This window comes from Stenotrophomonas sp. Steno-C18, from assembly GCF_056393195.1.
The window spans coordinates 115,344-225,719 of the sequence record NZ_JBWJOX010000002.1; the positions used below are offsets into that span (position 1 = coordinate 115,344).

Consider the following 110,376-nt stretch of genomic DNA (forward strand, 5'->3'; position numbering starts at 1 on the left):
ATGCCGCCCATGCCACCCATGCCGCCCATGCCACCGGCGCCCATGGCCGGCTCGTCCTTCTTCGGCGCCTCGGCCACCATCGCTTCGGTGGTGATCATCAGGCCAGCGATCGAAGCGGCGTTCTGCAGGGCCGAACGGGTCACCTTGGTCGGGTCCAGGATGCCGAATTCCAGCATGTCGCCGAACTCGCCCGAAGCAGCGTTGTAACCGAAGCTGCCGGTGCCTTCCTTGACCTTGTTGACGATGACCGACGGCTCTTCGCCGGCGTTGGCAACGATTTCGCGCAGCGGGGCTTCCATCGCGCGCAGGGCGATCTGGATGCCGTGGTTCTGGTCTTCGTTGTTGCCCTTCAGGCCCGCCAGCGCGGTGACAGCGCGCACCAGCGCGACGCCGCCGCCCGGGACCACGCCTTCCTCAACGGCTGCACGGGTAGCGTGCAGGGCGTCGTCGACGCGGTCCTTCTTTTCCTTCATTTCGATTTCGGTCGAAGCGCCGACCTTGATCACGGCAACGCCGCCGGCCAGCTTGGCCACGCGTTCCTGCAGCTTCTCGCGGTCGTAGTCCGAGGAGGTGTCCTCGATCTGGGTCTTGATCTGCTTGACGCGCGACTCGATGGCAGCGGTATCGCCGGCGCCGTCGATGATGGTGGTGTTCTCCTTGGAGACCTGCACCTTCTTGGCGCGGCCCAGGTCCTTGATGGTGGCCTTTTCCAGCGACAGGCCCACTTCCTCGGAGATCACGGTGCCGCCGGTCAGCACGGCCATGTCTTCCAGCATCGCCTTGCGACGGTCGCCGAAGCCCGGTGCCTTGACGGCCACGACCTTGACGATGCCACGGATGGTGTTGACCACCAGGGTGGCCAGCGCCTCGCCTTCGATGTCCTCGGCGATGATCAGCAGCGGCTTGCCTGCCTTGGCGACGCCTTCCAGCACCGGCAGCAGGTCACGCACGTTGGAGATCTTCTTGTCGTGCAGCAGGATGAACGGGTCGTCCAGGTCGGCGGTCTGGGCCTGCTGGTTGTTGATGAAGTACGGGGACAGGTAGCCGCGGTCGAACTGCATGCCTTCCACGACGTCCAGCTCGTTCTCCAGGCCCGAGCCTTCCTCGACGGTGATCACGCCTTCCTTGCCGACCTTCTTCATCGCTTCGGCGATGATGTTGCCGATCGACTCGTCCGAGTTGGCCGAGATGGTGCCGACCTGGGCGATGGCCTTGTCGTCAGCGGTGGGCTTGGAGATGTTCTTCAGCTCGGCGACGGCGGCAACCACGGCCTTGTCGATACCGCGCTTGAGGTCCATCGGGTTCATGCCGGCGGCAACGGCCTTGGCGCCTTCGCGGATCAGGGCCTGGGCCAGCACGGTGGCGGTGGTGGTGCCGTCGCCGGCGTCGTCGTTGGTGCGCGAGGCGACTTCCTTCACCATCTGCGCGCCCATGTTCTCGAACTTGTCAGCCAGTTCGATTTCCTTGGCCACGGACACGCCGTCCTTGGTGATGGTCGGGGCGCCGAAGCTCTTCTCGAGCACGACGTTGCGGCCCTTCGGGCCGAGGGTGGCCTTGACGGCATTGGCGAGAACGTTGACGCCGCGCACCATGCGCGAACGGGCGTCTTCACCGAAACGAATATCCTTAGCAGCCATTGCGATTACCTCTGAGTAGAGCCGAGCCATGCTCGGCCGCTTTTATCGGGAAAGGGGTCTGTTTCGAAAGCAGGGGGAGCGCGGCTCAGCCGATGACGGCGAGCACGTCGTCTTCGCGCAGCACCTTGTACTCGACGCCTTCGGCCTTGTAGGTCGAACCGGCGTACTGGCCGTAGATGACCTTGTCACCGACCTTCAGCGACGGGGCGCGCACCGAGCCATTGTCCAGCGGCTTGCCCGGGCCGACGGCCACGACTTCGCCCTTGGTGGACTTTTCCTTGGCCGAATCCGGGATCAGGATGCCGCCGGCGGAGATTTCGTCGGCTTCGATCGGCTTGACCACAACGCGGTCGTGAAGCGGCTTGATGCTCATGAAGAACCTCTTAAGTATTTGATTGGCCTGAAGATCCGGCGACGCCACCACCCCCGACCAGAGGGTGCCGGTGCCACGCGTAAAAACGCCCGTCCAACGGGCTTGCTCGGGAGATGGGGCCCGCCCGGAGGCTTTCAAGGGCCGGCCGGCAATTGATTGCCCAAATAAATGACGCAATCGCGCCCGCTTTGGTGATTGTCCTGGTACGGCCGCACACGGCGGCCACCCGAGACCCCCGAACCGGAGAGCCCCATGGAACAGAATCCCTACGCCGCGACCGCCACCCCGGTCAGCACCCCCACCGGCACCCAGATCGACACGCTGGACGTGTCTGACCGCTGGAAGCAGTACTTCAAGGGCCTGCAGAAGTACGGCGGGCTGGAAGGCCAGCTGTTCAAGGCCATCCCCAAGGGACCGGAGCGCCTGGCCGCGGCCAAGGAGATGGCCCCGCCGATGTCGGCCTTCCTGCTGGCCTTCGTATTCGGCTTCTTCTACTACCTGGTCAAGGGCATGTGGAAGAAGGGCCTGGTGCTGGCACTGATGACCTTCGTGGGCCTGACCGTGTTGGTGACGGTGCTGTACCTGATCGGCGGCGAAACCCTGGCCGGTGGCGCCCGCTACCTGGGCGGCGTGGCCTTCGGGATCATGGCCCCGCGCGACTTCTATTCCTTCAAGGTGCTGGGCGACAAGGGCTGGCTGCCGGTCCGGCCGTTCTGAGCCGGCCTGCGAGAACCCGCCGATGACCCCTTCCCTGGCCTCCACCGCCCCGGCCGGACCCGCCGCCGCGGTGGCCACGCCCGCCTACCCGCGCTTCGTCCAGATCTGGCTGGGCGTGGACCTGACCCTGTGCACGCTGACCGGCATTCTGGCGCTGGTGGCCACCTACCACCTCAGCCGCGGCGACGTCGGCGACTATCCGCCGGCGCTGGCCATTGGCCAGACCGTCGTGCAGTCGGCCATCGCGGTATTCGGCATCAGCGGCAACCTGCTGTTGATGCGGCACCGTGCCGCCGGCTTCTGGCTGGCCTGCCTGGCGCTGGTGGCGGTCTGCGTCGGCATGGTGATGTCCATGCACGAGCTGCGGCTGCACATCGCCGCGTCCGATGACGGGGGCTGCCCGCCCGGCCTGCTGCTCGGCTTCGTCCTCACCCTCAGCTGCCGCTACCTGCTGAACATGGTCTATGCCTTCGCGCTGCGTGACGCCTGGCGCACGCTGCAGGCCAAACGGGGAAGCGCGGCATGAGCACGCTGCGTACGCCCTCGACCCGCCCGACCGCCTTCTGGGTCGGGCTCGGCGTGCCGTTGGCGATCGTGCTGGTCGCGGCGTGGCAGTGGTACCGCGCCGCGCACTGGCGGCTGGACGTGGCCAGCGGCCACGACGCCGGGCCGTACCTGGGACCGCTGGCGCTGGTCACGTTGCTGCTGGGCATGACCGCCATCGCCGCGTTCTGCCTGGCCCTGCTCGGCATGCGCCGCGCCGCCTCGCATGCCCTGCTCTCGCGCGATGCGCTGGTGGAGGCGTTCAACCGCGGCAGGCGCTGGCTGCCGGCGTTCATGGTGGCGCAGACCCTGTTGGTGTTCGGCGGCCTGATCGGCGTGCTGCTGTTCGAGATCGGCCGCGCCATCGACCAGCACTACGTCTCCGGCAACGCGATGAAGATGGTGATGTTCGCCGGCCTGATCGTGCTGGCCCTGCTCTGGTATGGCGCGCGGATCATCTGGGACACGCTGCGCGTGACCCTGCGCCGCCAGGACGCCGAGCCGATCCAGATCATCGGCCAGACGCTGTCGCCGGCACAGGCACCACAGCTGTGGTCGTTCGTGCAGGACATCGCCCGGCGTACCGAGGCACGCGTGCCGGACACCGTGGTGGTGGGCCTGAACGAAGGCTTCTTCGTCACCGAGCACGCGGTGCAGCTGGCCAATGGCCAGCGCGTGCCCGAGGGCCGCGTGCTGTACCTGCCGCTGCCGTACATGAGCTTCATGGAACGCCCCGAGGTCTCGGCCGTGGTGGCGCACGAGCTGGGCCACTTCACCGGCGAGGACACCCGCTACGGCCTGCAGTTCAGCCCGATCTACCGTTCCTTGCTCAACAGCATCCTGGCCGTGACCAACGAGCACGCCGCCGACGATGACGGTTGGCGCGCGTGGATCACCGCGCCGGCCAGCCTGTACGGCAAGTGGTTCCTGCACAGCTTCGACGAAGCAGTGCATCACTGGAGCCGCGAGCGTGAACTGGCGGCCGATGCGTTCAGCAGCCGAATCGCCGGCACCGCGCCGGCTGCGCTGGCCCTGCTGCGCAGCGCGGTGCTGCAGGAGTTCATCGACGAAGCGCTGGCACACAACCAGCAGGCTCCCCCGCACCTGCGTGAAGGCGTGCTGTCCCGGGTACGGCGGCAAGTGGCCGAACACGGCCTGGGCGACCCACGCAACCACCTGGACGACCAGCAGTCGCATCCGCTGGACACCCATCCCACGCTCAAGCAACGCCTGGATGCACTGGGCGTTGCGATCACCCCCGAACTGCTGGTCCGCACCCGCGACCGCCGCCAGAGCAGCCTGCTCGCGGAACTGGGCCTGGAGGCCAGCACCCCCACGCCAATGGAGACACCATGATCGACATCGCTTCGTCGCTGGAAAAGGAATACGGCGACATCTCCCAACGCGAACGCGAGAGCACCCTCACCGAGCTGCGCAGGATCGAGGCCGCCGGGCGGGGCCGGGCCGAGATCAAGCCGCACGCGATCATGCTGCCGCTGTTGTTCGGCTTCGCCGGTGGCATCGTGGCCTATGGCGCGTCCACCTCCAGCGCGATGTCAGGCACCAGCGCCATGATCGCCATCGCGGTCGGCGTGGTGCTGGTGCTGGCCAGCCTGTGGGCCCTGCTTGCCCCGCGCGCGGCGCGTTTCACGCTCACCGAGGAGGGCATCCGGGTGAAGCAGCAGCTGCTGCCCTGGGACACCATCGTCGACTACGGCGTGGTCGAGCATTCGTACAACGGCTTCAGCACGCACACCTCGGTGACGCTGCTGCACAGCGAAGGTTTCACTCCACCCAAGCTCGGCTTGCTGGTACTGTTCGGCGGCAGCACGCGCGACCGCAAGAGCGGACTGTACGAAACCCGATTGACCCTGCACGCCGGTGCCCGCGGCATGAACTGCGAAAAACTCGCCAAACGCATTGGTGATTTTTTCGCCGCGGCCCAGGCCCGCCATGAATTGCGCCGGATGCAGGCCGATTGACACCATTACAACAAGGAGATCCACGATGAAGAAAATCAAATTCCTGACCCCGTTGCTGTTGCTTGCCCTGCTGGCCGGTTGCAGCCAGCTGATGGGCCCCTCCGCCTCCGACTACATGGAGCGCAACCTGAGCGTCTGGAACAGCCTGATCGCCAAGTTCAACCAGTGGAGCGACGGCAGCAAGGCCGAGCAGTTGAACGCCAAGCTGGAGGAGCGCAAGGGCCTGGTCGAGATGAAGCCGGTGCTGGATACCGCGCGCGCCGAGACGGTGACCCTGCGCGAGTCGATGCAGCAGCAGCCGGTGCCGGAAGATGCACAGGAACTGCACGCCAAGACCATGGCTTCGCTGGACTCGGCGGTGGAATGGTTCGACGCCATGCTCAAGCTGACCGCACTGCCGGATGACTTCAGCAACGAACAGGCACAGCCGCTGCTGGACGCGGTCGACAGCGCCGCCGGCAAGTTCGACACGCTCACCGACGAACTGGACGTGATGCAGGAGGCCTACGCCAAGAAGCACCGCATCACCCTGCAGATGCAGGCCCCCAGCGAAGAAGAGTAAGACGCCACCGCAAGGACGCGGTGCGGTACACAGGAGCCGGACGACAGGGAGGTCAGATCGTCGGTGACTTTCCCTCTCCCCCGCGCGGGGAGGGGGATTGAAGACGCAAGGCCTGGGCAGCGACCCGCTTGACCTGCGGCGGCGTGATCGGCGAAGCCAGCAGGAACCGGGCATCGGTGGCGATCCGTGCATCCACGGCCTCCCGCTCGGCGCCCTGCAAGCGATGGCACATCTGCAGGATCAACCGTTCGTAGGCGGCCTGCCACTCCAGCAACGGCGATTGGCCCTGCCTGCCCTCGTTGCGCCGCACCTGCTCCAGCAGGTCATCGGGGCGGCTGCAACGCCCTTCCAGCACCTCCAGTTCGGCCAGCATGAAGCGCGTGGACACGAACAGTTCGTCCTTCGGCGTCTGGCCCAGCGCGGTGAGCCCGGCCAATGCCTCCCCAGCAAGCGCGCGCGCGGCATCCATCCGGCCCAGGTCACGGGCATCACCGGCCAGTTCCAGCTTCAACAGCTGCACGTCGACGCCGCTGTCGTCGCCGTTGCGGGCCAGCACCTGCAGGGCCTGCTGGTGCAGCGCCTGCGCACCCTGGACATCGCCCATGAAACTGCGGCTGTTGCCGATCAGCTCCAGCGCGTCGTTGGTGCTGTCCGAGCCGATGCGCTCCAGCGCCGCCAGCACCTGGCGGGCGATGCGCTCGGCCGTGACGTAGTCGCCCTTGTACAGGTGCATGCGCGCGCCGTTCTGGGTGGTGATGATGGCGCGGAAGCTGTCCGGCCCACCGTTGGCCACCGCGTAGCGATGGGCGATGTGGCTCAATGCGATGGCTGCATCCACGTCGCCCTGCCCCAGCTTGGATGCGGCCAGTGCGATCGCCGCGGCGGCGGTCGGCTCGGATTCCTCGCCGAACTGTGCGCGGGTGGCGGCCAGCGTCGGTTCGAGGATGGCATCGGCCTGCGCGTAATCGGACTGCTTGACCAGCGCACGGCCCAGCCATGCCGCGCTGACCAGGCTGCGCGGGTGGTTCGGGCCGTACAACCCGCCGTTGGCCTCCACCACCTGGCGCAGCAGGCTCACCGCTTCTTCGCTGCCACCGGTGGCGCTGAGCAGGTTGGCCAGGTCCTCGCGCATCTGGTTGAGTTCGGCCACCGACTGCGGCACCTGCCGCTGCGCCAGCGCGATGGCCTGGCGCAGGTGGGCAATGGCTTCGGCGCGCTTGCCACGCGATTCGTCCAGGCCTGCGTACTGGTGGAAGGCCTCGGCGAGCCGGCCTTCGCCCTGCGCGCCCAGCGCCTGCAGCTGCGTCACCGATTGCCTGAACCAGCGTTCGGCCGGATCAAGCTGGCCGGCGCGCCGGTACAGCGTGGCCAACTGGTAGGCCGCCACGCCACGCTGCAGGCGCGCGGCGGTACTGGTACCCGGGGACCGGGCCAGGATCCGCTCCAGCATCCGCATCGCCGTGGGGTCCGGCGCATCGCCCTGCCCGGCCACGCGCGCGTGGGTGATGGCCAGTTCCGTCGCCAGCATCGAATCCTCGCCCAGCGCCGCCACCGCCGCGTCATGGCCGCGCCGGGACAGTGCCTCGGCCTTGGCGTACTCGCCCAGCCCGATGTAGGTGCGCGACAGCGCATCGAACAGGCGCGCCTGCATCTCTGGCTGTCCGGCCAGGGTGGTCTCGGCCTGGCGCACGCCGGCATCCACCAGTTCCAGCGCGGTGGGCGTCTTGCCGCCGGTCAGCTCCGGGTTGGCCGACTCGAACACGTTGATCAGGAAGTCGCGTACCGCATCGGCGGTGCGCGCCTGCTCGGTGGCACGCAGTGCTTCGCTCTCGGCGCGCTGCTGCTGCAGGCGCGCCTCATGGGCCTGCCACAGGGTGCCGCCCATGCCCGCCAGCAGGGTCAGCAACAGCACCGTGACCACGCTGACCCCGATGCGATGGCGATGCAGGTAGCGGCGCAGGCGATCCCAGCGGTCCGGCGCGCGTGCCGATACCGGACGCCGCGCGATGGCGGCATCGATGTCGGCCAGCAATGCGTCCACCGAGCCGTAACGTTGCGCCGGCGACTTGGCCAAGGCCTTCAACGCGATGGCATCCAGGTCCTGCAGCAGCGGCCTGGCGCCGCCCTGCGCCACGGCGGGCACGGCCTGCGCGGCCGGTGCCTGCGGCAGCTCGTCGCGGATGCGCGCCATCATCGCGCCCAGCGGCAGGCCATCCAGGTCCAGCGGCGCGCGGCCGCACAGCAGGTAGAACAGCAACCCGCCCAGCGCATACACATCCGAGCGCACGCTGGCGCTGTTGTCGATGATCAGCTCCGGCGCGGCGAACTCCGGCGTCAGCGCCACCTGGGTCGCACCGGCGGCCTCGCTCTGGTCCGACGCCAGCACGCGTGCGATGCCGAAGTCGAGCAGGTGCGCCTGGCCCTGCGCGTCGACCAGGATGTTGCCGGGCTTGATGTCCCGGTGGATCACCAGCTGCTCGTGCGCATAAGCCACGGCCACGGCGACCTGCCGGAACAGCGCCAGGCGCGCCTGCAGGTCCGGCTGCACGCGGGCCAGCCACACGTCCAGCGTGCTGCCTTCGATATGGTCGGTGACCAGGAACGGATGGCCATCGGCCATGCTGCCGGCGTCCAGCAGGCGCACGATGCCCGGGTGCTGCAGGCCGGCCAGCACGCGCCGTTCGGATTCGATGTTGCGGGCCAGCGCCGGGCGGTCGTCACGGATGAACTTGATCGCCACCTGCTTCTCGAACAGGCCGTCGGCACGCTCGCCCAGCCACACCTCGCCCATGCCGCCGCGGCCGATCATGCGCAGCGCACGCCAGTTGCCGACGATCTCGCCGCTATGGCCGATCGGGTCGGCCGCCGCGCGCGGCACCAGGTAGCCCACCGAGCGCTCGATGCCGGCCAGCCAGCCGCGCAGGGCGGCGGCATCCTCGGTGTTGTCGTCCGCCACCCGGGCGATGAACGCCGCGCGCTCGGGTTCGGGCAGGTCGAGCAGTTGGTCCAGCAGCGCCTCGCGGCGCAGCCAGTCGTCGGGCGTGGATTCCATCAGGCGTCCGGATGCAGGCGTTCGTACAGCCAACCGCGCGCCTTGAGCCAGTCGCGGCGCACGGTGCTGCGGTCGATCTCCAGCACCTCGCCGGTTTCCTCCTCGCTGAGGCCGGCGAAGTAACGCAGCTGCACGACCCGCGCCAGGCGCGGGCGCAGCTTCTCCAGCCGCTCCAGCGCGTCGTTGAGCTCGAGCAGCTGCTCGGCCTCGTCCAGGTCGGCCTGCATCACCTCCACCTGGCCCAGTGTCTCGTGGCGCACGCCGCTGCCGCGCTTCTGCGCGACCCGGTCGCGGGCATGGTTGATGACGATGTTGCGCATCGCGCGCGCGGCGATGGCCAGGAAATGGTTGCGGTCGATCTGCTGGAACAGCTCGGGTGAGGCCGCGAACTTCAGGTAGGCCTCGTTGATCAACGCGGTGGTGGACAGGGTCTCGCCAACCGCACCGCGGCGCCGGCGGTAACGGGCGATCTGGCGCAGTTCCCCCTGCATGTCGGTCATCAGCTGGGAGAGGTCCACCTCGCGCCCGCCCAGCAGGCTTTCCAGCCGCTGGCCGATCTCGACCTCGTAATCATCCGCTTCCATTACCACCTTGCCGGACCCACGCCCTGCCGTTGATCCGGGCAGCCTAGCAGCAACGCCGCCGGGCCGGTGTGGAGGTGGCCGCGCCGGTTGCGGCGGAACGGTCGCCTTCACTTCATTCGGTCATCTGCAGGCCGTACGCTTGCCGGCGGCGGGGATCCACCACCCAATCCGGGAACACAGCACAATGACCAAGCGTTCGATCACCGGGCCACTCGGCGTGGCCCTGCTCGCCGCCCTGGCCAGCAGTCCGGCCACCGCCGCGGTATTCGTCAATGAACTGCATTACGACAACAGCAACGGCGATGCGAATGAAGGCATCGAGGTCGTCGCCACCGCCGGCGAGGACCTGTCCACCTACAAGGTGGTGCTCTACAACGGCGCCTCGCCCTCGGCCGGCGTCACCTACAGCACCCGCAACCTGCCCGCGGGCAGTGCGGTCAACTGCGGCAGCGCCGTCACCATCGCCAGCCTGCGTTCGACCAACCTGATCCAGAACGGCGGCAACGATGGCATCGCACTGGTCGATGGCAATGGCCAGGTCGTGCAGTTCCTCAGTTACGAAGGCGCATTGACCGCCAGCAATGGCCCCGCGGCCGGCATGAGCAGCACCAACCTTCCGGTTTCGGAAACCAACAGCACCCCGGAAGGCACCTCGCTGCAGCTGGGCGGCAGTGGCAGTACGTACGCCGACTTCGCGTGGAAAACCTCCGCCGCGCAGACTTTCGGCCAATGCAACCTCAACCAGAGCTTCAACGGCACCGGTACCGGCACCGGCATGCGTCCGTCGGTGACCAGCACGCTGCCGGCCAACGGCGCCAGCAACGTCGCGGTGGCCACCGACCTGCAGGTGCACTTCAGCGAAGCCGTCACCGCCAGCAGCGGCGCGTTCGCCCTGCAATGCACCCAGGCCGGCGCGATCCCCCTGTCCTACCCGGGCAGCGGCACGCACTTCCCGCTGGCACCGCAGAACGTGCTGCCGGCCGGCGACAGCTGCCAGCTGACCGTCACCGCCAGCCGCATCACCGACGTCGACGGCATGACCCCGGCCAGCAACACCTCGGTGTCCTTCTCCGTCGCCAGCGCCACCACCGCCGGCTACTGGTCCAAGGTCAACACCAGCAGCCCGTCGCAGCTGCGCTGCTCGCTGCACGCCACCATCAAGGGCCACACCTCCTATCCGTACAGTGGCACCGGCACCAACACCTGGACCATCCTGGAAGTGGCCGACGAGGATCCCAACAACCCCAACAACATCCTGGACATCTACCGTAACCGCAGCTACCCGAAGGTCTCGGCGCGTGCCGGCACCGGTTCGGGCCTCACCTACAACCGCGAGCACACCTGGCCCAAGTCGCTGGGCTTCTCTTCGGCCACCGGTGACAAGGGCCTGCCCTACGCGCCACACACCGATGCACACATGCTTTACCTGAGCGACACCAACTTCAACTCCAGCCGTGGCAACAAGCCGCTGGCCAACTGCAGCAGCGGGTGCACCGCGCTGGCCACCGAGGCCAACGACGGTGATGGCGGCGGCAGCGCGCGCGGGCAGAAGAACTGGTTCGTCGGCCCCGACGGCAACGCCGGCAGCTTCGAGACCTGGGACGGCCGCAAGGGCGACATCGCGCGCGCGGTGATGTACATGGCCATCCGCTACGAAGGCGACCCGCATCCGGTCACCGGCCAGGGCGAGCCAGACCTGGAGTTGACCAACGACCGCAGCAAGATCGTGCTGACCTCCAGCTCGCCGGCGTACATGGGCCTGTTGTCGACGCTGCTGCAGTGGCACCTGGCCGACCCGCCGACCGCACGCGAACGCGAGCGCAACGAGGTGGTCTACAGCTTCCAGGGCAACCGCAACCCGTTCATCGACCACCCCGAGTGGGCGAGCGAGTCGCTGTTCACCTCGGCCAAGCCGGCGAGCTGCCAACTGAACTGAGGCACTCACGCCGACAGGCACCTGCCGGAGCAGGCCGGGCAACCGGCCTGCTCCCCTGCATAAAAAAGTGGCGTACCCCGGGGGATAAGCGGGGCACGCCACAAGTCAGAGAGAGGTGCCCCGCGAACGGCGAGCGTGGTTTCTTCTACTGGATCAGAGGTAACGCGACCATTGCACTGAGGCGGTGGCCTGCACCGAAGGCGTGGATTCCACGCCCTTGCTGCAGAACGGCAACTGCCCCAGGTTCTTCCAGTCCTGCGGCGTTTCCACCTTCAGGCCGCTGGCACCGATATCGATCTTGGAAAACTCGTTGTTGCCGACGCTCAGGCTGCCCTCGATATTGACCTTCGAGCCGCTGACGGTGACACGCTTGCCCAGCACCACCGAGCCACGGATGCTGGTCCAGCCCTGGGCATCCATGCCGCCGGTGCTGATCACTGCGGCATTGCCGATCGGCGCGCCGGTGTGGGGTTTGCCTTCGGCATCGGTCCAGGTCACCAGCTCGCTGCGGCTGGCGCACAGGTTGGTGGGGATGTAGCGGCCACCGCAGACCTTGCCGGCACCGGCGAAATTCGGTGCCTCCAGCAGCTTGCTGCCACCTGCGTCGATCAGGGCGAGGTCGCCCCGGACGATCAGTGAACCGACGATGGCGCTGGCCGCACGCACGTTCAGCGAGGCATCGAACCAGAACACGCCGGCCGGGGTCTTCTGCGGTTGCAGGTTCCACTTGCCGTTGCCGAACATCGCCCGGCAGCCCTTGTCGGCACCGGCCCAGCTGCCGCAGGCGAACAGGTCCTCCAGGACCTTCAACTGTTCCGGATCGGGGTCCAGCAGCGGGTAGACGGTGCCGACGGCATCGCCGATCACCACGCCATCGGCGCGGGTGACGTTGCGGATGGTCAGCTGCGGGCGGCCGTTGTTGCTGTCGAACAGGTAGTTGGACAGTTCCCGATAGGCGTCGGCATCGATGTAGTTGATGCGGACATCGCAGTACGGGAGCCCGGGCAGGCCAGGCGAAAGACTGGATTGCCCGTCCTGGACGGCGAAGCCGGCCGGCTGCAGCGCGGCGTTCATCAGTTGCTTGCCGGCACCGAAGTAACGGTTGCCGGCGGTGCGGCCCCAGACCGCCGGGAAGTCGGTGCCGGCAGCGCTGCCGCTCTGCGCCCAGATCGAGCCGCCACCGGCGAACTCGCCGATCTTCACGCCCTTGTACTGGATGGCCAGGCTGCCGGCGGCGCGCACGTTGTCGTAACTGCGGCCATCGCTGCCGAAGCTGAGGTTCCAACCCCAGGCGTCGTTGATATGGGTGGTCGCGCCGCTGCCCTGGGTGATCGCGCCGCCGAAGATCGCAGCGGACCTGAAGGTCAGCACGGCATTGCGGAAGGCCGGTTGCGCCTGCCCGGACAACTGTTCCATCACCGCCGCCGCACCGCGCAGCTCCCCGGTGCCGGCATCCAGTGCCGTACGCAGGTCCAATGCCGGCAGGTTCAGCAGGAACGCGACTTCATCGGCACTGCCCTTGCCTTCGGTGAAGGTCACCTTGACCTTGGCCAGGCCCGACGGCAGCACCGTACCGCGGGTCCACGGGATGCCACCGGTCACGGTGTCACCGATCAGGGTGCCGCCCACCTTGGCCTCCCCCACCGCCACGCCATCGGCGTAGACCACGGTGTCATAGGCACCGGTCCAGGCGCGCCCGACCGGGCCACCGCTGCCGCCGTTGAAGGTGATGTTCTTCGCCCACAGCCTGGCACCGGCCGGGAAATTCATGCCGCCAATGACCAGGTCGTCTTCGCTGTGCAGGTGGCCGTTGTCGGCGAGGTCGCCACCGCTGACGTTCACCGTGCCCTTGGCGCAGCCGGACACCTTGCCGCTGCCACCGGCGGTGATGGTCAGCTTGCCGGAGACCACGATGTTCTCGTAGTCGTACTTGTCATCGACCACCTGCGTGCCGGCGCCGTCCAGCCGCACGTCACCATTGAACACCACCGGTGCATTGGGCATGCCATGGCATACCGGCGGCGTGCCTGGCAGGCCGTTGCCCGGCATCACGTCGTACACCACTTCGACCGTGGCGGTGGTCAACGCCGTGCCGACCCCGGACTGTCCGGTGACCTGTGCGCTCACCCGGTAGTGGTCGCTGCCGACCGCCTGCACCGAGGTCAGCTGCGCACGGCTCACGCCCAGTGCAGCCAGACCCGCCACCGGCTTGGTGTCATTGCCGACCCAGCCTGGCCAGACCGTGCTGTCGACGGCGACCAGGTACTGGCGCAGGGCTTCCACGCCCCGCCACGCCGCGGCCTGCGCGGCGGTGGCCGAATGGGTGGTCAGCTGCTGCGACTGGGCACCGCGCAGCGAATAGAGCGTCGCCGCAACCGTGACCGATACCGCCAGTCCCAGCACCAGCACGATCAGCAGGGTGGCGATGCCACGCTGGTGGCGGGGTGGCGAATACGTCGTCCTCGACATGTGTGTGCGCTCCTGCGTCATCACGCGTTGACTACGGCAAGGTTGGGCAGGCAGACCGAGAACAGCACGCTGCTGCCATCGCCTGACTTCAGGTCCAGGGTGCGTCCGGCCGGCAGGCTTCCGGCATCGGACTGCTGCATGTAGGGCAGGCAGTTGACCGGCGCACCACTGAGATGGAAGGCATAGCCGGCAGCCAGGGACATCCCGCCCACCTCGTCGGCCAGCGTGAACACGCTGCCGTCCGGGTTGGTCGGCATGCGCGCCATCGGTTGCTGTTCGTTGGCATTCCAGGAAACGCTGGCCAGGCCGTTGCAGTCCTTGGCCGGCAGCCGGCTGATGCCATGGGTTTCCACCTGCAGGCCGGCGCAGCGGCCCTGCGCACCTTCCAGGAACCGCCAGACCACGCGTTTGCCGGCCTCGGAGATCACCACGCGATCCTCCAGCGAAGCAGTGGCCGGCATGCCGAAGCCCGCCGATTGCAGTTCCATCTGCGCGGCCAGCAACGCCGCCGACACCTGACCGTCACGCAGGGCGCTGCGCGAGGCATTGGCCGATACTTCGATCATGGTCTTGTACAGCACCAGCATCGCGGCGATGGTGATCAGCGAGATCAGCACACCGATCAGCAGGCTGATCAGGGTCTGCCCCCCTTGCCGGTTCGCGGCCAAATGCAATGCAGGACGGCGCGCCATGCTCATTGCCTCGTCGAGATCAGCAGGTCCGGATCGTCCCCGGCGGCATCCTTGCTGCCCAAGTCGGTCGCGGCCACGGTCAGGTCCACGCGCACGGGCGCATCGATGGCATGGGTCACGCCGGCCACGGTGACGTTGGCCGAGGCCGCCTCGCAGCTCACCCGTGCCTGCTTGTCATTGCCCGGCAACGGCAGATCGATGTTGCCGCCATCGCAAAGGCCGACGCCGCGGCGCTGCAGCTGGCCACGCAGGTGTTCGACCACCAGGTTTTCCACCTTGGCATCGCGCTGGCTGTTCATCGCGCTGGCGGCCACATGCGCCAGCCCGGCACCGATCAGGCTGGTGATCAGCACCCCGAACAGGGCTTCGAGCATCACGTCGCCGCGTTGCCCGCGGCGGTCAGAGCAGGTCGACATACAGGGGGTCCTGGCGGTTCATGCCAATGGCTAGGCGGTGCAGGGCGATGCCGCTGGTGCAGGCCGCGGCCAGCGGCAAACGCTGGCCGCGGTTGCCGAAGGCCACGCAGGCCAGGTCGTCGGCGGAGGCCTGCAGCGCCTGTGCATCGTCGAAGTCGTTGCTGCCGGTCAACTTGATGTCCGCGCTGCGCGGCAGCTGGCCGGACCATGCCACCTCGCTGCCGTCGGCACGCAGCACCGACAGCGTGCGCCCGTCGCGCACCAGCCGTGCCGACACCGCGTCCAGGCCGACGTTTTCCGGGTTGCGCAGCGCCAGCGCGCGCGTCTGCGACACCGCCTCCCACATCAGGTTGCGGGCCTGCATCTGCCGGTTGCCGTCAATCCAGCCACGGGCGAACGGCATCGCCGCCAGGGCCAGCACCGCCATCACCGCAAACGTCACCATCAACTCGACCAGCGAGAAACCGGCGACGCGCCTGCTCATGGCCAATCGCTCACGCCAAGGCAATTGCCCGACACCGCACGCCCGTTGTTGGCGTCGATGCTCAGCGTGCAGCCGCTGGCCTTGCCCATCGCGCCGCTGGCCACGGCCTGGATGTCGTAGCCACTGCCGGTGGCGGTGTAGCTGTAGCTGAAGCTGCCGCTCTTGGTCCCGGCGCTCCACCCCTTCTTGGCGAGCTCATCGCTGGCCGGATAGCCCAGCGTGCGCTGGCGGAAGTTCTCGACGTTGGCCGACAACGCCAGCAGGTCGCTCTGCGCCACGCGGATACGGCTGCGCAGCACGTAGTTGCCATAGGCCGGGACCGCGATTGCCGCGAGGATGGCGAGGATGGCCACCACGACCATCAGTTCGATGAGCGTGAAGCCCTGGGCACTGCGTCGTTCCATTGAGACCCCCTGTAGGCGCTGCGGACCTGGCCTTCTGCGTCCTTGCGGCGCGTCGAGCCCGACCGAGCGCCACGCTGTCAAGTGAAGACGAGGTGAAATCGTGACGCAGGGCAATATACAATCGATGACAACGATGTCAACACTTCCATCCGAAAGTGCCGCAGCGCCTTCTGCGACAATCCCGCGGATGGACGTAAGACTGGTCTTCTGCACCTGCCCCGATCACGACAGCGCGCAGGCCCTGGCCCACCGCCTGGTGGCGCGGCGGCTGGCGGCGTGCGTGAACTTGTTGCCCCCGATGCAGTCTGTGTATGGCTGGCAGGGGCAGATCGAGCAGGCCGAGGAGGTCCAGCTGTTGATCAAGACCTGCGCGGACCGGTTGGAGGCCCTGCAAGCCGCCATCCTCGAGCGGCACCCCTACGAACTACCGGAGATCGTGGCGATCTCCGCCAGCGCCGGATTGCCGGCGTATCTGGATTGGATCCGGGCACAGACCCGGGAGGAAACCTGAGTTGATGATGCTGCTGCGACGTTTTATCGCCCTTTGCCTGCTCTGCCTGACCGCCCTGCCCGCACTGGCCGTCAGCGAGAAGGACCTGCTCCCGGTGGACCAGGCCTTCGCCCTGCAGGCCACCGCGCCGAGTCGCGACCGCATTGAACTGCGCTGGGACATCGCCCCCGGCTATTACCTCTACCGGCACCGCACCAGCATCAAGGCCGGCCCCGGCTTCACCGCCGAGGCACTGCAGTTCCCCAGCAGGGGCGAGCAGAAGCACGACGAGTTCTTCGGCGACGTGGAGACCTACCACCGCCAGCTGCGCGCCGTGTTGCCCGGCACCGCCGAAGCGGGCACGCAGACGGTCACGCTGGAGGTCCGCTACCAGGGCTGCGCCGACGCCGGGGTGTGCTACCCGCCGCAGAAGCGCAGCATCGAGGTCCGCCTGCCCGGCCCCGGCGGCGAGCCGCCGGCCGCCACCGCCGCGGCACCGATGTTCAATCCCCTGGCCGCCAACAACAGCGGCGGGCTGAAGCTGCCCGGCGCCGCCGCCACGCAGAACCTGCCGCTGCCGGCGGACAAGGCATTCGGCTTCGAGGCCATCGTCGATGATGGCAACCGCCTGCTGCTGCGCTTCTCGCCGGCGCCGGGCTACTACCTGTACCGCGACCGCACCTCGCTGGGCCTGGAAGGCGCACCGGGCATCCGCACCGGCCGCCCGCAATGGCCCAACGGCACCTCGCACCGCGACGAGCATTTCGGCGACGTGGTGGTCTACTTCGACCAGGTCGACGTGCCGCTGCCGCTGCGCCGCGACCGCGCCGAAGCCAGCCCCGCCACCCTGGTGGTGACCTTCCAGGGCTGCCAGACCGACGGCATCTGCTACCCGCCGATGACCCGCCGGGTGAAGCTGCAGCTCCCCGCCGGCCGCATCTCCGCGCGCGAGGAAGCCACCGTCGCGCCCCTGGTGATCCCGCCGCTGCCCAGCGGCAAGAAGGATCGCGCGCCGGTACTGCCGGCCATCGACCCGACCAGCCCGCCGACCCCGCAGCCGCTGGTGGTACGCCCGGACCCCGGCGCGCCCAACCTGACCGAACCGGCGCCCGATGCCTCGGCCGAGAACAGCCAACGCAGCCAACCGCCGGGCACCACCGAAGACCACGGCTCGCTGCTATGGGCCCTGCTGCTGGCACTGGCCGGTGGCCTGGTGCTGAACCTGATGCCGTGCGTGCTGCCGGTGCTGTCGTTGAAGGTGCTGGGCCTGGCACAGAGCGGTGAGAGCCGTGCCCACGCCCGCAGCCATGCCCTGTGGTACACCGCCGGCGTGCTGGTGGCTTTCGCCGCGGTCGGTGGCCTGGTGCTGGCATTGCGCGCGGCCGGCCAGGCCGCCGGTTGGGGCTTCCAGCTGCAGCATCCCTGGTTCATCGCCACCCTGGTCTACCTGATGTTCATGGTCGGCCTGAGCCTCACCGGTGTGTTCACCCTGGGCACCAACCTGGGCGGCATCGGCCAGTCGCTGGCGCGCCGCAGCGGCCCCAGCGGCGACTTCTTCACCGGCGTGCTGGCCTGCGTGGTGGCCAGCCCGTGCATCGCCCCGTTCATGGGCTCGGCGCTGGCCTACGCGTTCACCGCACCGGCGCCGCTGGCCTTCCTCGTGTTCGTGGCGCTGGGCCTGGGCCTGGCGCTGCCGTTCCTGCTGATCGGCTTCGTGCCGTCGCTGGCCCGTCGCCTGCCCAAGCCGGGCGCATGGATGGAAACCTTCAAGCAGGTGCTGGCGTTCCCGATGTACCTGACCGCCATCTGGCTGTTGTGGGTGCTGGGCAAGCAGCGCGGCATCGACGCGATGGCGCTGATGCTGGCCGGTGCGGCGACGCTGGCGCTGGGCCTGTGGTGGTTCGAGCGCAGCCGCTGGCACAGCCGCCGGACCGGCATGGTGCTTGGCCTGGTGCTGGCGGTGCTGTCGCTGATCCCGGTATGGGGCGTCACCCGCCTGCCGCCACCTGCCGCAGCCGCCGCCCAGGAAGGCGTGGTCGCCTATTCGCCGGAAATGCTCGACCGCCTGCGCGCCGACAACCGCGTGGTGTTCGTCAACATGACCGCCGACTGGTGCGTGACCTGCAAGGCCAACGAGCGCGGCGTGCTCAACCGCGATGCGTTCCGTGATTCGCTCAAGCGCGTGGACGCGGTGTACATGCACGGCGACTGGACCAACGTCGATCCGCAGATCAGCGCCTTCCTGGAGCAGCACAAAGCCGTGGGCGTGCCGCTGTACGTGGTGTACGGCCCGGGCGCACCGCCGCGCGTGCTGCCCACCGTGCTGACCCAGTCCATCGTCGAAGACGCGCTGCTGCGCGCGGCGCGCTGAAGTGCGCCGCGCGGCAGGGTGGGTGGCGGGCATCGCCGCTGCCGCCGGTCTGGCAGCCGGGGCGTGGCTGACCCGCCCCGCCCCGCCGCCGACGATGCAGACCCCGTTCCCGGCCACGCCAGCCGTGGCCCCCACCTATGACGTCCGCCCCGGCAGTGCACTGACTGCGTTCACCCTGCCCGACCTGGACGGCATGCCGGTGCGTTTCCCGGAGCACTTCAAGGGCCGCCCGGTGCTGATCAATGTCTGGGCCAGCTGGTGCGCGCCATGCATCGAGGAAATGCCGGAGCTGGCACGCTTGGCCGCCGCGCATGCCGACGACGGCCCACGGGTGGTGGGCATCGCCCTGGACACCCCGGAAGCGGTGCAGGATTTCCTGGGCAATGTGCCGGTGTACTACCCGATCGTGATCGACACACCCGGCCCCGACGATGCCAGCGTCAAGCTCGGCAACACGCAGGGGCTGCTGCCCTACAGCGTGCTGCTCGATGCCCAGGGGCGTTTCGTCAAGCACAAGCTTGGCCCGTTCAAGGCCGGCGAGATCGAGGCCTGGGCCACGTCCGGCGCCCCCTGAGCGTGCACCGCATCGCACAACGACACTGCCCCGCGCCAAAGCGCGGGGCAGTGTCTTTCCAGCGGCGCGTCGTGCCTCACGGCCGCAACAGCACCTTGCCCCTGCGGCCTGGCAGCAGGCTTGCGCGCGTGGCTTCGGCGACGTCGGCCAGGTCGTAGGTCGCCTGCACCGGCAATGTCAGTTCACCGCTCATCGCACGCTGCAGCAGTTCGCCGACCAGACGACGCTTGTTGTCGCCCGACATCTCGCGGCTGACCTTGCTGCCCCAGAAACCCTTGACCGTGGCCTGCTTGAAGATCAGGTCGCCGGAGGGAATCTGCATCGGCTCACCGGCCATGGTGCCGAACGACACCAGCGTGCCGTTGTCTCCCAGCAGCGATACCAGGTCGGCGCTGGCCTGGCCACCGATGGAATCCACCGCTGCATGCGCCAGCGTGTCGCCGAGCAGCGCGCGGGCGCGTGCCTTCCAGTCCGGCTGTGCGGTGGACAGCACGGTGTCGATGCCCAGCGCCTTGAGTTCATCCACGCCGGCATCGCGGCGCACCAGCCCAAGCACAGGCACGCCACGCGCGCCGGCAAGCATCGCCAGGGTCTTGCCGACCGCACCGTTGGCGGTGTTCTGCACGATCCATTGGCCCGGGCGGGCCTGCAGGAATTCCAGCAGCATCAGCGCACTCAACGGCATCGCGACCAGCTGCGCGGCGGCTTCATCGGCGATGCCGGCCGGCACCGGGATGACCATGCGTGCCGGTGCGATGAAGTACTCGGCCCAGGTGCCGTGCACCGAGGCCGCCATCACCCGCTGGCCGATCGCCAAGCCCTCGACGCCGTCGCCGAGCGCGTCGACGGTGCCGACCGCTTCGCTGCCGCCAATGGCCGGCAACTCCGGCTTGTAGCCGTACTGGCCGCGTACGGTCCACAGGTCGTGGTTGTGGATCGGCGCGAGGATCGTCCTGATCCGTACTTCGCCCGGGCCGGGTTGCGGCACGGCACTGTCGCCGAGGACCAGGACCTGGGACGGTTCACCAAACGTGGCGTGGATCGCACTGCGCATGACGTTCTCTCCTGGGGCTCAGGCGACAGTCACGTGCAGGCGCACGTCGACATTGCCGCGGGTGGCGTTGGAGTACGGGCAGATCTGGTGCGCGGCCTCGACCAGGCGGCGCGCGTCGGCCTCGTCCAGGCCCTGCACCGCCACGCTCAGGTCGATGTCCAACGCATAGCCGCCCTCGGCGGTCTGGCCGATGCCCACTTCCACCGAGGTGGCGGTGTGGGTGGGTTGCAGCTGCAGCTTCTTGGCCGCCACCGGCAGCGCGTTGTCGAAGCAGGCCGCATAGCCGAGCGCGAACAACTGCTCGGGATTGGCACCGGCCTTGCCGGAGCCCGGCAGGGCAAGGTCGAGCGCAAGGCTGCCGTCGTCCAGGGCGGTACGGCCGGCACGGCCACCGGTCGCGGTGGCGCGGGTCTTGTAGAAGATCTTCATGGCGGAATTCCTTGTATGTGAGGTGGCCTGCGCAAGTCGCGCGGCCAGGAACCAGGGGAGAGTGACGGACCCGCTCAACCGAGCTGCGCGAGCAGCGCCTGGGCCACGGCTTCGGAGCTGGCCGGGTTCTGCCCGGTGACCAGCCGACCGTCGGTCACAACGAAGGACTGCCAGTCCGGCCCCTTGGCGTAGTCACCTCCCAGGCGGGTGAACGCGTCCTCGATCAGGAACGGCACCACCGCGCTCAGGCCGACCGCATCCTCCTCGCTGTTGGAGAAACCGGTGACCTTGCGGCCAGCCACCAGCGGACTGCCGTCGGCCTTCTTCGCCGCGACCAGCGCCGCCGGCGCGTGGCAGACCAACCCCAGCGGCTTGTTGGCACGGTCGAAGGTTTCAATCAGCGCGATCGAATCGGCATCGCGGGCCAGGTCCCACAGTGGACCGTGGCCGCCGGGGTAGAACACCGCATCGAACTGGCTGGCATCGACCTGCCCCAGCGGCAGCGTGGTGGCCAGGTGCTGGCGCGCCGCATCGTCGCCGTTGAAGCGTCGGGTGGCCGGCGTCTGTGCGTCGGGCTCGTCGCTGCGCGGGTCCAGCGGCGGCTGGCCACCGGCCGGCGAGGCCAGGGTGAGGGTGGCGCCGGCATCCTTGAACACGTAGTACGGTGCGGCGAATTCCTCCAGCCAGAAGCCGGTCTTGTGCCCGGTGTCGCCGAGCTGGTCGTGCGAGGTCAGTACGAACAGGACGTTCATGTCAGTGCCTTCAATCGTTGGGGCGGTGGGGGAATCACGCGGCGCGATGGCCGCAGGTCAGCAGGTGTTCGGTGGCCTCGCGCGCCTGCTGCAGGGGCAGGTGGTCCTGGCTCAGCTTGGACAGCAGGGCTGCGCCCAGCCACATCTGGTAGAGCACCCGCGCCACATCCAGGGCGGGCTTGCCAGCCGGCAGCGAGCCATCGGCGCGGCCTTCCTCGACCAGCACGGCGATCCGCTGCAACAGCCGCTGCACGCCGTCATCCAGCACCCGGCGCATGTCCTCGGAAAGGTCCGCGACCTCGGCGGCGAGCTTCACCACCAGGCACTCCTCGGCCCAACCCTGTGCCGGGTCGGCCGGGTCACGCATCCATGCCTCCCAGTAGCGCATCAGCCGTCCGCGGCCGGTGCCGCCATCGGCCAGCAACTGCTCCAGCTTGCGCCCGTAGCCGTCGACGTACTGTTGCAGCAGTTCGCAGCCGAACGCTTCCTTGGACGGGAAGTAGTGATAGAACGAGCCCTTCGGCACCGCGCAGGCCTTGAGGATTTCCTGAAGGCCGAGCGCGGCAAATCCCTTCTGCAATACCAGTCGGTAGCCGGTATCGAGGATGTGCTGGCGGGTGGCCTGGGCTTTGGGGGACAAGTTCATGGGGCGCATCGTATTTCAAATAGACCGGTCGTCTATTAACGGGGGCGAACTGGATTGGGGCATCCGCTGGACCGCGATCCGGGGAATCGTGGGTTCACTTGCAGTGTCCGGCGGCAGGGAAAGCCGCCCTCATCCGCCCCTTCGAGGCACCTTCTCCCACTTTTCGGGAGAAGGGAGATGGCCGCGCGCGCCTGGCCGTGCAGCTGCGCGGCACGATATCCGCGAACGTCGCCCATCACGCTGCCAACCGTTGCGCATTGCGCCGGGCGGCTGTTCGTGGGCAGTAGGCCCTGCACAGCAGCTCCTCCCGCCAAACCGCTGCGGGCATGACGGAAATGGCCCACCATGCCGCACGGGCCCGGCTGCCTCCAGAATTCAAACATATGCTTTAAACACGGCTAATTTCGCCGAACTGGACAGCATTGCCGGCTTCGATCACACTGCCGCCCTTTCCCGCCTTCCCTCGGTCCATGGCAAAACTGCTGGTTCTCCACGGCCCCAACCTGAACCTGCTGGGCACTCGCGAGCCCGAGGTCTACGGCCATACCACGCTGGCCCAGATCGATGCGGCGCTGGCCGCGCAGGCACAGGCCGCTGGCCATGCCACCGACCACCTGCAGTCCAACGCCGAACACGTGCTGGTGGACCGGGTGCAGGCCGCGCGCACCGATGGAACCGCTTTCATCCTGATCAATCCGGCTGCTTTCACGCATACCTCGGTGGCCCTGCGCGACGCGCTGGCTGCCGTGGCCATTCCCTTCATCGAGATCCACCTGTCCAACCCGCACAGCCGCGAGCCGTTCCGGCAGCACAGCTACCTGAGCGACAAGGCGGTGGGCGTGATCTGCGGCTTTGGCGCCGACAGCTACCGCTATGCGATGGACGCCGCCCTGCAGCGGCTGGCGGCTGCCGCGTGAAAGCGCTGCCGCACCTGCTGGTCGGACTGGCCCTGGGCAGCGTGCTGCTGGCGCCGGCGCATGCGCGCCCGGCCCGTGACCGTGCCGCTGAGGGCATCGACTGCACGACCGCGGTCAGCACGATGGAAAGCGACCTGTGCGCGGCCGACCGCGCCGAGGACGCCGACGAGGCACTCAATGCCGTCTACCGCCAGGTGCGCCAGCAGTTGCGGCAGCAGGCCACCGACGGCAGCTGCAGCCATTGCGGCAGCGCCGAGCAGCAGCTGGTGGCCGCGCAACGCGCCTGGATCACCCTGCGTGACCAGGACTGCGCCGCGGTCTACGCCTTCAATGCCGATGGAACCTCGCGCAATGGTGCGCGGTCGCATTGCCTGACCATCCACGCGCAGGACCGCACCCGGCAACTGCGCGACTTCTACGAACTTTGACCCGGCGCACCGCGCCCCCACCTTACCGCTACAACAGAACGAAAGAGGCCCTCATGGATCTGCGCAAAATCAAGAAGCTCATCGACCTGCTGGAAGAGTCGAACCTGGCCGAGATCGAGATCAAGGAAGGCGAGGAATCCGTGCGCCTGTCGCGCACCCCGGTCGGCGGCTACGCCGCCCCGGTCGCCGCCCCGGTCTACGCGCCCGCCCCCGCCGCTGCGCCGGCGGCCATGCCGATGAGCGGCCCGACCGAGGCCTCCACCGGTGGCACCGCCAAGCCGGGCAACGCCCTGCCGGAAGGCCACGTGCAGCGCGCACCGATGGTCGGCACCTTCTATGCCTCGTCCTCGCCGGACAAGCCGGCCTTCGTCAGCGTCGGCCAGACCATCAAGGCCGGTGAAACCCTGGCCATCATCGAGGCGATGAAGATGTTCAACCCGATCGAGGCCGAAGTGTCCGGCACCGTGGTGGCCATCCTCGGCGAGAACGGCAGCCCGGTGGAATTCGACCAGCCGCTGTTCGTGATCGCCTGAGGCGCCGGCCATGCTCGACAAGGTCGTAATCGCCAACCGAGGGGAAATCGCGCTGCGCATCCTGCGCGCGTGCCACACCCTGGGCATCCGCACGGTCGCGGTGCACTCCACCGTCGACCGCAACCTCAAGCATGTGGCCATGGCCGACGAGTCGGTCTGCATCGGCCCGGCCCCGTCGTCGGAAAGCTACCTCAACATCCCGGCGCTGATCGCCGCCGCTGAAGTCACCGACGCCCAGGCCATCCACCCCGGCTACGGCTTCCTGTCCGAGAACGCCGACTTCGCCGAGCGCGTGGAGCAGTCCGGCTTCATCTTCATCGGCCCGCGTGCGGAAACCATCCGCCTGATGGGCGACAAGGTCGAAGCCATCCGCGCGATGAAGGCCGCCGGCGTGCCGTGCGTGCCCGGCTCGGGCGGCCCGCTGGGGGATGACATCGTCGCCAACACCAAGATCGCCCGTGAGATCGGCTACCCGGTCATCATCAAGGCGTCCGGTGGCGGCGGCGGCCGCGGCATGCGCGTGGTGCATGCCGAGGGCGCACTGAAGGCCTCCATCGAGACCACCAAGTCCGAGGCCAAGGCCGCCTTCGGCAACGGCGAGGTCTACATGGAGAAGTACCTGGAGAATCCGCGCCACGTGGAAATCCAGGTGCTGGCCGATGGCCAGGGCAACGCCATCCACCTGGGTGAGCGCGACTGCTCGATGCAGCGCCGTCACCAGAAGGTGGTGGAAGAAGCGCCGGCACCGGGCATCACCGCCGAACTGCGCGAGCAGATCGGCAAGGTCTGCGTGGAAGCCTGCATCCGCATCGGCTACCGCGGCGCCGGCACGTTCGAGTTCCTGTTCGAGGACGGCCGCTTCTACTTCATCGAGATGAACACCCGCGTGCAGGTGGAGCATCCGGTGACGGAGATGGTGACCGGCATCGACCTGGTCGCCGAGCAGCTGCGCATCGCCTCGGGCCAGAAGCTGACGATCAAGCAGAGCGACGTGGTGCTGCACGGCCACGCCATCGAGTGCCGCATCAACGCCGAGGACGCGGAAACCTTCATCCCCAGCCCCGGCCTGATCACCGGCTTCTACCCGCCGGGTGGCCCGGGCGTGCGCGTGGATACCCACATCTACGCCGGCTACAAGGTCCCGCCGAACTACGACTCGATGATCGGCAAACTGATCGTGCACGGCCCGGACCGCGACACCGCCATCGCGCGCATGCGCGTGGCGCTGAGCGAGATGGTCGTGGACGGCATCAAGACCAACGTCGCCCTGCAGCAGCGCATCATGCGCGACAAGGGCTTCCAAGCCGGTGGACAGAACATCCACTACCTGGAAAAGCGCCTGGCCGAGCGCAAGAACCAGTCGATCGCGCTGACCTGATCGAGGGTTTGATGGAACAGGAAAAGGCGGGGAAACCCGCCTTTTCTTTTGCCTGGCGCCACGGGTGCGCCGGGATTGCGCTGCGCTCCCTCCCCGCCTGCGGCGCGTCGCTCGCGACCACGCTCACCGGATGACGGGCATCACCGACGGGTCACGCTGGCGCTGCCAACCCCATGAAGGCCGCAGCCGCCGTCGGCCGCCCCAGGAAATACCCCTGCAGCGAGTCGCAGCCCAGCGAACGCAGGAACTCGCGCTGCGCCGCGGTCTCCACGCCCTCGGCCACCACCTTGATGTTCAGCGCGCGCGCCAGTGCCACGATCGAGGACACGATCGCCGCATCCTCCTCGTTGCGCTCCAGGTCGCGCACGAAGGCACGGTCGATCTTCAACTCCGCCGCCGGCATGCGCTTGAGGTAGAGCAGGCTGGAATAACCGGTGCCGAAATCGTCGATGGCGATCTTCAACCCCATCGCGGTCAACTGGTTGAGCACGTCCAGGCTGGCCTCGACATCCTTCATCGCCGTGGTCTCGGTGACCTCCAGGGTCAGGCAGGTCGGGTCGATGCCATGCACCTGGATGATCCGTCGCACCGTCTCCACCAGCACCGGCGAATCGAACTGCAGCGGCGACAGGTTCACCGCCATCGTCCATTCCCGGTTGCCGGCGTCATGCCATTGCCGCAGCTGCCGGCAGGCCTGGTCCAGCACCCAGTCGCCGATAGGCAGGATCAACCCGCTGCGCTCGGCGATGGGAATGAACATGTCCGGCGCCAGCATGCCCAGCTCCGGGTGCTGCCAACGCAGCAATGCCTCGGCGCCGATCACCCGCTGGCCACCGGCGTCGAACTTGGGCTGGTAGTGCAGCACCAGCTCGTCGTTCTCCACCGCCTTGCGCAGGTCCTGCAGCAGGCGCAGCTGGCGATTGGCGTTGACCTGCATGGCCGGGGTGAAGAAGGTGTAGCCGTTCCGGCCCAGCCGCTTGGTGTGGTACATGGCCACGTCGGCATGGGCCATCAGTTCGCGCTCGTTGCGCGCGTCGCTGGGGTACAACGCGATGCCGAGGCTGGCACTGACCTGCAGCTCCGCCGCGTCGATCAGGAACGGCTGCGCCGCCGCCGCGACGATGCGCTCGGCCACCAGCAGCGCGTCGTCCGGGCCTCCCACGCCCAGCGCCATCACGAACTCGTCGCCGCCCAGCCGCGCGAACGTGTCCTGCGGCCCGAGCAGCGCGCCGATGCGGCGCGCCACCGCCACCAGCAGGCGATCACCGAGATGGTGGCCATAGGCATCGTTGACCGTCTTGAAGCCGTCCAGGTCACAGAAGATCACCGCGACCATGCGTCCCTCCTGCTGGGCGCGCTTGATCGCCTGGCCCATGCGGTCCTGCAGCAGCATGCGGTTGGGCAGCTGGGTCAACGGGTCGTGCAGCGCCGCCTGCACCAGCTTCTGGTTGGCGTCGGCCAGCGAGTCGGCCAGCACGCCGGTGCGCTCGCGCATGCGACGGTCGAACAACGAGGCCACCGTGGCGATGCCCAGCGTGGCCACCGTGGTGACGATCACCAGCACCGCCAGCCAGCGCGTGTCGATGCCGCCGGCGCTCACCGCGCCACAGATGCTGCCCTCCGGGAAGCGCGCGGCGGCCATGCCGGTGTAGTGCATGCCGACGATGGCAACCCCCATCAGCAGCGACGCCATCGCGCGCATGTACAGCGTATTGCGGCGCTCGTTGCGCAGCCGGAAGGCGATCCACAATGCCGCGCCCGCCGCGCCGATGGCGACCATGATCGAGGCGAGGAACCAGCCCGGGTGGTAGTCGATGCCCGGCTGCATGCGCAGCGCGCTCATGCCCAGGTAGTGCATGGCCGCGATCGCCAGCCCCATCAGCACCGCGCCGGCCAGCAGCCGCAGGCCCTGCAGGCTGGGGCGCGACACCAGCCACAGCGCATAGGCCGACGCGCCCACCGATACCGCCAGTGACCACAGCGTCAACGCCAGGTCGTAGCCCAGCGGGATCGGCAGGTCGAAGGCCAACATGCCGATGAAATGCATCGACCAGATACCCAACCCCATCGCCACCGCGCCGCCCAGCAACCACCAGCGCGCGACCCTGCCCTGCGCCGTGGCCAGCCGCCCGGCCATGTCCAACGCGGTGTACGACGCCAGCACGGCGACCACTATCGAAAAGCCGACCAGGGTGTGGTCGTAACGGGCAATCATCATCACGGGTCTTTCAACACACTCATTCGCACGCCCCGATATCGGCCGCGTGCGGGAATACTTGCGGGCAAACAAAAGGGCGGGAAACCCGCCCTTCCGCGTTGCCTGCCTCGCGCCCGCTTACCGGGCGTCGATCGCGCTGCCGGTGACCGGCTCGGTCCCCAGTGGCGAGGACGGATCCATCACCGTCACCGTCTCCACCGAGCCGTCCGGCCACACGATCTGGAAGCTGCTGCCCGGCTGCAGCGTGGAGAACGGCGCGCCACTCTGCGCGCGGTAGATGGCCGCGGCCTGGCTGGCACCGGCGCGGCGGGTGTCGATGTCCGATTTCACGGTGGTGAGCTTGACCTTGCTCATCGCACGGTAACGGTCCTCGTAGGTATCGATCAGCACCACTCCCACCGCACCGGCGGAGTAGGCAACGAACAACACCACCCAGACCCAGAACTTGGCTCCATGGACGAACTGACGATAATTCATCGCTTACCTCCCCGCGCACCGCGCAGGCTGTCTACCAGCTGGTTCATTCTTCCCTCGCTCTGCCGTGGCACGGCGGCGTCATACACGAACGATTCGAAATCCTGGCCTGGATCCTTGGAGCAGATCCCGCCGTTGGCGCAATAGCTTGTCATCAACATGCTGTTCGGCCCGCAGGCCAACCCCAACCGGCAGGCCGCAACCTGCCAGGCCAGCTGGGAAAACTGGTCGCCCGCCACCATCCCGCGGTAGGCATCATCGCCGGCGGCTGTGACACCCATTGCAGGGGACACCGCCAGGAAGGCTTCCGGATCCTGCGAGTTCAGCACGCGCTCGACCAGGCCACGGCGGTAGTCCGCATCACGCTTGAGCGGCTCCCCCATCGCCAGCAATGCGGCTTCGGCGGCCAGGTTGCCGGCCGCGGCGGCCTGCTGGCGCTCCTGCAGGATCACGCCACGGCCGATCGCATCGGCGGCGGTGAAGCCCACGCAGCCCACGCTGACGCGCTCACGCGCGGCGTTCAGGCCGGGCACGTCGCTCAGGCCCATGCTGGCCAGCGTGCTGCTGTCCAGCGCATACCCGCGCGGGTCCATCGCATAGACACCGCAGTAATCATGAATGCGGCTGACCATCCATGCCGCTTCCGCATCGCCGGCATCGGCGGCGGCACGCAGCTCGCGGGCAAATGCGTACAGGTCGCGCCCGCGCTCGAACACCGCACGCAGGTCCACCGGCAGGCCGGGGCCGATCGCGGTGGATGCAGCCACTTCCGGCTGTGCCGGGCCGCTGCTGAAGCCGTTGGCGGTGCTCACCTCCGCACCGGCACCGACGGCCGCCAATTCAGCGTTGCCACCGCCGCCGGCATGCAGCCCGATGCCACCGCGATAGCCGAGCACGCCCAGCAGCACTGCAACGGGCAGCGCCAGCAGGTACCAGGGCTTTTTGGCAAGCAGGGAGAACATCCGGAGGCAAGGACAGGACGGCCGAGTGCAGGGCGCAAGTGTAGCAATGGACTGGCGTGTGGATGTCAACAGCCCCGGCCGCGCGCAATCCGGGCCCGCCTCGTCTAGGATGCGTGCCCTGTCCTGCCGCTGCCGTCCCCCGCCATGCCCTTCCTCGAACTCACCCTGCGCTGCACCGAAACCACCCAGCCCCGTTACGAGAATGCACTCGACGACGTGGGTGCGCTGGCGGTGACCATGCTCGACGCCGATGCCGACACCAGCAACGAGCGCGCGATCCTGGAGCCGGGCGTGGGCGAGACCCCTCTGTGGAACGACCTGGTGCTGACCGCGCTGTTCCCGGCCGATACCAACGGCCTGGCCCTGCTGGCCGCGCTGGAGGCATTCGACCCGGGCCTGGACTGGAGCAGCGCCAGCTTCCGCGCGGTCGAGGACGAGGACTGGGAACGCGCCTGGCTGGACCAGTTCCAGCCGATGTCGTTCGGCCAGCGCACCTGGATCGTGCCGTGGAACCATGACCTGCCGGAAGCGGCACAGGCCGCCGACGCCGCCGTGGTGCGGCTGGACCCGGGCCTGGCCTTCGGCTCCGGCACCCATCCGACCACCGCCCTGTGCCTGCGCTGGCTCGACCAGCTCTCGGCCGAAGGCGAACTGGAAGGCCGCACCGTGCTCGACTTCGGCTGTGGCTCCGGCATCCTGGCCCTGGCCGCGCTCAAGCTCGGCGCGGGTGCGGCGGTGGGCGTGGACAACGACCCGCAGGCGCTGATCGCCACCGCCGACAACGGCGAGCGCAACGGCGTGCATATCGCCGCCTACCTGCCCGAGGACGAACCGGTCGCCACCTATCCGGTGGTGGTGGCCAACATCCTGGCCTCGGCGCTGGACGCCCTGGCCGAACTGCTGGCCACGCGCGTGGCCACCGGCGGGCGGATCGCCCTGTCCGGCATCCTGCATGGCCAGGAGGGCGAACTGCTGGAACGCTATGCGGCCTGGTTCGACCAGCTTGAGGCGGTGCAGGACGGCGACTGGATGCGCATCACCGGCGTGCGCCGTGCTTGAATGGGCGCATTGCCCCGTCACCGCCTGACATGAGCGACAAACCCACGCCATCGCAACCGTCACTGGCCACCTTCCTGCAGGGCCAGGCACCGGCCACGGCACCGCTCCCGGCGGAGTCCGTTGCGCCCGTCGCATCGGATCAGGAGGCCGCGCAGGCGCTGCACGAGGGCGGCGACATCACCGTTGCCGATGACCTCATTCCATCGCAGCAGGCCAACAGCGACACGCTGGACGAGGAACCGGCCCCGCCGGCCCCTGCGGTGACCGCTCCCAGCTTCATGCGCAGCGAGCGCCAGGCCGGCGCACCGCCGCGTGCGACGCCGCGCTGGCAATGGGGCGTGGTCGCCGCGCTGGGGCTGTTGCTGCTGGTGCAGGTGCTGGTCGCCGACCGCGCCCGGCTTGCCGCCGATGCCGGCACCCGGCCTCTGGTCAGCGCCCTGTGCACGGTGCTGCGCTGCACCCTGCCGGCATGGCATGAGCCCAGTGCCTACAGCATGCTCAGCCGCGAGATCCGCCCGGTGCCGGGCCAGCCGGGCGTCCTGCAGGTGCAGGCCAGTTTCCGCAATGAAGCGCGTTGGGAGCAGGCATGGCCAGCGCTGCGGCTGTCGCTGTCCGACGCCGATGGCCGGGTGATCGGCCGGCGCACGCTGCAACCGGCGGAGTACCTGGGCCCGGCGGCCGATGCGCAGGGCCGGTTGGCGCCCGGACAAAGCGCGCAGGTGTCCTTCCGGCTGCGCGAACCGGCCGCCGCGACGGTCGCCTTCAGCTTCGAATTCCAGTAACTGGAGGAACAACGGCGTGGCGGGCTGCCGGCCCACGCGCTAGACTCCTCCCCCCACGCCGGGCCAAGCGCGCCCGACTCCGTCGAATTTGCGGGAACTCCCTTGAACGCTGCCCCCACACGTCCTGACATCAGTCGTGGCGCTGCAAAGCCGCCGCTTCGTGAACACGTCGCCCAGTCCGTCCGCCGCTACCTGCGCGATCTGGACGGCTGTGACGCCGATGACGTGTACGAAATCGTCCTGCGCGAGATGGAAATCCCGTTGTTCGTGGAAGTTCTCAACCATTGCGAAGGCAACCAGAGCCGCGCCGCCGCGCTGCTGGGCATCCACCGCGCCACCCTGCGCAAGAAGCTCAAGGAATACGGGCTGGCCTGAGCCGCCCCGCCCGGTCGCGCGCAGCCACGCTGCGCTGAAGCGTTCACCGGGTACCTCCGCCGGGCATGGCTCGGCGCCACCTGCCCCTTGTCGGCAGATGCAACCTCCCAGCCACAGGTCACGGATGTGACGGCCCGGCTACAATACCGGCCCGCTTCCGCTGCCCCCTGTCCCCATGTCTGCTGATCTGCTGCCCGTCCGCCGGGCCCTGCTGTCCGTTTCCGACAAGACCGGTCTGGTCGAACTGGCCCGCGCCCTGGCCGCCCGCAACGTCGAGCTGCTCTCCACCGGCGGTACCGCCAAGGCGATCCGCGACGCCGGCCTGCCGGTCACCGACGTCTCCGATGTCACTGGCTTCCCGGAAATGATGGACGGGCGGGTCAAGACCCTGCACCCGCTGGTGCATGGTGGCCTGCTCGGCCGCGCAGGCACCGACGATGCGGTGATGGCCGAACACGGCATCGCGCCGATCGACCTGCTGGTGCTGAACCTGTATCCGTTCGAGTCGGTCACCGCCAAGGCCGACTGCACCCTGGCCGACGCGGTGGAGAACATCGACATCGGCGGCCCCGCCATGCTGCGCAGCGCCGCGAAGAATTTCGCCCGCGTCGCCGTGGCCACCAGCCCGGACCAGTACGACGCGCTGCTGGGCGAATTGAATGCCCACGACGGCAAGCTGTCGGCCGCCAAGCGATTCGAGCTGTCGGTGGCCGCGTTCAACCGCGTCGCCCAGTACGACGCGGCGATCAGCAACTACCTGTCCGCAGTCAGCGACACCACCGCCGCGGTACCGGTGCGCGAGGAATACCCGGCGCAGATGAACTCCACCTTCGTGAAGGTGATGGACCTGCGCTACGGCGAGAACCCGCACCAGAGCGGCGTGTTCTACCGCGACCTGTGGCCGGTACCGGGCACGCTGGCCACCTTCGTGCAGCTGCAGGGCAAGGAGCTGAGCTACAACAACCTGGCCGACGCCGATGCCGCATGGGAATGCGTGCGCCAGTTCGACGTGCCGGCCTGCGTCATCGTCAAGCACGCCAACCCCTGCGGCGTGGCCGTGGCCGCCGATGTCGGCGCCGCGTATGAGATGGCCTACAACACCGACCCGACCAGCGCCTTCGGCGGCATCCTGGCCTTCAACCGCACGCTGGATGCGGCCACCGCCAAGGCCATCCTGGACCGCCAGTTCGTCGAAGTGCTGATCGCCCCGGACTACGAGCCGGCCGCGCTGGAGTACGCCACCAAGAAGGCCAACGTGCGCGTGCTGCGCATCCCGGCCGGCGACGCGCGCAACAACTACGACACCAAGCGCATTGGTTCGGGCCTGCTGATCCAGAGCGCCGACAACCGCGGCATGACCACCGATGAGCTGAAGACGGTGACCCAGCGTGCACCGACCACCGCCGAGCTGCGCGACCTGCTGTTCGCCTGGCGCGTGGCCAAGTACGTCAAGTCCAACGCGATCGTCTACGCCAAGGACGAGCGCACCATCGGCGTGGGTGCCGGCCAGATGAGCCGCGTGTACTCCGCGCGCATCGCCGGCATCAAGGCCGCCGATGCCGGGCTGGTGGTGCCGGGCTCGGTGATGGCTTCCGATGCGTTCTTCCCGTTCCGCGACGGCCTGGACGCCGCCGCCGAAGCCGGCATCACCGCGGTGATCCAGCCGGGCGGTTCGATGCGCGATGCCGAAGTGATCGCCGCGGCCGACGAACATGGCATCGCCATGGTGTTCACCGGCGTTCGCCACTTCCGTCACTGAGTACCGCGACGATGGCGACGGGGGTGTTTCTACGATCGGTTTCCCTGGGCGCCGTGCTCCTGCTGGCCGCCTGCCAGCAGGACAAGCCCGCCCAGGCGGAGGCGAAGGTGCCGGTGCTGCGCCACGACGACGCCGTGCTGGCACTGCTGCAGGAGCGCTACGGCGCGCCTGCACAGCTGAAGGGACCCTGGGCGCAGCAGCTGACGGATCCGGACATGGATCACGTCCGCCCGATCCACCGCGACGTCTGCGCCGACCAGGCCGCGGTCATCGGCGGCAAGCGCTACCGCATGCTTGCGGTCTGCACCCACTACGATGACGCCACTTCCATCGAACTGGGCACCACCGATTTCATCGTGCTGCACGAAGCGGCCGACGGCCGCATGTCGTTGGCCGCCGAGCTGCCCGGACGTGCCAGTGGTGCCGGCGGGCAACCGGGCACGGTCAGCACGCTGCAGGTTGGCGCCGGTGCCTGGGCGTACCAGATCGACGACGAACTGGTCGCGGTCGGCTCGGTGATGCGCAATCGGGCCTGGCTGGTGTTCGACGGCGGCGACAAGGTGGCCGACGCTGGCTGGCTGCGCACCCACCTGGACGACCACAACGCCATCGAGTGCAACGACGCCGGGCACTGCTCGCACGGGCGCCTGGACCTCAACCTCGAGGTCCGCCTCGACGACAGCCAGCCCGGCCTTGCGTACTGGCCGTTGCAGGTACAGGAAAAGGGCAACGGCTGCCGCGGCCGTGTCAGCAAGACCCACGTCATCACCTACGAGCCTGCGCAGTCGCGCTACCCGATGCCTGCCGAACTGCAACTGGAGGGCTGCAACTGATGCACTCGATCCTTCGCGTTTTCCTGCTGGGAGGCGTCACGCTGCTCGCCGGCTGCGGCGACAGTGCCCTGCGTGCGGCACAACAACAGGTGGTGGCGCAGATGCAGGAGCAGCTGCCCGCGCCCTACCGCGAAGGGCTGGTGATCGACTCGATGCACCGCCACGGCGATGACCTGGTGCAGGTGATCCGCTTCCCCGATGCCACCGTGGCGATGGCCAAGGCCAAGCCGGATGTGTTCGCGTCCCTGCGCAGGGATGAAGCCGAGTTCATCGTGCAACTCTGCCAGGACACCACCCTGCAGCCGATCTATGCCAATGGTGGTGGCGTACGCCGACGCTTCATCGATGCCAACGGCGCGGTGTTCTTCGAAGTCACGCTGGCCTCGTCGCAATGCGTCTCCCATTGAAAGCCCCACAGGAACCGACCCCCATGAAAATCCTTGTCATCGGCTCTGGTGGCCGTGAACACGCCCTGGCCTGGAAGCTGGCGCAGTCCGCGCGCGTGAGCGAAGTGATCGTCGCCCCGGGCAATGCCGGCACCGCCACCGAAGGCAAGTGCCGCAACGTCGCGGTCAAGGTCACCGACATCGCCGGGCTGCTCAAACTGGCCCGGGACGAGGCCGTGGGCCTGACCGTGGTCGGCCCGGAAGTGCCGCTGGTGGCTGGCGTGGTCGACACCTTCCGTGCCGCCGGCCTGCGCATCTTCGGGCCGACCGCCGCCGCCGCGCAGCTGGAAGGCAGCAAGGCGTTCGCCAAGGACTTCCTGGCCCGCCATGGCATCCCCACCGCGTTCTACGCCGTGCACACCGAGGTTGATGCCGCGCTGGCCTACCTGCACGAGAAGGGTGCGCCCATCGTCATCAAGGCCGACGGCCTGGCCGCCGGCAAGGGCGTGATCGTGGCGATGACGCTGGACGAAGCCGAAGCCGCGGTGCGCGACATGCTCAGTGGCAACGCCTTCGGTGATGCCGGCGCGCGCGTGGTGATCGAGGAGTTCCTGGAGGGCGAGGAAGCCAGCTTCATCTCGATGGTCGATGGCCGCGTCGCGCTGCCGATGGCCACCAGCCAGGACCACAAGCGCGTGGGCGATGGCGACACCGGCCCGAACACCGGCGGCATGGGTGCGTACTCGCCGGCCCCGGTGGTGACGCCGGACGTGCACGCGCGGGTGATGCGTGAAGTGGTGGAACCGACCGTGGCCGGCATGATCGCCGACGGCGTGCCGTTCACCGGCTTCCTCTACGCGGGCCTGATGATCGACGCCAGCGGTGCACCGAAGGTGATCGAGTTCAACGTGCGCTTCGGCGACCCGGAAACCCAGCCGGTGATGCTGCGCCTGCAGTCGGACCTGGTCGACCTGGTCGAAGCCGCCATCGACGGCGCGCTGGCCGGCGTGGACGCGCAATGGGATCCGCGCCCGTCGCTGGGCGTGGTGATGGCGGCAAAGCCGTACCCGGAAACGCCGATCACCGGCGACGTCATCAGCGGCCTGGCGGACGTGCCGGGCAGCGCCAAGGTGTTCCATGCCGGTACCGCGCTGGATGCCGACGGCAACGTGGTCAGCGCCGGTGGCCGCGTGCTGTGCGTGGCGGCGCTGGGCGACAGCGTGTCCGATGCGCAGCAGCATGCCTATGCAGGCGTTGCGAAGATCCACTGGGCCAACGAGTTCCATCGCAACGACATCGGCTGGCGCGCGATCGCACGCGAGCAGCAGTAAGGCATCGGCGTGACGGAAGACGAAAAGGGCGGCCTTGAGGCCGCCCTTTTTTGTTGCATCCATTTACTGATGGGTTGAAGCACGGCACTTACGGGCGAGAAGCACACGGCGCAGCGCTGCCCTCATCCGCCCTTCGGGCACCTTCTCCCGCATGCGGGAGAAGGGAGGGTCCCGATCATCCTTGCTTCTTCCGCATTGCCGGGCAGTTCATGCCCGGCAGGACGAACGCGCGGAAGCGAAGCGCAGGCAGGCGTGCCGGAGCCGGTGATTCTTCCCTTCTCCCGCCAGCGGGAGAAGGTGCCTGAAGGGCGGATGAGGGCGGCCTTTGCTTCTGCCCCTGCCTCCCTGCCCTCACTCCCCCTCAGCGATGCACGCTGCCGATGCTCGCCGCCGGGTAACGCGCACCGGCGGCCACGTCCACCGGGAACACCGCGTCGATGCGGGCCAGCTCGTCGGCATCCAGCACCACGTCGAGCGCACCCAGGTTTTCCTCCAGGTAGGCCAGGCGCTTGGTACCCGGGATCGGCACCAGGTCATCGCCCTGGGCCAGCACCCAGGCCAATGCCAGCTGCCCGGGGCTGACGCCCTTGGCGGCGGCAATCGCGTTGACCTGCTCCACCAACGCCAGGTTGCGGGCGAAGTTCTCGCCCTGGAAGCGCGGCGAATTGCGCCGGTAGTCACCGTCCTCGAAATCCTCCGGGCTGCGGATCGCACCGGTCAGGAAGCCACGCCCCAGCGGCGAGTACGGCACGAAACCAATGCCCAGCTCGCGCACCGTATGCAACACGCCGTTGTGCTCGGGCTCGCGCGACCACAGCGAATACTCGGTCTGCAGCGCGGTGATCGGATGCACCGCATGCGCGCGACGGATGGTCTCCGGCGCCGCTTCGGACAGGCCCAGATAACGCACCTTGCCCTGCTCGACCAGCCGCGCCATCGCCCCGACGGTATCCTCGATCGGCACATTCGGGTCCACGCGGTGCTGGTAGTACAGGTCGATATGGTCCACGCCCAACCGCTGCAGGCTAGCCTCGCACGCGGCCTGCACGTACTCCGGGCGGCCATCCACGCCACGCGCCTGCGGGTCATAGGCATCCAGGCGCACGCCGAACTTGGTGGCCAGGAACACCTGCGCGCGGCGATCGGCGATCGCACGCCCGACCAGCACCTCGTTGGTATGCGGGCCGTACATGTCGGCGGTGTCGAGCAGAGTGACGCCACGCTCCAGCGCACGATGGATCACCTGGATCGCCGCCGCGTCATCGCCACGGCCGCCATAGAACGCACTCATGCCCATGCAGCCAAGGCCAAGGGCGGAAACAACCGGGCCGTCACGGCCCAATACGCGGGTCTGCATCGTCGACTCCAGGGATCAGGGGGATGGCCACTGTAGGCCGCGCCCGGCAGGCGATAAACCCGCATAATCGGGACTGACCATGAAGCCAGACCGCACAATCGACCCTGCCCTGCTGCCCGCGTTGGTCGCCTTCACCTGCGTGGCCCGGCTGGCCAGCTTCCGCCAGGCGGCAGCGGAACTGGGCGTGTCACCCTCGGCGCTGTCGCAGACCATCCGCAGCCTGGAGCGCCGCCTGGGCACCCGCCTGCTGCAGCGGACCACGCGTACCGTCGGGCTGACCGAGCCCGGCCAGCGTCTTCTGCAGGAAACGGTGCCGGCACTGGCGCGCATCGGTGGGGCGCTGCAGGCGGTGGAGGAGAGCCGTGACGTTCCCGGCGGCCAATTGCGCATCACCACCCCGCGCTTCCCGGCCGAGCACCTGCTGCTGCCGTTCCTGCCCGGCTTCCACGCCCGCTACCCGCAGGTGCAGGTCGAGCTGTCGGTGCAGCCGGCCATGGTCGATGTCGTGGCCGAAGGCTTCGATGCCGGCATCCGCCTGGGCGAATCGCTGGCCGCCGGGATGATCGCCGTGCCGCTGGGGCCACCGCTGCAACTGGTGGTGGTGGGCGCACCGTCCTACCTGCGACGGCATGGCGTCCCGGACCGCCCGGAAGCACTGGTCGAGCATGCCTGCATCCGCCACCGCAGCAGCGATGGCCGCATCATGGCCTGGGAGTTCAGCCGCGACGGCCACGATTTCCATGTCGAAGTCGACGGCCCGCTGCTGCTCAACGACAGCCACCTGGCGCTGCAGGCCACGCGCAGCGGCCTGGGCCTGCAGCAGGTGTTCGCGCACACCGTACGCGCCGACATCGCCGCCGGCCATCTGCAAGCGGTGCTCCAAGCCTGGCAACCGCCTTTCGCCGGCTTCCACCTCTACTACCCGTCGCGCGACCAGCTCGCCCCCAAGCTGCGGGTGTTCATCGACTTCATGCGCGCGGCGAACCGGTAGCGCCGCGGCATGCCGGCGCGCTAGCGGGTTGCGCCGGCCTCCAGGTAATCCGTGGTCACCTGCAACATCGCCGCCATGCCGTTGGCCAAGGCTGCTTCGTCCAACAGGAAACGCGGCGAATGATTGGCCGGCGCCTGTGCCGGATCGATCCCGGCACCGGTCGAACCCACCAGGAAATAGAACCCCGGCACGCGGTTGGCGAACTGCGAGAAATCCTCGGCGATGGTCTGCAAAGGCATCTCCACCACCTGCCCGGCACCGGCCACCTTTTCCAACGACGGCCGCACCCGCTGCGACAACACCGGGTCATTGATCGTCGCCGGTGCATTGTTGACCACGGTCAATGCCGCGGTGGCGCCGGCGGCATGCGCGTAATCAGTGGCGATGCGCTCGAAGCGCGCGATCACGTCCTCGCGCACCTGCGCATCGAAGGTGCGCAGCGTGCCCACCAGCGTGGCCTGCTCGGGAATGATGTTGAAGCGCACGCCACTGTTGAACTGGCCGGCGGTCAGCACCACCGGGGTCTGCGCGATGTTGACCTGGCGCGCGATCATGCTCTGCGTGCCCAGCAGCACCTGCGCGCCCACCGTGATCGGGTCCACGCCATCCCACGGCCGCGAGCCGTGCGTCTGCCTGCCGGTGACGGTCAGCGACCACTCATCGGCCGAGGCCAGCAGCGGCCCCGACCTGAAACCGACCTGCCCGACCTGCAGGCCGGCCCACACATGCAGGCCGAAAGCGGCTTCCGGAGTGAAGTCCCGCAGCAGGCCTTCGTCGAGCATCAGCTTGGCGCCGAACGGCGCACCGGGCACGGCCGGGCCCTCCTCGGCCGGCTGGAACACGAACATCACCTCGCCCGGCAGGCTGTCGCGGCGTGCGGCCAGTGCCTGTGCCACGCCCAGCAGGATCGCCACGTGCGCATCGTGGCCGCAGGCATGCATCACCCCCACCGACTGGCCGCGATAGGTCGCCGTCACCTGCGAGGCGAACGGCAGGCCGGTTTCCTCACGTACCGGCAGCGCATCCATGTCGGCGCGGATCAGGATCTTCGGCCCCGGTCGGCCGCCCTTGAGCACCGCGGCCACGCCGGTGCCGGCAATGCCGGTGCGCGGCTGCAGCCCCAGCGCGCGCAGGTGCCTGGCCACGAGGTCGGCGGTGCGACGTTCCTGCCCGCCCAGCTCCGGATGCTGGTGCAGGTCACGTCGCCATGCCTGCAGCTGCGGCGTGGCGGCCTGCACCGCCTGACTGACCTCGGCCGAGGGTTGTGCCTGCCCCCAGGCCGGCACCGTCATCAGCACGGCCACAAGCATGCCCACGCGACGCTGTCTCATCCCATTCTCCTTTCAATGCCAACCCGGTGATGGTAATCGTGTCGATGCCGCACGCTTCCTCCACCGCAATGGCCTTGCCTTCTGTCGATATGCCCCGCCTCGAACGCCAGCTCGGCCAGCTCTGGGCCCACGAAAAAGCCAGCTATGGCCTGCGCGTGTTCATCGCCCTGGCCACCGTGCTCGCCTATGGCTGGTACGACGACCAGATCGCCGCCATCCCCGGCCTGTTCCTGGGCATCATCGCCAGCGCCATCGCCGAGACCGACGACAACGGGTGGGGGCGCACCAAATCGGTCCTGCTCTCGCTGCTGTGCTTCGGCGCGGCCGCCGCGTCGGTGGTGTACCTGTTCCCGCACCCGCTGCCGTTCATCGGCGCGCTGGCACTGGCCGCCTTCGGCCTGACCCTGCTCGGCGCGCTGGGTGAACGCTATGCCTCGATCGGCCAGGCCACGGTGACGCTGGCCATCTACACCATGCTGGCGATGGACCAGCTCAAGGCCCCGGACATGGCCTGGCGCGAGGTGGCACACCTGTTGATCGGCGCTGCGTGGTACGGCGCGCTGTCGATCCTGTGGACGGCGATGTTCGCCAACCGCCCGGTACGTGAGCGGCTGGCACGGCTGTTCTTCGAGCTGGGCCGTTTCCTGCAGCTCAAGGCCGATCTGTTCGAGCCGGTGCGGCACAGCAACCTGGAAGCGCGGCGGTTGGCGCTGGCCGAGCAGAACGTGCGCGTGGTCGAGGCGCTGAACACCGCCAAGACCGCCATCCTCAGCCGCTTCGGCCGCTCCGGCCGGCCCGGCGTGCAGTCGGGCCTGTACTTCCGCCTGTACTACATGGCACAGGACTTCCACGAGCGCGCCAGCTCCTCGCACTACCCCTACGAGGCGCTGGCCGAGACCTTCTTCCATAGCGACGTGCTGTACCGCTGCCGGCGCCTGCTGTCGCTGCAGGGCAAGGCCTGCCAGGCGCTGGGCCAGGCCATCCGCCTGCGCCAGCCGTTCGACTATGGCGAACAGGCACGCCAGGCCGGCCAGGACCTGCACGAATCCCTGCGGTACCTGCGCGAGCAGCAGCGCCCGCACTGGGCGCGCCTGCTCGGCTCGCTGCAGTTGCTGGCACACAACCTGGCCAGCATCGAGCGCCAGTTGTCCGAAGCCTCGCTGGCCGATACGCCGCTGGAAGGCGTGGACACCCGCCTGCGCGATTCCTCGCCGCACACCTTGCGCGAGATGGCCACGCGCCTGCGCCAGGCACTCACCCCCGGCTCGCTGCTGTTCCGCCACGGCCTGCGCATCGCCCTGGCGTTGATCGCCGGCTATGCGGTGCTGAAGCTGGTGCACCCGGAGAACGGCTATTGGATCCTGCTGACCATCGTGTTCGTGTGCCGGCCGCATTTCGGTGCCACCCGGCGGCGCCTGTTCGAACGCATTGGCGGCACCCTCGCCGGCCTTGGCGTCACCTGGGCGGTGCTGCAGTTGTTCCCCGGCACCGAGCTGCAGCTGCTGCTGGCATTGGCCGCGGCACTGCTGTTCTTCTTCACCCGCACCGACCGCTACCTGGTCGCCACCGCCGCGATCACGGTGATGGCGCTGGTCTGCTTCAACCTGCTCGGCAATGGATTCGTGCTGATCTGGCCACGCCTGTTCGACACACTGATCGGCTGCGCGATCGCCGCGTTGGCCTCGCTGCTGATCCTGCCCGACTGGCAGGGCCGGCGCCTGCACCGGGTGATGGCGCAGGTGCTCGCCACCAGCAATGCCTACCTGGAGCAGGTGCTGGGCCAGTACCGCAGTGGCATGCGCGACGACCTGCCCTACCGCATTGCCCGCCGCGACATGCACAACGCCGACGTCGCGCTGTCGGTGGCACTGTCCAACATGTTGCGCGAGCCCGGCTATGCGCGCGGCAACCTTGATGGCGGCTTCCGCTTCCTCGCCCTGTCCAACACCCTGCTCAGCTACCTGTCCGCGCTGGGCGCACACCGCGCGCAATCGGCCAGCGTCGATGCCGACCCGATCATCGATGCCGGCCACCATCAGCTGCAGCAGTCGCTGGCACAACTGGCCGACGCGCTGGGCCGGCGCGAGGCAGCCTCGCCGCAGGAAGAGGAAATCGCCCTGGCCGATGCGCTGGAACAGGTGCCCGATGACATCGACGACAAGGCACGCCTGGTCCGCACCCAACTGGCGTTGATGCTGCGCCTGCTGCCGCGGCTGCGCGGCACCGCAGCCGAAGCCATCCAACCCCGCCAGCGGTAGCGCCGGGCCACGCTGCGCTGCACGCCATCGCGTACCACCGCCCGGGCGTGGCCCGGCGCTACCGGGCCGTTGCGCCCGCGCCCGCCCTGGCCGGCAGGAAGAACACGCCTACGCCCACCAGCGCCAGCACCATGCCGACCATGCACACCCCCATCCAGCCGTGCGACGTCCAGGCCGCGGTGCCCAGCGCCGAGCCGGTGGCACCGCCGATGAAGTAGCAGGTCATGTAGGCCGAGGTGATGCGGCTGCGCGCGTTTTCATCCAACTGGTAGATCACGCTCTGGTTGTTGATGTGCACCGCCTGCACGGCGACATCCAGCAGCAGTACGCCCACCACCAGCGCCGCCAGCGAGACCGGCGCCAGCAACAGCACGCCCCACGAGGCCAGCATCATCACCAGGCCTCCGCCGGCCACCCAGCGCCCGTAGCCACGATCACTCAGACGACCGGCGCGGCTGGCCGCCAGCGCACCGGCGGCCCCGACCAGGCCGAACAGGCCGATGGTGGCGATCGAATAGCCATAGGCCGGCCCGGACAGCAGGAACGCCAACGGCGTCCAGAACACGCTGAACCCGGCAAACAGCAACGCACCGAGCAGCGAACGCTGGCGCAGCACCGGCTCGTCGCGCAGCAGGGCCAGCACCGAGCCGATCAGGCGCGGATAGGACAGCTGCGTGCTGGGCCGATGCGCCGGCAGCAACAGGGCCAGCGCCAACGCCGACAGCAGCAGCGCCACGCAGGCCACCCAATAGATCGTGTGCCACGAACCGATCCCGGCCAGCACGCCGGAGGCCGTGCGGGCCAGCAGGATGCCCAGCAGCAGCCCGGCCATGATCGTGCCGACCACGCGACCGCGGTGCTCCGGGGCGGTCAGCGTCGCCGCGTACGGCACGATCACCTGCGCGGCCACCGCGCACAACCCGCTCAGGCCGGTGCCCACCAGCAGCTGGCCCAAGTGCCCGGCGCTGCCGCTGATCGCCAGCCCTACCGCGGCCAGCACGAACAGGCCGACGATCAATCGCCGCCGTTCGACGCGGTCGCCCAGCGGCACGATCAACAACAGGCCGGCGGCATAGGCCAACTGCGCGGTGGTCACCACCCAGCCGGCCTGGCTGGCGCTGACCTTGAAATCACCGGCCAACAGTTGCAGCAGCGGCTGGGCGTAGTAGTTGCTGGCCACGATCAGGCCGGTCGCGATGGCCAGCAGCAGTACCCGCGATTGCGGCAGGGGCGGGGCGGAAGTGGGGGAGGAGGACATGGCTGCGGTCGCCGGGGGAAAGTGCACGCAGTCTGGCCCCCACCCTTGAATGACACAAATGTATTGTTTTCATTCAAACCATCTGTTTCAGTGATGGCATGTTCACCCTGCGCCAGCTGGAATTCGCCGTGGCCGTGGCCGAGGAAGGCAGCTTCACCGCGGCTGCCAGCCGCTGCCACACCGTGCAATCGGGGCTGAGCCACCAGATCGCCCGGCTGGAGGAGGCCCTCGGTGCACGCCTGTTCGAACGCGGCCCACGCCGGGTGCGGCTGACCAGCGCCGGCGAGGTGTTCGTGCGCAATGCCCGGCTCACCCTGCAGGCGGCCGCCCGCCTGCAGGAGGAAATGGCACTGGCGCTGGGCAGCGTGCGCGGCCGCATCAACATCGGCCAGATCACCTCGCTGCACGTGGTCGACGTCCCGGCGCTGCTGGCTACCTTCCGCGCCGCCCATCCCGCGGTGGACGTGCACCTGCGGGTGGGCATGAGCGAGGCGCTGCTGGCCGACCTGGCCGAAGGGCTGCTCGACGTGGCCCTGGTCGGGGTCGGCCCGCAGGTACCGCTGCCGCCGCAACACCGCCTGCTGCACGAGGAGGGGCTGTCGATGGTGCTGCCGCCCGGGCATCCGCTGGCGGCGTTGGAGCGCATCCCGCTGCAGGCGCTCGACGGCCAGCCCTACGCCACGCTGGTGCCCGGCGCCGGCGTGCGCCGCCTGGTCGATGACGCCCTGCTTGGCCGCGACATCCACCCGCAGCTGCAGTACGAAGTCACCCACGGCGAGTTGCAGCGGCAGCTGGTCGCGGCGGGGCTGGCGGTCTCGGTGACGCCAGCCAGCATGGCCGAAAACATGCACGGCGTGATCGCCCGGCCGCTGGACGAACCCTTCCAGTTCCGCACCTGCGCGGTCTGGCGGGCCGATCCCACCCCGGCCGCGCGCGCCCTGTTGGCGCTGCTGCCCTCGCCCAAGGGCTGACCCGGCTCTGCTAATGTGCCGCGCAGCACCGAGGAGACACGATGTCCGGCCACAACCAGTTCGCCCTGCTCAAGCAACGGCGCTTCCTCCCGTTCTTCATCGTCCAGGCGCTGGGCGCCTTCAACGACAACATCTACCGGCAGGCGATCATCGGCCTGCTGTTCTTCCTCGGCGTCAGCACCGAAGAACGCACGCTCTACACCAACCTGGCCCCGGCGCTGTTCATCCTGCCGTACTTCCTGTTCTCGGCGCTGGCCGGGCAGGTCGCCGAGCGCATGGAGAAGCAGAAGCTCATCGTGGTCACCACCACGATGGAAATCGTGATCATGGCGCTGGCCGCGGTCGGCTTCCTGACCCAGAGCATGCCGGTCCTGCTGGCCGCGCTGTTCTGTACCGGCCTGCAGTCCACGCTGTTCGGGCCGGTGAAGTACTCGGTGCTGCCCTCCATCCTCAAGCCGGAGGAGTTGACCGGTGGCAACGGCCTGGTCGAGATGGGCACCTCCATTTCCATCCTCACCGGCATGATCGCCGGCGGCCTGATCTTCTCGCTGGCCGGCAGTCACGGGCCGGTCGTCGCGGCGGTGGCGATCATCGCGCTGGCCCTGGCCGGCAACACCGCCGCGCGCATGATCCCGCGGCTGGACGCCGGTGCGCCGGAGTTGAAGATCAACTGGAACCCGTGGACCGAATCGCTGGCGGTGCTGCGCCTGGCCAGGAAGCAGAAAGCGGTGCGCAACGCCATCCTCGGCGTGTCCTGGTTCTGGTTCTTCGGCACCGTGCTGACCGCCCAGTTGCCCACCTATGCCGTGGTCAACCTCGGCGGTGGCGACACCCTGTACATCTTCGCCCTGGCGCTGTTCTCGCTGGGCACCGGCGTCGGCTCGCTGCTGTGCGAGAAGCTGTCCGGGCGCATCGTCGAGATCGGCCTGGTACCGCTGGGCGCGTTCGGCATGAGCGTGTTCCTGTTGGACCTGTATTTCGCCCGCACCGGCGCGGTGACCGCGGCCGGGCTGGACGTGGCCGGCTTCCTGCAGCAGCCCGGCAGCGCGCGCATCGTCATCGACCTGCTCGGCATCGGCCTGTTCACCGGCTTCTTCGTGGTGCCGCTGTTCGCGCTGATCCAGAGCCGCACGCCCCGGTCGGAGATGTCGCGCGTGTTCGCCGCGCTCAACATCCAGAACTCCGGCTTCATCGTCGCCGCCGCCGTGCTTGGCCTGCTGCTGCAGCTCAAGCAGCTGACCCTGTTCGGCTACACGCTGCCGCTGCCCGGCCTGACCATCCCGCAACTGCTGCTGGTACTGGCCATCGCCAACGTGGTGGTGGCGGTCTACATCTTCAGCATCGTCCCCGAGTTCCTGATGCGCTTCCTCAGCTGGCTGATGGTGCGCACGCTGTACAAGCTGCGCGTCAGGGGCGTGGAGGACAACGTGCCGGACGAGGGTGCCGCGCTGATCGTCTGCAATCATGTCAGCTACATGGATGCATTGATCCTGTCGGCGACGATCCCGCGCCCGGTACGCTTCGTCATGTACTACAAGATCTTCAACATCCCGGTGATGCGCTGGATCTTCCGTACCGCCAAGGCCATCCCGATCGCCAGCCCCAAGGAAGACGCCGCGCTGATGCAGCGTGCCTTCGACGAAGTCGATGCCGCGCTGGCCGAAGGCGAGCTGGTCTGCATCTTCCCCGAGGGCGCATTGACCCGCGATGGCGAGATCGCCGCCTTCAGGTCGGGCGTGGAGAAGATCCTGGCGCGCCGCCCGGTTCCGGTCGTGCCGATGGCCCTGAAGGGCATGTGGGCCAGCATGTGGAGCCGCCGCGATACCCGCCTGGGCCGGATGCGCGTGCCGCGCCGCTTCCGCGCGCACGTGGAGGTGGTCGCCGCCGCTCCCGTGAATGGGCAGGACACCGACGCCGCACGGCTGGAAACGCTCGTGCGGACGTTAAGAGGTGGTGAAGCGTAAGAGATCACGCTTTCCAGAAGTAGGACAACTGGATACCCTACCGCCCAAGCGTGCTGCAAGGGGATCGCGGCATGCCTCGCGAAAGGGGATTCATGGACCAGAACACCACCTCGACATTGCCAGTACCGCCACCGGCACCACCTGCCGCTCCGCAGCAGGTGCATCACTATTACCACCCGCACAAGTCCGGTGGCGTGGCTGCGTTGCTGGAAGTGGTGCCCGGCCTGTTCCAGGTGTTCGGCATCGGCCACCTGTATGCGGGCAACGTCGTCACCGGGCTGATCGTCATGTTCGGTTACTGGGCGCTGGCCTTCGTCAATTTCCTGCTGCTGTTCGTGTTCATCGGATGGATCACCTGGCCGCTGTGCTGGGTGGCCACCATGGTCATTTCGCCGATCATTGCCGCAAATTCCTGCAAGTCACGCTGATTTTTTCTACAAGGAGCTTTACGTGAATACCAGCAGTCCTGCCGTTTCCAACAACCTCGTCTGGGCGATCCTGTCCACCCTGTTCTGCTGCCTGCCGCTGGGCATCGTGTCGATCATCCATGCCGCCAAGGTCAACGGCCTGCTGGCTGCCGGCGATATCGCCGGTGCCCGTGATGCCTCGGAAAAGGCCAAGAAGTGGGCCATCTACGCTGCCATCGCCGGCATCGTCGTGACCATCCTGTACTTCGTGCTGTTCACCATGCTGGGCCTGGGCGGCGCGATGAGCGGCGCTTCGAGCTACTGATGCACCTGGCCGGCCGGTTGCCCGCAACCGGCCGGTCCTGATCGACATGAAATTCCCGCAGCACCTGTTCCGTTACGCGCCCCTGGCCGCGATTGCCAGCATCAGCGCCGGTGCCGCGGTGATCCTGCGCCGGGTGGACCCGAACGTCCCCGGCAATCCGCTCCCCGGCTGCCCGTTCTACGCCCTCACCGGCATCTGGTGCCCGGGCTGTGGCAGCACCCGCTGCCTGCACGCACTGGTCCACCTGGACCTTCCGCAGGCCATGGCGATGAACCCCCTGCTGGTGCTCTCGATCATCCCGGTACTGGTGATGGCCCTGCATGGCGCCGGCCTGTGGCCCGCGCGATGGCTGCCACTGGTGCGGTTGTTCGCCCGGCCGATACCGTGGCTGGTGCTGGTGCTCGGCTACTGGGTCGCCCGCAACCTGCCCTGGTACCCCTTCAACCTGCTCGCCCCCGGCTGATCCCGGCAGTACGTGTGATCACCTGCACGATGTCCCGCGTTCCGTGCCACTGAGCGTGCCTCGGCTTCGCGGCCGAGGCCGCTCCTGCGGGGGTCAGCCCACCCAGCCGGCAATCACCAGCAGGGCCAGCAGCGCCATCCACAACAGCAGCATGCGCCAGACCAGGCTCATCGCATCGCGCAGCTCCGGGTAACGCTCGTCCGGGGCCATCTGCCCCGACAGGCGGGCTTCTTCGGCTTCATCCACCAGCTCGGCACCAACGCCGGCACGCGCCGCCTTGCCCACGAACGCCGACGACAGCGCCCAGCGGTTGCCGCCTGCCTGCCGCCACGCGGAGAACACCGTATCGAAGTTGCCGACCAGCGCCATCGCCAGGGTCATCAGCTGCGCCACCGGCCATTCCAGCACCGCCAGCAACCAGCCACCGCCTTCGCGGCTGGCCGGGCCCACCTGCGCGGACTGCGGCCCCTGCACCGACTGCGCCAGCAACCGGTACAGCACCACCGCGAAGGGGCCCAGCAACAGGAACCAGAACAACGGCGCGAACCAGCGCCGCAGTGCATCGATGACGGTCGCCTCGACCAGCGACGGCGCGTCCTCGCGCAGGCTGCCGCCGGCGGCCTGCAGGTGGGATATCGCCAGATCGCGCGCGGGCGCGTCCTCGGCATCGATCACCGCCTCGACATCGCGGTCCAGGTCACGCGGGCCCCAGCACACCGCCAGCACCAGCACGCCGAACAGCAACGCCGGCAGCCCGTACAGGCGCTCGTCCAGCGCCCATTGCAGCAGCGCCACCAGCCCCACGCACGGCAGGATCGGTAGGGCCAACCAGTAGCGCCCGGCGCCCTCCTGGCCGGATTGCCCCTGCAGCCAGTGCATCCAGCGGCCGAACCAGCGCCAATCGCGCACGGCCGCCATCATGGCCGGGGCCAGATGGCCCACCACCAGCGCTGCGATCACTGCTACCAGGGTCGTGAACATGTGATTCCTCCGCTGGCGATTGTAGGCCCTGCCATCACATGGCGTACGCCCGGGATCGCCACCGGATCAGCCTCCCTGCCGCTCGTACCAGTGCTGGACCAGGCTGCGCGCGATCGAGATGCGTGGCGGCAGCAGGATGCCCTGCCCGTCGTCGTTGGCCTCGCGCTGGAGCGCCGCACCGACCTCTTCGACGCTGAACCAGCGCGCGTCCTCCAGCTCGCCGTTGACACGTGGCGTGTCGTCCTCGGCGGTGGCCATGAAACCGACCATCAACGCCCCCGGGAACGGCCACGGCTGGGTTCCCAGGTAACGCGAGGCAAGCACCCGCACCTGCGATTCCTCGAACACCTCGCGGGCCACCGTCTGCTCGAAACTCTCGCCGGGCTCGACGAAGCCGGCCAGCACCGAATAGCGGCGCGGCGCCCAGCTGGACTGCCGCCCCAGCAACAGGCGGCCCTGGTTTTCCACCGCGACGATGATCGCCGGATCCACGCGCGGGTAATGCTCGGTGCCGCACTGGTCGCAATGGCCGATGAAGCCGGCGCGGCCAAAGCGGATCGCCGCGCCACAGACGCCACAGAACCGGTTGCGCGAATGCCAGTACGACATCCCGCGCGCGTAACAGAAGATATCGGCCAGTTCCGGCGGCCAGGTGGCCGCGGCAAGCCGCAAGTCGATGCGCCCCGGCGCCTGCAGGGTCAGCCCGGTCGCCTCGGCGGCGAACCACGGGTGGCCATTGCCATCACGGCCCAGGAAGGTCGCCGCACCCGGCCCGCCGCCCAGTGCGTGGCCCTCGGCGATGAAGGGTTGCCCTTCGCCATCGGCGAATGCGGTGCCATCGGCATCCAGTACCAGCACCTTGGCCTGCGGCCACAGCCGCGCCAGCGCTTCGGCATCACCGCGCAGTGCATCGGCACGGTCCAGTGGCACGCCGGCAAAGGCGTATCCGGAAAATGTACGGTCAGGAGTCGACATCGCCCAGAGCCTGCCGCCAAAGCGCGCCCACCGCAAGCACGGCGATGCCACGCATGGAGTGGATCAGCGGATCAGACCGAGAAGCTGCTGCCGCAGCCGCAGGTGGTGCGGGCGTTCGGGTTGCGGATCACGAACTGCGCGCCGGTCAGGCTCTCGGTGTAGTCCACCTCGGCGCCCATCAGGTACTGCAGGCTCAACGGGTCGACCAGCAGGGTCACGCCCTCGGTGACCACCGCCAGATCGTCCTCGGCACGGTTCTCGTCGAACTCGAACCCGTACTGGAAGCCCGAGCAGCCACCGCCCTGGATGTAGACGCGCAGGGCCAGGGCGGCATTGCCCTCGTCCTGGATCAACTCGCGCACCTTCGATGCCGCCGAAGCCGTGAAGTTCAGCGGACGGTCCAGGGACTGGTAATCAGGCGCCGGCTGGACGCCGGGCAGGGACACTAACGTACTCATGCTGCCCAGCATGGGGGCCGGGCAGCGGGCTTTCAAGCCTCGGAGGCTTCAGTTTTCTTCGCCTTGCCGGCCGGCTTGTCCTCCGGCGGCGGCAGCGCGGCCATCGCGGCCGCATGCACCAGGCGGCCATTGAGCTGCGCGCCGGCGCTCATCTCCACCACCTGGTAATGCACGTTGCCGGTCACCCGGGCGCTGGGGGTCAGCTCGATCCGCTCGCTGGCGTGGACGTCACCGTCCAGGCGGCCGCTGAGCACCACCACGGTGGCCCGCACCTCGCCCTCGATATGGCCCTGCTCGGCCAGGGTCAGGGTGCCGTTGCCACCGTCCTCGACGATCACCTTGCCCAGGATGCGGCCTTCCACGTACAGGCCACCGCTGAATACGACGTCGCCCCTGATCTCCACCTGCGGCCCGATCAGGGCGTCCACGACCAGGTGGTTGTCGCGGCTGGACTTGCTTCCGAACATAGTTACTCCCCTCTGCCGTTGCCGGCGAGTTTCCAATCAAATGTCTGTGTGGCGCCTCCCCCAGGCCCGGTGAGCGAGACTCGCACACGTTGCGGGGTGAAATCCCGGGGGAGCATCACGCTACCGTCCAGTTGCTGGAAGTACCGGAACGAATAGTCCTTGCCGGGTGCACTTTTCTGCTGGTGCAGGTCGTCCCAGCTGACCGTGGTCAGCTTGCCGTCCTTCACGCCCTCGACCGAGAACCGCATCTGCCCCTGGCTGATCGCGCCACGGTTGAGGTTCTGGGTGAGCACGATGTTGTAGTGCCAACTGCCCGCGGCCTCGGGGGAAAACTCGATCGAATGGGTGTTCAACCCCTTGCGCTGGCTGGTCGAACCCACCAGCCGCTCGTAGAACGCCACGTCGGCGCGCAGGCCGGCGATTTCCTCGTCGCGCTCGGCCAGTGAGGCCTGCACCTCGGTGTTGGCGGCGCGGCTGATCTTGTCCGAGGCCTCCAGCGTGGCCTGGCGCTGCTGCAGTTCCTCGACCTTGTCCCGCTGCACCTTCACCTGGCTCTCGGCCTGGCGCAGCTTCTCGCGCAGGCCTCCGGCATCGGGGGAGGCATAGCGCGCCGACAGCCAGCCCACCAGCAGCAGTGACAACAGCCAGGCACCGGCCAGCAGCGCGAGCGGCACCCAGCCCGGCCGCGCCGACGCGCCGCCACGGGGGGTGATCTGGAAACGGGAAGTGGGTCGAGGGCTCATGGCAGGCTCCGGCGCCCCGACAGGGCGGCCTTGCTCGGTCTGACTAACGACGGGCCAGTGTAAACGAGAGTCGATGGCCGACGCCTGTACCCGCGCATCTGGCAATCATCGCGGGCATATCCGATAGTTGGGACCCTGCTCACGGTTCGCACGCGGCCCCTCCCATGACCGAAGCCCACATATTCGTCATCGGCATCCTGCTGGCCTGGCTGGCTGGCATCCGTGTCTACCTGACCGTGTTCGGCGTCGGTCTGGCCGGGCTGCTGGGCTGGGTGGACCTGCCTCCGGCCCTGCAGGCCACCGAATCGTGGTGGGTGCTGGGCACCTCCGCCGCGCTGGCCGCGGCCGAGTTCTTCGCCGACAAGATCCCCGGCGTGGATTCGATCTGGGACCTGGTCCAGACCTTGGCCCGCGTGCCCGCCGGGGCGTTCCTGGCCGCCGCCACGCTGTCGCCGGACGGCCAGCTCGGCACCGGCGCCCTCGTTGCCGGCGCCGGCGTCGCGCTGGCCAGCCACGGGCTCAAGTCCGGCACCCGCGCCCTGCTCAACACCTCGCCCGAACCGGCCAGCAACTGGGTCGCCTCCGTCGCCGAGGACACCGTGGTCGTCGGCGGCCTGGCGCTGGCGTTGGCGCATCCGTGGCTGGCACTGTGCTTCGTGCTGGGCGCCAGCATCCTCGGCGCGCTGGTGGTCTGGCTGGTTTGGCGCATGCTGTGGCGCGGCCTCAAGCGCCTGTTCGCGGCCCCGGCGGCGACGCCTCCCCTTTCCGGCAGTGGCGAACGGTCGCTGCCACCCTCTTCCTGAACGCATAATCGCCCGGCCCACCGGGAGCAGAAATGGCAAGCACCGACACCCCGACCCCGACCGCCCGACCCATTCGTGCGGAAACCCCGCCCGCCGGCTACTGGCAGCGCTGGAGCGTGCGCAATGCGCCGCCGGCCGAAGCCGTGCAGGCGCAGATCCGCAGCAGCGGCGAGGACGCCCCGGCCGCCGATCCGGCGCAGGCCACCGATGCCGAAGCGCCGTACCGGGTACTGATCATCGAGGACAACCGCTCCCAGGCGCTGTTCGCGCAGAGCGTGCTGCATGGCGCCGGCATGCAGGCCTTCGTGCAGATGGATGTCGACGGCGTGCAGCAGGCCATCACCGAGCACCGCCCCGACCTGATCCTGATGGACCTGCACATGCCCGGCATCGACGGCATGCGCCTGACCGCGATGATCCGCCAGCATCCGCAGCAGCAGCTGCTGCCGATCGTGTTCCTGACCGGTGAAGCCGACCCGGACCGCCAGTTCGAAGTACTCGATTGCGGTGCCGACGACGTGCTGGTCAAGCCGATCCGCCCTCGCCATCTGGTCGCCGCGGTCGCCAACCGGATCCGCCGCAACCGCATGCAGCCGGCCGGCCGCAGCGAGCCCGGCCCGCTGTTGAACAACCCGGAAACCGGCCTGCCCACGCGCCACAACGTCATGCAGCAGCTGCAGGCGGCGTTGGCGGCCTCGGCCAGCGGCGGACTGCTGTTCATCGAGATCGCCAGCGCGCTGGGCCTGCGCGAGCGTTACGGCTACGCCAGCTTCGAACGATTGATGGTGCAGGCCGCGCAGCGCCTGTTCGGCGGGCTCAAGCCTTACCAGCTGGCACGCCTGAACGACAACAGCTTCCTGCTGCTGGCGCGCGACCTGGACGAGACCAAGGTCGAGGAACTGGCCCAGTTCACCCGCACTATCCTGTCCGCGCAGCCGTTCTCCGCACGCGAGGAAGAATCGGTCTTTCTGCGTTGCGCCGTCGGCCATGCCCGCCTGTCGCAGGGCTTCGCCGACGCGGACAACGCGCTGGAAGCGGTCGAGCGCACTACCCTGCAGGCGCGCCTGAGCCATACCGGCAGCGCTGCCTACGTGCCCGAGGACGAGACCCAGAACAAGGAACACCTGGCCCTGCTGGACGGCCAGTTGGAGCTGGCCTACCAGCCCATCGTCGCCGTCGCCGGCAGCGACACGGCGCAGTACCAGCTGCTGTTGCGCCTGCGCCAGAGCAACGGCACCCTGCTTTCCGCCGGCCAGGTGATCCCGGCCGCCGAAGCCGCCGGCCGCATCGCCGACCTCGACCAGCAGGTGGTCGAACACGCGCTCGGCCTGCTGCACCTGTACCAGTTCGCCACCCCGCCGATGCGCCTGTTCGTTTCCCAGTCGCTGCGCACGCTGGCCCGCGGTGCCTATGCCGACTGGCTGCTCAAGGCGTTGCAGGACCGCCAGGTCGCCGGCAACGGGTTGGTCATCGACGTGCGCCTGTCCGATGCACTCGTGCACGTGGTCGGCCTGCAGCAGTTCTGCGCACGGCTGATGCCGGCCGGCGTGCAGTTCTGCCTGAGCCAGTTCGAACCCGGCGATGAAGCCAACGCCCTGCTGACCCAGCTGCCGCTGAGCTACGTGCGCATGGCCGCGCGCTACGCCGGCAGCCACACCAGCCAGAAGCTGCGCGATGAGCTGCGCACCACCATCGACCTGGCCCACCGCGCCAACGTGCAGATCATCGGCCAGCAGATCGAAGACCCGCAGGCCGCCGCGGCGATGTGGATGGGGGGCGTGGACTTCATCCAGGGCAACGTCGTGCAGCACGCCGGCGCCGAGCTCAATTTCGATTTCCAGAACGCGGTGCTGTAAGTGGCCGGCCACGGGGGAGCGCGCAACTGGGCGCTGTTGGCCGCCGGCTGCGCGGCGGCCTCCGCTGCCACCGCCTGGCTGCCGCAGGTGCCGGCCGTGGCCGGTGGCGCGGCCGCTATCGCCGCGGCCACCGCCGCGCTGCTGGCGGCGATCAGCGGCAATGGCCTGGCACGCGATGCACATGCCCTGCAGCTGCAGAACGATGAGCTGCAGCTGGAAGGCAATCGTCTGCGCCAGGCCGAGCAGCGCCACGGCAAGCTCGAGCAGGAACTGCTGCAGGCCAAGCAGGCCGCCGAGGCCGCCACGCTGGCCAAGGGTGAATTCCTGGCTACGATGAGCCACGAGATCCGCACGCCACTCAACGGCATCCTGCCGATGCTGGAGATGGTCTCGCAGGGACCGCTGGATCCGGAGCAGCGCAACATGCTCAACACGGCCACCGAGAGTTCGCGGCAGCTGTTCCGCATCGTCGATGACATCCTGGACTACTCCAAGCTCGAGGCGAACCGGCTGGAGCTGGAGATCACCACCTTCAACCTGCGCGAGACCCTGGAAGGCATGTTGCTGCTGATGCAGCGCGCCGCCGAGCACAAGGGCCTGCGCCTGTCGCTGCACATCGATCCGGCCGTGCGCCTGCCGGTGCGCGGCGATCCGGTGCGGCTGCGCCAGGTGATGGGCAACCTGCTGGTCAATGCGATCAAGTTCACCGAGCGCGGCAGCGTGCAGGTCAACGTCAAGCGGCTCGGCGAGACCCCGGCGCAGCATCAGCTGCGCTTCGAGGTGCGCGACACCGGCATCGGCCTGGACAGCGCGCAGCAGGAACGCCTGTTCAATGCCTTCACCCAGGCCGACGCCTCCACCACCCGCCTGTACGGCGGCACCGGGCTGGGCCTGGCCATCTGCAAGCGCATCATCGACCTGATGCGCGGCACCATCGGCGTGCAGTCACAGCCGGGGCGCGGCGCCACGTTCTGGTTCGAGATCCCGCTGCTCAAGGTCATCGGCGACCTGCAGCAACCCGATCACCTCGGCAAGCCCCGCAAGGTCCTGCTGCTGCTGCCCGAACAACGCCTGCGCCAGCGCTTCGAGCGCATCCTCGCCACCTGGGGCTACGAGCCGCTGGCGGCGCCGGGCCTGCAGGAAGCCCTGGAGTACCTGCGCAACCCCGCCACCAGCAGCAGCTTCCATGCCGTCATCGGCGACCTGGAGTCCCAGCGCGGCAGTGCGGTCGCCTTGCAGCGTGCCGTCGAGCGCATGGGCAATACCGCCCCCCGGTTGGTATGGCTGCAGGGTGATGCGCTGCCGGCCGAGGACCTGCAGACCGGCACGGCGATACTGCTGCCCAAGCAGCTGGCCGACGCACAGCTGCGCCAGGCGCTCGCTGCACCACGGGTGATCGCACCGCGCCACGACGATGCGCCGGCAGCAACGATTGCGACCAGCACCGCACCTGTTGCCACGGCCACGAACGTTCATGCCGGTGCCACACCCGACGCGGAACCGACGACCCCGCCGGTTCCGGCTCCCCCTGCCACGCCAGCTGCACCGGCCATCCGCGCACCAACGCTCATGCCGGCTGCGCCCGAGGCGCTTCCCGCGACCGACAACGTCGACCTGACCGGCATGAAGGTGCTGCTGGTCGAGGACAACCCGGTCAACCTGATGGTGGCGCAGAAGCTGCTCAAGGTCTTGGGTTGTATCCCCGACGCCGCCGAGAACGGGGCGATTGCCCTGGACAAGCTGCGCCGGCACGACTACGAGGCCGTGCTGATGGACTGCCAGATGCCGGTGCTGGACGGCTATGCCGCCACCGGCCGCTGGCGCGCGCACGAGGCCAGCACCGGCAGCGCGCGGCTGCCGATCATCGCCATGACCGCCAACGCCATGGCCGGCGACCGCCAGCGTTGCCTGGATGCCGGCATGGATGACTACCTCTCCAAACCCATCTCACGCGCCCAGCTGCAGGCCTGCCTGCAACGCCATCGGCACCTGCCGCCCGCTGCCACCACCACGACCGACACGCCCATGCCTTCAGAAGCCCCCAGCGCTCCCGCAGCGCCCCCGTCACCTGGCCCAGCCGAAGTGCCGGCCATGGCCGTGCTGGACACCACCGTGCTGGACGAGCTGTTCGAGATCGCCGGCGATGAAACCGGCGCGATCATCGCCCTGTTCCTGGACGAAACGCCCCGCCTGGTCGAACAGTTGCAGCAGGCTGCCGCGATGGCGGACAACGAGCGTATCCGCGAGATCTCGCACAGCCTGAAGTCCTCCAGCGGCAACGTCGGTGCGCAGGCCCTGTCCGATGCCGCCCGCCGCATCGAACACGCCGCGCGCACCGGCACGCTGGAACGCCCGACGGTCATGGCCGCGCTGGTGATCGCCGAATTCGCCCGCGCCCGCATCGCCCTGGCCGCCTACCAGCACGGCCTGCCGCAGTCCTGACACCGGCGGGACGAAAGTCCCCGCCAGCCCTGCGCTCTGGCTACCGGTTGCGCGGGCCGGGATGGAATCCCGGCCCCGTCCCCAACCCCGTCCGCACCCGGCACATCCGCTCAACGCGACACGGCAACGCCGCCCCAGGCACCAAACCGCACAAACGACAACGGCGCCATGCGCGGTCATCCACCGCACATGACGCCGTCGTGGCGAGACGCCGGAACTCAGTCGTCGATCTTGGTCAGCAGGTAGTTCGGCTCACCAATGCGCTCGATCAGGTCCAGCTGGGTCTCCAGCCAATCGATGTGCTCTTCCTCCGAATCGAGGATCTTCACGAACAGCTCGCGGCTGACGTAGTCGCTGATCGACTCGGCGTAGGCCACGGCATCGCGCAGCACCACGACGGCCTCGTTCTCCAGGGCCAGGTCGCACTTCAGGATCTCGGTCGGATTCTCGCCGATGCGCAGCTTGCCCAACGCCTGGAAATTCGGCAGTCCCTCGAGGAACAGGATGCGATCGGAGAGCGCATCGGCGTGCTTCATCTCGTCGATCGATTCCTTGTACTCGTGCTCGGCCAGTTCCTTCAGGCCCCAGTTCTTCAGCATCTTGGCGTGCAAGAAGTACTGGTTGATCGCGGTCAACTCGTTGTAGAGGACCTTGTTGAGAAACTCGATGACTTTGGCGTCGCCTTTCATGGCACGGACTCCGACGATGTGAACGGGCGAACTTTACCCGTTGTCGGCGCGCAATGAAGGAACGCGAATCGTGATCATTAGCCGCCGCGGCAGCGGGCAGGCTCAGGCGGCCTGCAACATCGGCAAGGGCAACTCGCGGGTCAGCCGCGCCTGCTCCAGCAGGCCTGCGGCCATGTCCAGGCAGGAGCCACAATTGGAGCCGCATCCGGTGCGCATGGTCAGTTCGGCCACGCTGTCACAACCGGCAAGCGCGGCTTCACGGATCTGGTGATCGGTAACCCCATTGCAGATGCAGACGTACACGGATGCTTGCTCGTTGGACAGCCTTGATTGGCTGAGCGCATTCCACCGCAAATGATAATGGTTGTCAATTCCAGCCGTTAATCATTATTAATCTTCTTCCGCCATGGCCCCTGCCGCCGCTGCCGCTTGCGCGGCCGGTCGTGCCCGGCGGTATTGCCCGGCAGCCAGGCCTCCAGCGCCGATGTCGGCATCGACTGCACGCCGGACCCGGCGATGCCCCGCGCCAATGGCGCCAGGTGCCGCAACGCACGGGCATAGACACCGCGCTTGAAGATCACCACATGCTCGACCGGGTACCAGAAATCCACCCAGCGCCAATGGTCGAACTCGGGGGTCTCGGTCTGGTCCAGCCGTACATGCGCCTCGTCGCCGGTCAGGCGCAACAGGAACCAGACCTGCTTCTGGCCGATGCAGACCTGGCGTTCGTTGCGGCGTACGGCCCGGCTGGGCAGCCGGTAGCGAAGCCATCCGGGGGTCGCCCCCAGTACTTCGACGTGTTCGGGCAGCAGGCCAGTTTCCTCCTGCAGCTCGCGGTACATGGCTTCGACAGGCGTTTCGTCGGTATTCATTCCGCCCTGCGGGAACTGCCAGCCATCCCGGCGCACGCGTCGTGCCCAGAACACCTGCCCATCCTCCCGCATCAGCACAATGCCGACATTCGGTCGATAGCCGTCCGGATCGATCACGATGCGGACTCCTAAAATTTCTACTGCCGAGGACTCTGCCATGGCCTTGCGCAGGCCACAAGCGCGAAAAAATCTGTTGACAGAATGACGCGGCACCACCAGAATTACCGGCTCCCAAGGCTATGTAGCTCAGCCGGTTAGAGCACAGCACTCATAATGCTGGGGTCGGTGGTTCGAGTCCACCCATAGCCACCATGGGAACGCAGGTTCCACCTGCACTACAGCCCCGTCGCCAAGCGGTAAGGCATCTGACTCTGACTCAGACATTCGGAGGTTCGAATCCTTCCGGGGCTGCCAGACACAAAAAGGCCTGATCGAAAGATCAGGCCTTTTCTGTTCCACCCTTTCGCGCCAATGCCCAACCATCGGGCCGGATGTGCGATAATCGCGCTGCACCACAGCCCCGTCGCCAAGCGGTAAGGCATCTGACTCTGACTCAGACATTCGGAGGTTCGAATCCTTCCGGGGCTGCCAGACACGAAAGACCCGATCGAAAGATCGGGTCTTTTTTTATGCATCGACCGGGCCCGGAAGATTCCAGCAAGGTGAATACCCGCGCCGGATCCACACCCCGGAAACGACAAAAGCCCGGCCGAAGCCGGGCTTTTGCTTTCCCAGGGGGATTCCGAAGAATCCCACCCCAAGGCGATTAACGCTTGGAGAACTGGGTGGCGCGACGTGCCTTGTGCAGGCCGACCTTCTTACGCTCGACTTCACGGGCGTCGCGGGTCACGAAGCCAGCCTTGCGCAGTTCAACCTTCAGGGTTGCGTCGTACTCGACCAGAGCGCGCGCGATGCCCAGACGGATCGCACCGGCCTGGCCGGTGGTGCCGCCGCCAGCAGCGGTGGCGATGACGTCGAAGCTCTCGGTGTTCTTGGTCAGTTCCAACGGCTGGCGCACGATCATGCGCGCGGTCTCACGGCCAAAGAACTCGTCCAGCGGACGGCCGTTGACGGTGATGTTGCCGGTGCCCTTGCGCAGGAACACGCGGGCGGTGGAGGACTTGCGGCGGCCAGTGCCGTAGTTTTGAGTGATAGCCATGATTAGATATCCAGAACCTGCGGCTGCTGTGCGGCGTGCGGATGCTCAGTGCCGGCGTAGACCTTGAGCTTGCGGTACATCTGACGACCCAGCGGGCCCTTCGGCAGCATGCCCTTGACCGCGATCTCGATCACGCGCTCCGGGTGACGCTCCAGCGCCTGCTCCAGGGATTCGGTCTTCAGGTTGCCGATGTAGCCGGTGAAGCGATGGTACTTCTTGTCCTTCAGCTTCTTGCCGGTGACGGCGATCTTGTCGGCATTGATGACGACCAGGTAATCACCGGTGTCAACGTGCGGGGTGTAGGTCGGCTTGTGCTTGCCACGCAGGCGGCGAGCCAGCTCGGTGGACAGACGGCCCAGCGTCTTGCCGGCGGCGTCAACGAGGTACCAGTCGCGCTGGACGGTCTCGTTCTTTGCAGTGAAAGTGCTCATAAAGAACTCAAGGTAGGTCGGGCGGATTGCGGCGGAGGATCCCACCGGAACTTTGCCACGCGTTGTGAATGGTGAAACAGAAGCGCGGGATTGTACCGGGGTCGCCGGGCCGGCGCAAGTTATCCCCAACCCCTGGCCCGGGTGCCCTTGGCAGGCCAGGGACCAGGGGCGAGAATCGGGCCACCCCACTCCACCGGCCCGCCATGACCGCTGCCCGCATACAGACGCCCCTGGACCACCTGCTGACCGAAGCCCAGCGCGCCCTGGACACGGTGTTCGGCAACCCGCCGGCCGCACGCCCGAACCCGGCCGGCGACACCCCCGAGGTGGTGCTGGACGCCGCCGAAACCCGCCATGCGGCGGGTCTGATGCGGATCAACCACGTCGGCGAGGTCTGCGCCCAGGGCCTGTATTTCGGCCAGGCGGCGGTCGCCCGCGACCCGGCCACACGCGAACACCTGCTGGCGGCCGCACAGGAGGAGACCGATCACCTGAGCTGGTGCGCCGATCGCCTGCGCGAACTGGGCAGCCGCCCCAGCCTGTTCAACCCGCTGTGGTATGCCGGCAGTTACACCATCGGCACCCTGGCCGGCCTGCGCGGGGATGGCTGGAACCTGGGGTTCGTGGTCGAGACCGAGCGCCAGGTCGAAGCGCACCTTGACGAGCACCTGGAGACCCTGCCGCCGGCCGACCAGCGCAGCCGCGAGATCCTGAAGGTGATGAAGCTCGACGAGGCCCGCCATGCCGAACACGCCGAGCATGCCGGCGCGCGCAAGCTGCCGTTCCCGATCCCCTCGGTGATGGCCCTGGCCTCCCGGGCGATGAAGTCGGTGGCGTATCGAATTTGAGACATCCGTCAGGGGGGGGGGGGGGAACAGCCCGGCCGACCGATGTCATGCCTCGTTGCGACATGTCGGCGAAACCCGTGCCGAGCGTGGCTCGGCACTCCCTGGATTCCGGGTAGGGCGGGCCATGCCCCGCTATGGCATGCCCGCAGAACCTGCCGGGCCTGGCTCGGCACTGCGGGTCAGCTGACCAGCTTCAGGCCGATGACACCGGAGACGATCAGCGCAATGCACAGCAGCCGCGGCCACGACGTGCTGTCGCCGAACAGCAGCATGCCGGCGATGGCCACGCCGATCGCGCCAATGCCCGTCCATACCGCATAGCCGGTGCCCACCGGAATGGTGCGCAGCGCCTGGGTCAACAGCCACAGGCTGATGCCGGCCATCACCACGGTGATCACGCTCGGCAGCGGCCGGGTGAAGCCTTCGCTGTACTTCAGGCCCAGTGCAAAGCCGATCTCGAACACGCCGGCGAGCAGCAGATAGATCCAGGGCATCGTTGTTTTCCTCATTCAAGAACAAAGCGGCCCGGTACTTCCGCACCGGGCCGCCGTCGGTTTCGTTCTGCAGTGACTGCAGGGCGGGCCGTCCCGCCGGTGTTGCCTGTGCTTACTCGGCCAGGTTGCGGCCGTGGAACAGCTCTTCGATCTCACGACGCAGCAGCGCCTCGATCTTCATGCGTTCCTTGAACGACAGATTCTTGGCTTTCTCCTCGAACAGGTACTGGTCCAGGTCGAAGTCCTTCAGGTGCATCTTCGTGTGGAAGATGTTTTCCTGGTAGACGTTGACGTCGAACATCTCGTAGCGCGACTTGATGTTCTTGGCCAGGAAGTTCTGGATCGAGTTGATCTTGTGGTCGATGAAGTGCTTCTTGCCCTTCACGTCACGGGTGAAGCCACGCACGCGGTAATCCATGATCACGATGTCCGATTCCAGACTCTCGATCAGGTAGTTCAGCGCCTTCAGCGGCGAGATCACGCCACAGGTGGCCACGTCGATGTCGGCACGGAACGTGGCGATACCTTCCTGCGGATGGGTCTCCGGGTAGGTATGCACGGTGATGTGCGACTTGTCCATGTGCGCGACCACGGCGTCGGAGATCAGCTCCTTGCCGGCGGCCTTCTTGTCGATCACCGGTTCCTCGGAAATGAGGATCGTGACCGATGCACCCTGCGGGTCATAATCCTGACGCGCGATGTTGAGGATGTTTGCGCCGATGATCTCGGCCACATCGGTGAGAATCTGCGTGAGACGATCGGCGTTGTATTCCTCGTCGATGTACTCGATATAACGCTGGCGCTCCTCTTCGGTACGCGCATAGCAGACGTCATAGATGTTGAAGCTCAGGGCCTTGGTGAGGTTGTTGAATCCTTGCAACCTCAGGCGAGGCAAAGGCTTGACCACGGCGGTCGATCCTGTAGATGGTGGAAAGCGCGAATTATGGGGCAAAGTTCCCCCCCGCGATACGGTTCCCACGTAAGGTCGTTTGCCCCTTATGATCGGGCTCGTTAAGCTTGCCCATTAAGCAAGTTCATTCTTTTTGTGAACTCCGTCAAGTTCATTCATTTATGGACTCCAAACATGAGCCCTGGGAACACAAACACTGTGACCAATGTGCGCCTCGCCTCCAGCCCGCTTGCGCTGGATATCGCGACCATCGACCGCTTCCTGGCCCATAGCCACCGCCGGCGCTATCCGGCCCGCACCGATGTGTTCCGCCCGGGCGACCCCGCCGGGACCATGTACTACGTGGTCAGCGGCTCGGTCAGCATCATCGCCGAGGAGGAGGATGACCGGGAGCTGGTGCTGGGCTACTTCGGCGCCGGCGAGTTCGTCGGCGAGATGGGCCTGTTCATCGAGTCGGAAAAGCGTGAAGTCATCCTGCGCACCCGGACGCCGTGCGAGCTGGCCGAAATCAGCTACGAGCGGCTGCACCAGCTGTTCCTGGGGCCGCTGTCCACCGACGCGCCGAAGCTGCTGTACGCCATCGGCTCGCAGATCTCCCGCCGGCTGCTGCACACCAGCCGCAAGGCCAGCCGCCTGGCCTTCCTGGACGTGACCGACCGCATCGTCCGCACCCTGCACGACCTGGCCAAGGAGCCGGAGTCGATGAGCCACCCGCAGGGCACCCAGCTGCGCGTCTCCCGCCAGGAGATCGCCCGACTGGTCGGCTGCTCCCGTGAAATGGCCGGGCGCGTGCTGAAGAAGCTGCAGGCCGACGGGCTGCTGCATGCCCGCGGCAAGACCGTGGTCCTGTACGGAACGCGCTGAGCCTGCCCCACCCCACCCGATGTTTGTTACAGGGGGCAAACATTGGGCGCCACGTTGAATCTCACACCCTCACGCCCTTTGCCGCAAAGGGCCGACAGGTCCATCGCGCCGACAACCGCACCGTCCACGGTCGCTTGCCCGTTGGCCACGACCACGACGCTGCCGGAGCGTTACCCCCGGCCCGCCACTGTCACTGAAGCCGGTCAGACTGGGCGCTGCGCCTTGACCTGCCCTGCCCCAGCCCGCAGGCTCAGGGAATGGAATTCGGCACCGAGTTTTACTGGTTCATCCTGATCGGCCTGGGCGCCCAACTCGTGGACGGCGCGCTGGGGATGGCCTTCGGACTGATTTCGTCCTCGGTCCTGCTGAGCATGGGACTGCCACCGGCGGCGGTCAGCGCCAGCATCCATACCGCCGAGGTGTTCACCACCGGCGCGTCCGGGGTCTCGCACCTGGTCGCCGGCAACGTCGACAAGCGGCTGTTCCTGCGCCTGGCCGTGTCCGGCGCGGTCGGCGGGGCGATCGGGGCCTATGTGCTCACCCAGCTGCCCGGCGAGGTGGTCCGGCCATTCATCTATCTTTACCTGCTGGTGCTGGCGATCTTCATCCTGGCCCGTGCGGCCGGCAGGTTCGCGCCGCGCCAGGAAGTGAAGCGGGTACCGGTGCTGGGCTTCTTCGCCGGCCTGCTGGACGCCAGCGGCGGCGGCGGCTGGGGCCCGGTGGCCACCTCCACCCTGCTGGCCCGCGGCGGGCAGGCGCGCACCACCATCGGCTCGGTCAACGCGGCCGAATTCGTGGTGACGCTGTCGATCTCGATCACCTTCCTGCTCTCGATGGGGCTGCAGCACCTGTCCATCGTCGCCGGCCTGCTGGTCGGCGGGATGATGGCCGCGCCGGTGGCGGCGCTGCTGGTGAAGCGGGTCAAGGAGCGCTGGGTGCTGGTCGCCGTGGGCGTGCTGGTGCTGTCGATCAGCCTGTTCCAGATCGGCATGGCGGTGATGAAGCTGCGCGCCGGCTGAGCGCAGAAGCCCTCATCCGCCCGTTGGGCACCTCGCTGCGCCCCCCGGCCATGCACGGGCCAACGGCTCGCAAGCCGCATGCCTTCACCCCGCGCGGGGGAATGCCGTTCGTTACTTCGGCAGCGGATCGCCGCCGCGGCCGACGCAACCCCAGTTGAGGATCGGCGTGCCGGCCGGCAGCACCTTGCCGAAGTACGCCACGCGCGAATGCTTGGGATTGACCACCACCGGGGCCTTGGCGGCCTTGAGCAGCGGCAGGTCGGCGGTGCTGTCCGAATAGGCAATGGCGATGTCGCCATAACCGCGCTCGCGCAGCATGCGCATCTTTTCCTCGTTGTGGCAGTGGCGGGTGGCACCCACCGCGCCCAGGCGCGGGCCGACCTCGCTGCCGATCACCGGCACGCCCTGCTGGGCGACGAAGGCCAGGATGGCGCGGGCAAGTTCCGGCGGCGCGCCGGTGGCCACCACCACCCGGTCGCCGGCGCGGCGATGGGCAGCAAACACGTCCAGCGCGTGCGGCAGCAGCTTGCGGCGGATTTCCGCCTCGTGCCTGAGCACGTACTGGTCGATCACGCTGTTGAACTCGCGTGCCTTGTGCAGGCCGAAGGTGGCCACCCACACATAGGCGGAGATCCCGATGCGTCGGGTCGGCAGCATCGCCACCAGCGGGCCGGCGATGGGCGTGATCAGCAGCGCGGCCAGCACCCGCAGCGGGTTGCGCTTGATCAGCCAGGCGAACAGGTGGCTGCCGGAATCACCGTCGTAGAGCGTGTGATCGAAATCGAAGACGACCAGCGGGGCATCGTCGCGGGGAACAGGATAGGACTCGGTCATGCCGGGAAGAATAGCTGACGCAGGCCCTCGCCCGGCTCTTCGACCCGCATGAAGGCCTCACCGACCAGGAAGGCATTGACGCCTGCCCCGCGCATGGTCGCCACGTCGGCCGGGCCGAGGATGCCGCTTTCGGTGACCAGCAGGCGGTCCCGCGGCACCGCATCCTTCATCGCCAACGTGGTCTGCAGCGAGACCTCGAAGGTGCGCAGGTTGCGGTTGTTGATGCCCACCAGCGGCACCGGTACCTGGATGGCACGCTCCAGCTCGTCGATGTCATGCACCTCGACCAGCACATCCATGCCCAGCTGCATCGCCAGGTCGGACAGTTCGGCCAGCTGGCGGTCATCCAGCGCCGAGACGATCAGCAGGATGCAGTCGGCACCCAGCACGCGCGCCTCGACCACCTGGTAGGGGTCGATGACGAAATCCTTGCGCAGCACCGGCAGCGTGCAGGCCTCGCGCGCTTCCTGCAGGTAGGCGTCGGCGCCCTGGAAGAAGTCCACGTCGGTCAGCACCGACAGGCAGCTGGCGCCGCCGAACTCGTAGCTCACCGCGATCTCGCCCGGGCGGAAGTCCGGGCGGATCACGCCCTTGGATGGGCTGGCCTTCTTGACCTCCGCTATCACCGCTGGGTCGCCGTTGGCGATGGCCGCCTGCAGCGCATTGGCGAAGCCGCGCACCGGCGAGGCATCGGCCACGCGCGCCTTCAACTCGGCCAACGGCACGCGGGCGCTGCGCTGCGCCACCTCCTGCGACTTGCGGGCGAGGATGGTGTTGAGGATGTCGCTCATGGTTCTGCTTCCTGGAAGACGGGTGTTGCGGGCACGGGTGATCGGGAGGACCGGGGGCGACCCGGGTTCAAATGACAGCGGCCAACCGGCGCGTGGCGGCCACGTACTGTTCCATGCGGGCGCGGGCAGTGCCATCGGCGATCACCGCGCGGGCACGGGCCAGGCCATCGGCGATGCTGTCGGCCACCCCGGCCACGTACAACGCCGCGCCGGCATTGAGCGCGACGATGTCGTTGGCCGGGCCCGGCACATTGTCGAGCACCCCGCGCAGCATGGCGATGGACTCTTCCGGGCTGGTGACCTTCAGGTTGCGGCTGGCGGACATGGCGATGCCGAAATCCTCCGGGTGGATCTCGTACTCGCGCACCTTGCCGTCGCGCAGTTCGCCGACCAGCGTGCCGGCCCCCAGCGAGATCTCGTCCATGTTGTCGCGCCCCCACACCACCAGCGCGCGCTCGGCACCGAGCTCGCGCAGCACGCGCGCCTGGATGCCGACCAGGTCGGGATGGAACACCCCCATCAGGATGTTGGTGGCCCCGACCGGGTTGGTCAGCGGGCCAAGGATGTTGAAGATGGTGCGCACGCCCATCTCGCGGCGCACCGGTGCCACCACCTTCATCGCCGGGTGGTGCATCGGCGCGAACATGAAGCCGATGCCGGTCTGCTCGATGGCCTGCGCGACCTGCCCCGGGTTGAGTTCGATGATCGCGCCCAGCGCCTCCACCGCATCGGCGCTGCCGGACTTGGACGACACGCTGCGGTTGCCGTGCTTGGCCACCTTAGCCCCGGCCCCCGACACCACGAACATCGAGCAGGTGGAGATGTTGAAGGTGTGCGAGCCATCGCCGCCGGTGCCGACGATGTCGACCAGGTGGGTCTTGTCCTGCACCGCCACCGGCAGCGCGAACTCGCGCATCACCGTGGCCGCGCCGGCGATCTCGCCAACGGTTTCCTTCTTCACCCGCAGGCCGGTGAGGATGGCTGCGGTCATGGTCGGCGAGACTTCCCCGCGCATGATCTGGCGCATCAGGTCGACCATCTCGTCGAAGAAGATCTCGCGGTGCTCGATGGTGCGTTGCAGGGCTTCCTGCGCGGTGAGGGTCATGACAACTCCAGGAATCAGGAAATAACGATGTAGTCGCTTTGGCTGTGGATGCCGGCATGCGGGCCCGGCAGCAGCTGCACGTGCAGGCCGCCGATCGGGCCGACCGGCAGGCAGCTGTCCACGTCCAGCAGCGCGTCACGGTGCGGCTTGATCCACTCCGCTTCGGCCTGCGCCAGCGCCTTGCGCTTGGCATCGACGCTGTCGGCGGCGACCACCAGCAGGTAGCGATGGGCCTCGCCGAACTCGCCGGCAACGTAGCCACCGAGGTTCACGAAGTACAGCCGGGGTGCCTCGGCGGCCGGCGCTTCGGTGGACAGGCGCACCTGCCACTGCTCCACCCCATCGACGGTCATCCACGAATCCAGGTGCAGCCCTGCCGCATCGCCGAACCATTGCTGGCGCAGCTGCGGGTAGCTCTGCTCGATGCTGGGTGCCACGGCGAACACGACGTCGTGCACTTCGGTGTTGGCGCGGGCATGGCGCCCACCCAGCATCACCACGAACAGGCGCAGGTCGGCATCACTCATGGCACCGGCCTCGCGCTCAATGCCAGGCGCACGCCAAAGCCGATGAACAGCACACCGGCCACCTTGTCCAGCCATTGCATGCCGCGCGCGGCCCAGCGACTGCTGCGCATGCGGTCGACCGCCAGCACGTAGAGCGCGGTGATCGGCAGCGCGTTGACGGTGAAGATCAGCCCGAGCATGGCGAAGGCCAGCGTCTTGTTCTGCACCGAGGGGGCGATGAACTGCGGCAGGAAGGCCAGGAAGAACAGCACCACCTTCGGGTTCAGCACGTTGGTCAGGAAGCCACCGGCGAACACCTGCCACCACGAGCCCGCGCCGCCGCCGGCATCCACGCCTTGTTGCAGGGTGTCCGGGCTGCCCTTGGCCAGCAGCAGGCGCACGCCGACCCACAGCAGGTAGGCGGCGCCGACGCCCTTGACCACCATGAACAACGTCGCCGAAGTGGCCAGCAGCACGCCCAGCCCCAGTGATGCCAGCGCCACGTGGACCAGGCAACCGGTGCTGATGCCGGCCACCGCGGCAAAGCCGGCACGGCGCCCGCCACGCAGCGAACGGCTGATGATGTACAGCACGTCCGGGCCCGGGGTCAGGTTCAGCACCCAGCCGGCCAGCATGAACAACAGCAGCTGGGACGGCTCGATCATCATGCCGTGCGGTCCAGGAAGTTTTTCATCAGCGCATGGCCGTGCTGGGTGAGGATGGATTCGGGATGGAACTGCACGCCTTCCACGGGATACTGGCGATGGCGCAGGCCCATGATTTCCTCCATCGAGCCGTCCGGGTTCTCGGTCCAGGCGGTGATCTCCAGCTCGGCCGGCAGCGTGGCCTTGTCCACCACCAGCGAGTGGTAACGCGTGGCCTCGTAGCGGTCTGGCAGGCCGGCGAACACGCCCTTGCCCTCGTGCCGGATCGGCGAGGTCTTGCCGTGCATGATGTTGCTGGCACGGATCACGTCACCGCCGTACACCTGACCAATGCTCTGGTGGCCCAGGCACACGCCGAACACCGGGATGCTCGGGCCGAGCTGGCGGATCACCTCCAGCGACACGCCGGCTTCGTTGGGCGTCTTCGGCCCCGGCGAGACCACGATGTGCGACGGCTTGAGCGCGGCGATCTGCTCGACGCTCATCGCGTCATTGCGCACCACCTTCACCTCGGCACCGAGCATCTGCAGGTACTGCACGAGGTTGAAGGTGAAGCTGTCGTAGTTGTCGATCATCAACAGCATGGAAATAGGCTCATTGGGCGATCAGGAAGATCGCGTAGACATTTTCGGAAAGGGTGAGGCTGCCGGCTTCCAGAGACTCCGAGAAAAAGCCATCTGCCGCGCGCGCATTGACTGCAAGGTCGGTTGGCGGCACAGGCGGCGATGGCAATCCACCGGAGCCGCGCTCAAGTGGCCACGTGCCCGCTTGAACGCCATAGGCAAAGCTCGGCGCCACCTCGGAAATGGTGTACAGCCCACCCAGGCGCACACCGTAGGACTCGGCAAGCCTGCGCGCAGTCTCCCGCGTCTGCTCAGCCGCCTGGCGCTTCAGCCCGGCACGCACTTTGGCCTCATCCTTGAAGCCGGTGGTGATGCCGGAAACCTGCAGCTCTTCGCTGGTCTTCAAGCTGGCGAGCAGATGCCGCACATCCTCCAGCGAACCGAACTTCGCCGACAGCGAACGCTCGACCTTGGTCCCCACGAACACCTGCGCATTGTTTTCGTATCGATACTCCGGCCCGATACTCAGCGCCGATGCCTGCACGCTCTCGCTCAGCGCATGCTGTGCCTTGAATGCTGCCAGCACCTGCGCGGCGTTGGCCTGCGCTTTCTCTCTCGCCACCGAGGGGGCTTTGTCCATCGAACGCAGGACGATGCTGATCCCGAACTGATCCGGGACCACTTCCTGGCTGGCCTGCCCCTTCACCAGCAGGTGCGGTTGCGACGGCAGGCTATTGACCTGCGCCATGCCGGCCAACGGCAGCATCAACAGCACGGTGAAAAGAAAACGCGGCAGTATCCGTGGCATCAACGTATCTCCTTGATGATCGAAGTCAGACATCCGGGGAACAACAGAAGGCAGGCATCACAGCCCCTTCGCTGCCTGCGCCACCGCGCGGAACAACGCACGGCCCTTGTTCATGGTTTCGTGCCACTCGGCATCCGGGTCGGAGTCGTAGACCACGCCGCCGCCGGCCTGCACGTACAGGTGGCCGTCCTGGATCACCGCGGTGCGGATGGCGATGGCGGTGTCGGCATCACCGTGCCAGCCGATGTAACCGACCGCGCCGGAGTACACGTTGCGCTTGACCGGCTCCAGCTCGCGGATGATCTCCAGCGCGCGGATCTTCGGCGCGCCGCTGACGGTGCCGGCCGGGAAGGTCGCGCGCAGCACGTCGCTGTAGCTCAGCCCCGCCTTCAGCGTGCCGGTGACTTCGCTGACGATGTGCATGACGTGGCTGTAGCGCTCGATCACGAACTGCTCGCCCACCTTGACCGTACCGGGCTCGGCGATGCGACCGACGTCATTGCGGCCCAGGTCGATCAGCATCACGTGCTCGGCGCGTTCCTTCGGATCGGCCAACAGCTCGGCCTCCAGCGCCTGGTCCAGCTCCGGGGTGGCGCCACGCGGGCGGGTACCGGCGATCGGACGCACGGTGACCACGCCATCGCGCAGGCGCGCCAGGATCTCCGGCGAGGAACCCACCACCTGGGTGCCACCGACATCGATGAAATACATGTACGGCGACGGATTCAACGCGCGCAGCGCGCGGTACACGTCGATCGGCCGCGCGCGGAACGGCACCCGCAGGCGCTGGCTGGGCACCACCTGGAAGATGTCGCCGGCGCGCACGTACTCCTGCGCCTTGCGCACCACGTCGTGGTACTGCTCGCGGGTGAAGGAGGACTTGAAGTCCTGCTCGTCGATCGCATCGGACACCTGCGCCTGCGGGTAGCCGGCGCCGCCCTGGCGCAGCCGGTGCGCCAGTTCGTCGAGGCGACGGTTGGCACGCGCCCACGCCTGCGGCTGTGATGGATCGGCATGCACGATCAGGTACAGCCGGCCCTTGAGGTTGTCGAACACCGCCAGTTCTTCGGAGAGCATCAGCAGGATGTCCGGCGTGCCCAGCTCGTCGGGCTTGTCACCGGCACCCAGGTGCGGCTCGATGTACTGGATGCATTCAAAGCCGAACCAGCCGACCAGGCCACCGGTGAAGCCCGGCAGGCCTTCGAACTGCGGCACCGAATGCTGGGCGCGCAGCACTTCCACCTCGGCCAGCGGGTCAGCGACGTCGCGGCGCTCGATCACCTCGCCCAGTTCGCTGGTTTCCAGCGTATGGCCCCGGAAGCTGTAGATGCGGCGGGCCGGCAGGCCGATGATGGAATAGCGCCCGAAGCGCTCGCCGCCTTCGACCGATTCGAACAGATAGGTAAACGGGCCGTCGGCGAGCTTGAGGTAAACCGAGAGCGGCGTGTCCAGGTCGGACAGCACTTCGCGGACGACGGGGATGCGGGTGTGGCCTTCAGCGGCCTGCTGCTGGAACTGCTCTTGCGAGATCAAGACGGCTTTCCTTCCGGGAAACGACGGTGGCGGGACGGACGACGGCAACGGGCCACCATCGCCACCAGCGGCGAGCGGAAGAAAGGGAACGCTTGGTCGTCAGAATGGGCACCGGGCAACTCTACCGCAAGAATGGGCCGCGGTGTGCGTCCGCAGCATGATCCATTGCTTGCAACGGAAACGGTTCATCCGGACAGCAGGGGGGTGGGAGCCGGCAGATGCATCCGCACCCTTCCCGCCTCGCAGCGCACATGGAAACGGCGCGCCTGCAGGGGTTCGCCGTCCAGGTTGAGGGTCATCGGCCGCTCGGCCTCGATCCAGACCTCGCGCAGCCGGGCGCGTTCGGCCACCTGCTCCAGCGCAGCGTGCTTGCCGTCGCTGAACAGGGTGCCCAGGGTCGATACCAGCTCCCCGGACAGCTCGGGAACCACGGTCAGCTCCAGCAGGCCGTCATCCAGCACCGCGTCCGGGCACAGCACCTGGCCGCCACCGGCCTGGCGACCGTTGCCCAGGCCCAGCGCGATGAAGCCGCCTTCCCACTGGAAGCCCTCGCCATGGATGCGGGCGCGGATCGGCTCGATCCTGCCCAGCCGGGCGATGCCGGTGATGACATAAGCCAGGCCGCCGAGCATCTTCTTCAGACCGTCGTGGGTCTCCACCGTGACCTCGGTGCCGAAGCCACCGCTGGCCAGGTTGGCGCACCAATGCACCGCACCGTCGCCGTCCACCTGCAACAGGTCGATCGGCCGTGCGCCGCTGCTGCTGATCAGATCCAGCGCCGCCAATGGCTCGACCGGGATGCCCGTTGCCGTGGCGAAGTCGTTGGCCGTGCCCAGCGGCAACAGTGACAGCGCCGGCAAGGCGGCCGCCGCTTCGCCGGTATGCGCCAGAGCCTCGGCCACCTCGCTCAAGGTGCCGTCCCCGCCACCGGCAACGATCACCGCCGCATCCGCGGCGATGGCTTCGTGCACGTAGCGCTCCGCATCACCGGCTTCCCAGGTCACCCGTACCGACAGTGGTTGGCCACGATCACGTACGCGCGCGACCGCATCGCGCACGGCGTCATCGCCGGCGGACTTGCCGTTGAGGATCAGGAACCAGGGGGGCGTTGGCATGCGGCTCTCCATCGAAGGCGCGCAGGCTAGCAGGCACCGGCAATGCATCCGGTGAATGTCACATGCCCGTCATCAACGCCCCGGAGAATGGGAGTCCATAGCAAGGACGACGGATGGAGGCAGGATCAGCCTCCGAATGAATTCCCCGGCCGCAGTGGCAGCACTGCGGCTTTCTTTTTGCCCCGCCCGGCAGCGCGCAGCCCTGCTGCGCCGGACATGGCCGGGAAGGCCGATGCCGCGCACGGCCCCGGCACTCTCCCTCATTCGGATTGGGCGAACTGTCGCAGGGCATCCCCCTGCAGGCGGTAGACCGTCCATTCGTCCTGCGGCAACGCGCCGGCGGCGCGGTAGAACGCGATGGCCGGCGTGTTCCAATCCAGCACCGACCATTCGAAGCGCCCGCAGCCCTGCGCCACCGCCAACCGCGCGATGTGCTTGAGCAGCGCCTTGCCGGCACCGCTGCCACGCTGCTCCGGGCTCACGTACAGGTCTTCCAGGTAGATGCCGTTGCGGCCCAGCCACGTGGAATAGTTGTAGAAGAACACCGCGTAGCCGATGGCCTGCCCGTCACGCTCGCACACCAGCGCCTGCGCCTTGGCGTCCGGCCCGAACAGGCTGGCGCGGATGCCCGCCTCGTCGGTCTGCACCGAGGATTCGGCTTTCTCGTAGATGGCCAGCTCGCGGATGAAATGCAGGATCAGGCCTGCGTCATCGGCGGTGGCCGGACGGATCTGCAAGCCGCGCGCAGCCATGGGTCAGCCCCGCGCCGCCGCGACGTTGCCGCGCATCTTCGCGATCACCTCGGCATAGTCCGGCGCATTGAAGATGGCCGAACCGGCAACGAAGGCATCGGCACCGGCGGCGGCGATCTGCCCGATGTTGTCGGCCTTCACGCCACCGTCCACTTCCAGCAGCACCGGCTTGCCGAGCTTGTCGATCATCGCGCGCACCGCGCGCAGCTTGTCCAGCGTGGACGGGATGAAGGCCTGGCCACCGAAGCCCGGGTTGACCGACATCAGCAGCACCAGGTCCAGCTCTTCCAGCACCCAGTCCAGCACTTCCACCGGGGTGGCCGGGTTCAGCACCAGGCCGGCCTTGCAGCCGTGCGACTTGATCAGCTGGATGGTGCGGTGCACGTGGCGGCTGGCTTCGGGGTGGAAGCTGATGATGCTGGCACCGGCCTCGGCGAAGTCCGGCACGATGCGGTCCACCGGCTCGACCATCAGGTGCACGTCGATGGGCGCGGTCACGCCATGCTTGCGCAGCGCCTGGCAGACCATCGGGCCGATGGTCAGGTTGGGCACGTAATGGTTGTCCATCACGTCGAAATGGACCCAGTCGGCGCCGGCGGCGATGACGTTGTCGACTTCCTCGCCCAGCTTGGCGAAGTTGGCCGACAGGATGGACGGGGCGATGATGCAGTTGGACATGGGAAAGCCTTTCAGCGCTTGCGCAGGGTTTTGATGCGGTCGTAGGCGGCGTTGATCTGCCGCGCCTTCTTTTCGGCCTGTTCGCGCAGTTCAGGCGCGGCGCCGGCCACTTTGTCGGGGTGGTACTGGGAGATCAGGCGGCGGTAGGCCAGGTCGATCTCGGCGTCGGTGGCGTCGCGGGTGACCCCCAGTTCACGGTACGGGAGATCCTTGCCCAGCTTGAACCAGTCACTGTCGAAGGCATGCCCCAGCAACAGGCCGATCACCGCGCCAAACAGCGGATTGGGCCTGAAAAGCAGGGCCCCGGCGATGAAACCAAGCAGTTTTCCGTACCAGCGCATGGGCGGGGTGGCGATTCAGGGCGGGCGGGCCCTGCATTTTATGCCACAGCGGCCCAATCCGGCTTTACACTAGGCCGCCCGCCGTCCTGCCGCGGGCCCCAAGGGTCCCTCCGTGCCGGCGGCTTCATAGCCAAGTCCCAGGAGTGCCCGTGCCAACCACGCTGTTGCAATCCGATCTTCCCGGCCTGCCCTTGCGCCATCGCGGCAAGGTGCGTGATGTGTTTGATATCCCGCGCGAACGCCTGCCTGCCGGCACTCCCCCGGGCGACTACCTGCTGATCGTGGCTACCGACCGCCTGTCCGCGTTCGACGTGGTGCTGCCCGACCCGATCCCGGGCAAGGGCGAGATGCTGTGCCAGGTATCCAACTTCTGGTTCGCCAAGACCGCCCACCTGATGCCCAACCACCTGACCGGCATCGACGTGGCCAGCGTGCTGCCCGAAGGCGTGGACCCGGCGCTGTACGCCAAGCGCGCGGTGGTGACCAAGAAGCTCAAGCCGGTCCCGGTGGAAGCCATCGCCCGCGGCTACCTGATCGGCAGTGGCTGGAAGGACTACCAGCGCACCGGCAAGATCAGCGGCATCCAGCTGCCCAACGGCCTGCAGCAGGCCGAGAAGCTGCCGGAGCCGATCTTCACCCCGTCCACCAAGGCCGCCGTCGGTGACCACGACGAGAACATCGACTTCGACGCGATGGTCAAGGCAGTCGGCGCGGACCTGGCCGAGAAGGTGCGTGACGCCACCCTGCGCATCTACAAGTTCGCCGCCGAGTACGCGGCCGAGCGCGGCATCCTGCTGGCCGACACCAAGTTCGAGTTCGGCACCGACGCCGACGGCCGCCTGTACATCATGGACGAGATGCTGACCCCGGATTCCTCGCGCTACTGGCCGGCCGACGAGTACCAGGTGGGCATCAGCCCGCCCAGCTACGACAAGCAGTTCGTCCGCGATTACCTGGAGACGCTGGACTGGGGCAAGACCGCGCCGGGCCCGACGCTGCCGGCCGAGGTGATCGGGCGTACCCGCGACAAATACGCCGAGGCACTGCAGAAGCTGGCCGGGATCCACCTCGACTGATCCCGCCCCGGGGGCGCGCCTGGGCAACCATGCGCGTCCGTAGGGAAGGCGCGCTATGCTCTGCCGGCCACATCCGGGAGGGAGTATGGACATGAGTACCGCGCGTCCGGTGGACCGCTATTTCGCCAGTTACTCCGGCGACCACCGCAATGAAACCAACCAGGCCATCCACGTGGTCGCGGTGCCGGCCATCCTGTGGTCGGTGATCGCCCTGCTGTGGTGCATCCCGCCGTTGATGCCCTGGTTCCAGCACGGGATCTGGGCCGCCCTGGCCATGTTCGGCACCTGGGCCTACTACAACCGCCTGTCCCGCCCGCTGGGCATCGGCATGCTGTTCCTGTTCTTCGTCAGCGGCTGCCTGTGCCGCCTGCTGGAAGACCGGCTGGGCATCCCGATGCTGCTGCGCATCGCCATCGGCGTGTTCGTGGTGGCGTGGATCGCACAGTTCATCGGCCACAAGATCGAGGGCCGCCGGCCCAGCTTCCTGACCGACCTGACCTACCTGCTGATCGGGCCGATCTGGGTGCTGGCCAAGCTGTTCCGCCAGTTCGGCTGGCGTTACTGATGCAAAGGGCCGGCATTGCCGGCCCTTTCAGTCCGGGGTGTTCACCCGCGCTACGGTGACGCCCCGACGGCGGGTGCGTCGGCCAGTCCAAGCATGGCCGCATCCACCATGAACGGACGCGGCGCATAGCCGAAATCACGCCGTGCCGGTGCGGTGTCGAACGCCAGCGGCTCCTGCATGCGGGCAAGCGCGGCCGCGTTCATGCCACGCAGGCGCCCGAACGCATGCGCCACGCGCAGCGCGAGGGCGAACAGCGGGGTCGGTATCCGCAGCAACCGTGCAGGCGGCTGCAGCGCAGCCAGCACACGGCGGACCATTTCCCCGTAGCCCAGTACTTCCCCGCCGCCCAGCGCATAGGCCTGGCCCGCGGTGGCCGGTTGTTCCAGCACCTGCATGGCCGCATCGGCCAGGTCCTGCACATGCACCGGCTGGCGCAGGCCATTGGCCGATGCCGGCAGCACGAACACACCGCTGCGGCGGGCCATCGCGGCGATGACGCTGAGCGTCTTGTCGCGCCCCGCACCGTAGACCAGCGTGGGGCGCAGCACCGTGGCGGCCACGCCACGCGTCTGCGCGGCGGCGAACAGCGTCGCTTCGGCCTCACGCAACCGGCGCGCCACGTCGCGCTCGGCCAGATCGGCCGAATCCTGCTTGACGTCGACGCTGGTCGAGCCGAATGCCACGACGCGTGCCGGCCCCAGATCCGAAGCCGCGTACCAGCGCGCGAAATGATCGAGCGGACCGCAGCTGAAAACCACATCGAAATCGCGGGCACCCTGCCAGTGGCTGGACAGATCGCCGCCAATCCATTCCAGGCCGGGCCGCGCCGGACGGGCGGTGCGCGAGACCGCGCTCACCTGCCAGCCCGCGCGGCGCAGGTTGTCCAGCAGGCGCTCGCCGATCTGACCGCTGCCGCCAAACACCAGCGCCTTGCGCTGTCCCTCATTGGTGCGAGTGCTATCTTCCATGCATCACAGGATAGGCGATCCGATGAGGCATCCTGACGTGCCCGGATGAAAGGAATCGCCGCGAGGACGCCATGACCGCCAGTTCCACCCCCACCGCCCTCCTGCTCGCCACCGACCTGAGCGCCCGCACCGACCGTGCACTGGCCCGTGCGCTGCAGCTGGCGCGGCAATGGAACGCACGGCTGGTGGTGGCGACCGTGTTGCCGGACGCAGCGACCACCGGCATCACCGGCGGGCTGCTCTCCTCGGCCCCGGCGGTCGACGACGGCCAGGCCCGGCAGCTGGCCGAACGTCGCCTGCAACGCCTGCTGGAAGGCGACGCCGATGACCTGCAGGTGGAGCTGCGCATCGGCCACGGCCACGTCGGTCGTGCACTGCTGCAGCTGGCCGCACAGGAGGACTGCGGCCTGATCATCACCGGCATCGCCCGTGATTCCCTGTTCGAGCAGCCCACGCTTGGCTCAACCGTGATGTGGCTGACCCGCCACAGCCGGCTGCCGGTGCTGATCGTGCATGACCGGGTACGCGGCCCTTACCGCCACCTCTCTGTGGCCTGCGATTTCTCCGACAGCGCCGCGCAGGCGGCTGGCTGCGCCCTGGAACTGTTCGATGTGCCATTGCAGTTGTCATTGGTGCATGCACTTGATGCCCCCGGCAGCCTGCTCCCCGGCGGCGACCGCGACACCCTGCAGGAACAGTCCGCCAGCGCCGCGCGCACGCAAGCGCAGGCCTTCCTGGCGCAATTGCGACCACGGCTGGGGCAAGCGCACGTGCACGCGGTCATCGAACCCGGTGAGCCGGCCCGCATCCTCGCCGACCACGCGCGGTCCGCCGGCACCGAACTGGTCATCGTGGCCACCCACGGCCGTGGCGCACTGTTCGACCTGCTGATCGGCAGCGTGGCGCGGCGCATCGTCGAAACACTGGAAACCGACACCCTGCTGGTGCGCGACCCGCGCTCGCTGGCGGTGGCCGCCGGGAACGACGACTGAGCGCGCCGAACCCGAACGGCTCGTTCATAAAAAGGTTCCGGGCGGAAAAAAGCGCCTGTTAGACTGGAAAACCTGCCCGTCACCCCTGCGCTTCCGCATGACGCCAGTCCTGTTGTGCCTTCTCCTGCTGCCCTTCCTGCTGGCGGCGGTCATCGCCCTGTATGCCCGCCTGTCACGGACCACCGCTGCCTGTCTTGCAGGTGCCGCGCCCGTGCTCGGGCTGGTGCTGCTGGGCAGCGTGACCCCTGCCGTGCTCGACGGCGAGGTCATCCGCAACAGCTGGCAATGGCTGCCGCAGATCGGGCTGGACTTCAGCCTGCGCCTGGACGGGCTGGCCTGGATGTTCGCCGGGCTGGTGCTGGGCATCGGCGCACTGGTGGTGCTGTACGCGCATTACTACCTCTCGCCCAGGGACAGCACGCGTCGCTTCTACAGCTACCTGCTGCTGTTCATGGGCGCGATGCTGGGCATGGTGCTGTCCGGCAACCTGCTGTTGCTGATGGTGTTCTGGGAGCTGACCAGCATCAGTTCATTCCTGTTGATCGGCTTCTGGTCGCACCGCAAGGACGCGCGCGAGGGCGCGCGCATGGCCTTGATCGTCACCGGCGGCGGTGGCCTGGCACTGTTGGCCGGCGTGCTGCTGATCGGCCGCATCGTCGGCAGCTTCGACCTGGACGTGGTGCTGGCCTCCGGCGACCTGATCCGCGCCAGCACGCTGTACCCGTGGGCACTGGTGCTGGTGTTGGCCGGCATCTTCACCAAGAGCGCGCAGTTCCCGTTCCAGTTCTGGCTGCCGCACGCGATGGCCGCGCCCACTCCGGTCTCGGCGTACCTGCACTCGGCCACGATGGTGAAGGCCGGCGTGTTCCTGCTGGCGCGCCTGCACCCGGCGCTGGCCGGCACCGAGCTGTTCTTCTACGTGGTCAGCGGCATTGGTGCGATCACCCTGCTGATCGGCGCCTGGAACGCGATCTTCCAGCATGACCTCAAGGGCCTGCTGGCGTACTCGACCATCTCGCACCTGGGCCTGATCACGCTGCTGTTCGGCCTGTCCACGCCGATGGCGGTGGTGGCCGGCGTGTTCCACATCCTCAACCACGCCACCTTCAAGGCCTCGCTGTTCATGGCCGCCGGCATCATCGACCACGAGACCGGCACCCGCGACATGCGCAAGCTGGGCGGGCTGCGCCGGTTGATGCCGATCACCAGCACGTTGGCGATCATCGCCTCGCTGGCGATGGCCGGTATCCCGCTGCTCAACGGCTTCCTGTCCAAGGAAATGCTGTTCGCCGAGGCACTGGCCACCGAGGGTCCGCACTGGATGCGCACGGCGATGAGCGCTGCCGCGCTGCTGGCCGGCATCCTCGGCGTGGCCTACAGCCTGCGCTTCGTGCACGACACCTTCTTCGGCAAGGGCCCGCTTGACCTGGACGTGGTCCCGCACGAGCCGCCGCGCTGGATGAAGGTGCCGGTGGAAGTGCTGGTGGTGATCTGCCTGGCGGTCGGCATCGCGCCGGCACTGACCGTGGCACCGGTGCTGCAGGCCGGCGCCAGCGCCATCCTCGGCCCGGCGATGCCCGCGTACAGCCTGTCGATCTGGCACGGCTTCAACCTGCCGCTGGCGATGAGCGCGATCGGCGTGGCCGGCGGCATCGCCCTGTACTTCGGCCTGCGCCGCTTCACCGACCTGTACGCCGCCGCCAACCGCCCCACCGGCAAGCTGCTGTTCCAGCGCAACCTGGACCTGTTGTTCGGCATCGCTCACCGCGTCACCGCCGCACTGGCCAACGGCAGCCTGCAACGCATGCTGATGGCGTTGGTGCTGGTGGCGGTGATCGTCGCCGCCGCACCGTTCATCGCCAGCCCGGCGATGCCGGCATGGCCGGCACCGCAGTCGATGCCGCTGCTGGGCTGGGTATTGTGGCTGGTGATGCTGGCCTGCGCGTTCGCCGGGCTGTTCCTGTTCCAGCAGCGCCTGCTGGCGGTGATCGTGATGGGCGGCACCGGGTTGATGGTGGCGCTGACCTTCGTGTTCCTGTCGGCACCGGACCTGGCCCTGACCCAGCTGATGGTGGAGATGGTCACGCTGGTGCTGATGCTGCTCGCCCTGAACTACCTGCCGGCGCAGTCGCCGCCGGAACGCTCGCGCTGGCGCAGGCGGCGTGATGCGCTGATCGCCATCGTCGCCGGTGGCGGCCTGGCCGCGCTGGCCTACTCGATGATGACGCTGCCGCCGAACACCATGGCCGGCGAGATGCTGGTGCGTTCGCTGCCCGAGGCCTACGGCCAGAACGTGGTCAACGTGATCCTGGTGGACTTCCGTGGCTTCGATACCTTCGGCGAGATCACCGTGTTCGGCATCGCCGCACTGGTGGTGCACGCGCTGCTGCGCCGCTCGCGGATGGCGCCGGAACAGATCATGCCCGGCCCGCCGATCAAGCTGCCGGTGCCGGCCGACCTGGCCCAGATCATGTTCCCGTTGACCCTGACGGTGTCCATCTTCCTGTTCCTGCGCGGCCACAACGCGCCCGGCGGTGGCTTCGTCGCCGGCCTGGTGCTGGCGGTGCCGCTGCTGATCCAGTACGTGATCCAGGGCACCGTGTCGGTGGAGTCGCGCTTCGGCTTCGACTACATCCGCTGCATCGGCCTGGGCCTGATGGTCGCCGTGCTCAGCGGCATGGCCTCGATGCTGTTCGGCGTGCCGTTCCTGACCAGTGGTCACCTGGACCTGCACCTGCCGTTGATCGGCGAGGTGCCGCTGGCCAGCGCGATGGGCTTTGACACCGGCGTGTACCTGGTGGTGTTCGGCGGGGTGATGCTGATCCTGTCGATGATGGGCACGATCAAGCCCTCGCGCACCCGCAACGCCCGCCACGGCGAAATCGATATCCACCGCCGTTCGGCACGCACCGGGGAGATGCACTGATGGAACTGGCCCTGGCAAGCGCGATCGGCGTGCTGGCCGCGATCGGCGTGTACCTGCTGCTGCGCGCACGCAGCTTCGACGTCATCCTCGGCATGACCTTCCTGTCGTATGCGACCAACCTGCTGATCTTCAGCGCCGGGCGGCTGGTCACCGGCAAGGCGCCGGTGCTCAAGGACGGGGTGAGCAGCGACCTTGCCCACTACACCGACCCGCTGCCGCAGGCGCTGGTGCTGACCGCCATCGTCATCGCCTTCGCGATGACCGCGGTGAGCATCGTGCTGGCCATGCGCAGCCGCAGTGACAACCACAGCGACCACGTCGACGCCCACGAGCCGGATCCGCCCACCGCGGGCAAGCCGGAGGCCGGCGCATGAACCACCTGGTGATCCTGCCGGTCCTGATCCCGCTGCTGGGCGCGGCGCTGTCGCTGTTCGTCGAACACCGCCGCTATGGCCCGAAGGTGCAGCGCAGCGTGGCGTGGGCCAGCATGACCGCGTTGGCGGTGTCGGTGGCGCTGCTGGTCGTGCAGACCGGTGAAGGCCGCATCACCGCCTACCTGCTGGGCGACTGGCCGGCCCGGCTGGGCGTGGCGCTGGTGGCCGACCGCCTGGCCGGCTGGATGCTCGGCACCACCCTGCTGCTGGCCATCGCCTGCCTGCTGTATGCCTGTACCGGCTGGGACCGGCGCGCACCGCACTTCCATGCGCTGTTCCAGTTCCAGCTGATGGGCCTGAACGGTGCATTCCTGACCGGCGACATCTTCAACCTGTTCGTGTTCTTCGAGGTGCTGCTGATCGCCTCGTACGGCCTGCTGCTGTCCGGCGGCCGTGGCCTGCGCCTGCGCATCGGCCTGCACTACGTGATGTTCAACATCGCCGCCTCCACGCTGTTCCTGATCGCGCTGGCGATGCTGTACGCCACGCTCGGCTCGCTGAACATGGCCGAGATCAGCCAGCGCATCGCCGGCCTGTCGCCGTCGCACCTGAAGCTGGCCAAGGCCGCGTTGGGCCTGTTGCTGCTGGTGTTCTGCTCCAAGGCCGCGCTGCTGCCGCTGTACCTGTGGCTGCCGGAGTCGTACTCGCGTGCACCGGCGGCGGTCGCGGCCCTGTTCGTGATCATGACCAAGGTCGGGCTGTACGCCGTGCTGCGGGTCAGCACGCTGTGGTTCGGCGCCGGTGCCGGCGCACTGGCCGGCTACGGCGGCGACTGGCTGCTGTGGGCCGGGCTGGCCACGCTGCTGCTGGCCGGCCTGGGCGCACTGGCCGCCACCCGCATGAGCGTGCTGGTGGCCTACCTGGTGGTGGTCTCGGCGGCAACGCTGTTCATCGCCTTCGCGCTGGGCAATACCGGCACGATCTCGGCCGGGCTGTATTACCTGCCACACAGCACCTTCACCGCCGCCGCGCTGTTCCTGGTGGTCGACCTGATCCGTCGTCGCCGCATCCGTGGCGGCCAGCCACGTGACGGCGAGCAGACCGTACTGCCGGGCAAGACCGTGCCGGGCCTGCTGTTCCTGGTCGGCGCGGTGGCCGTGGCCGGCCTGCCGCCACTGGCCGGCTTCCTGGCCAAGGCCGCGCTGCTGAGCGCCGTGCCGCAGGCCCATACCGGCGTGGTCTGGGCGGTGGTGCTGGGCAGCAGCCTGCTGGTGATCATGGGCCTGACCCGTACCGGCATCCGCCTGTTCTGGCACGTGCCCGGCGATGAGGACGATGCACCGGAACCCGAGCCGCAGCCCGCGCCCCCGGCGCGCCCCTACGAGACCACCGCGGCCTGCCTGCTGCTCGGCTACGTGGTGCTGATGAGCGTGTTCGCCGCGCCGCTGATGCGACAGACCGACGCCATCGCCACGCAATTGCTGTCGCCGGAGCAGTACCTCAACGACGTGCGCGGCACCACGCCACAGATGAGGCAGCCATGAGTACGCCCCGCCCCCTGCTGCGTCGCCTGTTCCCCTCGCCGGCACTGTCGCTGACGGTCACCGCCTTCTGGCTGCTGATGTCCGACAGCTTCAACCTGGGCCAACTGCTGCTGGGCATGCTGCTCGGGCTGGTGGTACCGCTGTTCGCCGCACGCCTGGACCGCGAGTTCGCCCGGCTGGGCACGCTGCGGCCGGTGCCCAAGCTGCTGTGCGTGGTGCTGTGGGACATCCTGGTGTCCAACATCCGCGTGGCCATGCAGGTGCTGGGCCCGGAGCAACGGCTCAAGCCTGGTTTCATCTGGGTGCCGCTGGACATCGCCAACATCCACGGCATCGCCGCGCTGACCAGCTTCATCACCCTCACCCCCGGCACCGTGTCGGCGGCGCTGTCCGATGACCGCCGTCACCTGCTGGTGCACGTGCTGCACCTGGACGATGCCGATGCGCTGATCGCCGAGATCAAGAGCCGCTATGAAGCACCGCTGATGGAGATCTTCCCGTGAACGGTTACCTGATATTCCAGACCACGCTGGTGGTGTGCATGCACGTGGTCGGCATCGCGATGCTGCTGGCGTTGTGGCGCCTGTTGCGCGGCCCCACCGTCCCGGACCGGATCCTGGCGCTGGACACGTTGTCGGTCACCGCCATCGCCGAGTTGATGCTGTTCGGCATCTACCTGGATTCGGCCATCTACTTCGAGGCCGCGCTGGTGATCGCGATGCTGGGCTTCTGCAGCACCGTGGTGTTGAGCAAGTACGTACTGCGCCGGGACATCGTCGAATGATCACTTTCCTGCAGATCGTCCTGTCCGCGCTGCTGGCCTTCGGCTGCTTCTTCATCCTGGTCGGCGCGCTGGGGCTGGTGCGCTTTTCCGACTTCTTCAAGCGCCTGCACGCGCCGACCAAAGCCAGCACGCTGGGCGTGGGCTGCGTGCTGGTGTGCTCGGTGGCGTACCACATCTTCCTCGGCGAGGACCCGCAACCGCGCGAGCTGCTGATCACCGTGTTCCTGTTCATCACCGCACCGATCAGCGCCCACCTGATGGCCAAGGCGGCGCTGTCGCTGATGATGGAAAGCCGCCCGGAGCCGCCGGGCGACAAGCCGTGACCGGCGCACTTCACCGGTAGCGCCGAGCAACGCTCGGCGGTAGCTCTCCCGGTCGTACCCCGGAGCAGCATGGCTGCGCTACCGGGAGTGTTCCCGCGCAGCGTGGCCGCGCACCCGGGTCAACGCAGCTGAACCTGTGCAGCATCACTGACCATGACCTGCGTCTGGTAGTAGTACTTGTCCATGACACGCCCCTCGTCGATGAAAACCACCTTCACCAGTCGTGCGCTGCCACGCACGAGGATCGGCCGGCCCAGCAGCGCTTGCCGGGGATCCCGTCCCAGCCTGTCCGCCAGCGCGGCCCTGGCAGCGGGCATGAGTTCCACGCTCAGGTTCCGCGGGTCCCGATAGTCCCGCTCGGAATTGAGGAACAACGAACCCCTGACATCCCCCGTGGCCCGCACGTTCAGCGCGAACACACCATCCACGCCACGTCCCAACCCTGCTGCAGCGGCCAACTGCACCGCCATTCCCGGGTCAATCCAGGCGGACGGAGCCCGCCCGCCGTGCACGCACCCTGCCAATACCGCCGACATCAACCCCAATATCAGAAACTTCCGCATCCTTGCCTCAATCCGGTCAGTTCAACAGCGCCAGCTCCAGGCCGACCCAGGCCAGGAACGCGACGAACAACACGGCGCCCTCGCCGCGACTGATCTTCAGGTCGCCGCGCAGCATCGGGTACAGCATCAGCACCAGCACGATCGCCGCCGGCAGCTCCAGGCGCACGAACGAGGCCGGCAACGGCATCGGGCGCAATGCCGCCATGCCACCGACCACCACCAGCAGGTTGAACAGGCTCGAGCCGATCACGTGGCCGACGACCATGTCACCCTGGCCGCGCCGCGCCGCCGCGATCGCGGCGGCCACTTCCGGTAGCGCCGTGCCGATGGCCACCGGCAGCAGGCCGGCCAGCAGCGGCGACATGCCCCAGCCGGCGCCGATCACCGGTGCCGCCTGCACCACCCAGCGCGCGCCGAAATACAGCACCACGCCGGCAATGACCAGGCGGATCAGGTTGAGCCCCAGTTCGGTGCGGGTCGTCGCGTAGGCGGCGATGCTTTCCTGCAGCGCGGCCGGCTCGCGCCGGGCGCGCGCCAGCACGAACACCAGCACCGCGACGAAGCCAAGCAGCAGCACGATGCCTTCCACGCGGCTGATCGCACCGTCGAGCCCGAACACGATCAGCGCCAGCGAAGCCACGGCAAGCAGCACCAGCAATGGCGACAGCAGGCGCGTACGCACCACCAGCGGGTAGGCCAGCGCGGCCAGCGCCAGCGTCAGACCGACGTTGACGATGTTGCTGCCCACCGCGTTGCCCAGTGCCAGTTCCTGTGCCCCCACCGCGAAAGCGCGGGCATTGACCACCAGTTCCGGCAGCGACGTGCCGAAGGCCACCAGCAGCAGGCCGGCGACGAATGGCGAGGCGCCCAGTCGCTGGGCCAGCCCCGACGCGGCCTTCACGATGGAGTCGCCCCCCAGCGCCAGCAGCACCAAGCCAAGTACGAACAATCCAATGGCTTCAAACATCCGCGTCTCTCCCGACGGCAATGCGGCTGATTCTAGGCGCAGTCATCGCCTTTCCGCAGGAACTCAGCTGCACCCTTCCACGTAATCCACCTGCGGCGGCAGGCCAACCCGCCACGCTGTCACCTTGCCGTCGGCGCCCAGTTCGAACACCAGCCAGCCCTGGCTGCCATCGGCGGCGGGAACCCGCAGCACCTTGCCGCCTTCCACGTACTTGTGGGGCTGTGGTGCTTCGGCCTGTGTATACAGTGCCTGCAGCGGGGCCAGCGCCATGCCGACCTTGCCGCCGCCCGGGGCCTGCACGTCGGCGGCGCGCACGTCGTAGCGGACGAAATTGCCGCCCTCGAGCATGAAGGCGACGCCGTCGGCCCCCTGCCCGGCCGGCTGCAGGTAATAGCAGCCGCCGTCGGCCACGGCATCGCCCTGCAGCTCGCCATCCCAGACCGCGCGCATCTGTTCAGCATCGATCCCCAGTTGCAGGGGGCCATAGCCCTGCCAATCGGCGTTGCCGGTCACCGCGGCCTCGGCCGGGGCCGGCGCGGGCGAGCCCGCTGCCGCAGGGGCTTGCGGTGCCACCGGCGCATCCGGCGCGTCGGGGGTGCGGTTGCAGGCGGCCAGCAGGGCGAGCAGGACAAGCGAAGACAGTACGGTGCGGGTCATGCGGCAACTCCAGGGAGGACCGGGGGCCGAGTGTAGCGGCATGCCGGTTGTCATCGTGCTTTCACCTGCCGGACCCAGGCTTGGGCGTCCGCGCCGCCGTGTCACGTCCCATGCATCCGCGCAAAACCGAACTCGCCCTCTCCGTCCTGCAGGCCCATCGGGCACCGCTGGACCTGCGCCAGCGCCGTGCCCTGATCCTGTGCGATGGCAAGCGCAGCCTGGACGACCTGTCCCAGTTGCTGGGCAACGATGCGCCGGCGCTGGTCGCGCAGTTGATCCGCGACGGCTACCTGCTGGCCGATGCCCCCGACGCCCCACCGGCCGTCCCCGCGCCGGTGGCCATGGCGGCGCCTGCGCCTGCGCCGGCAGCAGCGGCGGCGGCGCCTGCCACCGAGCGCCGGCGCTCGATGGTGGCTGCGCGGATCTATGTGCTGGACATCCTGGCGCTGCAGCGCAACCCCACCGCGCAGCAACTGCACCGGCAACTGCAGTCCTCGCGCGAGGAAGGCGAGACGGTCAACGCGATCCGGCTGGCGCTGGCGCACCTGCCGGCGATGACCTCGGACGGCTACGCGCAACGCGTGCGTGGCCGCCTGCAGGAAGTACTGCCCGAGCCGCACCTGGCGACGGTGCTGCAGGCCACGCCGCTGCCGGCGGCCTGAAACTCAGCCCCTGGGCGGGGCGAAGTTGTCGCGCAGGCCGCTCCAGCAGGCCTGGTATTCGCGCTGGCGGTGCGGTGCGGCGATGGCCTGCTCGGTCGGGCAGATCACGCCGCGGGTCTCGAACATGAAGGCCATGGTGTCGGTGATCACGTCCGGCTTGGACAGGTCCGCGTTGGAGGCCTTGTCGAAGGTGGCCGCGTCCGGGCCGTGGCCGCTCATGCAGTTGTGCAGCGATGCGCCACCGGGCACGAAGCCCTCGGCCTTGGCGTCGTAGGCACCGTGGATCAGGCCCATGAACTCGCTGGCGATGTTGCGGTGGAACCACGGCGGGCGGAACGTGTCCTGCGCCACCAGCCAGCGCGGCGGGAAGATCACGAAGTCCAGGTTGCTGGTCCCGGGCGTGTCGCTGGCCGAATGCAGCACCAGGAAGATCGACGGGTCCGGGTGGTCATGGCTGATCGAGCCGATGGTGTTGAAACGGCGCAGGTCGTAGCGGTACGGCGCGTAGTTGCCGTGCCAGCCGACCACGTCCAGCGGCGAGTGGTTGATGTCCGCGCGCCACAGCCGGCCATGGAACTTGGCGACCAGCTCGAATGGGCCTTCCACGTTCTCGTAGGCGGCCACCGGGGTTTCGAAATCGCGCGGGTTGGCCAGGCCGTTGCTGCCGATCGGGCCGAGGTCGGGCAACTTGAGCAACGCGCCGAAGTTCTCGCAGACATAGCCGCGCGCCTGCCCATCGGGCAGCTCCACGGCGAAGCGCACGCCCCGCGGGATCACCGCGATCTGCTGCGGCTCGACGTCGATCACGCCCATCTCGGTGCGCAGGCGCAGCCGGCCCAGCTGCGGCACGATCAGCAGCTCGCCGTCGGCGTTGTAGAAATAGCGGCCACGCATGTCGGCATTGGCCGCATACATGTGGATGCCGGCACCGGCATGCGCATCGGGCGCGCCGTTGCCACCCATCGTGTACAGCCCTTCGATGAAATCGGTGGGCGTGGACGGCAGCGGCAACGGGCTCCAGCGCAGCTGGTTGGGCGATACCGCCGCATGGCTGAACTCGCCATGCAGGTTGGGCTGGTCGAACGGGGTGAATTCACCGTGCATCACCGCCGGGCGGATGCGGTACAGCCAGCTGCGGCGGTTGCTGCCACGCGGCGCGGTGAAGGCGCTGCCGGTCAACTGTTCGGCATACAGGCCATGGGCGACGCGCTGCGGTGAATTGCGCCCGACCGGCAGGGTGCCGGGCACTGCCTCGGTGGCGAATTCGTTGCCAAAGCCGGATTGATAACCGTTGGTGACCATGGTGGCGCCCTTGCCTTGCGATTGAGCCCCTCTCCCGCAGGCGGGAGAGGGGTTGGGGTGAGGGTGGATCGGTTGCGGTGATGCTACGTGCTTCGGTGGCCTTTGCCCTCACCCCAGCCCCTCTCCCGCGGGCGGGAGAGGGGCTTCAGGCAAGCGCATCGTTCGCCGCTTACAGCACGCCGCGCTTGATCTGGTCGCGCTCGATGCTCTCGAACAGCGCCTGGAAATTGCCTTCGCCGAAGCCTTCGTTGCCCTTGCGCTGGATGATCTCGAAGAAGATCGGGCCGATGCAGTTCTGGGTGAAGATCTGCAGCAGCTTGCGCTGCTTGGTCTCCGGGTCGGCGTCGATCAGGATCTTGTTGCGGCGCAGGCGCGGCACGTCCTCGCCGTTGTCCGGGATGCGCAGGTCGACCACGTCGAAATAGGTGTCTGGCGTGTCCAGGAACTCGATGCCGCGCTCGCGCATGGCTTCGACGGTGTCATAGATGTTGTCGGTGAAGCAGGCGATGTGCTGGATGCCCTCGCCCTTGTAGGCGTCCAGGTACTCGTTGATCTGGCTCTTCGGGTCGGAGGACTCGTTGAGCGGGATGCGCACGATGCCGTCCGGGGCGGTCATCGCCTTGGACACCAGGCCGGTCTTGGCCCCCTTGATGTCGAAGTAGCGGATCTCGCGGAAGTTGAACAGCCGCTCGTAGTAGTCCGACCACTGCTGCATGTTGCCCAGGTACAGGTTGTGGGTCAGGTGGTCGATGAAGGTCAGGCCGAAGCCCTTCGGGTCCTGCTCGGCACCATCAACCGGCACGTAGTCGGTGTCGTAGATGCTGCCGCCTTCGCCATAGCGGTCGACCAGGTACAGCATGCAGTCGCCGATGCCCTTGATCACTGGGGCCGGGACGGCACGGGTGTCGGCCAGCAGGCTGACTTCCTCGGCACCGTTGCCCAGCGCAGCGGCGAGCACCTCGGCGGCCGGCTTCTGGAAGCGGATGGCGAAGCCACAGGCGCAGGGGCCGTGCTTGGCCGCGAAGTCGGCGGCGAAGGAATCCGGCTCCTCGTTCACGAGGAAGTTGACGCCGCCCTGACGGTAGACGGTAATAGCACGCTGCCGGTGGCGGAGCACGGCAGTGAATCCCATGTTCCGGAAGTACGTGTGCAGCTGGGCGGCCTGCCCGGCCGGCGCGGCGAACTCGACGAACTCGAAACCATCAATGCCCATCGGGTTTTCGAAGGTGGTGACCTGCATGCCCGGATTGGGCGCGTGGGGTGCGGCGTGGGCTTGGGTATTCATGGGTTGCCTCCGATTGCGTGACCACTGCCGGGTGCCGGCGGTGTAAAAAACAGGAAGACACGCGCAAACGCGGGTCTGGACCGAAGGTTATAGTTTCACATGAAACCACCATCAAGGTGCACTGCAGCATGAGCTCTTCCGATTACAGCAAGTCCACCAGCATCCGGGCCTCGCATGTCCTGCTGGATCTCGAGCAGTTCCTGCCCTACCGCATCAGCGTCCTGTCCAACCGGGTCAGCGGCAACATCGCCCGGCTGTACGGCGACCGCTACGGCCTGGCCATCCCCGAGTGGCGCGTGATCACCATCCTGGCGCTGTACCCCGGCTCCTCGGCCAGCGAAGTGTCCGAGCGCACCGCGATGGACAAGGTGGCGGTCAGCCGCGCCGTGGCCCGCCTGCTGGAACGCGGCTTCATCAAGCGCGAGACGCACGGCGATGACCGCCGTCGCTCGGTGCTGGCGCTGTCGGCGGCCGGTTTCGAGGTCTACGAGACCATCGCTCCGCTGGTAATCGAGATGGAACGTCGGCTGATGTCGGTGCTCAGCGAGGAAGAGGAACAGGTGCTCGAGCGCCTGATCACCCGCCTGGCCGATGCCGGCCTGCCTCGCATGAGCGAAGCCTGAGATGTCGCCGGCCGCGGGCCGGCGGCGGAGGGCACGCGGCCTCGCGGCTCAGCTCAGGTGCTTGCGCTGGGCATAGATCCACGGCGCCGCCAACGCGGCGATCGCGCCACCGGCAAAGCCCAGCGCAGCGGCCACCGCCGCCGCTTCGATGCTGCCGGGCAATGCCAGCGCCGCCAGCAGCAACAGCACCGCTGGCAAACCGATGAACGAAGCCAGGAAGAACCGCCAGCGCGGCACCCAGGTGTGCAGCTGCATCAGGCTGGCACCCACCCAGGCTTCGCTGGCCCTGCTGCGTCCTATCTTGTCCACCAGCTTGACCAGATCGACCTCCGGCACGGACTTGCCGGCCGCCGCCAACGCCAGCTCGGCGTCAACTTCCGCAGGATCCGGCCAGTTCGAAGGCCATGCCTGCGGCGCTTCCACGCCATAGGCCGACAGCACCGGCAGGCTCAGCGCCGGCACGGCCAGCGCGCGCAGCCTGCGCTTGTCCAACACACACCAGACCTGTGCCCGTCCGCCACTGTGCACCTGGTACAACGACAGCTGCTCGGCCGCCGGGTAGGGCAATGCGGTCACGCGTGCGGCCAGGGTTTCCACGCCCATCGCGCGCAGGAAGCCGGCGCGGGCACGGCCGGTCTGCGTCCACGCCACGCCCAGGGGCGAGAGCAGCATCACCTCGGCCAGATCGGTGCCCCCGGCGGTGGCGCGCTCGTCGCTGGCCAGGTAGGCCGCCAGCGAACGCGGCTCGGCGACATCGGCCTTGCCCCAGCGCTGCGAATGACCGAGCAGGAACTTCAACGGCACCCTCGCGGCAACCGTCTCGCCGCGGGCGCTGTCCGATGCGAACGGCAACACCGAGGCAACGAAGGCGCGCAGTTCATTGCCGGGCGAACTGCTCCACTCCGGCGGCAACAGGCCGGCGAGCAGGCCATTGCGGGCCACCTGGTCGATCTGCTCCTTCTGCTCGACCAGCCGCATCACCGCCGACTGCAACATGATGTTCGGCGGCACCGCAGCCTGCGGCAGGCGCGAGGAGGCGGGTACCGGCGAGGTGTCCTCGGCGGCCGGCGTCTCGTCGAGCAGTTCGTCCACGCTTGGCAGGCTGACGCTGGCCGACGCGACGGGCGGGGTATCGACGATGGAGGGGGAATCAGAAGCAGGCTGCATGGCGAAAACGGAGCGGGCCGTGCGCAGGCGGAGATGCATCCGTTAGCGGCCGCGCGGGGGGAATATGAAGGCATGCGGCGCGACCCCTCCCCCGCCCTCCCCTTCGCTGCGCGAAAGGGAGGGGGCAGATCACGGCGAGCTGCGCCTGCCTCGCAGGAGCGGCCTCGGCCGTGAGGCCAGTGCACGAGCCATCGCGTGGAAGCTCCCCCTCCCAGCCTCCCCTTCGCTGCGCGAAAGGGAGGGCAGATCACGGCGAGCTGCGCCTGCCTCGCAGGAGCGGCCTCGGCCGTGAGGCCAGTGCACGACCTATCGCGTGGAAGCTCCCCCTCCCCAGCCTCCCCTTCGCTGCGCGAAAGGGAGGGCAGATCACGGCGAGCTGCGCCTGCCTCGCAGGAGCGGCCTCGACCGTGAGGCCAGTGCACAAACGACAACGGCGCCTTCCGGCGCCGTTGTCATCCCCGCCGCCGCGGCTCATTGCGCGGCCGGCGGTGCCCACTGCTTGAGGAAGGCGAAGAACTTCTCGCGGTCGTAGCCCTTGCCCTTCTCCAGGTCGCCGGTGAACTGCGAATGCAGCAGCTTGCCTTCGGCATCGAGCACGAACAGGTGCGGGTAGCCCTTGATCTCCGGGTAGCCGGACAGGAACGCGGTGTTCTCGTTCTCTTCGCTGAAATTGACCTTCATCCACACGTAGTTGCCATCACGGAAGCGGCGGATCTCCGAATCCCCTTCCATGAAGGCATCCAGCAGGTGGCACCACGAGCACCACTCCCCGCCCACGTCCAGGATGATCCGCTTGCCGCCACGCTGGGCCTCGACCTTGGCCGTTTCCAGGTCGGCGACCGGGTTGCGGGCGGGGTCGAACTGCGCGTTGAGCGCGGCCACCGCGGCGATATCCGCCGCGGTGGGGGTGTTGCCCGAGGACACCGGCTGGCTGGTGTCAGCCACCGGCGCCTTCTGTTCGGAGGTGTCCAGCGGCTGCACCTTCTCCACCGGCGGTGGCGACTGGTTGCAACCGGCCACGGCCATGGCGAACACCAGCGGGACCACTCCAAACAGCTTGTTCATCGGTCTTTCCTCACTTCACGCCATGCATGAGCTTCTGCACCAGCGGGGCGATCAGGAACAACAGCACGCCTGCACCCAGCAGCGACCAGAAGCCGAAGGTATACCCCTTCAGGGCCGATTCCACCGTCATGCCGCTCTCGCCGCTGACCACCGCGGCGAAGATGCCCGACAGGTTGTTGCCGATGGCGGTGGACAGGAACCAGCCGCCCATCGCCAGGCCCACGACCTTGAGCGGGGCCAGCTTGGTGGTCATCGACAGGCCGATCGGCGACAGGCACAGCTCACCGACGGTCTGGATCACGTAGACCATGAACAGGGTCCAGAACGGGATCTTGCCGGCGCCGTCGACCAGCGAGGACAGCGCGTACATCAGCAGCAGGAAGGCCAGGCCGTTGAAGATCAGGCCCAGGCCGAACTTGCGCGGGATCGACGGGTTGGCCTTGCCCAGCGCGGTCCACAACCACACGAAGATCGGGCCAAGGGCCAGGATGGCCACCGAGTTGACCGACTGGAACCAGCCGATCGGGAAGGTCCAGCCGCCCAGGTCGCGGTTGACGATGTTCTGCGCCAGGAAGTTGAACGAGCTGCCGGCCTGTTCGAAGAACATGAAGAACAGCACGTTGAACACGAAGATGATCAGCATGGCGATGGCACGGTCACGGGCCACCTTGCCCTCGCGGATGCCCTCGACCAGGATCATCACGCACAGCGCGGTGAACAGCGCGCCCAGGATCCAGCCCAGGATGCCGGCGTCGATGGACAGCAGCGCATAGGCCACCGGCACGGCCACCAGCGAACCCACCAGCACGGCGATGGTGCGGCCCATGCCTTCACCACCGGCCGGCGGCTTGCCGATGTCACCGAGCTGGCGACGGCCGAACCAGAACCACACCAGGCTGATCAGCATGCCCACGCCCGAGGCGATGAACACGTACTTGTAGGCCGGCATGGCTTCGGTGCCGAACACGTTCTCGGCCAGGATGCCGGTCAGCACCGGTGCGACCAGCGCGCCGGCGTTGATGCCCATGTAGAAGATGGTGAAGCCCGAGTCACGGCGCGAGTCGTTGATGCCGTACAGCTGCCCGACCATGCTGGAGATGTTCGGCTTGAACAGGCCGTTGCCCGCGATCACCGTGGCCAGGCCGATACGGAACACCTGGTCGTTGGGGATGGCGATCAGGAACAGGCCCAGCGACATCACCGCCGCACCGATCAGGATCGAACGCTGGTATCCGATGATCCGGTCGGCGACGAAGCCGCCGAACAGGGCTGCCGCATACACCAGCGCCAGGTAGGCGCCGTAGAGCTTGCTGGCACCGGCCTGGCTCTCGGAGAACTGGGCGACGATGTACAGCGTCAGCGCCCAGCGGATGCCGTAGAACGCGAAGCGTTCGAAGAACTCGGTCATGAACAGCATCCACAGGGGGCGTGGATGGCCGAGGAGGTTGGTGAACGCCGGCACGGGCGCCGGGTTGGATGCGGAATTGGGCGCGGCAGCGCTCATGCGGGTGTCCCCTGAGTCATTCGATGGGCAAGTGATGCGAAAGAAGTCGGCCGGAACCGGCGCGACGGGCGAGCATCACCGAAGGGCCGGCTTCACGTCAAATCCACAGACGGCTTGCCCGGGCCGGCCTGCGACGGCCGGAAACGCCGCAGGGGCGCCCCGAGGCGCCCCTGCAAGCTGCTGAATACGTTGGATTTTCAGGCGCCCGCCGGCGGATCGGCGCGGATGCTGGTGCGGACTTCGAACAGTTCCGGGAAGAAGGTCAGCTCCAGCGCCTGCTTGAGGAACCCCACGCCGCTGGAGCCGCCGGTGCCCCGCTTGAAGCCGATCACCCGCATCACCGTGCGCATGTGGCGGAAGCGCCACAGCTGGAACTGGGTCTCCAGGTCCACCAGGTCCTCGCACAGCGAGTACTCGCGCCAGTAGCGGTCGGTGTCCTGGTAGATGTTCTCGAAGACATGGCGCAACGCCGGGTCGCTGACATGCGACTGGGTCCAGTCGTGGCCCTCGTAGGTGGCCGGGATGGCATGGCCGAAGCGCGACAGGTAGGCCAGGAACTCCTCGTACAGGCTGGGGGCCTCCAGCACCTCGCGCAGCTGCGCCTGCCCGGCCGGGTCGTGGGCGAACACGCCCAGCATGTCCGCGTTCTTGTTGCCGAGCAGGAACTCGATGTAGCGGTACTGCAGCGACTGGAAGCCGGACGAGGGCCCGAGCACGTCGCGGAAGCCCATGTATTCGGACGGGGTCAGGGTTTCCAGCACCGCCCATTGTTCGGTCAGCAGGCGCAGCACCTGCTTGCCGCGGGCCAGCACCTTCCGGCACTGCCAGACCTCGTCGCGCTGCAGGTGGGCACGCGCGGCGCGCAGCTCGTGGGCCAGCAGCTTCAACCACAGTTCCGAGGTCTGGTGCTGGATGATGAACAGCATCTCGTCGTGGTGCGGCGGGTTGGACAGCGGCTGCTGGGCCGACAGCAACTGGTCCAGGCGCAGGTAGCCGCCGTAGGTGAGCCGGCCCTGCAGGTCGGTGTGGATGCCTGCCTCGAGCTCACGCTGGTTCTTTTCTACGGTCATCGGCCTTGCCATCTGCGCGGGGCGCAAAGGGTAACGCAGCCGCACGCCCGGTAGCGCGGCGCCAGGCACCGCCGGGTATTGCCGGGATCGCATGCCGGGCACGGCCCGGCCCGGCGGGCATCCCCCCGACGGTGCGGTTCCGCGCAAACGGAATAAGAACACTTGCGATGGCAACCGGCGCGACAATGCCCTGCCTTGGCGCGGCCTTGCTGAATACGCTGTATTTACTCGGCCGTGGCGAGGGCCATGGAACGAACCCGGCATTTGTACGGTCAGTCGTGCTGCGCCGCAGGACGGCTTTTCCAGCCTGATTCCTTACCATGCGCAATTCCTATCATTTGAAACCATCTGTTCAAGGTGTTGCTGCAATGACGGTTTCCGCCCAGTTCCAAATCGACTACCTGCAGTACCTGGATGCCGAAGGCAGCCTGGTACGCGACGACCTGCCGGAGTCGCTGCGCGACCCGCGCAGCCTGCTGCCGCTGTTCAAGCAGATGCTGGCCACCCGGGTGTTCGACACCAAGGCGGTTGCCCTGCAGCGCACCGGCAAACTCGGCACCTTCGCCTCCTGCCTGGGCCATGAAGCGGCCCACGTCGGCATCGGCGCGGCCATGAAGAGCGGCGACGTGTTCGCCCCCAGCTACCGCGAGTACGGCGCGATGTTCATGCGCGGCGTGCGCCCGCGCGACGTCCTGATGTACTGGGGCGGCGACGAGCGCGGCAGTGACTACGACCGCGACAGCGACGCCGTCCGCGACTTCCCGATCTGCGTGCCGATCTCCACCCAATGCCTGCACGCGGCCGGCTCGGCGCTGTCGTTCAAGCTGCGCGGCCTGCCGCAGGTGGCGGTCACCGTCTGCGGTGACGGCGGCAGCTCCAAGACCGACTTCTACGCCGCGGTGAACTCGGCCGGCGCCTACCAGCTGCCGCTGATCCTGTGCGTGGTCAACAACGGCTGGGCGATCTCGGTGCCGCGTTCGGCCCAGACCGGTGCCGAGACCCTGGCCCAGAAGGGCCTGGCCGGCGGCCTGTTCTGCCTGCAGGTGGACGGCAACGACCTGATCGCGGTGCTGGCGGCCATGGAGCAGGCACGCGAACGTGCCCTGTCCGGCAAGGGCGGCACGGTGCTGGAGTTCCTCACCTACCGCCTGTCCGACCACACCACCGCCGACGACGCCCGCCGCTACCGCGACGACGTCGAGGTCAAGGCCGCCTGGCAGCGCGAGCCGCTGATCCGCCTGCGCAAGTACCTCACCGCCGCCGGCGTGTGGAGCGAGGAGGAAGAGAAGGCCTGGATCGCCGAGTGCGGCACCCGCGTGGACGAGGAGGTCAACGCCTACCTCAACTGCCCGGTGCAGCCGGTCGAGGCCATGTTCGATTACCTGTACGCCGATCCGCCGCCGGACCTGCTGGCCCAGCGCGCCGCCGCCATCGCCCTGGAGCAGCGCCATGGATGACATCAAGCGCGCCCTTCCCGGAACCCCGGCCGGCCACGACGTGGCCCACAGCGCGGCCAGCAACAGCGGAGAAACCACCATGACCGCCACCCCGATCACCCTCATCGAAGCCGTCACCCAGGCCCTTGCATGGGAAATGGAACACGACCCGTCGGTGCTGGTGCTGGGCGAGGACGTGGGCGTCAACGGCGGTGTGTTCCGCGCCACCGCCGGCCTGCAGCAGCAGTTCGGCGCGCAGCGCGTGCTGGACACCCCGCTGGACGAGACCACCATCGCCGGCCTCACCGTCGGCCTGGCCGCGCAGGGCATGAAGCCGGTGGCCGAGGCCCAGTTCGACGGCTTCGTCTACCCGATGGTGGACCACATCATCTGCCACGCCGCACGCCTGCGTAACCGCACCCGTGGCCGCCTGCACTGCCCGATGGTGCTGCGCGTGCCGTGGGGCGGCGGCATCCGTGCGCCGGAGCACCACAGCGAGGCCAACGAAGCCATCTTCACCAACGTGCCGGGCCTGCGCGTGGTGCTGCCGTCCAGCCCGCAGCGTGCCTATGGCCTGCTGCTGGCCGCGATCCGCGAGCCGGACCCGGTGATCTACATGGAGCCCAAGCGCATCTACCGCCAGTACAAGGAAGTGGTCGCCAACGACGGCGAGGCACTGCCGCTGGACGTGTGCTTCGTGCTGCGCGACGGCACCGACGTGACCCTGGTGACCTGGGGCGCGCAGGTGAAGGAAGCCCTCGAAGCGGCCGACAAGCTGGCCGGCGAAGGCATCAGCGCCGAAGTGATCGACGTGGCCACGCTGCGCCCGCTCGACTTCGCCACCATCGCCGAGTCGGTGGCCAAGACCGGCCGCTGCGTGATCGTGCAGGAAGCGCCCAAGACCGCCGGCTTCGGTGCCGAGATCGCCGCCCGCCTGGCCGAGGAGTCGATGTACGACCTGCTCGCCCCGGTCGAGCGCGTCACCGGCTATGACACCCACATCCCGCTGTTCCGCCTGGAAATGAAGTACCTGCCGAGCGTGGAGCGGATCGTGGCGGCGGCCAAGCGCGCGGTGGCGGCGGGCTGACATGCAGGCACGCCTGACCGGCAGCCACCGCAGCCAGTACCGCAATCCGTTGCACGTGCACACCGGGCAGATCGTCGCCCTGGGTGTGCGTGACGAGGAATGGCCGGCGTTCGCGTGGGTGACCACCGACGCCGGCGATGCCGGATGGACGCCGATTGCCTGGTTGCGGATGCTCGACGACGGCCGCGCCGAAGTGCTGCGCGACTACAGCGCGCGCGAACTGGACGTGGACCGTGGCGAGCAGGTGCGGCTGCACCATGAACATGGCGGCTGGTGGTGGTCCGAGCGTGCCGATGGCACGCAGGGCTGGCTACCGGCACGCGAACTTGAATTGCTGGAAGAGAACTGCACATGAGCCAGACCAAGAGCTTCAACCTGCCCGACCTGGGCGAAGGCCTGCCGGACGCCACCATCGTGGAGTGGTTCGTCAAGGAAGGCGACGTGATCAAGCTGGACGAGCCGCTGGTCTCGATGGAGACCGCCAAGGCCGTGGTCGAGGTGCCCTCGCCGGTGTCCGGCAAGGTACTGAAGCTGGCCGGCGCGCCGGGTGACATCGTGGTCACCGGCCACATGCTGGCGCACTTCGAGATCGACCCGAACCTGCCGCAGCGTGCCGAAGGCCAGGATACCGGCCACCACCACGGCGCCCCGGCACCGGCCGCTGCGGCACCTGCACCTGCCGCAGCGCCGGCACCGGCTGCCGCCGCCGAACGTGCCGACGAAGGCACCGTGGTAGGCGCGATGGTCAGTTCCAATGCCGTGCACACCGAGCAAGCCGTGGCCGTCGGTGGCGTCAAGGCGGTGCCGGCCGTGCGCGCGATGGCGCGCAAGCTGGGCGTGGACCTGGCCCGCGTGCGTGCCACCGGCGCCGACGGCGCGGTGACGATGAACGATGTGAAGCAGGCGGCCGAAGCCGGTACCGCCCGCGTCGGCGCACCTCTCCCGCGTACGCCCTCACCCGCCCTGCGGGCACCTTCCCCCGCAGGCGGTGGAAGGGATGAAGCCGCCCGCACCCCGCTTTCCGCCGCCGGCAAGCCGATGCGCACCGCGCCGCCGGGCGTGGTCGCCAAGGGTCAGCCGGAACCGCTCAAGGGCGTACGCCGCAACATGGCGCGGGTGATGGCCGATGCGCACAGCAAGGTCGTGCCGACCACGCTGACCGACGACGCCGACATCCACGCCTGGGCACCGGGCAATGACATGACCTCGCGCCTGGTGCGCGCGATCGTGGTCGCCTGCCAGACCGTGCCGGCGATGAACGCCTGGTTCGACGGTGAAAACCTCACCCGCACCCTGCACGCGCAGGTGGATATCGGCATTGCGGTGGATACCGACGACGGCCTGTTCGTGCCGGCCCTGCGCAATGCCGACATGCTCGATGCACGTGGCGTGCGCGAAGGCATCAACCGCCTGCGCCAGCAGGTGGAAGACCGCTCGATCGCCGCTTCGGAACTGAGCGGCTACACCATCTCGCTGTCCAACTTCGGCATGTTCGCCGGCCGCTACGCAACGCCGGTCGTCGTGCCGCCGTGCGTGGCCATCGTCGCCGCCGGCCGCGCCCGCTTCCAGCTGACGCCGGTGATGGGTGGCGTGGAAACGCACAAGGTCATCCCGCTGTCGGTCACCTTCGACCACCGCGCCTGCACCGGCGGCGAAGCCGCCCGCTTCCTGCGTGCGCTGATCGACGACCTGGCCCGGACCAACTGACCGGTCCTGCCAGCGCAGTCCCGGGGCCCGCAGTGATGCGGGCCCTTTTTTTGGGATCGATGCAGCGGTTCCTCCCTGCTGAACACGCATGCACGCCTGCGGGCCGTTACCATACGGCCCGCTACTTCAATGGGAAAACGCAATGGGAATAATGACAGGGATGGTTGTCGGCGCCGTGATCGGGCTGGGGGCATTGAACGTGATGGCACTGATCGCCAGGAACAGCGGCCGGCCGTTCGACCAGACCACGCTGACCAGCGATGAAGACGTCCTGGCGCAGGTCGCCACCTGGGCACAGGCCAATGGCTACCACCTTGCCAGCGAAGCCGGCCCGAACCGCGTCTACCGCAAGGGCAAAGGCTTCTTGACCGCACCGATGTTCCTGGAAGTCAGCCGCGACGGGAACCGCTACACCTTCCGCAGCTACACCCGCATCAACGGCCTGATCATCAAGGGTGACATGGCCCTGAGCGGTGGCAGCTTCGTCGCCAGCGTGCCGCGCGCAATGGCCCGCAAGGCGCAGAACCTGCTGTTCGCCCAGCTGCACGCGCCGCCAATCCACTGATCGTTGCCGGGCCGGCGGATACCGCGGTGTCATCCTCCGGCGTTACGATGGGCCGGAAAGCCACGCACACGATTCGGTAAACACCATGGACGCTTGGATCTGTACGCAATGCGGTGTACGCAATGGCATCGAGGCACGTGTGTGCTGGCGTTGCGGCACGCATGCCGACGGCAGTGCCCCCGACCCCGAAGCGCACGCGCCGGGCGTCGTGCATGTCCAGGGACTGCGACAGATGACCTGCCTGCGCTGCACCGACAGCGAAATGGCCTTCATCGGTCGCCGCCGCTTCCACGAGGGCTCGCAGGCGATGCCGTTCCTGCTCGGCGAACTGGGCGAACTGTTCGTGCACCGCGAGGAGTTCGACCTGTACGCCTGCCCGTCGTGCGGCAAGGTGGAATTGTTCCTGTCCAGCACTCCGCAGTAAGGCGCGCCGATGCAGGACAGGCGCTGGCTGGTCGGATTGTTCGTGCTGGTCTACCTGGCCATGTTGCTGGGCGGCGCGGCGCTCAAGCCCGGGTATTCGCCGGTGGCGCAGTACATCAGTGAACTCGGTGCCACCGGCAGCGCGCACGCGCGGCTGATCAGCCTGGCCGGCTTCATCCCGGTGGGCGTGCTGGGCGCGGCGCTGCTGGTGGTGATGGCCGCGCGCGTGCCGCTGGTGGGTATCGGGCGCGTCGGCTACTGGCTGCTGCTGTGCGAACCCCTGGCCTGGATCGGCTCGGCGCTGGCGCCATGTGACCTGGGCTGCCCGCACGGCGGCAGCGTCTGGCAGGTACTGCACAACCTGTTGGGCGTGCTGACCTACCTGGGCACCACGCTGGGACTGGTGTTGATGGCGGCCGCGCCCGGCCTGCGGCCCGCCACCCGGTTGCTGTGGATCGCGCTGGCGATGGCCTGGCTGCTGCTGTTCCTGCTGATGGGCACTCCCACGCTGGCTGACGTGCGCGGTTTGCTGCAACGCCTGGCCGAATGGCTGGTCTACGGGGCGCTGTGCAGCGCCGCCTGGCGCCTGGCCGGCCCGCACGCCATCGCAACCGGCGCTGCAACCACACGCGGGTAAGCTGCCGGCTTCCCTGCCACCCGGAGCCCTCCATGAGCCACCGCAGCCGTCTTGCCGGATTCATCATCGATTGCCAGGACACCGACAGCGACACCGCCGCCGCGTTCTGGGGCGCCGCACTGGGGCTGGAGGCCGAGCCCAGCGAATCCAACACCGATGGTTCGCAGTACAGCCGCCTGCGCGATGCCCCCGGCCACCTGAATGTCGAGGTGCAGCGTGTCAGCCACGCCTCGCGCGTGCACCTGGACATCGAAGCGGACGACATCGACGCCGAGGCCGACCGCCTGGAAGCCCTGGGCGCCCGCCGCATCGGCTTCGTCAAGCGCTGGTGGGTGATGGAAGCGCCGACGGGCCATCGTTTCTGCGTGGTACGCATGCATCGCCCCGAGCAGGGCGCGCCACCGCGCGTCTGGGAGTGAACACCCACGGCATCGGATAATCCGCGCAGCCTTCCCTGGAGATGCAGCCAATGTCCGTTCCCACCCTCACCGGTGCCCGCGTGCTGGTCGCCGGCGGCAGCCGCGGCATCGGCCTGGCCATCGCCGACGCCTTCGCCCGCGCCGGCGCGCGCATCAGCCTGTGCGCACGCAACGCACAGGTACTGCAGCAGGCCGCCGTGCTGCTGGAGGCCACCGGTGCGCAGGCGGTCCATGCGCAGTCCTGTGACCTCGCCGATCCGGCGCAGATCGCGCAGTGGGTAGACGCCGCGGCCACCGCGCTTGGCGGCATCGACATCGTCGTCAACAACGCCTCCGGCTATGGCAACGGCAATGACGATGCCAGTTGGCAGGCCGGCTTCGACATCGACCTGATGGCGGCCGTGCGCACCAACCGCTGCGTGCTGCCCCACCTGCGCCGCAGCGCGATGCCGGCCATCCTCAACATCAGCTCGATCAACGCCTCGGTGCCGACCCCACGCGCGGCGGCGTACTCCACGGCCAAGGCCGCGCTGAACTACTACACCACCGCGTTGGCCACCGAGCTGGCGCACGAGCGCATCCGGGTCAATGCCCTGGCGCCGGGCTCGATCGAATTCCCCGGCGGCCTGTGGGAGCGTCGCCGCAGCGAGGAACCGGCGTTGTACGCACGGATCCGCGACAGGATCCCGTTCGGCGGCTTCGGCGATGTCGAGGACGTGGCGCAGGCAGCGTTGTTCCTGTGTTCGCCGGCGGCGCGCTGGATCACCGGGCAGGTGCTGGCGGTGGATGGCGGCCAGTCGCTGCCTGCGTGACCCTCGCAGGAACGGCCTCGGTCACGAAGCCGATCAGGGTTCCTGCACGAGAGCACCCCTCCCCAGCCCTCCCCTTGCCTGCGGCAAAGGGAGGGGGCGTAGGAACGGCTTCGACCGCGAGCCTGCGTCAGAAACAACGTCCCCCCGCCCTCCAGAACTCACACCAACGCCGCCGAGCCCACCACCCGTTCACCCGGCATGGGTGCCATTACCGCCTCCACCAACGCCCCGGCGATCCGTTCGGCCGGATTGATCCGCCAGGCCTTGGGCAGCACCGGCCCCAGCGCGCGCAATACCACCAGGGCGGCGTGTTCACCGGCACGTTTCTCCAGCCGCTCACCGCCGATCAACCCGGGCCTGACCAAGGTCAACGCATCGAACCCCAGCGCGCGCAGGTCGCGTTCCAGTTCGCCCTTGACCCGGTTGTAGAAGAACCTCGAACCGGCATCGGCTCCCATCGCCGAGTTCAACGCAAACACCGCGCAGCCCCGCGCCCGTACCGTGCGGGCGATCAGCAGCGGGTAGCCATGGTCGACCTGGCGGAACGCCTCGCGCGAACCGGCCTGCTTCAAGGTCGACCCCAGTGCGCAGATCGCCGCATCCACCTGCCACCACGGCGCGTCCAGCGGCAAGGCGGCGAAATCGTGCACCGGGTTGTGCAGGCGTGCATCGACCACCGGCAATGGCCGCCGGGTCGGCGCCACCACCGCGCTGCAACGCGCATCGGCCAGCAGGCGCCGCAGCACCTGCGCCCCGACCAACCCGGTCGCCCCCGCCAACAGCACCCGCATGTCCCGCTCCTGTGATCGACTGCGATTCAAGCCCCCCATCACCTTGCCGATAATGAGGCTTGGATACCACCCCGCCGGGGGGCGCCTGCGCGCCCCCGCACCCCCACCCGAACCCGCGCGCCATGGCCGACAGCTCCGATTCCTCCGCACCAGGCAGCCTCGGGCTGGGACGCATCCTGTCGCGTCGGACCAGCCCTGCGCCGCGGCCGGAACCTGCGACGCTGGACAACCCCGGCATGGCCCTGCTGCAGCGCCTGTTCGTCGGCGCCGACAGCCCCGAGCCGCTGCTCGGCGCCTTTGCCCAGGGCATGTGCAGCCTGCCGGGTGAACTGGGCGACATGGGCCAGCGCCTGCACAGCGCGCATGCCGAGCGGGACTGGGAGCGTTATGGCCGCCTGATGCGGCAGCTGATCGACAAGTACATCCGCACCATCGAGCAGGAGCAGCCCGTCGGCAATGGCGAGGCCGCGCAGCTGCGCGACCTGCTGGCCAACACGCTCGATGCGGTGCTGGCGAGCCTGATGCAGCATTCGCCCGAGCTGGAGCAGCAGGCACGGCGGATGGGCGAGGAACTGCGGGCCTGGCGCAGCGGCCAGGCCCTGCAGCCGGTGGCCCAGCACCTGCGCGAGTTGTGCCACCAGGTCGGCGTGCGCAGCGAGGGCCTGCAGGAGCAACGCGACCTGCTGCTGAGCCTGTTCGACCTGCTGCTGGAGAACATCACCGAGCTGCTCGACGCCGACAGCTGGCTGCACGGCCAGATCCGCAGCGTGCGCCAGCTGCTGTCCGGTCCGCTGGACGGCGATGCGCTGGAACAGACCCGCAATGACCTGCGCGAAGTGATCTACCGGCAGGGGTTGCTGCGCCAGGGCATCGACGAATCCAAGCAGGCGATGAAGGAACTGATGGTCGATTTCATCGACCAGGTCGACGGCATGGCCACCGAAACCGGCGAGTACCACGACCGCATCGCCAGCTATGCCATCGCCGTGCGCCAGAGCCGCAGCATCGCCGACCTGACCAGCCTGCTGCAGGACGTGCTGCAGGACACCGCGCGCGTGCAGGCGCAGGCCGCGCGGGCGCGTGACCACCTGGCCAATGCGCGCGCCGAAGCACAGGCCGCCGAGCAGCGCGTGCGCCAGCTGGAAACCGAATTGGCCGAAGCCGGCAACCAGCTGCGCACCGACCCGCTGACCGGCGCCCTGAACCGGCGCGGGCTCGATGCCCTGCTTTCCAGCCTGCCCGACGACGGGGCCACGCTCAGCATCGCGCTCCTGGACCTGGACCACTTCAGCCAGACCAACGCCGCCTTCGGCCACGCCGGCGGCGACCGTGCGCTGCGCCACCTGGTCGCCACCGCGCAGGCGCGACTGGGCAGCCACGGCCACGTCGCCCGCCTCGGCGGCGACGAGTTCGTGCTGGTGCTGCCGGCCATGCCGCAGGCGCAGGCACAGATCCAATTGCGCCGCCTGCAGGAAGCGCTGGCCCAGCGCCCCTTCCTGCAGGACGACCAGCGGGTGCACGTACGCTTCAGCGCCGGCACGGCGCAACGCCGCCCCGGCGAGCCGACCGAGTTGCTGCTGCAGCGCGCCGACCGCGCGCTCTACGCCGCCAAGCAGGCCGGCCGCGACCAGATCCGCAACGCCGACTGAGCCGCCCGCCGTGCGGCCGGCACCGGCCGACCGCGACCGCCTCCTCCCCGCCGCTGTGATATTCCCTGCGCTGGTGCGAATCACCCTTGCATGGACATCCCCGTGACCGCCAACGCCACGCTGCAGCACCACTTCGCCGACCTGCTGCAGCAGCACCAGGGCATCGTGCTCAAGGTGGCCCGCGCCTGGAGCCAGGCAGCGGAGGACCGCCGCGACCTGGTCCAGGACATCAGCATCCAGGCCTGGCGCGGCTTCGCCTCGTTCGACCCGGACAAGGCCCGGTTCGGCACCTGGCTGTACCGGGTGGCCCTGAACGTGGCCATCTCCCAGCAGCGCAGCCGGCAGCTGCGGCAGCGCCACCACGGCACGCTCGCCCCCGACCCGATGGAATCGGGCCTGGCCGTGGAGGACACCGCCGAGCAGGCTGCCCAGCGCGCGCAGCTGCATGCCGTGATCCACGCCCTGCCGCCACTGGACCGCGCCCTGTTGCTGCTGCACCTGGATGACTGCAGCCACCAGGAGATCGGCCAGGTGCTCGGCATCAGCGCCGGCAATGCCGCCACCCGCCTGCACCGCCTGCGCCAGCAACTGCGCCGGCACCTGTCCCCTTCCCAAGACTGACGAGGCCCCCGATGGAACTGGAACAGCTCAAGGCCGCCTGGGCCGACCAGGCACGACGCATCGACGCGCTGGAAGTCACCGCGCTGGAGGCCTGGCGGCAACCGCGCCAGCAGCAGGTACGCCGCCGCCTGCGCGGCTTCAGCGCGCTGCAGCTGGGTTGGCTGCTGGTGTGGATCGTAGTGACGATGCTGGCGGCGGGGTTCTGGATCGCGCATCGCGACATCCCGCACCTGCTGCTCACCGGCCTGGCCTTCCACGTGTATGGCATCGCCGCGATCTGGGTGTCCATCACCCGCGCCCTGCTGGCGCTGCGCATCGACATGCTCGATGCGCCGGTCCTCCAGCGGATGCAGCAGCTGGCACGGCTGCAACGCTTCACCGCAGCCACCGAACTGGCGCTGGGACTGCCGTGGTTCTGCCTGTGGCTGCTGGCCACGCAATGGCTGTGCGTGCAGTGGCTGCACCTGGACCTGTACCGGCTGGCACCGCAATGGTTCGTTGCCACGCTGGGCTTCGGCATCGTGGCGATGCTCGCCAGCGCCGCGCTGGCGCGCTGGGCGCTGCGTCGGCTGCCACCAACGCATGGTCTGCAGCGCCTGCTGCAGAGCCTGTCCGGTCACTCACTGGCACGCGCGCAACAGTACCTGCGTGAGCTCTCCACCCCGCCGTGATCCATGCCACGGGGCGTCATCGCATGCAGCGCGGCCCGGGCCGCGCTGCATGCCGGCACCTCAGTGCGCCGGCGCGGAGCCGCCGCGCAGCTTCTGCACCAACGTCACCACCGCCAGCACCACCGCACCGATGCCCACGCCCACCACCACGCTGCCCAGCGCGTTGGCCAGCCACTCCAGGTGGGACGGGGCCAGCCCGACCACGAAGTGGTGCAGCGCCGGGATCGAATGCACCAGGATGCCGCCGCCGACCAGGAACATCGCCGCCGTACCGGCGATCGACAGCCCGCGCATCAGCCACGGCGTGGCATGCAGGATGCCGCGCCCGAGCGCGGCCATCGCCCTGCCCTTGTCCAGCATCCACGCGCCGATGTCATCGAGCTTCACGATGCCCGCCACCAGGCCGTAGACGAACACCGTCATGCCCAGTGCCACGGCGATCAGCGTGGCCACCTGCTGGCCGAACGGCGCGCTGGACACCACGCCCAACGACAGCACGATGATCTCCGCCGAGAGGATGAAGTCGGTGCGCACCGCACCCTTGATCTTGTTCTTCTCCCAGGCCACCACGTCGGTCCTGTCATCGGCCAGCGCGCGGGTCAGCTCGGCCTTGTGGGCGTCGTCCTCGTCCTTGGAATGCAGGAACTTGTGCGCGAGTTTTTCCACACCCTCGTAGCAGAGGAAGGCACCGCCGAGCATCATCAGCGGGGTGATCGCCCACGGCAGCCAGGCGCTGATCGCCAGCGCCGCCGGCACCAGGATCGCCTTGTTGAGCAGCGAGCCCTTGGCCACCGCCCACACCACCGGCAACTCGCGGTTGGCGCTGACCCCGGTCACCTGCTGGGCATTGAGGGCCAGGTCGTCGCCCAGCACGCCGGCGGTCTTCTTGGCCGCGACCTTGGTCAGGATGGAAACGTCATCAAGCAGGGTGGCGATGTCGTCGAGCAGGGCGAACAGGCTGGCTCCAGCCATGGGGAGGTTCCGAAGGGGGAAGATCTGCCGATTCTCACTCATCGGTGCGCCGCAACGCGAGGGGGCCGCATTCACCCTTCGCCCACCCTTCCGCGGCCACACTGGGGATCCCTGCCCCTGTGGACCCCTGCGTTTGAACGAGCAGCCCACCACCAGTGACAGCCCGGCCACCGTTGGCGGCATGAGCCGCCGCCAGCAGATCGTTCGCCTGCTGCTGCGCTATCGCAACTCCGGCGTGTTCTCCGGCATCTCGCTCGACGGCGAGCTGCCGCGCCTGGCGCGCGCGCCGGCCGCCGGTGACCCGACCCAGTTCGTCGCCGACCTGGAGGCGCTGGGCGCCACCTTCGTCAAGCTCGGCCAGGTGTTGTCCACCCGCCCGGACATGATCCCCGCCGAGTACGTGGCCGCACTGGAGCGCATGCAGGAGAAGGTCGCGCCGATCCCGGTCGAGCAGATCCGCGCCATCGTCGAGGAAGACCTCGGTGCATCGATCAGCAAGCTGTTCAACTGGTTCGACCCCGAACCGCTGGGCTGCGCCTCCATCGCCCAGGTCCACCGCGCGCAGTTGCGCGATGGCCGGGAAGTGGCGATCAAGGTGCAGAAGCCGGACATCGCCGCGCAGCTGCGCTCGGACATCGGCGTGCTGCGCAGCTTCGCCAGCGCCGCCGACCACCTCACCCGGGTTGGCCGCAAGGTGCGCTTCTCCGATTGGCTGGAGGAGTTCGCCAAGACCCTGCGCATGGAACTGGACTACGAGGCCGAGGCGGCCAGCCTGGCGCGGTTCGGCCAGCACCTGGCGCCCTATCCGGAGTTGTGGGTGCCGCAACCGATCTGGGACCTGTGCAGCCGGCGCGTGCTGACCATGGAACTGGTGCCCGGCGTGCGCGTGGACGCGATCCCGCCGGTTCGCCGTACCGAACAGCCGATGCTGCCGTTGGCCGCCGCGCTGGTGCGCGGCTACCTGGACCAGATCTTCGTGCATGGCGAGATCCACGCCGACCCGCACCCGGGCAACCTGCGCGTCACCCCGGACGGGCAACTGGCCATCTTCGACCTGGGCATGGTCGCGCACGTACCGCCGCGCCTGCGCGAACGCCTGCTCAAGCTGCTGTTCGCCGCCGTCGATGGCCGCGGCGAGGAAGTGACCGACGAGATCATCGCCATCAGCACCCGGCTGGAGGATTACAACGAGGAACGCCACCTGCGCGAGACCGGGCAGATGATTGCCCGCTACGCCGCCAACGGCACCGTCTCCGAGGGCCAGGTGGTGCTGGAGATCGTGCGCATCGCCACCGCCAGCAACCTGCGCACGCCGCCGGAACTGAGCCTGCTCGGCAAGGCGCTGCTCAACCTGGAAGGCGTGTGCCGGGTACTGGCACCGGAGATGGATACGCGCAAGGTGGTGGAAAAGCAGCTCCAGCACGTGATGCGCGCGCGGTTCCGCAAGTCGCTTTCGCGCGCCAACCTGGCCAGTGAGGCGATGGAGCTGCAGCACCTGCTGCGCGACGGCCCGCGGCGCATGTCCGACATCCTCAGCCTGGTCGCCGAGAACCGCCTGCAGATGAAGGTCACCGGACTGGAGGAGTCGCGCCTGATGGAAAACATCCAGAAGGTCGCCAACCGCATCGCCGCCGGGCTGATCACCGCCGCGCTGCTGCTCTCCTCGGCCTTGCTGATGCAGGTGCCCACGCGCTTCACGCTGTTCGGCTACCCGGCGTTCGCGATCCTGCTGTTCCTGCTGGGCGTGGCGATCGGCATGGGCCTGATCGTCAGCGCGTTGTTGTTCGATCGCCGCACGCGCTCACGCGAACGCGAGGAACGCGGCCATCGCTGAAGGCTCAGGCAGCCTTGGGATGCAGCACGACCGAGGGCGTCGCAGGCATGCCCGCGCACTTGCCATTGAAGAACTCGACGCTGTCGCCGGCCTCGCGCACGGCCAGCGCATACAGCAACGGCAGCGCGCTCGGCGCCAGGTGCATGTGCCGCTCGCCGCCGGGCGCGGGCAGCCGGCATTCGGCCAGGCGCACGATGTCGCCCTCGTCGATCAACTGGCCCACCTGGTCACGGAAGCACGACACCTGTTGGCGCGTGGCGTCGTCAGCATCCGGGCAGATGGTGCCGATGCCGGCGATCAGGACGCCCTGCTCGCGCAGTGGGCGCAGCCACGCCGCCAACGCGGCATGTTCCAGCGCCGACAGCTCCGAATCCAGGCTGATCTGCACCACCGGGATATCCGCCTGCGGGTATAGCGCCTGCACCAGCTGCACGACTTCCGGATCCAGCGGATGACTGCTGTCCAGGCGTGCACTCGGCATGTCGAGCAGGCCGGCGACGCGGCGCGCCACCCGCGTGGATACCGATTCCATCGCGTGCAGGCTGTCCTGCTCGGGCGCGATGCTGATGCAGACCCCGCGCGTCTGCCAACGCGGCGAGACACACACGATCGCGCGCGGGCGCGGGTAGGCCTGGGTGGCCTGCTGCAACGCGGCGGCATCCCAGCCAGGCACGGACAACTCTTCCAGGCCGGCGAACAAGGCCGGCATGCGTTGCAATTCCATTGGTTTCCCCTTGAGGCGGGGGCCGGCTCCTGTTGCTGGCCGCCATCGATGGCGACCGTAAGAGCTGCTGTTCCCCGGAGATCGGTGATGGCCTGCGGCGCCACTTCACCTTGCGATGCACAAAATGATGCCTAGCACGTCATGGCTGGATCATGAATAGGCGAATTGCCCATTTTTGACCGAAACATTTCAGTCAGGTTCCTGTAGGCAACATCGATTCCCCGCATCGTCATACGCCTGCAATGCAGCGATGGTGCGGGCCTGCGCTCACCGCAGGCTTTCCCTCCGCTACCCACGTGACCGCATGCATTGGATCATCGGGCTGTATCTGGCGGCGCTTGTCGTCCTGCTGCTGTTGTCCTCCACCCTGGCCCGGACCAAGGCCAGCCTGCTCACCGCGTTGCTGTTGGCCTTCAGTGGCTGGTGGCTGATCGACCAGCTCAGTGGCGATGGCATCAACTCGGCCACGCTCTACCACCTGCGCAGCGACATGGACGGTGCCGGCGTCGGCGATTTCAGCGCCTACATCCTCGGCTTCGCGTGCCTGGTGGTCATCTCGTTCTCGCCGTTGCTGCTGCTGCGGGTGCGCCGCCTGCGCCTGCCGCGCTTCGGCATACCGGTGTTCGCCGGCTTCGCCGCGCTGCTGGTGGCCTGCGTGCTGGCCAGCCCGCTGTACAGCGACCTGCGCCGCCTGCAGCAGCAGATGAAACCGGTGGACTACAGCGCCGTGGTGCCCGAGTACGTGATGCCCTCGGCGCCGCTGGCACGTCGCCCGAACATCGTGTGGATCTACGGCGAAAGCCTGGAACGGACCTACCTGGACGAGCGCGTCTTCCCCGGGTTGATGCCCAACATCCAGCGCCTGGCCAGCCAGGGCCTGGACTTCCGTGACATCGCCTCGGCCGATGGCGGCGGCTGGACCATCGCCGGGCTGGTGTCCTCGATGTGCGGCGTGCCATTGACCACCGCGCAGGGCGACGAGAACAGCATGGGCCGGATGGGCAGCTTCCTGCCCGAGGCGTTCTGCCTGGGCGATTACCTGAAGCAGCAGGGCTACGGCAACCACTACATGGGCGGGGCCAACGGCCAGTTCGCGGCCAAGGCGGACTTCCTGCGCACGCACGGCTTCGACGACGTGCGTGACCTGGCCTGGTTCGAGCAGCAGGACATCGCGCGCAAGCACTTCTCCAACTGGGGCGTGCATGACGACGTGCTGCTGGACCGCGCGTTCGACCGCTTCCTGGAACTCTCGCGCGGCGGCCAGCCGTTCATGCTGACCGCCCTGACCATGGACACCCATCATCCGGCCGGGCACCTGCCGGTCGCCTGCAAGGGCACGCGCTACCGCAGCGCGCTGGGCAACATCGGCCTGCTCAATGCACTCAAGTGCAGCGACCGGCTGATCTCGCGTCTGGTCGAGCGCATCCGCAGCAGCGAGTTCGGCGACAACACGCTGGTGGTGCTGGCCTCCGACCACCTGGCCATGCCCAACGACCTGAGCCACGTGCTCGAACAGCAGCGCCGCGAGAACCTGCTGGTGTTCCTGGGCAAGGACATCACCCCGCGCCAGGTCACCGCCACCGCGGGCACCACGCTGGATTCCGGCGCCACCGCGCTACAGCTGATCGACCCGGCGATCTCGGCGATCGGCTTCGGCCGCTCGCTGCTGGCCTCGCCGCGCCCGGCCAGCGCCAGCGTCGCGGCCCTGCGCGGCGACGCCGGCAGCAGCTACGCGCCGTACCGTGCGTTCGCGCGCTCGTTGTGGCTGGGTGGCGACCAGCCGCGCATGCTGCGCCTGGAGGACGAGAAGGTATTGGTCGGCGTGCAGCAGGTGCAGCCGCCGGTGCTGCTGGAGTACGACAAGGACTGGCAGCTGGCATCGATGTACCTGGAGAACACCTCGCGCAAGTTCGAGGAGGCCGACCCCACGCATCGCCTGGCCTACGTGGACCGCTGCACCGCCTTCGAGGACGGCTCGGCCGACGGCCAGTGGTGTGCGCTGCTGGTCGATGCCGACCAGGGCATGCGCATGTTCCGCGACGCGCAGCTGCGCCGTGGCATCGCCATCGATGCACCGCTGCAGCCGTTCACCGGGCCACGCCCGAGCGTGCGCCAGTCGCGCATGATCAGCCGCCAGCCCAGCCACGCCAAGCCGGGCCAGTACGTGCTGGAGCTGTACGCCGCGCAGCGGCCCACGCGTGCGTTCTGGGTGGAAGCGGTGTCCTCCAGCCGCAAGGTGGTGCTGGCCCAGCAATGGGTGCAACCGGACAGCCAGGGACGCATCACCATGCCGGTGGGCGTGGACCATGACATCGACGACCTGGAGATCCGCGCCTGGCTCAGCCATGCCGAGTCACTGGCGGTGGAAGGCTATGCGCTGCTGCCGGCACCGACGGGGTTCCCGCGCTCCTGAGGGCGCGGGAAGCAACCCGGGCGCTGCACCGCCGGGCGGGGTTTGAGACGATCCGGTGGCTTCGCGGCCAAGGCCGCGCCTGCCGACCCCGATGCGCATGACGGTGTCGCCCCCTCCCTTTGCCGCAGGCAAGGGGAGGGTTGGGGAGGGGTGAGCCGTTCGGCGATGGGGTGCGGCCGAGGCCGCGCCTACGGCTGGGGGTCGCGGACCAGGTGGATATCGGTCGGCGTGACCAATGCGATGCCGTTCGCCGCACACTGCTCCAATAGCTCGAACAGCAGCGCACTGCGCGTGCCGTACACGCTCCGCGCCGACGGCACATAGGCGAAGCTGTTGATCGCGACCAGCCCGCCGTTGATCGAATCGATGAACACCGACGGCGCCGGCTCGCTCAGCACGGTTTCGTCGGCCGCGTAGATGTCCAGCATCAGGCCGCGCAGCTTGCCCACGTCGGTACCCAGCGGCACCGAGAACTGGATCTGGATCCGCCCCAGCGCATTGGCCATGGTCATGTTGCGGATGGTCTTGGTGATCAGTTCGGAGTTCGGCACGATCAGCGTGGACTTGTC

The 110,376-nt window shown here is 68.1% G+C and carries 115 protein-coding genes and 3 tRNA genes (2 of these 118 running past the window's edge); 61 read left to right on the plus strand and 57 right to left on the minus strand.

All coding sequences use genetic code 11. The features are described from left to right. Both groL and AC06FE_RS05045 read right to left on the minus strand, forming a co-directional pair. A protein-coding gene (groL, locus tag AC06FE_RS05040) for a chaperonin GroEL (RefSeq protein WP_132863399.1) crosses the window boundary here: on the minus strand, positions 1–1,637 show its 5' portion. The gene continues 10 nt to the left of window position 1, outside the view; only the first 1,637 of its 1,647 coding nucleotides appear in the window; its start codon is at positions 1,635–1,637; the stop codon falls past the left edge of the window. Positions 1,638–1,722: 85 nt separating this feature from the next. After that, positions 1,723–2,010: a co-chaperone GroES gene (locus tag AC06FE_RS05045; protein ID WP_132863397.1), complete on the minus strand. Its 288-nt coding sequence runs from the start codon at positions 2,008–2,010 to the stop codon at positions 1,723–1,725. Positions 2,011–2,262: 252 nt separating this feature from the next. Between AC06FE_RS05045 and AC06FE_RS05050 the strand changes: the two genes are divergently transcribed. Genes AC06FE_RS05050 through AC06FE_RS05070 form a run of 5 tightly spaced genes read left to right on the plus strand, consistent with a single transcriptional unit; the run spans position 2,263 to position 5,814 of the window. Next, positions 2,263–2,727: a DUF2628 domain-containing protein gene (locus tag AC06FE_RS05050; protein ID WP_132863396.1), complete on the plus strand. Its 465-nt coding sequence runs from the start codon at positions 2,263–2,265 to the stop codon at positions 2,725–2,727. Positions 2,728–2,749: 22 nt separating this feature from the next. After that, entirely contained in the window at positions 2,750–3,253 is a 504-nt protein-coding gene (locus AC06FE_RS05055; protein ID WP_192286791.1) for a hypothetical protein, read from the plus strand. Continuing rightward, positions 3,250–4,626, plus strand: a complete 1,377-nt coding sequence (locus AC06FE_RS05060) for a M48 family metallopeptidase (RefSeq protein WP_313252890.1) — start codon at positions 3,250–3,252, stop codon at positions 4,624–4,626. Before AC06FE_RS05055 ends, AC06FE_RS05060 begins: the two co-directional genes overlap by 4 nt. Beyond that, complete coding sequence (locus AC06FE_RS05065) at positions 4,623–5,252, plus strand: hypothetical protein (RefSeq protein WP_192286793.1); 630 nt, start codon at positions 4,623–4,625, stop codon at positions 5,250–5,252. Before AC06FE_RS05060 ends, AC06FE_RS05065 begins: the two co-directional genes overlap by 4 nt. A 25-nt stretch (positions 5,253–5,277) precedes the next feature. Beyond that, complete coding sequence (locus tag AC06FE_RS05070; protein ID WP_132863390.1) at positions 5,278–5,814, plus strand: hypothetical protein; 537 nt, start codon at positions 5,278–5,280, stop codon at positions 5,812–5,814. Between the two features lie 52 nt (positions 5,815–5,866). Here the strand turns inward: AC06FE_RS05070 and AC06FE_RS05075 are convergent, their stop codons facing one another. Beyond that, complete coding sequence (locus tag AC06FE_RS05075; protein WP_478072415.1) at positions 5,867–8,866, minus strand: protein kinase domain-containing protein; 3,000 nt, start codon at positions 8,864–8,866, stop codon at positions 5,867–5,869. Next, a complete protein-coding gene (locus AC06FE_RS05080) occupies positions 8,866–9,450 on the minus strand; it encodes an ECF-type sigma factor (protein WP_478072416.1) in 585 nt (194 codons plus the stop codon). The genes AC06FE_RS05075 and AC06FE_RS05080 overlap by 1 nt, the downstream gene beginning before the upstream one ends. Before the next feature lie 184 nt (positions 9,451–9,634). On the opposite strand from AC06FE_RS05080, the gene AC06FE_RS05085 reads away from it, so the two are divergent. Beyond that, a complete protein-coding gene (locus AC06FE_RS05085) occupies positions 9,635–11,386 on the plus strand; it encodes an endonuclease (RefSeq protein ID WP_478072417.1) in 1,752 nt (583 codons plus the stop codon). 153 nt (positions 11,387–11,539) lie between these two features. On the opposite strand, the gene AC06FE_RS05090 is transcribed toward AC06FE_RS05085, so the two are convergent. The 5 genes from AC06FE_RS05090 to AC06FE_RS05110 are packed head-to-tail and all read right to left on the minus strand — an operon-like array spanning position 11,540 to position 15,851. Further along, positions 11,540–13,855 (minus strand): hypothetical protein, encoded by a 2,316-nt coding sequence (locus AC06FE_RS05090; protein ID WP_478072418.1) that lies wholly within the window; start codon positions 13,853–13,855, stop codon positions 11,540–11,542. Between the two features lie 20 nt (positions 13,856–13,875). Next, positions 13,876–14,547, minus strand: a complete 672-nt coding sequence (locus AC06FE_RS05095; RefSeq protein ID WP_192286798.1) for a PilW family protein — start codon at positions 14,545–14,547, stop codon at positions 13,876–13,878. A gap of 2 nt (positions 14,548–14,549) precedes the next feature. Next, positions 14,550–14,963, minus strand: a complete 414-nt coding sequence (locus AC06FE_RS05100) for a type IV pilus modification PilV family protein (RefSeq protein WP_192286799.1) — start codon at positions 14,961–14,963, stop codon at positions 14,550–14,552. Next, positions 14,947–15,447: a prepilin-type N-terminal cleavage/methylation domain-containing protein gene (locus tag AC06FE_RS05105; RefSeq protein ID WP_478072419.1), complete on the minus strand. Its 501-nt coding sequence runs from the start codon at positions 15,445–15,447 to the stop codon at positions 14,947–14,949. Before AC06FE_RS05105 ends, AC06FE_RS05100 begins: the two co-directional genes overlap by 17 nt. Further along, on the minus strand, positions 15,444–15,851 hold the full coding sequence (locus AC06FE_RS05110; RefSeq protein WP_192286801.1) for a type IV pilin protein: 408 nt from the start codon (positions 15,849–15,851) through the stop codon (positions 15,444–15,446). Before AC06FE_RS05110 ends, AC06FE_RS05105 begins: the two co-directional genes overlap by 4 nt. 178 nt (positions 15,852–16,029) lie before the next feature. Here AC06FE_RS05110 and cutA point away from each other — a divergent pair, with 178 nt between their 5' ends. From cutA to AC06FE_RS05125, 3 genes are read left to right on the plus strand one after another with little or no spacing between them, the layout of a single operon-like run. Further along, entirely contained in the window at positions 16,030–16,362 is a 333-nt protein-coding gene (gene cutA / locus AC06FE_RS05115; protein WP_478072665.1) for a divalent-cation tolerance protein CutA, read from the plus strand. A gap of 4 nt (positions 16,363–16,366) precedes the next feature. Continuing rightward, the gene (locus AC06FE_RS05120) at positions 16,367–18,712 is read left to right on the plus strand and encodes a protein-disulfide reductase DsbD family protein (protein WP_313252905.1); all 2,346 of its coding nucleotides are present in this window, start codon (positions 16,367–16,369) and stop codon (positions 18,710–18,712) included. 22 nt (positions 18,713–18,734) lie between these two features. Next, entirely contained in the window at positions 18,735–19,286 is a 552-nt protein-coding gene (locus AC06FE_RS05125; RefSeq protein ID WP_478072420.1) for a TlpA disulfide reductase family protein, read from the plus strand. Between the two features lie 76 nt (positions 19,287–19,362). Here AC06FE_RS05125 and AC06FE_RS05130 read toward each other — a convergent pair whose 3' ends face one another. From AC06FE_RS05130 to AC06FE_RS05145, 4 genes are all read right to left on the minus strand, one after another. Then, positions 19,363–20,340: a zinc-binding dehydrogenase gene (locus AC06FE_RS05130; protein ID WP_478072421.1), complete on the minus strand. Its 978-nt coding sequence runs from the start codon at positions 20,338–20,340 to the stop codon at positions 19,363–19,365. 18 nt (positions 20,341–20,358) lie between these two features. Next, entirely contained in the window at positions 20,359–20,769 is a 411-nt protein-coding gene (locus tag AC06FE_RS05135) for an organic hydroperoxide resistance protein (RefSeq protein ID WP_323438564.1), read from the minus strand. Positions 20,770–20,843: 74 nt separating this feature from the next. Continuing rightward, the gene (locus AC06FE_RS05140) at positions 20,844–21,521 is read right to left on the minus strand and encodes a type 1 glutamine amidotransferase domain-containing protein (RefSeq protein ID WP_478072422.1); all 678 of its coding nucleotides are present in this window, start codon (positions 21,519–21,521) and stop codon (positions 20,844–20,846) included. A gap of 34 nt (positions 21,522–21,555) precedes the next feature. Next, positions 21,556–22,167: a TetR/AcrR family transcriptional regulator gene (locus AC06FE_RS05145; protein ID WP_478072424.1), complete on the minus strand. Its 612-nt coding sequence runs from the start codon at positions 22,165–22,167 to the stop codon at positions 21,556–21,558. 470 nt (positions 22,168–22,637) lie between these two features. Between AC06FE_RS05145 and aroQ the strand changes: the two genes are divergently transcribed. Genes aroQ through accC form a run of 4 tightly spaced genes read left to right on the plus strand, consistent with a single transcriptional unit; the run spans position 22,638 to position 25,423 of the window. Continuing rightward, entirely contained in the window at positions 22,638–23,084 is a 447-nt protein-coding gene (gene aroQ / locus AC06FE_RS05150) for a type II 3-dehydroquinate dehydratase (protein ID WP_132863376.1), read from the plus strand. After that, positions 23,081–23,512, plus strand: coding sequence for a lysozyme inhibitor LprI family protein (locus AC06FE_RS05155; protein WP_446540702.1), 432 nt, complete (start codon positions 23,081–23,083; stop codon positions 23,510–23,512). Before aroQ ends, AC06FE_RS05155 begins: the two co-directional genes overlap by 4 nt. 53 nt (positions 23,513–23,565) lie before the next feature. Further along, the gene (gene accB, locus AC06FE_RS05160) at positions 23,566–24,045 is read left to right on the plus strand and encodes an acetyl-CoA carboxylase biotin carboxyl carrier protein (protein ID WP_192286809.1); all 480 of its coding nucleotides are present in this window, start codon (positions 23,566–23,568) and stop codon (positions 24,043–24,045) included. A 10-nt stretch (positions 24,046–24,055) separates the two neighbouring features. Further along, entirely contained in the window at positions 24,056–25,423 is a 1,368-nt protein-coding gene (gene accC / locus AC06FE_RS05165) for an acetyl-CoA carboxylase biotin carboxylase subunit (protein WP_132863372.1), read from the plus strand. Between the two features lie 151 nt (positions 25,424–25,574). Here the strand turns inward: accC and AC06FE_RS05170 are convergent, their stop codons facing one another. The 3 genes from AC06FE_RS05170 to AC06FE_RS05180 all read right to left on the minus strand — a co-directional run bounded on the left by AC06FE_RS05170 (position 25,575) and on the right by AC06FE_RS05180 (position 29,077). Continuing rightward, positions 25,575–27,638: a putative bifunctional diguanylate cyclase/phosphodiesterase gene (locus AC06FE_RS05170; protein ID WP_478072666.1), complete on the minus strand. Its 2,064-nt coding sequence runs from the start codon at positions 27,636–27,638 to the stop codon at positions 25,575–25,577. A gap of 120 nt (positions 27,639–27,758) precedes the next feature. Then, positions 27,759–28,118, minus strand: coding sequence for a hypothetical protein (locus AC06FE_RS05175; RefSeq protein ID WP_192286812.1), 360 nt, complete (start codon positions 28,116–28,118; stop codon positions 27,759–27,761). After that, positions 28,115–29,077, minus strand: a complete 963-nt coding sequence (locus tag AC06FE_RS05180; RefSeq protein WP_478072425.1) for a hypothetical protein — start codon at positions 29,075–29,077, stop codon at positions 28,115–28,117. The genes AC06FE_RS05175 and AC06FE_RS05180 overlap by 4 nt, the downstream gene beginning before the upstream one ends. A gap of 144 nt (positions 29,078–29,221) precedes the next feature. On the opposite strand from AC06FE_RS05180, the gene prmA reads away from it, so the two are divergent. The 7 genes from prmA (at position 29,222) to purD (ending at position 35,602) form a co-directional block, all read left to right on the plus strand. Continuing rightward, entirely contained in the window at positions 29,222–30,136 is a 915-nt protein-coding gene (prmA, locus tag AC06FE_RS05185; RefSeq protein WP_132863364.1) for a 50S ribosomal protein L11 methyltransferase, read from the plus strand. 29 nt (positions 30,137–30,165) lie between these two features. Then, a complete protein-coding gene (locus AC06FE_RS05190; protein ID WP_478072426.1) occupies positions 30,166–30,918 on the plus strand; it encodes a DUF3426 domain-containing protein in 753 nt (250 codons plus the stop codon). 102 nt (positions 30,919–31,020) lie between these two features. Continuing rightward, a complete protein-coding gene (fis, locus tag AC06FE_RS05195; protein ID WP_132863360.1) occupies positions 31,021–31,293 on the plus strand; it encodes a DNA-binding transcriptional regulator Fis in 273 nt (90 codons plus the stop codon). 175 nt (positions 31,294–31,468) lie between these two features. Then, on the plus strand, positions 31,469–33,052 hold the full coding sequence (gene purH, locus AC06FE_RS05200) for a bifunctional phosphoribosylaminoimidazolecarboxamide formyltransferase/IMP cyclohydrolase (RefSeq protein WP_478072427.1): 1,584 nt from the start codon (positions 31,469–31,471) through the stop codon (positions 33,050–33,052). A gap of 53 nt (positions 33,053–33,105) precedes the next feature. After that, on the plus strand, positions 33,106–33,885 hold the full coding sequence (locus tag AC06FE_RS05205; protein ID WP_478072428.1) for a hypothetical protein: 780 nt from the start codon (positions 33,106–33,108) through the stop codon (positions 33,883–33,885). Continuing rightward, on the plus strand, positions 33,885–34,292 hold the full coding sequence (locus AC06FE_RS05210) for a hypothetical protein (RefSeq protein WP_132863354.1): 408 nt from the start codon (positions 33,885–33,887) through the stop codon (positions 34,290–34,292). Before AC06FE_RS05205 ends, AC06FE_RS05210 begins: the two co-directional genes overlap by 1 nt. 23 nt (positions 34,293–34,315) lie before the next feature. Next, on the plus strand, positions 34,316–35,602 hold the full coding sequence (purD, locus tag AC06FE_RS05215; RefSeq protein WP_478072429.1) for a phosphoribosylamine--glycine ligase: 1,287 nt from the start codon (positions 34,316–34,318) through the stop codon (positions 35,600–35,602). 361 nt (positions 35,603–35,963) lie between these two features. On the opposite strand, the gene AC06FE_RS05220 is transcribed toward purD, so the two are convergent. Next, positions 35,964–36,959: an aldo/keto reductase gene (locus AC06FE_RS05220; protein WP_478072430.1), complete on the minus strand. Its 996-nt coding sequence runs from the start codon at positions 36,957–36,959 to the stop codon at positions 35,964–35,966. A gap of 79 nt (positions 36,960–37,038) precedes the next feature. Here AC06FE_RS05220 and AC06FE_RS05225 point away from each other — a divergent pair, with 79 nt between their 5' ends. Then, on the plus strand, positions 37,039–37,950 hold the full coding sequence (locus AC06FE_RS05225) for a LysR family transcriptional regulator (RefSeq protein WP_478072431.1): 912 nt from the start codon (positions 37,039–37,041) through the stop codon (positions 37,948–37,950). A gap of 20 nt (positions 37,951–37,970) precedes the next feature. Here AC06FE_RS05225 and AC06FE_RS05230 read toward each other — a convergent pair whose 3' ends face one another. Continuing rightward, positions 37,971–39,281: an amidohydrolase gene (locus AC06FE_RS05230; protein ID WP_478072432.1), complete on the minus strand. Its 1,311-nt coding sequence runs from the start codon at positions 39,279–39,281 to the stop codon at positions 37,971–37,973. Between the two features lie 89 nt (positions 39,282–39,370). On the opposite strand from AC06FE_RS05230, the gene yccS reads away from it, so the two are divergent. Next, a complete protein-coding gene (gene yccS, locus AC06FE_RS05235) occupies positions 39,371–41,539 on the plus strand; it encodes a YccS family putative transporter (RefSeq protein WP_478072433.1) in 2,169 nt (722 codons plus the stop codon). Positions 41,540–41,597: 58 nt separating this feature from the next. Here yccS and AC06FE_RS05240 read toward each other — a convergent pair whose 3' ends face one another. Continuing rightward, positions 41,598–42,797, minus strand: coding sequence for an MFS transporter (locus AC06FE_RS05240; RefSeq protein WP_478072434.1), 1,200 nt, complete (start codon positions 42,795–42,797; stop codon positions 41,598–41,600). A gap of 98 nt (positions 42,798–42,895) precedes the next feature. Between AC06FE_RS05240 and AC06FE_RS05245 the strand changes: the two genes are divergently transcribed. The 5 genes from AC06FE_RS05245 to AC06FE_RS05265 all read left to right on the plus strand — a co-directional run bounded on the left by AC06FE_RS05245 (position 42,896) and on the right by AC06FE_RS05265 (position 46,927). Further along, on the plus strand, positions 42,896–43,768 hold the full coding sequence (locus AC06FE_RS05245; protein ID WP_132863345.1) for a LysR family transcriptional regulator: 873 nt from the start codon (positions 42,896–42,898) through the stop codon (positions 43,766–43,768). 41 nt (positions 43,769–43,809) lie between these two features. Then, positions 43,810–45,732, plus strand: coding sequence for an MFS transporter (locus AC06FE_RS05250; RefSeq protein WP_192286824.1), 1,923 nt, complete (start codon positions 43,810–43,812; stop codon positions 45,730–45,732). Positions 45,733–45,824: 92 nt separating this feature from the next. Further along, a complete protein-coding gene (locus tag AC06FE_RS05255; RefSeq protein WP_132863342.1) occupies positions 45,825–46,160 on the plus strand; it encodes a hypothetical protein in 336 nt (111 codons plus the stop codon). A gap of 22 nt (positions 46,161–46,182) precedes the next feature. Continuing rightward, complete coding sequence (locus AC06FE_RS05260) at positions 46,183–46,464, plus strand: CD225/dispanin family protein (RefSeq protein WP_132863340.1); 282 nt, start codon at positions 46,183–46,185, stop codon at positions 46,462–46,464. Positions 46,465–46,510: 46 nt separating this feature from the next. Then, positions 46,511–46,927 (plus strand): DUF2752 domain-containing protein, encoded by a 417-nt coding sequence (locus tag AC06FE_RS05265; RefSeq protein WP_478072435.1) that lies wholly within the window; start codon positions 46,511–46,513, stop codon positions 46,925–46,927. Between the two features lie 93 nt (positions 46,928–47,020). Here the strand turns inward: AC06FE_RS05265 and ampE are convergent, their stop codons facing one another. The 5 genes from ampE to AC06FE_RS05290 all read right to left on the minus strand — a co-directional run bounded on the left by ampE (position 47,021) and on the right by AC06FE_RS05290 (position 50,551). Continuing rightward, positions 47,021–47,908: a regulatory signaling modulator protein AmpE gene (gene ampE, locus AC06FE_RS05270; protein WP_132863336.1), complete on the minus strand. Its 888-nt coding sequence runs from the start codon at positions 47,906–47,908 to the stop codon at positions 47,021–47,023. Positions 47,909–47,974: 66 nt separating this feature from the next. After that, positions 47,975–48,883, minus strand: a complete 909-nt coding sequence (gene nudC / locus AC06FE_RS05275) for an NAD(+) diphosphatase (RefSeq protein WP_132863335.1) — start codon at positions 48,881–48,883, stop codon at positions 47,975–47,977. 71 nt (positions 48,884–48,954) lie between these two features. After that, positions 48,955–49,341, minus strand: a complete 387-nt coding sequence (erpA, locus tag AC06FE_RS05280; RefSeq protein WP_132863333.1) for an iron-sulfur cluster insertion protein ErpA — start codon at positions 49,339–49,341, stop codon at positions 48,955–48,957. 32 nt (positions 49,342–49,373) lie between these two features. Beyond that, a complete protein-coding gene (locus AC06FE_RS05285; protein WP_132863332.1) occupies positions 49,374–49,808 on the minus strand; it encodes a bactofilin family protein in 435 nt (144 codons plus the stop codon). Positions 49,809–49,810: 2 nt separating this feature from the next. After that, on the minus strand, positions 49,811–50,551 hold the full coding sequence (locus tag AC06FE_RS05290) for a DUF6776 family protein (protein WP_132863330.1): 741 nt from the start codon (positions 50,549–50,551) through the stop codon (positions 49,811–49,813). Positions 50,552–50,715: 164 nt separating this feature from the next. Here AC06FE_RS05290 and AC06FE_RS05295 point away from each other — a divergent pair, with 164 nt between their 5' ends. Genes AC06FE_RS05295 through AC06FE_RS05305 form a run of 3 tightly spaced genes read left to right on the plus strand, consistent with a single transcriptional unit; the run spans position 50,716 to position 55,652 of the window. Beyond that, positions 50,716–51,354 carry a DUF4126 domain-containing protein gene (locus AC06FE_RS05295; protein WP_132863329.1) on the plus strand — a complete coding sequence of 213 codons (639 nt, stop codon included), beginning with the start codon at positions 50,716–50,718 and terminating at the stop codon, positions 51,352–51,354. A gap of 32 nt (positions 51,355–51,386) precedes the next feature. Further along, positions 51,387–53,210 carry an EAL domain-containing protein gene (locus tag AC06FE_RS05300; RefSeq protein WP_478072436.1) on the plus strand — a complete coding sequence of 608 codons (1,824 nt, stop codon included), beginning with the start codon at positions 51,387–51,389 and terminating at the stop codon, positions 53,208–53,210. Then, positions 53,211–55,652, plus strand: a complete 2,442-nt coding sequence (locus AC06FE_RS05305; RefSeq protein WP_478072437.1) for an ATP-binding protein — start codon at positions 53,211–53,213, stop codon at positions 55,650–55,652. A 218-nt stretch (positions 55,653–55,870) separates the two neighbouring features. Here AC06FE_RS05305 and bfr read toward each other — a convergent pair whose 3' ends face one another. The 3 genes from bfr to AC06FE_RS05320 all read right to left on the minus strand — a co-directional run bounded on the left by bfr (position 55,871) and on the right by AC06FE_RS05320 (position 57,330). Next, positions 55,871–56,341: a bacterioferritin gene (gene bfr, locus AC06FE_RS05310; protein ID WP_132863324.1), complete on the minus strand. Its 471-nt coding sequence runs from the start codon at positions 56,339–56,341 to the stop codon at positions 55,871–55,873. Between the two features lie 102 nt (positions 56,342–56,443). Next, positions 56,444–56,644, minus strand: a complete 201-nt coding sequence (locus tag AC06FE_RS05315; RefSeq protein WP_132863322.1) for a (2Fe-2S)-binding protein — start codon at positions 56,642–56,644, stop codon at positions 56,444–56,446. A gap of 77 nt (positions 56,645–56,721) precedes the next feature. Further along, positions 56,722–57,330 (minus strand): RNA pyrophosphohydrolase, encoded by a 609-nt coding sequence (locus AC06FE_RS05320; protein ID WP_132863320.1) that lies wholly within the window; start codon positions 57,328–57,330, stop codon positions 56,722–56,724. 118 nt (positions 57,331–57,448) lie between these two features. Here AC06FE_RS05320 and AC06FE_RS05325 point away from each other — a divergent pair. From AC06FE_RS05325 to AC06FE_RS05335, 3 genes are all read left to right on the plus strand, one after another. Continuing rightward, positions 57,449–57,525 (plus strand) — tRNA-Met (locus AC06FE_RS05325). 27 nt (positions 57,526–57,552) lie between these two features. Beyond that, a tRNA-Gln gene (locus AC06FE_RS05330) sits at positions 57,553–57,627 on the plus strand. 102 nt (positions 57,628–57,729) lie between these two features. Next, positions 57,730–57,804: transfer RNA gene (locus AC06FE_RS05335), tRNA-Gln, on the plus strand. A gap of 175 nt (positions 57,805–57,979) precedes the next feature. Here AC06FE_RS05335 and rpsI read toward each other — a convergent pair. Both rpsI and rplM read right to left on the minus strand, forming a co-directional pair. Continuing rightward, complete coding sequence (gene rpsI, locus AC06FE_RS05340; RefSeq protein ID WP_132863318.1) at positions 57,980–58,372, minus strand: 30S ribosomal protein S9; 393 nt, start codon at positions 58,370–58,372, stop codon at positions 57,980–57,982. 2 nt (positions 58,373–58,374) lie between these two features. Next, positions 58,375–58,803, minus strand: a complete 429-nt coding sequence (gene rplM / locus AC06FE_RS05345; protein WP_478072438.1) for a 50S ribosomal protein L13 — start codon at positions 58,801–58,803, stop codon at positions 58,375–58,377. Positions 58,804–59,006: 203 nt separating this feature from the next. On the opposite strand from rplM, the gene coq7 reads away from it, so the two are divergent. Continuing rightward, positions 59,007–59,651, plus strand: coding sequence for a 2-polyprenyl-3-methyl-6-methoxy-1,4-benzoquinone monooxygenase (gene coq7, locus AC06FE_RS05350; RefSeq protein WP_192286828.1), 645 nt, complete (start codon positions 59,007–59,009; stop codon positions 59,649–59,651). A 179-nt stretch (positions 59,652–59,830) separates the two neighbouring features. On the opposite strand, the gene AC06FE_RS05355 is transcribed toward coq7, so the two are convergent. Then, on the minus strand, positions 59,831–60,145 hold the full coding sequence (locus tag AC06FE_RS05355) for a DMT family transporter (RefSeq protein ID WP_132863314.1): 315 nt from the start codon (positions 60,143–60,145) through the stop codon (positions 59,831–59,833). Between the two features lie 112 nt (positions 60,146–60,257). Then, positions 60,258–61,052: an adenosylmethionine decarboxylase gene (speD, locus tag AC06FE_RS05360; RefSeq protein ID WP_054667806.1), complete on the minus strand. Its 795-nt coding sequence runs from the start codon at positions 61,050–61,052 to the stop codon at positions 60,258–60,260. 177 nt (positions 61,053–61,229) lie between these two features. Between speD and crp the strand changes: the two genes are divergently transcribed. Beyond that, entirely contained in the window at positions 61,230–61,919 is a 690-nt protein-coding gene (gene crp / locus AC06FE_RS05365; RefSeq protein WP_132863313.1) for a cAMP-activated global transcriptional regulator CRP, read from the plus strand. Between the two features lie 257 nt (positions 61,920–62,176). Further along, on the plus strand, positions 62,177–62,938 hold the full coding sequence (locus tag AC06FE_RS05370; protein WP_478072439.1) for a sulfite exporter TauE/SafE family protein: 762 nt from the start codon (positions 62,177–62,179) through the stop codon (positions 62,936–62,938). Positions 62,939–63,049: 111 nt separating this feature from the next. Here AC06FE_RS05370 and AC06FE_RS05375 read toward each other — a convergent pair whose 3' ends face one another. The 12 genes from AC06FE_RS05375 to AC06FE_RS05430 all read right to left on the minus strand — a co-directional run bounded on the left by AC06FE_RS05375 (position 63,050) and on the right by AC06FE_RS05430 (position 72,629). Beyond that, positions 63,050–63,772, minus strand: a complete 723-nt coding sequence (locus AC06FE_RS05375) for a haloacid dehalogenase-like hydrolase (protein ID WP_478072440.1) — start codon at positions 63,770–63,772, stop codon at positions 63,050–63,052. Next, positions 63,769–64,563, minus strand: a complete 795-nt coding sequence (gene trpC / locus AC06FE_RS05380; RefSeq protein WP_132863308.1) for an indole-3-glycerol phosphate synthase TrpC — start codon at positions 64,561–64,563, stop codon at positions 63,769–63,771. Before trpC ends, AC06FE_RS05375 begins: the two co-directional genes overlap by 4 nt. A 67-nt stretch (positions 64,564–64,630) precedes the next feature. Beyond that, entirely contained in the window at positions 64,631–65,668 is a 1,038-nt protein-coding gene (gene trpD / locus AC06FE_RS05385; RefSeq protein WP_478072441.1) for an anthranilate phosphoribosyltransferase, read from the minus strand. Positions 65,669–65,682: 14 nt separating this feature from the next. Then, positions 65,683–66,195, minus strand: coding sequence for a DUF1543 domain-containing protein (locus AC06FE_RS05390; protein ID WP_478072442.1), 513 nt, complete (start codon positions 66,193–66,195; stop codon positions 65,683–65,685). Next, positions 66,192–66,842 carry a LysE family translocator gene (locus AC06FE_RS05395; protein ID WP_478072443.1) on the minus strand — a complete coding sequence of 217 codons (651 nt, stop codon included), beginning with the start codon at positions 66,840–66,842 and terminating at the stop codon, positions 66,192–66,194. Before AC06FE_RS05395 ends, AC06FE_RS05390 begins: the two co-directional genes overlap by 4 nt. Further along, positions 66,839–67,423, minus strand: coding sequence for an anthranilate synthase component II (locus AC06FE_RS05400; protein ID WP_478072444.1), 585 nt, complete (start codon positions 67,421–67,423; stop codon positions 66,839–66,841). The genes AC06FE_RS05395 and AC06FE_RS05400 overlap by 4 nt, the downstream gene beginning before the upstream one ends. A gap of 10 nt (positions 67,424–67,433) precedes the next feature. After that, a complete protein-coding gene (locus AC06FE_RS05405) occupies positions 67,434–68,210 on the minus strand; it encodes an SIMPL domain-containing protein (RefSeq protein WP_446541054.1) in 777 nt (258 codons plus the stop codon). Between the two features lie 57 nt (positions 68,211–68,267). Beyond that, complete coding sequence (trpE, locus tag AC06FE_RS05410; RefSeq protein ID WP_132863297.1) at positions 68,268–69,743, minus strand: anthranilate synthase component I; 1,476 nt, start codon at positions 69,741–69,743, stop codon at positions 68,268–68,270. A 185-nt stretch (positions 69,744–69,928) separates the two neighbouring features. Further along, on the minus strand, positions 69,929–70,858 hold the full coding sequence (gene yegS / locus AC06FE_RS05415; protein WP_478072445.1) for a lipid kinase YegS: 930 nt from the start codon (positions 70,856–70,858) through the stop codon (positions 69,929–69,931). A gap of 260 nt (positions 70,859–71,118) precedes the next feature. Further along, positions 71,119–71,610 carry a GNAT family N-acetyltransferase gene (locus tag AC06FE_RS05420; RefSeq protein ID WP_132863294.1) on the minus strand — a complete coding sequence of 164 codons (492 nt, stop codon included), beginning with the start codon at positions 71,608–71,610 and terminating at the stop codon, positions 71,119–71,121. A 3-nt stretch (positions 71,611–71,613) separates the two neighbouring features. Further along, positions 71,614–72,288, minus strand: a complete 675-nt coding sequence (rpe, locus tag AC06FE_RS05425; protein WP_478072446.1) for a ribulose-phosphate 3-epimerase — start codon at positions 72,286–72,288, stop codon at positions 71,614–71,616. An 11-nt stretch (positions 72,289–72,299) separates the two neighbouring features. Beyond that, the gene (locus tag AC06FE_RS05430) at positions 72,300–72,629 is read right to left on the minus strand and encodes a J domain-containing protein (protein WP_132863290.1); all 330 of its coding nucleotides are present in this window, start codon (positions 72,627–72,629) and stop codon (positions 72,300–72,302) included. 149 nt (positions 72,630–72,778) lie between these two features. On the opposite strand from AC06FE_RS05430, the gene AC06FE_RS05435 reads away from it, so the two are divergent. Both AC06FE_RS05435 and AC06FE_RS05440 read left to right on the plus strand, forming a co-directional pair. After that, the gene (locus AC06FE_RS05435; protein WP_313252969.1) at positions 72,779–73,705 is read left to right on the plus strand and encodes a phosphoribosylaminoimidazolesuccinocarboxamide synthase; all 927 of its coding nucleotides are present in this window, start codon (positions 72,779–72,781) and stop codon (positions 73,703–73,705) included. A gap of 85 nt (positions 73,706–73,790) precedes the next feature. After that, positions 73,791–74,270: an Mpo1 family 2-hydroxy fatty acid dioxygenase gene (locus AC06FE_RS05440; protein ID WP_132863287.1), complete on the plus strand. Its 480-nt coding sequence runs from the start codon at positions 73,791–73,793 to the stop codon at positions 74,268–74,270. 50 nt (positions 74,271–74,320) lie between these two features. Here AC06FE_RS05440 and AC06FE_RS05445 read toward each other — a convergent pair whose 3' ends face one another. Beyond that, entirely contained in the window at positions 74,321–75,238 is a 918-nt protein-coding gene (locus tag AC06FE_RS05445) for an NAD-dependent epimerase/dehydratase family protein (protein ID WP_478072447.1), read from the minus strand. Between the two features lie 71 nt (positions 75,239–75,309). Between AC06FE_RS05445 and AC06FE_RS05450 the strand changes: the two genes are divergently transcribed. The 7 genes from AC06FE_RS05450 (at position 75,310) to AC06FE_RS05480 (ending at position 82,181) form a co-directional block, all read left to right on the plus strand. Then, positions 75,310–76,230: a universal stress protein gene (locus tag AC06FE_RS05450; RefSeq protein WP_192286842.1), complete on the plus strand. Its 921-nt coding sequence runs from the start codon at positions 75,310–75,312 to the stop codon at positions 76,228–76,230. Positions 76,231–76,327: 97 nt separating this feature from the next. Continuing rightward, positions 76,328–79,156 carry a monovalent cation/H+ antiporter subunit A gene (locus tag AC06FE_RS05455; RefSeq protein ID WP_192286843.1) on the plus strand — a complete coding sequence of 943 codons (2,829 nt, stop codon included), beginning with the start codon at positions 76,328–76,330 and terminating at the stop codon, positions 79,154–79,156. Next, the gene (locus tag AC06FE_RS05460; protein ID WP_132863281.1) at positions 79,156–79,530 is read left to right on the plus strand and encodes a Na+/H+ antiporter subunit C; all 375 of its coding nucleotides are present in this window, start codon (positions 79,156–79,158) and stop codon (positions 79,528–79,530) included. The genes AC06FE_RS05455 and AC06FE_RS05460 overlap by 1 nt, the downstream gene beginning before the upstream one ends. Then, a complete protein-coding gene (locus AC06FE_RS05465) occupies positions 79,527–81,074 on the plus strand; it encodes a monovalent cation/H+ antiporter subunit D (RefSeq protein WP_478072448.1) in 1,548 nt (515 codons plus the stop codon). Before AC06FE_RS05460 ends, AC06FE_RS05465 begins: the two co-directional genes overlap by 4 nt. Further along, positions 81,071–81,577, plus strand: a complete 507-nt coding sequence (locus tag AC06FE_RS05470) for a Na+/H+ antiporter subunit E (RefSeq protein ID WP_132863277.1) — start codon at positions 81,071–81,073, stop codon at positions 81,575–81,577. The genes AC06FE_RS05465 and AC06FE_RS05470 overlap by 4 nt, the downstream gene beginning before the upstream one ends. A 38-nt stretch (positions 81,578–81,615) precedes the next feature. Then, entirely contained in the window at positions 81,616–81,858 is a 243-nt protein-coding gene (locus AC06FE_RS05475; protein ID WP_263863709.1) for a K+/H+ antiporter subunit F, read from the plus strand. Next, positions 81,855–82,181 (plus strand): Na+/H+ antiporter subunit G, encoded by a 327-nt coding sequence (locus AC06FE_RS05480; protein ID WP_132863274.1) that lies wholly within the window; start codon positions 81,855–81,857, stop codon positions 82,179–82,181. Before AC06FE_RS05475 ends, AC06FE_RS05480 begins: the two co-directional genes overlap by 4 nt. A 119-nt stretch (positions 82,182–82,300) precedes the next feature. Here AC06FE_RS05480 and AC06FE_RS05485 read toward each other — a convergent pair whose 3' ends face one another. The 3 genes from AC06FE_RS05485 to AC06FE_RS05495 all read right to left on the minus strand — a co-directional run bounded on the left by AC06FE_RS05485 (position 82,301) and on the right by AC06FE_RS05495 (position 84,368). Continuing rightward, a complete protein-coding gene (locus AC06FE_RS05485; protein WP_192286845.1) occupies positions 82,301–82,744 on the minus strand; it encodes a hypothetical protein in 444 nt (147 codons plus the stop codon). Positions 82,745–82,760: 16 nt separating this feature from the next. Further along, positions 82,761–83,711 (minus strand): calcium/sodium antiporter, encoded by a 951-nt coding sequence (locus AC06FE_RS05490; protein ID WP_192286846.1) that lies wholly within the window; start codon positions 83,709–83,711, stop codon positions 82,761–82,763. Between the two features lie 63 nt (positions 83,712–83,774). Beyond that, positions 83,775–84,368 carry a lectin gene (locus AC06FE_RS05495; RefSeq protein WP_478072449.1) on the minus strand — a complete coding sequence of 198 codons (594 nt, stop codon included), beginning with the start codon at positions 84,366–84,368 and terminating at the stop codon, positions 83,775–83,777. A gap of 110 nt (positions 84,369–84,478) precedes the next feature. Here AC06FE_RS05495 and AC06FE_RS05500 point away from each other — a divergent pair, with 110 nt between their 5' ends. Further along, a complete protein-coding gene (locus tag AC06FE_RS05500; RefSeq protein ID WP_192286848.1) occupies positions 84,479–85,030 on the plus strand; it encodes a hypothetical protein in 552 nt (183 codons plus the stop codon). Positions 85,031–85,033: 3 nt separating this feature from the next. On the opposite strand, the gene hmgA is transcribed toward AC06FE_RS05500, so the two are convergent. Together hmgA and hppD are read right to left on the minus strand one after the other, a co-directional pair. Beyond that, positions 85,034–86,332: a homogentisate 1,2-dioxygenase gene (gene hmgA / locus AC06FE_RS05505; RefSeq protein WP_132863267.1), complete on the minus strand. Its 1,299-nt coding sequence runs from the start codon at positions 86,330–86,332 to the stop codon at positions 85,034–85,036. 169 nt (positions 86,333–86,501) lie between these two features. Continuing rightward, on the minus strand, positions 86,502–87,572 hold the full coding sequence (gene hppD / locus AC06FE_RS05510; RefSeq protein ID WP_192287308.1) for a 4-hydroxyphenylpyruvate dioxygenase: 1,071 nt from the start codon (positions 87,570–87,572) through the stop codon (positions 86,502–86,504). Positions 87,573–87,745: 173 nt separating this feature from the next. Between hppD and AC06FE_RS05515 the strand changes: the two genes are divergently transcribed. After that, positions 87,746–88,240 (plus strand): MarR family winged helix-turn-helix transcriptional regulator, encoded by a 495-nt coding sequence (locus AC06FE_RS05515; RefSeq protein WP_132863263.1) that lies wholly within the window; start codon positions 87,746–87,748, stop codon positions 88,238–88,240. Between the two features lie 48 nt (positions 88,241–88,288). Here the strand turns inward: AC06FE_RS05515 and AC06FE_RS05520 are convergent, their stop codons facing one another. The 4 genes from AC06FE_RS05520 to AC06FE_RS05535 all read right to left on the minus strand — a co-directional run bounded on the left by AC06FE_RS05520 (position 88,289) and on the right by AC06FE_RS05535 (position 93,046). Further along, on the minus strand, positions 88,289–89,407 hold the full coding sequence (locus tag AC06FE_RS05520) for a hypothetical protein (protein WP_446540728.1): 1,119 nt from the start codon (positions 89,405–89,407) through the stop codon (positions 88,289–88,291). 471 nt (positions 89,408–89,878) lie between these two features. After that, complete coding sequence (locus tag AC06FE_RS05525; RefSeq protein WP_478072450.1) at positions 89,879–90,472, minus strand: thioredoxin family protein; 594 nt, start codon at positions 90,470–90,472, stop codon at positions 89,879–89,881. A gap of 10 nt (positions 90,473–90,482) precedes the next feature. After that, a complete protein-coding gene (locus AC06FE_RS05530) occupies positions 90,483–91,976 on the minus strand; it encodes a peptide MFS transporter (protein ID WP_478072451.1) in 1,494 nt (497 codons plus the stop codon). Positions 91,977–92,173: 197 nt separating this feature from the next. Beyond that, positions 92,174–93,046: a tryptophan 2,3-dioxygenase gene (locus tag AC06FE_RS05535; protein ID WP_132863256.1), complete on the minus strand. Its 873-nt coding sequence runs from the start codon at positions 93,044–93,046 to the stop codon at positions 92,174–92,176. Between the two features lie 368 nt (positions 93,047–93,414). On the opposite strand from AC06FE_RS05535, the gene pdhA reads away from it, so the two are divergent. The 9 genes from pdhA to AC06FE_RS05580 all read left to right on the plus strand — a co-directional run bounded on the left by pdhA (position 93,415) and on the right by AC06FE_RS05580 (position 100,132). Continuing rightward, entirely contained in the window at positions 93,415–94,503 is a 1,089-nt protein-coding gene (pdhA, locus tag AC06FE_RS05540; protein WP_313252989.1) for a pyruvate dehydrogenase (acetyl-transferring) E1 component subunit alpha, read from the plus strand. Between the two features lie 79 nt (positions 94,504–94,582). Continuing rightward, entirely contained in the window at positions 94,583–95,569 is a 987-nt protein-coding gene (locus tag AC06FE_RS05545; RefSeq protein WP_446541055.1) for an alpha-ketoacid dehydrogenase subunit beta, read from the plus strand. Between the two features lies 1 nt (position 95,570). Next, positions 95,571–95,924: an SH3 domain-containing protein gene (locus tag AC06FE_RS05550; protein ID WP_132863251.1), complete on the plus strand. Its 354-nt coding sequence runs from the start codon at positions 95,571–95,573 to the stop codon at positions 95,922–95,924. Further along, on the plus strand, positions 95,921–97,276 hold the full coding sequence (locus AC06FE_RS05555) for a dihydrolipoamide acetyltransferase family protein (protein ID WP_478072452.1): 1,356 nt from the start codon (positions 95,921–95,923) through the stop codon (positions 97,274–97,276). Before AC06FE_RS05550 ends, AC06FE_RS05555 begins: the two co-directional genes overlap by 4 nt. A gap of 151 nt (positions 97,277–97,427) precedes the next feature. Then, positions 97,428–97,841, plus strand: coding sequence for a hypothetical protein (locus tag AC06FE_RS05560; RefSeq protein WP_132863247.1), 414 nt, complete (start codon positions 97,428–97,430; stop codon positions 97,839–97,841). A gap of 85 nt (positions 97,842–97,926) precedes the next feature. Continuing rightward, a complete protein-coding gene (locus tag AC06FE_RS05565) occupies positions 97,927–98,265 on the plus strand; it encodes a hypothetical protein (RefSeq protein ID WP_478072453.1) in 339 nt (112 codons plus the stop codon). A 9-nt stretch (positions 98,266–98,274) separates the two neighbouring features. Beyond that, positions 98,275–98,901 (plus strand): DUF998 domain-containing protein, encoded by a 627-nt coding sequence (locus AC06FE_RS05570; RefSeq protein ID WP_478072454.1) that lies wholly within the window; start codon positions 98,275–98,277, stop codon positions 98,899–98,901. Positions 98,902–98,933: 32 nt separating this feature from the next. Beyond that, positions 98,934–99,320 carry a VOC family protein gene (locus AC06FE_RS05575; RefSeq protein WP_478072455.1) on the plus strand — a complete coding sequence of 129 codons (387 nt, stop codon included), beginning with the start codon at positions 98,934–98,936 and terminating at the stop codon, positions 99,318–99,320. A 50-nt stretch (positions 99,321–99,370) separates the two neighbouring features. After that, positions 99,371–100,132 carry an SDR family NAD(P)-dependent oxidoreductase gene (locus AC06FE_RS05580; RefSeq protein ID WP_478072456.1) on the plus strand — a complete coding sequence of 254 codons (762 nt, stop codon included), beginning with the start codon at positions 99,371–99,373 and terminating at the stop codon, positions 100,130–100,132. 158 nt (positions 100,133–100,290) lie between these two features. Here AC06FE_RS05580 and AC06FE_RS05585 read toward each other — a convergent pair whose 3' ends face one another. Next, entirely contained in the window at positions 100,291–100,923 is a 633-nt protein-coding gene (locus tag AC06FE_RS05585; protein ID WP_478072457.1) for a Rossmann-fold NAD(P)-binding domain-containing protein, read from the minus strand. A 122-nt stretch (positions 100,924–101,045) separates the two neighbouring features. Between AC06FE_RS05585 and AC06FE_RS05590 the strand changes: the two genes are divergently transcribed. The 3 genes from AC06FE_RS05590 (at position 101,046) to AC06FE_RS05600 (ending at position 103,864) form a co-directional block, all read left to right on the plus strand. Then, a complete protein-coding gene (locus AC06FE_RS05590) occupies positions 101,046–102,572 on the plus strand; it encodes a GGDEF domain-containing protein (protein ID WP_478072458.1) in 1,527 nt (508 codons plus the stop codon). Between the two features lie 90 nt (positions 102,573–102,662). Then, positions 102,663–103,193, plus strand: a complete 531-nt coding sequence (locus AC06FE_RS05595; protein ID WP_132863234.1) for an RNA polymerase sigma factor — start codon at positions 102,663–102,665, stop codon at positions 103,191–103,193. Between the two features lie 11 nt (positions 103,194–103,204). Further along, entirely contained in the window at positions 103,205–103,864 is a 660-nt protein-coding gene (locus AC06FE_RS05600; RefSeq protein ID WP_478072459.1) for a hypothetical protein, read from the plus strand. Between the two features lie 60 nt (positions 103,865–103,924). Here the strand turns inward: AC06FE_RS05600 and AC06FE_RS05605 are convergent, their stop codons facing one another. Further along, positions 103,925–104,836: a DUF808 domain-containing protein gene (locus tag AC06FE_RS05605; protein WP_446540734.1), complete on the minus strand. Its 912-nt coding sequence runs from the start codon at positions 104,834–104,836 to the stop codon at positions 103,925–103,927. 181 nt (positions 104,837–105,017) lie between these two features. On the opposite strand from AC06FE_RS05605, the gene AC06FE_RS05610 reads away from it, so the two are divergent. Then, positions 105,018–106,670 (plus strand): ABC1 kinase family protein, encoded by a 1,653-nt coding sequence (locus AC06FE_RS05610; RefSeq protein WP_243694074.1) that lies wholly within the window; start codon positions 105,018–105,020, stop codon positions 106,668–106,670. Between the two features lie 4 nt (positions 106,671–106,674). Here the strand turns inward: AC06FE_RS05610 and AC06FE_RS05615 are convergent, their stop codons facing one another. Then, positions 106,675–107,394 (minus strand): class III extradiol ring-cleavage dioxygenase family protein, encoded by a 720-nt coding sequence (locus AC06FE_RS05615; protein ID WP_192286862.1) that lies wholly within the window; start codon positions 107,392–107,394, stop codon positions 106,675–106,677. 304 nt (positions 107,395–107,698) lie between these two features. Here AC06FE_RS05615 and AC06FE_RS05620 point away from each other — a divergent pair, with 304 nt between their 5' ends. Further along, positions 107,699–109,807, plus strand: a complete 2,109-nt coding sequence (locus AC06FE_RS05620) for a phosphoglycerol transferase I (protein ID WP_478072460.1) — start codon at positions 107,699–107,701, stop codon at positions 109,805–109,807. A gap of 188 nt (positions 109,808–109,995) precedes the next feature. Here AC06FE_RS05620 and AC06FE_RS05625 read toward each other — a convergent pair whose 3' ends face one another. Then, positions 109,996–110,376 carry the 3' end of a DUF3772 domain-containing protein gene (locus AC06FE_RS05625; protein WP_478072667.1) on the minus strand. 2,013 nt of this gene lie beyond the right edge of the window, so the window shows 381 of its 2,394 coding nt (coding positions 2,014–2,394); its start codon lies beyond the right edge, outside the window — the gene reads right to left on this strand; the stop codon is at positions 109,996–109,998.

Bases quoted from the DNA above. Each gene is read 5' to 3' on its own strand.
- AC06FE_RS05180 (WP_478072425.1), bottom strand. From the start codon at position 29,077: ATGTTCTCCCTGCTTGCCAAAAAGCCCTGGTACCTGCTGGCGCTGCCC.
- AC06FE_RS05575 (WP_478072455.1), top strand. From the start codon at position 98,934: ATGAGCCACCGCAGCCGTCTTGCCGGATTCATCATCGATTGCCAGGAC.
- AC06FE_RS05525 (WP_478072450.1), bottom strand. From the start codon at position 90,472: ATGAACAAGCTGTTTGGAGTGGTCCCGCTGGTGTTCGCCATGGCCGTG.
- AC06FE_RS05580 (WP_478072456.1), top strand. From the start codon at position 99,371: ATGTCCGTTCCCACCCTCACCGGTGCCCGCGTGCTGGTCGCCGGCGGC.
- AC06FE_RS05430 (WP_132863290.1), bottom strand. From the start codon at position 72,629: ATGCGCTGGTACGGAAAACTGCTTGGTTTCATCGCCGGGGCCCTGCTT.
- AC06FE_RS05520 (WP_446540728.1), bottom strand. From the start codon at position 89,407: ATGCAGCCTGCTTCTGATTCCCCCTCCATCGTCGATACCCCGCCCGTC.
- AC06FE_RS05615 (WP_192286862.1), bottom strand. From the start codon at position 107,394: ATGGAATTGCAACGCATGCCGGCCTTGTTCGCCGGCCTGGAAGAGTTG.
- AC06FE_RS05355 (WP_132863314.1), bottom strand. From the start codon at position 60,145: ATGCCCTGGATCTATCTGCTGCTCGCCGGCGTGTTCGAGATCGGCTTT.
- AC06FE_RS05300 (WP_478072436.1), top strand. From the start codon at position 51,387: ATGGCAAGCACCGACACCCCGACCCCGACCGCCCGACCCATTCGTGCG.
- AC06FE_RS05100 (WP_192286799.1), bottom strand. From the start codon at position 14,963: ATGTCGACCTGCTCTGACCGCCGCGGGCAACGCGGCGACGTGATGCTC.
- AC06FE_RS05265 (WP_478072435.1), top strand. From the start codon at position 46,511: ATGAAATTCCCGCAGCACCTGTTCCGTTACGCGCCCCTGGCCGCGATT.
- AC06FE_RS05390 (WP_478072442.1), bottom strand. From the start codon at position 66,195: ATGAGTGATGCCGACCTGCGCCTGTTCGTGGTGATGCTGGGTGGGCGC.
- AC06FE_RS05405 (WP_446541054.1), bottom strand. From the start codon at position 68,210: ATGCCACGGATACTGCCGCGTTTTCTTTTCACCGTGCTGTTGATGCTG.
- erpA (WP_132863333.1), bottom strand. From the start codon at position 49,341: ATGAGTACGTTAGTGTCCCTGCCCGGCGTCCAGCCGGCGCCTGATTAC.
- bfr (WP_132863324.1), bottom strand. From the start codon at position 56,341: ATGAAAGGCGACGCCAAAGTCATCGAGTTTCTCAACAAGGTCCTCTAC.
- AC06FE_RS05500 (WP_192286848.1), top strand. From the start codon at position 84,479: ATGCATCCGCGCAAAACCGAACTCGCCCTCTCCGTCCTGCAGGCCCAT.
- AC06FE_RS05490 (WP_192286846.1), bottom strand. From the start codon at position 83,711: ATGTTTGAAGCCATTGGATTGTTCGTACTTGGCTTGGTGCTGCTGGCG.
- AC06FE_RS05110 (WP_192286801.1), bottom strand. From the start codon at position 15,851: ATGGAACGACGCAGTGCCCAGGGCTTCACGCTCATCGAACTGATGGTC.
- AC06FE_RS05565 (WP_478072453.1), top strand. From the start codon at position 97,927: ATGGACGCTTGGATCTGTACGCAATGCGGTGTACGCAATGGCATCGAG.
- AC06FE_RS05590 (WP_478072458.1), top strand. From the start codon at position 101,046: ATGGCCGACAGCTCCGATTCCTCCGCACCAGGCAGCCTCGGGCTGGGA.
- AC06FE_RS05585 (WP_478072457.1), bottom strand. From the start codon at position 100,923: ATGCGGGTGCTGTTGGCGGGGGCGACCGGGTTGGTCGGGGCGCAGGTG.
- AC06FE_RS05225 (WP_478072431.1), top strand. From the start codon at position 37,039: ATGAAGCCAGACCGCACAATCGACCCTGCCCTGCTGCCCGCGTTGGTC.
- AC06FE_RS05550 (WP_132863251.1), top strand. From the start codon at position 95,571: ATGCAGGCACGCCTGACCGGCAGCCACCGCAGCCAGTACCGCAATCCG.
- AC06FE_RS05445 (WP_478072447.1), bottom strand. From the start codon at position 75,238: ATGGAAGATAGCACTCGCACCAATGAGGGACAGCGCAAGGCGCTGGTG.
- AC06FE_RS05255 (WP_132863342.1), top strand. From the start codon at position 45,825: ATGGACCAGAACACCACCTCGACATTGCCAGTACCGCCACCGGCACCA.
- rpsI (WP_132863318.1), bottom strand. From the start codon at position 58,372: ATGGCTATCACTCAAAACTACGGCACTGGCCGCCGCAAGTCCTCCACC.
- AC06FE_RS05175 (WP_192286812.1), bottom strand. From the start codon at position 28,118: ATGAATTATCGTCAGTTCGTCCATGGAGCCAAGTTCTGGGTCTGGGTG.
- AC06FE_RS05595 (WP_132863234.1), top strand. From the start codon at position 102,663: ATGGACATCCCCGTGACCGCCAACGCCACGCTGCAGCACCACTTCGCC.
- AC06FE_RS05095 (WP_192286798.1), bottom strand. From the start codon at position 14,547: ATGGCGCGCCGTCCTGCATTGCATTTGGCCGCGAACCGGCAAGGGGGG.
- AC06FE_RS05610 (WP_243694074.1), top strand. From the start codon at position 105,018: ATGAGCCGCCGCCAGCAGATCGTTCGCCTGCTGCTGCGCTATCGCAAC.
- AC06FE_RS05605 (WP_446540734.1), bottom strand. From the start codon at position 104,836: ATGGCTGGAGCCAGCCTGTTCGCCCTGCTCGACGACATCGCCACCCTG.
- AC06FE_RS05420 (WP_132863294.1), bottom strand. From the start codon at position 71,610: ATGGCTGCGCGCGGCTTGCAGATCCGTCCGGCCACCGCCGATGACGCA.
- AC06FE_RS05375 (WP_478072440.1), bottom strand. From the start codon at position 63,772: ATGACCGAGTCCTATCCTGTTCCCCGCGACGATGCCCCGCTGGTCGTC.
- AC06FE_RS05230 (WP_478072432.1), bottom strand. From the start codon at position 39,281: ATGAGACAGCGTCGCGTGGGCATGCTTGTGGCCGTGCTGATGACGGTG.
- AC06FE_RS05450 (WP_192286842.1), top strand. From the start codon at position 75,310: ATGACCGCCAGTTCCACCCCCACCGCCCTCCTGCTCGCCACCGACCTG.
- AC06FE_RS05555 (WP_478072452.1), top strand. From the start codon at position 95,921: ATGAGCCAGACCAAGAGCTTCAACCTGCCCGACCTGGGCGAAGGCCTG.
- AC06FE_RS05070 (WP_132863390.1), top strand. From the start codon at position 5,278: ATGAAGAAAATCAAATTCCTGACCCCGTTGCTGTTGCTTGCCCTGCTG.
- crp (WP_132863313.1), top strand. From the start codon at position 61,230: ATGAGCCCTGGGAACACAAACACTGTGACCAATGTGCGCCTCGCCTCC.
- AC06FE_RS05060 (WP_313252890.1), top strand. From the start codon at position 3,250: ATGAGCACGCTGCGTACGCCCTCGACCCGCCCGACCGCCTTCTGGGTC.
- AC06FE_RS05480 (WP_132863274.1), top strand. From the start codon at position 81,855: ATGATCACTTTCCTGCAGATCGTCCTGTCCGCGCTGCTGGCCTTCGGC.
- purD (WP_478072429.1), top strand. From the start codon at position 34,316: ATGAAAATCCTTGTCATCGGCTCTGGTGGCCGTGAACACGCCCTGGCC.
- AC06FE_RS05065 (WP_192286793.1), top strand. From the start codon at position 4,623: ATGATCGACATCGCTTCGTCGCTGGAAAAGGAATACGGCGACATCTCC.
- AC06FE_RS05085 (WP_478072417.1), top strand. From the start codon at position 9,635: ATGACCAAGCGTTCGATCACCGGGCCACTCGGCGTGGCCCTGCTCGCC.
- hmgA (WP_132863267.1), bottom strand. From the start codon at position 86,332: ATGGTCACCAACGGTTATCAATCCGGCTTTGGCAACGAATTCGCCACC.
- coq7 (WP_192286828.1), top strand. From the start codon at position 59,007: ATGACCGCTGCCCGCATACAGACGCCCCTGGACCACCTGCTGACCGAA.
- AC06FE_RS05245 (WP_132863345.1), top strand. From the start codon at position 42,896: ATGTTCACCCTGCGCCAGCTGGAATTCGCCGTGGCCGTGGCCGAGGAA.
- AC06FE_RS05400 (WP_478072444.1), bottom strand. From the start codon at position 67,423: ATGCTGTTGATGATCGACAACTACGACAGCTTCACCTTCAACCTCGTG.
- AC06FE_RS05495 (WP_478072449.1), bottom strand. From the start codon at position 84,368: ATGACCCGCACCGTACTGTCTTCGCTTGTCCTGCTCGCCCTGCTGGCC.
- AC06FE_RS05240 (WP_478072434.1), bottom strand. From the start codon at position 42,797: ATGTCCTCCTCCCCCACTTCCGCCCCGCCCCTGCCGCAATCGCGGGTA.
- rplM (WP_478072438.1), bottom strand. From the start codon at position 58,803: ATGAGCACTTTCACTGCAAAGAACGAGACCGTCCAGCGCGACTGGTAC.
- hppD (WP_192287308.1), bottom strand. From the start codon at position 87,572: ATGCAGGTCACCACCTTCGAAAACCCGATGGGCATTGATGGTTTCGAG.
- AC06FE_RS05105 (WP_478072419.1), bottom strand. From the start codon at position 15,447: ATGAGCAGGCGCGTCGCCGGTTTCTCGCTGGTCGAGTTGATGGTGACG.
- AC06FE_RS05460 (WP_132863281.1), top strand. From the start codon at position 79,156: ATGGAACTGGCCCTGGCAAGCGCGATCGGCGTGCTGGCCGCGATCGGC.
- AC06FE_RS05285 (WP_132863332.1), bottom strand. From the start codon at position 49,808: ATGTTCGGAAGCAAGTCCAGCCGCGACAACCACCTGGTCGTGGACGCC.
- AC06FE_RS05045 (WP_132863397.1), bottom strand. From the start codon at position 2,010: ATGAGCATCAAGCCGCTTCACGACCGCGTTGTGGTCAAGCCGATCGAA.
- AC06FE_RS05050 (WP_132863396.1), top strand. From the start codon at position 2,263: ATGGAACAGAATCCCTACGCCGCGACCGCCACCCCGGTCAGCACCCCC.
- AC06FE_RS05250 (WP_192286824.1), top strand. From the start codon at position 43,810: ATGTCCGGCCACAACCAGTTCGCCCTGCTCAAGCAACGGCGCTTCCTC.
- AC06FE_RS05140 (WP_478072422.1), bottom strand. From the start codon at position 21,521: ATGAACGTCCTGTTCGTACTGACCTCGCACGACCAGCTCGGCGACACC.
- AC06FE_RS05075 (WP_478072415.1), bottom strand. From the start codon at position 8,866: ATGGAATCCACGCCCGACGACTGGCTGCGCCGCGAGGCGCTGCTGGAC.
- AC06FE_RS05080 (WP_478072416.1), bottom strand. From the start codon at position 9,450: ATGGAAGCGGATGATTACGAGGTCGAGATCGGCCAGCGGCTGGAAAGC.
- AC06FE_RS05055 (WP_192286791.1), top strand. From the start codon at position 2,750: ATGACCCCTTCCCTGGCCTCCACCGCCCCGGCCGGACCCGCCGCCGCG.
- purH (WP_478072427.1), top strand. From the start codon at position 31,469: ATGTCTGCTGATCTGCTGCCCGTCCGCCGGGCCCTGCTGTCCGTTTCC.
- AC06FE_RS05135 (WP_323438564.1), bottom strand. From the start codon at position 20,769: ATGAAGATCTTCTACAAGACCCGCGCCACCGCGACCGGTGGCCGTGCC.
- AC06FE_RS05145 (WP_478072424.1), bottom strand. From the start codon at position 22,167: ATGAACTTGTCCCCCAAAGCCCAGGCCACCCGCCAGCACATCCTCGAT.
- AC06FE_RS05535 (WP_132863256.1), bottom strand. From the start codon at position 93,046: ATGACCGTAGAAAAGAACCAGCGTGAGCTCGAGGCAGGCATCCACACC.
- AC06FE_RS05455 (WP_192286843.1), top strand. From the start codon at position 76,328: ATGACGCCAGTCCTGTTGTGCCTTCTCCTGCTGCCCTTCCTGCTGGCG.
- AC06FE_RS05170 (WP_478072666.1), bottom strand. From the start codon at position 27,638: ATGATTGCCCGTTACGACCACACCCTGGTCGGCTTTTCGATAGTGGTC.
- trpC (WP_132863308.1), bottom strand. From the start codon at position 64,563: ATGAGCGACATCCTCAACACCATCCTCGCCCGCAAGTCGCAGGAGGTG.
- AC06FE_RS05395 (WP_478072443.1), bottom strand. From the start codon at position 66,842: ATGATGATCGAGCCGTCCCAGCTGCTGTTGTTCATGCTGGCCGGCTGG.
- AC06FE_RS05515 (WP_132863263.1), top strand. From the start codon at position 87,746: ATGAGCTCTTCCGATTACAGCAAGTCCACCAGCATCCGGGCCTCGCAT.
- AC06FE_RS05190 (WP_478072426.1), top strand. From the start codon at position 30,166: ATGAGCGACAAACCCACGCCATCGCAACCGTCACTGGCCACCTTCCTG.
- AC06FE_RS05475 (WP_263863709.1), top strand. From the start codon at position 81,616: ATGCACGTGGTCGGCATCGCGATGCTGCTGGCGTTGTGGCGCCTGTTG.
- rpe (WP_478072446.1), bottom strand. From the start codon at position 72,288: ATGTCCAACTGCATCATCGCCCCGTCCATCCTGTCGGCCAACTTCGCC.
- accC (WP_132863372.1), top strand. From the start codon at position 24,056: ATGCTCGACAAGGTCGTAATCGCCAACCGAGGGGAAATCGCGCTGCGC.
- ampE (WP_132863336.1), bottom strand. From the start codon at position 47,908: ATGTTCACGACCCTGGTAGCAGTGATCGCAGCGCTGGTGGTGGGCCAT.
- AC06FE_RS05370 (WP_478072439.1), top strand. From the start codon at position 62,177: ATGGAATTCGGCACCGAGTTTTACTGGTTCATCCTGATCGGCCTGGGC.
- AC06FE_RS05620 (WP_478072460.1), top strand. From the start codon at position 107,699: ATGCATTGGATCATCGGGCTGTATCTGGCGGCGCTTGTCGTCCTGCTG.
- AC06FE_RS05560 (WP_132863247.1), top strand. From the start codon at position 97,428: ATGACAGGGATGGTTGTCGGCGCCGTGATCGGGCTGGGGGCATTGAAC.
- trpD (WP_478072441.1), bottom strand. From the start codon at position 65,668: ATGACCCTCACCGCGCAGGAAGCCCTGCAACGCACCATCGAGCACCGC.
- AC06FE_RS05485 (WP_192286845.1), bottom strand. From the start codon at position 82,744: ATGCGGAAGTTTCTGATATTGGGGTTGATGTCGGCGGTATTGGCAGGG.
- AC06FE_RS05570 (WP_478072454.1), top strand. From the start codon at position 98,275: ATGCAGGACAGGCGCTGGCTGGTCGGATTGTTCGTGCTGGTCTACCTG.
- AC06FE_RS05470 (WP_132863277.1), top strand. From the start codon at position 81,071: ATGAGTACGCCCCGCCCCCTGCTGCGTCGCCTGTTCCCCTCGCCGGCA.
- nudC (WP_132863335.1), bottom strand. From the start codon at position 48,883: ATGTCGACTCCTGACCGTACATTTTCCGGATACGCCTTTGCCGGCGTG.
- yccS (WP_478072433.1), top strand. From the start codon at position 39,371: ATGCCCCGCCTCGAACGCCAGCTCGGCCAGCTCTGGGCCCACGAAAAA.
- AC06FE_RS05600 (WP_478072459.1), top strand. From the start codon at position 103,205: ATGGAACTGGAACAGCTCAAGGCCGCCTGGGCCGACCAGGCACGACGC.
- AC06FE_RS05120 (WP_313252905.1), top strand. From the start codon at position 16,367: ATGATGCTGCTGCGACGTTTTATCGCCCTTTGCCTGCTCTGCCTGACC.
- AC06FE_RS05465 (WP_478072448.1), top strand. From the start codon at position 79,527: ATGAACCACCTGGTGATCCTGCCGGTCCTGATCCCGCTGCTGGGCGCG.
- aroQ (WP_132863376.1), top strand. From the start codon at position 22,638: ATGGCAAAACTGCTGGTTCTCCACGGCCCCAACCTGAACCTGCTGGGC.
- AC06FE_RS05220 (WP_478072430.1), bottom strand. From the start codon at position 36,959: ATGCAGACCCGCGTATTGGGCCGTGACGGCCCGGTTGTTTCCGCCCTT.
- AC06FE_RS05295 (WP_132863329.1), top strand. From the start codon at position 50,716: ATGACCGAAGCCCACATATTCGTCATCGGCATCCTGCTGGCCTGGCTG.
- AC06FE_RS05545 (WP_446541055.1), top strand. From the start codon at position 94,583: ATGACCGCCACCCCGATCACCCTCATCGAAGCCGTCACCCAGGCCCTT.
- AC06FE_RS05090 (WP_478072418.1), bottom strand. From the start codon at position 13,855: ATGTCGAGGACGACGTATTCGCCACCCCGCCACCAGCGTGGCATCGCC.
- prmA (WP_132863364.1), top strand. From the start codon at position 29,222: ATGCCCTTCCTCGAACTCACCCTGCGCTGCACCGAAACCACCCAGCCC.
- pdhA (WP_313252989.1), top strand. From the start codon at position 93,415: ATGACGGTTTCCGCCCAGTTCCAAATCGACTACCTGCAGTACCTGGAT.
- AC06FE_RS05130 (WP_478072421.1), bottom strand. From the start codon at position 20,340: ATGCGCAGTGCGATCCACGCCACGTTTGGTGAACCGTCCCAGGTCCTG.
- accB (WP_192286809.1), top strand. From the start codon at position 23,566: ATGGATCTGCGCAAAATCAAGAAGCTCATCGACCTGCTGGAAGAGTCG.
- AC06FE_RS05440 (WP_132863287.1), top strand. From the start codon at position 73,791: ATGGACATGAGTACCGCGCGTCCGGTGGACCGCTATTTCGCCAGTTAC.
- AC06FE_RS05530 (WP_478072451.1), bottom strand. From the start codon at position 91,976: ATGAGCGCTGCCGCGCCCAATTCCGCATCCAACCCGGCGCCCGTGCCG.
- AC06FE_RS05290 (WP_132863330.1), bottom strand. From the start codon at position 50,551: ATGAGCCCTCGACCCACTTCCCGTTTCCAGATCACCCCCCGTGGCGGC.
- AC06FE_RS05210 (WP_132863354.1), top strand. From the start codon at position 33,885: ATGCACTCGATCCTTCGCGTTTTCCTGCTGGGAGGCGTCACGCTGCTC.
- yegS (WP_478072445.1), bottom strand. From the start codon at position 70,858: ATGCCAACGCCCCCCTGGTTCCTGATCCTCAACGGCAAGTCCGCCGGC.